General features: G+C 72.1%; 111 protein-coding genes and 2 riboswitches (2 of these 113 running past the window's edge). Of the genes, 58 read left to right on the forward strand and 53 right to left on the reverse strand.

All coding sequences use genetic code 11. The features are described 5' to 3' along the window. Positions 1-649, forward strand: the end of a protein-coding gene (locus FB453_RS12160) for a serine/threonine-protein kinase (protein WP_486480245.1). It extends 962 nt beyond the left edge of the window; 649 of the gene's 1611 nt are visible here — the last part of the coding sequence; the start codon falls outside the window, past its left edge; it ends in the stop codon at positions 647-649. Between the two features lie 70 nt (positions 650-719). Here FB453_RS12160 and FB453_RS12165 read toward each other — a convergent pair whose 3' ends face one another. The 4 genes from FB453_RS12165 to FB453_RS12180 all read right to left on the reverse strand — a co-directional run bounded on the left by FB453_RS12165 (position 720) and on the right by FB453_RS12180 (position 4768). Further along, positions 720-1163, reverse strand: coding sequence for an HNH endonuclease (locus tag FB453_RS12165; RefSeq protein ID WP_112582893.1), 444 nt, complete (start codon positions 1161-1163; stop codon positions 720-722). 262 nt (positions 1164-1425) lie between these two features. Then, positions 1426-2634: a hypothetical protein gene (locus tag FB453_RS12170; RefSeq protein ID WP_145789935.1), complete on the reverse strand. Its 1209-nt coding sequence runs from the start codon at positions 2632-2634 to the stop codon at positions 1426-1428. Positions 2635-2701: 67 nt separating this feature from the next. After that, entirely contained in the window at positions 2702-4255 is a 1554-nt protein-coding gene (locus FB453_RS12175) for an FAD-dependent oxidoreductase (protein WP_145789937.1), read from the reverse strand. 24 nt (positions 4256-4279) lie between these two features. Continuing rightward, positions 4280-4768 carry an MSMEG_6728 family protein gene (locus FB453_RS12180; RefSeq protein ID WP_091403045.1) on the reverse strand — a complete coding sequence of 163 codons (489 nt, stop codon included), beginning with the start codon at positions 4766-4768 and terminating at the stop codon, positions 4280-4282. A 95-nt stretch (positions 4769-4863) separates the two neighbouring features. Here FB453_RS12180 and FB453_RS12185 point away from each other — a divergent pair, with 95 nt between their 5' ends. The 4 genes from FB453_RS12185 to FB453_RS12200 are packed head-to-tail and all read left to right on the forward strand — an operon-like array spanning position 4864 to position 11551. After that, positions 4864-6846 (forward strand): potassium channel family protein, encoded by a 1983-nt coding sequence (locus FB453_RS12185; protein WP_486480246.1) that lies wholly within the window; start codon positions 4864-4866, stop codon positions 6844-6846. A gap of 50 nt (positions 6847-6896) precedes the next feature. Continuing rightward, on the forward strand, positions 6897-9749 hold the full coding sequence (locus tag FB453_RS12190; protein ID WP_145789939.1) for a BTAD domain-containing putative transcriptional regulator: 2853 nt from the start codon (positions 6897-6899) through the stop codon (positions 9747-9749). Between the two features lie 30 nt (positions 9750-9779). After that, positions 9780-10769 (forward strand): ATP-binding cassette domain-containing protein, encoded by a 990-nt coding sequence (locus FB453_RS12195; RefSeq protein ID WP_145789941.1) that lies wholly within the window; start codon positions 9780-9782, stop codon positions 10767-10769. Beyond that, positions 10766-11551 (forward strand): ABC transporter permease, encoded by a 786-nt coding sequence (locus tag FB453_RS12200; RefSeq protein ID WP_112582898.1) that lies wholly within the window; start codon positions 10766-10768, stop codon positions 11549-11551. Before FB453_RS12195 ends, FB453_RS12200 begins: the two co-directional genes overlap by 4 nt. Positions 11552-11570: 19 nt before the next feature. On the opposite strand, the gene FB453_RS12205 is transcribed toward FB453_RS12200, so the two are convergent. Next, positions 11571-12806 carry an APC family permease gene (locus tag FB453_RS12205; protein WP_145789943.1) on the reverse strand — a complete coding sequence of 412 codons (1236 nt, stop codon included), beginning with the start codon at positions 12804-12806 and terminating at the stop codon, positions 11571-11573. An 11-nt stretch (positions 12807-12817) separates the two neighbouring features. Next, entirely contained in the window at positions 12818-13555 is a 738-nt protein-coding gene (locus FB453_RS12210) for a phosphatase PAP2 family protein (protein ID WP_186718257.1), read from the reverse strand. A 132-nt stretch (positions 13556-13687) separates the two neighbouring features. Here FB453_RS12210 and FB453_RS12215 point away from each other — a divergent pair, with 132 nt between their 5' ends. Next, positions 13688-14899, forward strand: coding sequence for a DUF4032 domain-containing protein (locus FB453_RS12215; protein WP_486480247.1), 1212 nt, complete (start codon positions 13688-13690; stop codon positions 14897-14899). A 56-nt stretch (positions 14900-14955) separates the two neighbouring features. On the opposite strand, the gene nagA is transcribed toward FB453_RS12215, so the two are convergent. The 3 genes from nagA to FB453_RS12230 all read right to left on the reverse strand — a co-directional run bounded on the left by nagA (position 14956) and on the right by FB453_RS12230 (position 18116). Then, the gene (nagA, locus tag FB453_RS12220; RefSeq protein WP_112582901.1) at positions 14956-16065 is read right to left on the reverse strand and encodes an N-acetylglucosamine-6-phosphate deacetylase; all 1110 of its coding nucleotides are present in this window, start codon (positions 16063-16065) and stop codon (positions 14956-14958) included. Next, positions 16062-17012 carry an ROK family protein gene (locus FB453_RS12225; protein ID WP_145789950.1) on the reverse strand — a complete coding sequence of 317 codons (951 nt, stop codon included), beginning with the start codon at positions 17010-17012 and terminating at the stop codon, positions 16062-16064. Before FB453_RS12225 ends, nagA begins: the two co-directional genes overlap by 4 nt. Before the next feature lie 174 nt (positions 17013-17186). Beyond that, positions 17187-18116, reverse strand: coding sequence for an SIS domain-containing protein (locus tag FB453_RS12230; RefSeq protein ID WP_145789953.1), 930 nt, complete (start codon positions 18114-18116; stop codon positions 17187-17189). 200 nt (positions 18117-18316) lie between these two features. Between FB453_RS12230 and FB453_RS12235 the strand changes: the two genes are divergently transcribed. The 9 genes from FB453_RS12235 to FB453_RS12275 all read left to right on the forward strand — a co-directional run bounded on the left by FB453_RS12235 (position 18317) and on the right by FB453_RS12275 (position 25171). Continuing rightward, positions 18317-19102: a DeoR/GlpR family DNA-binding transcription regulator gene (locus tag FB453_RS12235; protein WP_091403015.1), complete on the forward strand. Its 786-nt coding sequence runs from the start codon at positions 18317-18319 to the stop codon at positions 19100-19102. 121 nt (positions 19103-19223) lie between these two features. Then, positions 19224-20234 carry an ATP-binding cassette domain-containing protein gene (locus FB453_RS12240; RefSeq protein WP_145789955.1) on the forward strand — a complete coding sequence of 337 codons (1011 nt, stop codon included), beginning with the start codon at positions 19224-19226 and terminating at the stop codon, positions 20232-20234. Further along, positions 20231-21247 (forward strand): ABC transporter permease subunit, encoded by a 1017-nt coding sequence (locus tag FB453_RS12245; RefSeq protein ID WP_145789958.1) that lies wholly within the window; start codon positions 20231-20233, stop codon positions 21245-21247. Before FB453_RS12240 ends, FB453_RS12245 begins: the two co-directional genes overlap by 4 nt. A 110-nt stretch (positions 21248-21357) precedes the next feature. Beyond that, positions 21358-21771, forward strand: a complete 414-nt coding sequence (locus tag FB453_RS12250) for a DUF3263 domain-containing protein (RefSeq protein ID WP_145789960.1) — start codon at positions 21358-21360, stop codon at positions 21769-21771. Between the two features lie 232 nt (positions 21772-22003). Then, positions 22004-22642 (forward strand): hypothetical protein, encoded by a 639-nt coding sequence (locus FB453_RS12255; RefSeq protein ID WP_145789962.1) that lies wholly within the window; start codon positions 22004-22006, stop codon positions 22640-22642. Beyond that, complete coding sequence (locus FB453_RS12260) at positions 22639-23034, forward strand: phage holin family protein (protein ID WP_091403004.1); 396 nt, start codon at positions 22639-22641, stop codon at positions 23032-23034. The genes FB453_RS12255 and FB453_RS12260 overlap by 4 nt, the downstream gene beginning before the upstream one ends. A 22-nt stretch (positions 23035-23056) precedes the next feature. Beyond that, positions 23057-23656 carry a DUF3618 domain-containing protein gene (locus FB453_RS12265; RefSeq protein ID WP_145789964.1) on the forward strand — a complete coding sequence of 200 codons (600 nt, stop codon included), beginning with the start codon at positions 23057-23059 and terminating at the stop codon, positions 23654-23656. Then, on the forward strand, positions 23625-24512 hold the full coding sequence (locus FB453_RS12270) for a hypothetical protein (RefSeq protein WP_145789966.1): 888 nt from the start codon (positions 23625-23627) through the stop codon (positions 24510-24512). The genes FB453_RS12265 and FB453_RS12270 overlap by 32 nt, the downstream gene beginning before the upstream one ends. A gap of 149 nt (positions 24513-24661) precedes the next feature. Then, positions 24662-25171 carry a GNAT family N-acetyltransferase gene (locus FB453_RS12275; protein ID WP_145789969.1) on the forward strand — a complete coding sequence of 170 codons (510 nt, stop codon included), beginning with the start codon at positions 24662-24664 and terminating at the stop codon, positions 25169-25171. Positions 25172-25223: 52 nt separating this feature from the next. On the opposite strand, the gene FB453_RS12280 is transcribed toward FB453_RS12275, so the two are convergent. The 8 genes from FB453_RS12280 to FB453_RS12315 all read right to left on the reverse strand — a co-directional run bounded on the left by FB453_RS12280 (position 25224) and on the right by FB453_RS12315 (position 34510). Beyond that, complete coding sequence (locus FB453_RS12280) at positions 25224-26156, reverse strand: SMP-30/gluconolactonase/LRE family protein (RefSeq protein WP_145789971.1); 933 nt, start codon at positions 26154-26156, stop codon at positions 25224-25226. A 93-nt stretch (positions 26157-26249) separates the two neighbouring features. Beyond that, positions 26250-28463 (reverse strand): AAA family ATPase, encoded by a 2214-nt coding sequence (locus FB453_RS12285; protein WP_145789973.1) that lies wholly within the window; start codon positions 28461-28463, stop codon positions 26250-26252. Between the two features lie 36 nt (positions 28464-28499). Further along, positions 28500-29000 carry a hypothetical protein gene (locus FB453_RS12290; protein WP_145789975.1) on the reverse strand — a complete coding sequence of 167 codons (501 nt, stop codon included), beginning with the start codon at positions 28998-29000 and terminating at the stop codon, positions 28500-28502. 38 nt (positions 29001-29038) lie between these two features. Then, positions 29039-29794: a GTP-binding protein gene (locus FB453_RS12295; RefSeq protein WP_186718233.1), complete on the reverse strand. Its 756-nt coding sequence runs from the start codon at positions 29792-29794 to the stop codon at positions 29039-29041. After that, entirely contained in the window at positions 29772-30260 is a 489-nt protein-coding gene (locus FB453_RS12300; RefSeq protein WP_145789977.1) for a DUF742 domain-containing protein, read from the reverse strand. Before FB453_RS12300 ends, FB453_RS12295 begins: the two co-directional genes overlap by 23 nt. Further along, the gene (locus FB453_RS12305) at positions 30257-30730 is read right to left on the reverse strand and encodes a roadblock/LC7 domain-containing protein (RefSeq protein ID WP_091402960.1); all 474 of its coding nucleotides are present in this window, start codon (positions 30728-30730) and stop codon (positions 30257-30259) included. Before FB453_RS12305 ends, FB453_RS12300 begins: the two co-directional genes overlap by 4 nt. Next, positions 30727-33345, reverse strand: coding sequence for a sensor histidine kinase (locus FB453_RS12310; RefSeq protein ID WP_145789980.1), 2619 nt, complete (start codon positions 33343-33345; stop codon positions 30727-30729). The genes FB453_RS12305 and FB453_RS12310 overlap by 4 nt, the downstream gene beginning before the upstream one ends. Further along, positions 33332-34510, reverse strand: a complete 1179-nt coding sequence (locus FB453_RS12315; RefSeq protein WP_145789982.1) for a hypothetical protein — start codon at positions 34508-34510, stop codon at positions 33332-33334. The genes FB453_RS12310 and FB453_RS12315 overlap by 14 nt, the downstream gene beginning before the upstream one ends. A gap of 372 nt (positions 34511-34882) precedes the next feature. Between FB453_RS12315 and FB453_RS12320 the strand changes: the two genes are divergently transcribed. Together FB453_RS12320 and FB453_RS12325 are read left to right on the forward strand one after the other, a co-directional pair. After that, on the forward strand, positions 34883-37747 hold the full coding sequence (locus FB453_RS12320) for an alpha/beta fold hydrolase (RefSeq protein WP_145789984.1): 2865 nt from the start codon (positions 34883-34885) through the stop codon (positions 37745-37747). Next, positions 37747-38613 carry an ABC transporter permease subunit gene (locus tag FB453_RS12325; RefSeq protein ID WP_145789986.1) on the forward strand — a complete coding sequence of 289 codons (867 nt, stop codon included), beginning with the start codon at positions 37747-37749 and terminating at the stop codon, positions 38611-38613. The genes FB453_RS12320 and FB453_RS12325 overlap by 1 nt, the downstream gene beginning before the upstream one ends. Positions 38614-38622: 9 nt before the next feature. Here the strand turns inward: FB453_RS12325 and FB453_RS12330 are convergent, their stop codons facing one another. Further along, on the reverse strand, positions 38623-39309 hold the full coding sequence (locus FB453_RS12330; RefSeq protein ID WP_486480248.1) for a DUF4232 domain-containing protein: 687 nt from the start codon (positions 39307-39309) through the stop codon (positions 38623-38625). A 268-nt stretch (positions 39310-39577) separates the two neighbouring features. Between FB453_RS12330 and FB453_RS12335 the strand changes: the two genes are divergently transcribed. Next, the gene (locus FB453_RS12335) at positions 39578-40045 is read left to right on the forward strand and encodes a DoxX family protein (protein WP_145789990.1); all 468 of its coding nucleotides are present in this window, start codon (positions 39578-39580) and stop codon (positions 40043-40045) included. A gap of 220 nt (positions 40046-40265) precedes the next feature. Here FB453_RS12335 and FB453_RS12340 read toward each other — a convergent pair whose 3' ends face one another. Then, entirely contained in the window at positions 40266-40571 is a 306-nt protein-coding gene (locus FB453_RS12340; RefSeq protein WP_112601087.1) for an ArsR/SmtB family transcription factor, read from the reverse strand. 91 nt (positions 40572-40662) lie between these two features. Between FB453_RS12340 and FB453_RS12345 the strand changes: the two genes are divergently transcribed. From FB453_RS12345 to paaN, 4 genes are all read left to right on the forward strand, one after another. Then, positions 40663-41625 carry a DMT family transporter gene (locus FB453_RS12345; RefSeq protein WP_145789992.1) on the forward strand — a complete coding sequence of 321 codons (963 nt, stop codon included), beginning with the start codon at positions 40663-40665 and terminating at the stop codon, positions 41623-41625. Positions 41626-41693: 68 nt separating this feature from the next. After that, positions 41694-41829, forward strand: a riboswitch (SAM riboswitch). A gap of 10 nt (positions 41830-41839) precedes the next feature. After that, positions 41840-43126: a threonine synthase gene (gene thrC / locus FB453_RS12350; RefSeq protein ID WP_112670216.1), complete on the forward strand. Its 1287-nt coding sequence runs from the start codon at positions 41840-41842 to the stop codon at positions 43124-43126. A gap of 264 nt (positions 43127-43390) precedes the next feature. Further along, entirely contained in the window at positions 43391-44410 is a 1020-nt protein-coding gene (locus FB453_RS12355; protein ID WP_145789994.1) for a GNAT family N-acetyltransferase, read from the forward strand. A 155-nt stretch (positions 44411-44565) separates the two neighbouring features. Continuing rightward, on the forward strand, positions 44566-46239 hold the full coding sequence (gene paaN / locus FB453_RS12360; protein WP_186718235.1) for a phenylacetic acid degradation protein PaaN: 1674 nt from the start codon (positions 44566-44568) through the stop codon (positions 46237-46239). A gap of 170 nt (positions 46240-46409) precedes the next feature. Here paaN and FB453_RS12365 read toward each other — a convergent pair whose 3' ends face one another. Further along, positions 46410-46940 carry a GNAT family N-acetyltransferase gene (locus FB453_RS12365; protein ID WP_145790000.1) on the reverse strand — a complete coding sequence of 177 codons (531 nt, stop codon included), beginning with the start codon at positions 46938-46940 and terminating at the stop codon, positions 46410-46412. A gap of 325 nt (positions 46941-47265) precedes the next feature. Between FB453_RS12365 and FB453_RS12370 the strand changes: the two genes are divergently transcribed. The 3 genes from FB453_RS12370 to groL all read left to right on the forward strand — a co-directional run bounded on the left by FB453_RS12370 (position 47266) and on the right by groL (position 50631). Next, positions 47266-47469, forward strand: a complete 204-nt coding sequence (locus FB453_RS12370; RefSeq protein WP_091402914.1) for a cold-shock protein — start codon at positions 47266-47268, stop codon at positions 47467-47469. Positions 47470-47563: 94 nt separating this feature from the next. Continuing rightward, positions 47564-48736 (forward strand): hypothetical protein, encoded by a 1173-nt coding sequence (locus tag FB453_RS12375; protein WP_145790002.1) that lies wholly within the window; start codon positions 47564-47566, stop codon positions 48734-48736. A 272-nt stretch (positions 48737-49008) separates the two neighbouring features. Continuing rightward, on the forward strand, positions 49009-50631 hold the full coding sequence (gene groL / locus FB453_RS12380) for a chaperonin GroEL (RefSeq protein ID WP_088950420.1): 1623 nt from the start codon (positions 49009-49011) through the stop codon (positions 50629-50631). A 56-nt stretch (positions 50632-50687) separates the two neighbouring features. Here the strand turns inward: groL and FB453_RS12385 are convergent, their stop codons facing one another. The 3 genes from FB453_RS12385 to FB453_RS12395 all read right to left on the reverse strand — a co-directional run bounded on the left by FB453_RS12385 (position 50688) and on the right by FB453_RS12395 (position 54581). Beyond that, on the reverse strand, positions 50688-50936 hold the full coding sequence (locus tag FB453_RS12385; RefSeq protein WP_486480249.1) for a hypothetical protein: 249 nt from the start codon (positions 50934-50936) through the stop codon (positions 50688-50690). A gap of 78 nt (positions 50937-51014) precedes the next feature. Then, entirely contained in the window at positions 51015-51950 is a 936-nt protein-coding gene (locus FB453_RS12390) for a GNAT family N-acetyltransferase (RefSeq protein WP_145790004.1), read from the reverse strand. 69 nt (positions 51951-52019) lie between these two features. Then, complete coding sequence (locus FB453_RS12395) at positions 52020-54581, reverse strand: S8 family serine peptidase (RefSeq protein WP_145790006.1); 2562 nt, start codon at positions 54579-54581, stop codon at positions 52020-52022. Positions 54582-54831: 250 nt separating this feature from the next. Here FB453_RS12395 and FB453_RS12400 point away from each other — a divergent pair, with 250 nt between their 5' ends. After that, on the forward strand, positions 54832-56646 hold the full coding sequence (locus FB453_RS12400) for a glycerol-3-phosphate dehydrogenase/oxidase (RefSeq protein WP_145790380.1): 1815 nt from the start codon (positions 54832-54834) through the stop codon (positions 56644-56646). An 88-nt stretch (positions 56647-56734) separates the two neighbouring features. Then, positions 56735-57271 (forward strand): hypothetical protein, encoded by a 537-nt coding sequence (locus tag FB453_RS12405; protein WP_145790008.1) that lies wholly within the window; start codon positions 56735-56737, stop codon positions 57269-57271. A gap of 10 nt (positions 57272-57281) precedes the next feature. Here the strand turns inward: FB453_RS12405 and FB453_RS12410 are convergent, their stop codons facing one another. Beyond that, positions 57282-58682, reverse strand: coding sequence for an FAD-linked oxidase C-terminal domain-containing protein (locus FB453_RS12410; RefSeq protein ID WP_145790010.1), 1401 nt, complete (start codon positions 58680-58682; stop codon positions 57282-57284). A 68-nt stretch (positions 58683-58750) separates the two neighbouring features. On the opposite strand from FB453_RS12410, the gene FB453_RS12415 reads away from it, so the two are divergent. Beyond that, positions 58751-59035: a DUF4031 domain-containing protein gene (locus FB453_RS12415; RefSeq protein WP_112589230.1), complete on the forward strand. Its 285-nt coding sequence runs from the start codon at positions 58751-58753 to the stop codon at positions 59033-59035. On the opposite strand, the gene FB453_RS12420 is transcribed toward FB453_RS12415, so the two are convergent. After that, a complete protein-coding gene (locus FB453_RS12420; RefSeq protein WP_486480250.1) occupies positions 59007-59663 on the reverse strand; it encodes an HD domain-containing protein in 657 nt (218 codons plus the stop codon). The two genes, FB453_RS12415 and FB453_RS12420, sit on opposite strands and share 29 nt — an antisense overlap. A gap of 106 nt (positions 59664-59769) precedes the next feature. On the opposite strand from FB453_RS12420, the gene FB453_RS12425 reads away from it, so the two are divergent. After that, positions 59770-61005: an FUSC family protein gene (locus FB453_RS12425; RefSeq protein WP_112589248.1), complete on the forward strand. Its 1236-nt coding sequence runs from the start codon at positions 59770-59772 to the stop codon at positions 61003-61005. Positions 61006-61028: 23 nt separating this feature from the next. Here the strand turns inward: FB453_RS12425 and FB453_RS12430 are convergent, their stop codons facing one another. Beyond that, positions 61029-62288: an aminotransferase class V-fold PLP-dependent enzyme gene (locus FB453_RS12430; RefSeq protein WP_145790014.1), complete on the reverse strand. Its 1260-nt coding sequence runs from the start codon at positions 62286-62288 to the stop codon at positions 61029-61031. A gap of 46 nt (positions 62289-62334) precedes the next feature. Continuing rightward, a riboswitch (SAM riboswitch) is annotated at positions 62335-62455 on the reverse strand. 23 nt (positions 62456-62478) lie between these two features. On the opposite strand from FB453_RS12430, the gene FB453_RS12435 reads away from it, so the two are divergent. Next, complete coding sequence (locus tag FB453_RS12435) at positions 62479-63969, forward strand: PrsW family intramembrane metalloprotease (protein ID WP_145790016.1); 1491 nt, start codon at positions 62479-62481, stop codon at positions 63967-63969. Between the two features lie 83 nt (positions 63970-64052). Here the strand turns inward: FB453_RS12435 and FB453_RS34190 are convergent, their stop codons facing one another. Together FB453_RS34190 and FB453_RS12440 are read right to left on the reverse strand one after the other, a co-directional pair. Continuing rightward, positions 64053-64220 carry a hypothetical protein gene (locus FB453_RS34190; RefSeq protein ID WP_167457715.1) on the reverse strand — a complete coding sequence of 56 codons (168 nt, stop codon included), beginning with the start codon at positions 64218-64220 and terminating at the stop codon, positions 64053-64055. Positions 64221-64313: 93 nt separating this feature from the next. Then, entirely contained in the window at positions 64314-64652 is a 339-nt protein-coding gene (locus tag FB453_RS12440) for a GroES family chaperonin (protein ID WP_091402887.1), read from the reverse strand. A 105-nt stretch (positions 64653-64757) separates the two neighbouring features. Between FB453_RS12440 and FB453_RS12445 the strand changes: the two genes are divergently transcribed. Further along, on the forward strand, positions 64758-66122 hold the full coding sequence (locus FB453_RS12445) for an AI-2E family transporter (protein ID WP_486480251.1): 1365 nt from the start codon (positions 64758-64760) through the stop codon (positions 66120-66122). Between the two features lie 109 nt (positions 66123-66231). Here the strand turns inward: FB453_RS12445 and FB453_RS12450 are convergent, their stop codons facing one another. After that, positions 66232-68436, reverse strand: a complete 2205-nt coding sequence (locus FB453_RS12450; protein ID WP_186718237.1) for an ATP-dependent DNA helicase — start codon at positions 68434-68436, stop codon at positions 66232-66234. A 102-nt stretch (positions 68437-68538) separates the two neighbouring features. Here FB453_RS12450 and FB453_RS12455 point away from each other — a divergent pair, with 102 nt between their 5' ends. After that, positions 68539-69045 carry a ribonuclease FAU-1 family protein gene (locus tag FB453_RS12455; RefSeq protein ID WP_145790023.1) on the forward strand — a complete coding sequence of 169 codons (507 nt, stop codon included), beginning with the start codon at positions 68539-68541 and terminating at the stop codon, positions 69043-69045. Between the two features lie 28 nt (positions 69046-69073). On the opposite strand, the gene sigJ is transcribed toward FB453_RS12455, so the two are convergent. Continuing rightward, a complete protein-coding gene (gene sigJ, locus FB453_RS12460; RefSeq protein ID WP_145790025.1) occupies positions 69074-70039 on the reverse strand; it encodes an RNA polymerase sigma factor SigJ in 966 nt (321 codons plus the stop codon). Positions 70040-70230: 191 nt separating this feature from the next. Between sigJ and FB453_RS12465 the strand changes: the two genes are divergently transcribed. The 3 genes from FB453_RS12465 to FB453_RS12475 all read left to right on the forward strand — a co-directional run bounded on the left by FB453_RS12465 (position 70231) and on the right by FB453_RS12475 (position 72945). Further along, positions 70231-71172 carry a PPK2 family polyphosphate kinase gene (locus FB453_RS12465; RefSeq protein WP_145790028.1) on the forward strand — a complete coding sequence of 314 codons (942 nt, stop codon included), beginning with the start codon at positions 70231-70233 and terminating at the stop codon, positions 71170-71172. Positions 71173-71300: 128 nt separating this feature from the next. After that, on the forward strand, positions 71301-71927 hold the full coding sequence (locus FB453_RS12470; protein WP_030327784.1) for a DUF47 domain-containing protein: 627 nt from the start codon (positions 71301-71303) through the stop codon (positions 71925-71927). A gap of 10 nt (positions 71928-71937) precedes the next feature. Continuing rightward, a complete protein-coding gene (locus tag FB453_RS12475; RefSeq protein WP_145790383.1) occupies positions 71938-72945 on the forward strand; it encodes an inorganic phosphate transporter in 1008 nt (335 codons plus the stop codon). 56 nt (positions 72946-73001) lie between these two features. Here FB453_RS12475 and FB453_RS12480 read toward each other — a convergent pair whose 3' ends face one another. After that, positions 73002-73970 (reverse strand): Gfo/Idh/MocA family protein, encoded by a 969-nt coding sequence (locus tag FB453_RS12480; RefSeq protein WP_145790030.1) that lies wholly within the window; start codon positions 73968-73970, stop codon positions 73002-73004. 181 nt (positions 73971-74151) lie between these two features. Here FB453_RS12480 and FB453_RS12485 point away from each other — a divergent pair, with 181 nt between their 5' ends. Further along, positions 74152-74985, forward strand: coding sequence for an NUDIX domain-containing protein (locus tag FB453_RS12485; protein WP_145790032.1), 834 nt, complete (start codon positions 74152-74154; stop codon positions 74983-74985). A gap of 183 nt (positions 74986-75168) precedes the next feature. On the opposite strand, the gene pstB is transcribed toward FB453_RS12485, so the two are convergent. The 7 genes from pstB to FB453_RS12520 form a co-directional block, all read right to left on the reverse strand. Then, positions 75169-75945, reverse strand: coding sequence for a phosphate ABC transporter ATP-binding protein PstB (pstB, locus tag FB453_RS12490; RefSeq protein WP_112584183.1), 777 nt, complete (start codon positions 75943-75945; stop codon positions 75169-75171). Between the two features lie 17 nt (positions 75946-75962). After that, positions 75963-77051: a phosphate ABC transporter permease PstA gene (gene pstA, locus FB453_RS12495; protein WP_112584184.1), complete on the reverse strand. Its 1089-nt coding sequence runs from the start codon at positions 77049-77051 to the stop codon at positions 75963-75965. Next, positions 77048-78139, reverse strand: coding sequence for a phosphate ABC transporter permease subunit PstC (pstC, locus tag FB453_RS12500; RefSeq protein WP_112606114.1), 1092 nt, complete (start codon positions 78137-78139; stop codon positions 77048-77050). Before pstC ends, pstA begins: the two co-directional genes overlap by 4 nt. A gap of 38 nt (positions 78140-78177) precedes the next feature. Continuing rightward, positions 78178-79284 carry a phosphate ABC transporter substrate-binding protein PstS gene (pstS, locus tag FB453_RS12505; RefSeq protein ID WP_112584186.1) on the reverse strand — a complete coding sequence of 369 codons (1107 nt, stop codon included), beginning with the start codon at positions 79282-79284 and terminating at the stop codon, positions 78178-78180. A 291-nt stretch (positions 79285-79575) separates the two neighbouring features. After that, positions 79576-80502 carry a mycothiol synthase gene (mshD, locus tag FB453_RS12510; protein WP_145790034.1) on the reverse strand — a complete coding sequence of 309 codons (927 nt, stop codon included), beginning with the start codon at positions 80500-80502 and terminating at the stop codon, positions 79576-79578. Positions 80503-80560: 58 nt separating this feature from the next. Next, positions 80561-81439, reverse strand: coding sequence for a polysaccharide deacetylase family protein (locus FB453_RS12515; RefSeq protein ID WP_145790036.1), 879 nt, complete (start codon positions 81437-81439; stop codon positions 80561-80563). A 154-nt stretch (positions 81440-81593) separates the two neighbouring features. Continuing rightward, positions 81594-82313, reverse strand: coding sequence for a winged helix-turn-helix transcriptional regulator (locus tag FB453_RS12520; protein ID WP_181518701.1), 720 nt, complete (start codon positions 82311-82313; stop codon positions 81594-81596). A 241-nt stretch (positions 82314-82554) separates the two neighbouring features. Here FB453_RS12520 and FB453_RS12525 point away from each other — a divergent pair, with 241 nt between their 5' ends. From FB453_RS12525 to FB453_RS12550, 7 genes are all read left to right on the forward strand, one after another. Beyond that, entirely contained in the window at positions 82555-83613 is a 1059-nt protein-coding gene (locus FB453_RS12525; protein ID WP_145790039.1) for a hypothetical protein, read from the forward strand. Between the two features lie 104 nt (positions 83614-83717). Further along, complete coding sequence (locus FB453_RS12530; RefSeq protein ID WP_091402854.1) at positions 83718-84506, forward strand: LmeA family phospholipid-binding protein; 789 nt, start codon at positions 83718-83720, stop codon at positions 84504-84506. Positions 84507-84611: 105 nt separating this feature from the next. Then, positions 84612-84689, forward strand: a complete 78-nt coding sequence (locus FB453_RS34830; protein ID WP_310503780.1) for an Ms5788A family Cys-rich leader peptide — start codon at positions 84612-84614, stop codon at positions 84687-84689. Positions 84690-84895: 206 nt separating this feature from the next. Then, positions 84896-85744, forward strand: a complete 849-nt coding sequence (locus tag FB453_RS12535) for a sulfurtransferase (RefSeq protein ID WP_145790042.1) — start codon at positions 84896-84898, stop codon at positions 85742-85744. Between the two features lie 2 nt (positions 85745-85746). Beyond that, positions 85747-86067 (forward strand): DUF1416 domain-containing protein, encoded by a 321-nt coding sequence (locus FB453_RS12540; protein ID WP_091402852.1) that lies wholly within the window; start codon positions 85747-85749, stop codon positions 86065-86067. Positions 86068-86261: 194 nt separating this feature from the next. Continuing rightward, positions 86262-86720, forward strand: a complete 459-nt coding sequence (locus FB453_RS12545) for a winged helix-turn-helix domain-containing protein (RefSeq protein ID WP_145790385.1) — start codon at positions 86262-86264, stop codon at positions 86718-86720. A gap of 71 nt (positions 86721-86791) precedes the next feature. Continuing rightward, positions 86792-87655: a hypothetical protein gene (locus tag FB453_RS12550; protein ID WP_145790044.1), complete on the forward strand. Its 864-nt coding sequence runs from the start codon at positions 86792-86794 to the stop codon at positions 87653-87655. A gap of 19 nt (positions 87656-87674) precedes the next feature. Here the strand turns inward: FB453_RS12550 and FB453_RS12555 are convergent, their stop codons facing one another. The 3 genes from FB453_RS12555 to FB453_RS12565 all read right to left on the reverse strand — a co-directional run bounded on the left by FB453_RS12555 (position 87675) and on the right by FB453_RS12565 (position 90560). Further along, positions 87675-89729: a glycogen debranching N-terminal domain-containing protein gene (locus FB453_RS12555; protein WP_145790046.1), complete on the reverse strand. Its 2055-nt coding sequence runs from the start codon at positions 89727-89729 to the stop codon at positions 87675-87677. Continuing rightward, a complete protein-coding gene (locus FB453_RS12560) occupies positions 89726-90106 on the reverse strand; it encodes an SCP2 sterol-binding domain-containing protein (RefSeq protein WP_091402849.1) in 381 nt (126 codons plus the stop codon). The genes FB453_RS12555 and FB453_RS12560 overlap by 4 nt, the downstream gene beginning before the upstream one ends. A 79-nt stretch (positions 90107-90185) precedes the next feature. Then, positions 90186-90560 carry a DsrE family protein gene (locus FB453_RS12565; protein ID WP_091402848.1) on the reverse strand — a complete coding sequence of 125 codons (375 nt, stop codon included), beginning with the start codon at positions 90558-90560 and terminating at the stop codon, positions 90186-90188. Between the two features lie 12 nt (positions 90561-90572). Here FB453_RS12565 and mtfM point away from each other — a divergent pair, with 12 nt between their 5' ends. Next, on the forward strand, positions 90573-90677 hold the full coding sequence (gene mtfM, locus FB453_RS34835) for a small membrane protein MtfM (protein WP_030327764.1): 105 nt from the start codon (positions 90573-90575) through the stop codon (positions 90675-90677). Further along, positions 90671-91261 (forward strand): heme-binding beta-barrel domain-containing protein, encoded by a 591-nt coding sequence (locus FB453_RS12570; RefSeq protein WP_112584198.1) that lies wholly within the window; start codon positions 90671-90673, stop codon positions 91259-91261. The genes mtfM and FB453_RS12570 overlap by 7 nt, the downstream gene beginning before the upstream one ends. Before the next feature lie 20 nt (positions 91262-91281). On the opposite strand, the gene FB453_RS12575 is transcribed toward FB453_RS12570, so the two are convergent. Next, a complete protein-coding gene (locus FB453_RS12575) occupies positions 91282-92160 on the reverse strand; it encodes an aminotransferase class IV (RefSeq protein WP_145790049.1) in 879 nt (292 codons plus the stop codon). A 69-nt stretch (positions 92161-92229) separates the two neighbouring features. Between FB453_RS12575 and FB453_RS12580 the strand changes: the two genes are divergently transcribed. The 4 genes from FB453_RS12580 to FB453_RS12595 all read left to right on the forward strand — a co-directional run bounded on the left by FB453_RS12580 (position 92230) and on the right by FB453_RS12595 (position 95672). After that, positions 92230-92658, forward strand: a complete 429-nt coding sequence (locus FB453_RS12580) for a Fur family transcriptional regulator (RefSeq protein WP_091402843.1) — start codon at positions 92230-92232, stop codon at positions 92656-92658. Further along, positions 92655-93767, forward strand: coding sequence for a CAF17-like 4Fe-4S cluster assembly/insertion protein YgfZ (gene ygfZ, locus FB453_RS12585; protein WP_145790051.1), 1113 nt, complete (start codon positions 92655-92657; stop codon positions 93765-93767). Before FB453_RS12580 ends, ygfZ begins: the two co-directional genes overlap by 4 nt. A gap of 23 nt (positions 93768-93790) precedes the next feature. Beyond that, the gene (locus tag FB453_RS12590; protein ID WP_145790053.1) at positions 93791-94618 is read left to right on the forward strand and encodes a beta-keto acid cleavage family enzyme; all 828 of its coding nucleotides are present in this window, start codon (positions 93791-93793) and stop codon (positions 94616-94618) included. A 94-nt stretch (positions 94619-94712) separates the two neighbouring features. After that, positions 94713-95672 carry an asparaginase gene (locus tag FB453_RS12595; protein ID WP_112584201.1) on the forward strand — a complete coding sequence of 320 codons (960 nt, stop codon included), beginning with the start codon at positions 94713-94715 and terminating at the stop codon, positions 95670-95672. A 140-nt stretch (positions 95673-95812) separates the two neighbouring features. On the opposite strand, the gene FB453_RS12600 is transcribed toward FB453_RS12595, so the two are convergent. Then, positions 95813-96610 (reverse strand): alpha/beta fold hydrolase, encoded by a 798-nt coding sequence (locus FB453_RS12600; RefSeq protein WP_112733609.1) that lies wholly within the window; start codon positions 96608-96610, stop codon positions 95813-95815. 112 nt (positions 96611-96722) lie between these two features. Between FB453_RS12600 and FB453_RS12605 the strand changes: the two genes are divergently transcribed. The 6 genes from FB453_RS12605 to FB453_RS12630 all read left to right on the forward strand — a co-directional run bounded on the left by FB453_RS12605 (position 96723) and on the right by FB453_RS12630 (position 100919). Next, on the forward strand, positions 96723-97298 hold the full coding sequence (locus FB453_RS12605) for a helix-turn-helix domain-containing protein (protein ID WP_112622381.1): 576 nt from the start codon (positions 96723-96725) through the stop codon (positions 97296-97298). Next, complete coding sequence (locus tag FB453_RS12610; protein ID WP_091402826.1) at positions 97295-97930, forward strand: hypothetical protein; 636 nt, start codon at positions 97295-97297, stop codon at positions 97928-97930. Before FB453_RS12605 ends, FB453_RS12610 begins: the two co-directional genes overlap by 4 nt. A 71-nt stretch (positions 97931-98001) precedes the next feature. Continuing rightward, a complete protein-coding gene (locus FB453_RS12615) occupies positions 98002-98316 on the forward strand; it encodes a DUF2516 family protein (RefSeq protein ID WP_030327754.1) in 315 nt (104 codons plus the stop codon). Beyond that, positions 98313-99200, forward strand: a complete 888-nt coding sequence (locus FB453_RS12620; protein WP_091402823.1) for an alpha/beta fold hydrolase — start codon at positions 98313-98315, stop codon at positions 99198-99200. Before FB453_RS12615 ends, FB453_RS12620 begins: the two co-directional genes overlap by 4 nt. An 11-nt stretch (positions 99201-99211) precedes the next feature. Beyond that, positions 99212-99949: an alanyl-tRNA editing protein gene (locus FB453_RS12625; protein ID WP_145790055.1), complete on the forward strand. Its 738-nt coding sequence runs from the start codon at positions 99212-99214 to the stop codon at positions 99947-99949. A 55-nt stretch (positions 99950-100004) separates the two neighbouring features. Further along, positions 100005-100919 carry an SDR family oxidoreductase gene (locus FB453_RS12630; RefSeq protein WP_145790057.1) on the forward strand — a complete coding sequence of 305 codons (915 nt, stop codon included), beginning with the start codon at positions 100005-100007 and terminating at the stop codon, positions 100917-100919. On the opposite strand, the gene FB453_RS12635 is transcribed toward FB453_RS12630, so the two are convergent. Genes FB453_RS12635 through FB453_RS12655 form a run of 5 tightly spaced genes read right to left on the reverse strand, consistent with a single transcriptional unit; the run spans position 100910 to position 105475 of the window. Next, positions 100910-101878 (reverse strand): helix-turn-helix transcriptional regulator, encoded by a 969-nt coding sequence (locus FB453_RS12635; RefSeq protein ID WP_145790059.1) that lies wholly within the window; start codon positions 101876-101878, stop codon positions 100910-100912. The genes FB453_RS12630 and FB453_RS12635 overlap by 10 nt on opposite strands. A 23-nt stretch (positions 101879-101901) precedes the next feature. Beyond that, entirely contained in the window at positions 101902-102543 is a 642-nt protein-coding gene (locus FB453_RS12640) for a response regulator transcription factor (RefSeq protein ID WP_145790062.1), read from the reverse strand. Continuing rightward, a complete protein-coding gene (locus tag FB453_RS12645; RefSeq protein ID WP_186718239.1) occupies positions 102540-103808 on the reverse strand; it encodes a sensor histidine kinase in 1269 nt (422 codons plus the stop codon). Before FB453_RS12645 ends, FB453_RS12640 begins: the two co-directional genes overlap by 4 nt. Positions 103809-103819: 11 nt before the next feature. Beyond that, positions 103820-104554, reverse strand: a complete 735-nt coding sequence (locus FB453_RS12650) for an ABC transporter permease (RefSeq protein WP_145790066.1) — start codon at positions 104552-104554, stop codon at positions 103820-103822. Between the two features lie 12 nt (positions 104555-104566). Then, the gene (locus FB453_RS12655; RefSeq protein WP_145790068.1) at positions 104567-105475 is read right to left on the reverse strand and encodes an ABC transporter ATP-binding protein; all 909 of its coding nucleotides are present in this window, start codon (positions 105473-105475) and stop codon (positions 104567-104569) included. Between the two features lie 200 nt (positions 105476-105675). Between FB453_RS12655 and FB453_RS12660 the strand changes: the two genes are divergently transcribed. Beyond that, positions 105676-106467: an EI24 domain-containing protein gene (locus tag FB453_RS12660; protein ID WP_145790070.1), complete on the forward strand. Its 792-nt coding sequence runs from the start codon at positions 105676-105678 to the stop codon at positions 106465-106467. A gap of 1 nt (position 106468) precedes the next feature. Then, on the forward strand, positions 106469-106990 hold the full coding sequence (locus FB453_RS12665) for an O-acetyl-ADP-ribose deacetylase (RefSeq protein ID WP_145790073.1): 522 nt from the start codon (positions 106469-106471) through the stop codon (positions 106988-106990). A 183-nt stretch (positions 106991-107173) separates the two neighbouring features. Here FB453_RS12665 and FB453_RS12670 read toward each other — a convergent pair whose 3' ends face one another. Further along, the gene (locus FB453_RS12670) at positions 107174-108070 is read right to left on the reverse strand and encodes a GNAT family N-acetyltransferase (protein WP_145790075.1); all 897 of its coding nucleotides are present in this window, start codon (positions 108068-108070) and stop codon (positions 107174-107176) included. Between the two features lies 1 nt (position 108071). Further along, the gene (locus FB453_RS12675; RefSeq protein ID WP_145790078.1) at positions 108072-108485 is read right to left on the reverse strand and encodes a RidA family protein; all 414 of its coding nucleotides are present in this window, start codon (positions 108483-108485) and stop codon (positions 108072-108074) included. 119 nt (positions 108486-108604) lie between these two features. Between FB453_RS12675 and FB453_RS12680 the strand changes: the two genes are divergently transcribed. Continuing rightward, positions 108605-109291, forward strand: a complete 687-nt coding sequence (locus tag FB453_RS12680; protein WP_145790080.1) for a hypothetical protein — start codon at positions 108605-108607, stop codon at positions 109289-109291. Positions 109292-109365: 74 nt separating this feature from the next. Here the strand turns inward: FB453_RS12680 and FB453_RS12685 are convergent, their stop codons facing one another. The 3 genes in view from FB453_RS12685 to FB453_RS12695 are tightly spaced (at most 19 nt apart) and all read right to left on the reverse strand, a layout consistent with a single transcriptional unit that may run on beyond the window. Next, complete coding sequence (locus tag FB453_RS12685; RefSeq protein ID WP_145790082.1) at positions 109366-110373, reverse strand: LacI family DNA-binding transcriptional regulator; 1008 nt, start codon at positions 110371-110373, stop codon at positions 109366-109368. A gap of 19 nt (positions 110374-110392) precedes the next feature. Beyond that, the gene (locus FB453_RS12690; protein ID WP_145790085.1) at positions 110393-111805 is read right to left on the reverse strand and encodes a GH1 family beta-glucosidase; all 1413 of its coding nucleotides are present in this window, start codon (positions 111803-111805) and stop codon (positions 110393-110395) included. Then, a protein-coding gene (locus tag FB453_RS12695) for a carbohydrate ABC transporter permease (protein ID WP_112699824.1) crosses the window boundary here: on the reverse strand, positions 111802-111961 show its end. Its footprint extends 674 nt past the window's final position; the window shows 160 of its 834 coding nt (coding positions 675-834); its start codon lies off the right edge, out of view; the stop codon is at positions 111802-111804. The genes FB453_RS12690 and FB453_RS12695 overlap by 4 nt, the downstream gene beginning before the upstream one ends.

Raw genomic sequence — 111961 nt, forward strand, 5'->3', positions numbered from 1 at the left:
GGCCAGGGCCGGACCGACCGGCACCGGGCAGACAGGGGCTGGGCCGACCCGGGATTCGGCGGTGCGGATGAGGCGCGGGCCGTGGCGTCGGCGGCGAGCCATTCTGACGGTCGGCGGAGCCGTGATCGCCGCAGTGGCGCTCGCCGGGTCGCTCGGGGACTTCAGCAATCGTCGACAGGGACAGATCGAAGCGCCGACCGGCAGCGGCCCGGGCACCACCACGGTGGGGATGCCCCGCACCGAGGAGTCGACCGACGCTGCCGACGCCGGACCGTCCGCGGTGCCGCCGAACAGGAACACCGCGCCCGCTACCCGGATCAGCCCTCCGGCCGCTCCGGGCGAGACAGTGGTCCCGGGCCCGACGAGCGCCACTTCTGACCCAACCCCGACCCCGACCGCGCCGACTCCCACCGCTGCCGCCGCTGTACCCGTCGACGCGCGTGGCGGGACGGTCACTGCTCGCTGCGTGGGAAGGTCGGTCGAGGTGCTCACTGTGGTGCTTGCGCCCGATTTCCGGGTCGAGGGGTACGACCCGGGGCCGGCGAAGCAGATCGTGGTCGAGTTGACCTCCGCGGAGCACCGCAGCGAGATCCGGGTGCAGTGCCCCAATGGGCAGATGCAGTCGAAGGTCAAGGAACGCGCCTTCTGATCGGGGGCCGGCGGGTGCCGCGCCCGGGACGTACCCGGGACGCGGCCCCCCGTTCCCGCCGGCCGGTCCGTCACCGCCCGGCCAGCGCCGCCCAGCCCGGGTTCACGGGCTCCCGACGCAGCGGCATGCCCGCCTCCGCTGGCGTCCGGTCCCCCTTGCGCTGGTTGCAGGCGTAGCAGGCGGCGGTGGTGTTCCGCCAGGTGTTCCGGCCGCCGCGCGAGCGGGGCAGGACGTGGTCAATGGTGGAGGCCGGGCCGCCGCAGTACGCGCAGCACCTGTCGTCGCGGCGCAGCACACCGGCGCGCGACCAGGCCGGCCCGGAGTTGAACCTCCACCGGGTGACCACGAAGCGGACCAGCCGCACCACCCGGGGCAGCGGGAAGACCCCGATCACCCGGTCCGGCTCGGCCTCGTGGATCTCGGCCACCCGGCGGCAGAGCATGCGGACAGCGTGTTGAACGGTGACCCGGTGCAGCGGGCCGAGGTCGGCGTTGATGACGAGGACGGCGTCCACCGGGATCTCCCTCCGTGCTGATGACGAACAAGGCGACGACTTACAAGGCGATGACGAACAGGGCGATGAGGGACGGACAGCAAGAAGCCGCCCGGTCCGGCTGTCGGACGGGGCGGCTCAGCGCGTACGGATACGCGTCAGTCGGGCCGGCCCGCCCAGGGACCTTCCGCTCGGTAACCGTCACCGGGCAGCGTCGACAGCACGGTGCTGACGTGCCATGTCGTCATGAGCTGCTCCCGCGGTGGTGGTTGACCTTGCGCGCTCACGGTAGGTCGACCCGGGAGACACGGGCAACGTATTTCGATCGGCCAGCCTCGTCGGGACGCCGCTGGCGACGGGTGCGGGGAGCTGCTTTGGCCGAGACCTGGGCGGTGGTCAGCGGCCGGTTCAGCCGCAGGGCCATCCGTGCGGTGAGTTCGCTGTCCAGCAGCGGCCGGTTGACCTCACCGGCGACGGCGAGGGCCGGCCCGGAGACCGACCGCCAGATCGCGGCCAGCCCGGCGCCGAGGCCCACCAGGGCGACGGTGGCCCGGGTGGTCGGTGAGCCGGCGGCCGCGGCGGCACTCACCCCGACGACCGCGAAGAGCACCAATAGCAGGGGTACGAGCACCGGCCAGAAAATGCCTCGGGCCGCCTGCGCCACCAGTCGCCGGTCTCGGATAATCAGGTTTCTGGCGATCACCGCGTAGTCCTCCTCGTCGAGCAGGTCGCGCGGGTGCAGGCCGCCGGTGAGCACGTCGCGCCAGAGGTCACCCTGGCCGCGCAGCGCCCGGCTCAGGGTGGCGGGCGTCGGCTCGGTCGGGTCCCCGTGGCCGGCGCGGTCGACAGCGCTCGCCCAGGCGGCCAGCGAGCGGCGCACCACCGCGGCCGAGTACGGCGGCAGCACGCTGGCCAGCTCGTCCAACCACCTGCTGATCTGGACCTGCCGGCCGCCGAACTGCCGCAGCAACTGCGTGACGTCGCCGGCTCGGACGGTGTCGGCCACTGAACGGCCCAGTCGGTAGGCCAGCCCGACCCGATGGTTGGCGGCCATCGCCCAACGCAGCACCTCCACGTTGAGGTCGTCGAGGGCGAGCAGCAGCGGCACCGGGTCGGCGGGGTCGGGCTGGCCCAGGTCGGGGAGCAGGGCCCGGGCGGCCGACGTGTCGGGCACCGGCCCGGTGTGCCGGGTGAGGTCGGCGATCTGGGCCAGGGCGACGTCCACCCCGTCGAGGTACATCCGCATCCGACGGTGGGCGGACATTTCGGTGAGGTTGGAGAGTTTGGCCGGCGGTACGGCCGGGCGGGCCTCGACGAAGGCGCGGGGCTCGGCGTGCTGCCCGTGGTGGTAGGCGTCCGCCATCCACCAACCCAGCCGGAGCGCGGTGACGATGCAGGCGCGCTCGTCGCGCATCAGCGGGTACGCGTCGTCGCGGCCGATCTCGTCGATCGACGAACCGTTCTCGGCGCCGGCGCGGTGCAGTGGTGACATCTCCAGCTGCCCTCCCGCCCGGCCGATCGACGGTTGATCATTCGAGCGTACGGCAGCGTACGGTGGCTTATGTTGTGTTTTGTCGATTTGGCCCGGTGCGACCGGCCAACAGCCCACGCGGTCGGATCGAGCGCACCGGCTCGGCCGCGCCACCCTCCGCGCGCAGGATGTGGTTCGCGGCGATGATCCCGGTCGCCGCCGAGCGTTCCATCAACGCGCTCGGGAAGCCCGTGGCGATGCCGTCGCCGGCCAGGTAGAGGCCGTTCGCGTCGGTGCGTACCCCCGGTCGCCAGGCGTGGCTGCCCGGCGTGAACGCCGGCGCCTGCGCCTCCACCCGGGCCCGCAGCTCGCGGACCCGCAGGTCGCCGGCCTCCGGCCAGAGCGCGACCAGCTCGCGGCGCATCCGCTCGGCCAGCTCCTCGGCCGGCACGCCGGGCTCGCAGGCGTACGCGTGCAGCTCGACGACCGACCCGCCGGTCCGCTGCGCCCAGCGCCGCGGCTCGTTCTCCAGCCGGTGGTAGAGCGTCACCGAGTCCAGAGTGGGTTGGCGGGACACGCCGCTGAACACCGCCCGCTCGGCGGCCACGTCCCCGTCACACCAGTAGCGCGCCACCGCGTACGGCGGGCCGGGGGTGCCGAAGGCCGGCATCCGTGCCGCCAGATCGGGTGCCTGCTCGGCCAGGTCCGGGGAGGCCGCCACCAGCGCGGCGAGCGCCGGCGGGTCGACGGCGAGCACGACGTGACCCGCCGGATGGCTGCCGCCGTCGGTGGTCGTCACCCGCCAGCCCTCGGCGTCGCGGTGCACCCCGGTGGCGGCGCAGCTGGTGAGGACCCGGCCGCCGTGCTTCTCCACGTGCCGGGTCAGCGGCTCCCAGATCGCGGTGGCGTAGTCCTCGTCGGGGCAGTCGAAGGCCAGCCCCTCCGGGTTGCCGAGCAGGTAGAAGTGGAACTGGGCGACCATCTCGGCGGCCGACATCTCCGCCTCGTGGTTGAAGAACGAGTGCGAGAAGACCTCGAACAGCATCGCCCGCGCCCGGTCCGGCAGTCGCAGCGACGCCAGCAGCTCGTCGGCTGTGGTGTCGTCCAGGTCGGCGTAGGTGCGCACCGGGTCGTAGCTGAGCAGCGGCAGCGCCGCGTCCCGGTCCATCAGTCGCAGGTCGGCCAGGCGCACGCTGGGGCTGCGCAGCAGCAGCGCCAGCAGGTTCGCCGGTGGCGCGGGTGGCAACCTGCCGAACTCCTCGGTCGGCCACTGCTCGCTGAGAATCGGGTAGCCCGGGATGGGCTTGAGGAAGCCGAGGTCACTGTCGATCCGGCGGAGGATGGACCGCCAGTTGTAGTACTGCCGGAAGAACGCGTGGAAGCCGTGCTCGTTCTGCTGGCTGCCGTCGGCGAGCGCCTCCGGCCAGGCGCCCAGTCGGCCACCGAGGGTGGGTGCCGCCTCCAGCACCGTGACCGCCACACCCCGCTCGGCCAGCACCACCGCCGCCGACATCCCGGCGATGCCGCCACCCACCACCAGCGCCGTGGTCGGTCGCGGCACCCGGTCGGCGCCACCGCCGCCCGGGTCCACCTGGTGCTGCCGTACGCCGATCAGCCGACCTACCACTTGCGACAGCGCCATGGGCCCAGTCTGCCCCACTTTGGATCAGTCGGCTGGTAAGCAACGGCGGGGACGGTCGGAGGCCGGCCAGACGTACTCCAGATCCTCCGGCACGTCGTCGCCGAACAGCGGGCGGTAGTGCGTCGGGTCCTTGCGCAGCAGCGACGAGCGGTGACTCAGGTGCAGGTCGTCGCGGCCCAACCACGGTGGCAGCTCACCGGCTCGGGCCAGCTCGTCCTGGGTTCGGATCACGCCGGCCCCGCAGGCGGCGGCGAGGTCGACGGTCATCGTGGTGGCGCAGGTGTCGGCCCGCCCCGGTTCGGTCCAGACCGCGCACATGTCCAGCCCGTAGCGGACGAGCGCCTCCTCGTACCCCGCCCACATCTTCACCGCCGGGTGGTTGCGCCAGCCGTACCCGGGTCGGGTGAGTCCACGCAGCACCTGGATGGCCTCCACCCGTTGCTTGCCGAGCCGCTTCTGGTCCAGCGTGCGGGCGCTGGCCAGAAAGCCCGGGTACGGGAGGAACGTCTGCATGGCGCTGCTCTACCCGTCGCCGGAGCGGACATACCTGGTCCCGGGATGATCCGGACGGGGTCGCCCACCGTGGCCGTGCTGATTACGATCCGGGCATGGCGGAGCCGTGGCGGGACCGGGCGCGACGGGCGGTCGAGTGGAACTGGCGGCTGCGGTCCGTCGGTGATCCGCGCCCGCACTACGTGATCTGTGGCAGGGACGCGCTCGCCTACTACGTGGCCCGGGCGATGCTCGAATCCGAGCTGCCGACGGGTGGGGCCCGGGTGACAGTCGTGGTGCCCGAGCGTTACCGCAGCAACGGGCCGGACGTGGCCGGGCTGCGCGGCGTCCGCGTGGTCCGCTCGGATCGGCTGGACGTGGCCACCTTCGAGGCCGCCGGTCTGGCCGGCGCGACGGGGCTCGCCCTGTTGCACCAGGACGACGTGGGCAACCTGCACGCCGCGCTCTGCGCCCAGGCTGTCGACCAGCGGGTCCGCCAGGTGCTGCGGATGTTCAACGGCACTCTCGCCGACGGCGTACGCAAGCTGCTCAAGGCCCCGGTCGAGGTGCTCTCCGACGCCGAGATGGCTGCGCCGGCCTTCGTGGCCGCCGCGCTCAACGAGGTCGACCCGAGTTCCTTCCAGCATCGGGACAAGACGCTGCGGGTGGCGCGGCGGGCCGACGTCCGACCGCAGGACGTGGTCTGTGCGTTGGCGCACCTCAGCGAGACGCGGGGGGTGGAGCTGCTGCCGGCCGAGCAGGCCGGCGCCGACCTGGTGCTCGCCGAGGCGACCGGTCAGCCACCGGCCACCGAGGTCGCCGCCCGCCGGTTGGTCCGGGCACGTCGGCGGCGTCGTCCGGTCGCGGTGGTCCTGGGGGCGGTACGTGGCTTCGCCACCCGCAAGATCGGCATAGCGGTGATGGCGGTGCTCGCGCTGATCGCGGTGCTGGGGGCGCTGATCTCCCGGGCCGAGGACGTCTCTCCGCTGGAGGCGCTGTACCTGACGTTGGTCACCACCCTCAGCGGAGCCGACCCGGACACCACCAAGGCGGCGGACGCCCAGATCATGCAGGTGGTGCTCAACCTGGCCGGGTTGGCGCTGATCCCACTGATCACCGCCGTCGTGGTGGACGGCATCGTCAACGCCCGGCTGGCCCTGCACACCGGCCGCCTGCAACCCGCGCGGGTCGGGCACGTGGTGGTGATCGGCCTGGGCAACGTCGGCACCCGGGTGATGGCGCAGCTGCGCGAGTACGACGTCGAGGTGGTGGCGATCGACAAGGATCCGGAGCCGCGCGGCGCCGCACTGGCCCGCCAACTGGAGGTGCCGCTGATCGTCGGCGACGCCGCGTTGCCGGAGACGCTGGTCGCCGCCTCGGTGGCCGACTGCCAGGCGCTGGTGGTGGCGTCCACCGACGACGTGGCCAACCTGGAGGCGGCGCTCGCTGCTCGCGACCTCCGCGCCGACCTGCGCGTGGTGCTTCGGCTCTTCGACGGTGACTTCGCCGAACGGGTGGAGGAGACCTTCGCGCTCGGCGTGTCCCGTTCGGTCTCCTACCTGGCCGCCCCGGCCTTCATCGGGGCGCTCACCGAACGCGCCGTGATCAGCACCATCCCGGTCGACCGGCACGCGTTGCCGGTCGCCGAGGTGCCGGTCGCCGCCGGCTCCGAGCTGGACGGCCGACCACTGGGTGTGGTCAACCGGGACGGGCAGGTCCGGCTGATCGCCCGCACCCCGGCGGGCGGCGCCAAGACCATCTGGTGGAAGGACCTCGACCCTCGGCAGGTGATCTTCGCCGGTGACCGGCTGACCGTGGTCGCCCGGCGGCGCGGGTTGGACTGGCTGACGCGGCAGTGCGCCCCGCCCGCCCACCCGGTCCCGGTCCCTCGGCCGGGCGGGGTCCACGGCGGGTTGAAAACCCCGGCGGCGGCGTCTCCTCCGGTGCCCGGCCCGACGGACCCCGGGGTCGCCGCGTCCGCACCCGGCGCAGCGCATCCCGTTCCTCCCGCCGAGGGCGCCTCTTCGACGACCAACGGCGGCCTACCTGACGAATTCGAGCTGACCCGCCGGCAGGACGGGACCGGCGAGGTGAGCTGACGCCACCCGGCGCGGCCAGAACCGGCCCGCGGTGGGCGACAATCCATGGCATGCGTTTCCGCATCCTGGGGCCGACCCAGGTGGTGCTGGCCGACGGGCGAGAGGTCCCCGTGGGCGGTCCGCGGCTGCGCGCCCTGCTGGCGCTTCTCCTGCTCGACGCGGGCCGGGTGGTCTCCGCGGAGCGCCTGATCGACGGTCTCTACGGGGAGCATCCGCCCCGGGGTGCCGCCAACGCCCTCCAGTCCCAGGTGTCGCGGCTGCGCCAGGCCCTGCCCGCCGGGCACGACCCGGTCGAGTTTCACCCGGCCGGATATCGCCTGGCAGTGGACCCCGACGACGTCGACGCGTACCGGTTTGAACGGCTCGCCGAGGCGGGGCGCCGCGCGCTCGGCGACGGCGACTGGCACCGGGCGGCGACGGTGTTGCGCGAGGCGCTGGAGCTGTGGCGTGGTCCCGCCCTGGCCGATGCCATCGGCGCAGCCGGCGCACCCGCCCAGGCGGCCCGGCTGGACGAGCTGCGGTTGGCCGCCATCGAGGATCGGGTCGAGGCGGACCTGGCGTTGGGCGCACATAGCGCGCTGATCGCGGAGTTGCGGGAGCTGGTCGTCGCGCACCCCCTCCGGGAGCGGGCGCGGGGCCAGCTCATGCGTGCCCTGACGGCACTGGGTCGGCCGGCGGAGGCGCTGGCCGAGTTCGAGGACGCCCGGCACACGCTTGCCGAGCAGCTCGGCGTCGACCCGTCGGCGGAGTTGGCCGCGGTCCACCTGGCGGTGCTGCGCGGTGAGGAACGCGGGTCGGCCGAACCGGTGCTGCCGAGTCAACTCACCACCTTCGTCGGGCGCGAGGAGGAGCTCAAGCGTGTTGGCGACCTGCTCGGCGATCGCCGGCTCGTCACCCTCACCGGCCCCGGGGGCGCGGGCAAGACGCGCCTGGCGATCGAGGCCGCGGGCCGGGTCGACGGGGAGGTCCGTTTCGTCGAGCTGGCCGGGCTGGCCGATGGGTCGGACGTTCCGCAGGCGGTGCTGAGCGCGCTCGGCCTGCGCGACGCGGGCCTGCGCGCCCCGGCCGAGTCGGGCTGGCAGACCACCGACCGGCTGGTCGAGGCGCTCGCCGAGCGGCGACTGCTGCTGGTGCTCGACAACTGCGAACACGTCCTCGTCGACGCGGCCCGGCTGGCCGCCCGGTTGCTGAGCGCGTGCCCGGCGTTGCGCGTCCTGGCCACCAGTCGGGAGCCGCTCGGGCTGGCCGGTGAGGCGCTGTGCCCGCTGTCCGGGCTCACAGTGCCGCCGCTCGGCGCGTCCGTGCTGGACGCCGACGAGTACGCGGCGGTCGGCCTCTTCGCCCAGCGGGCCGCCGACGTCGCGCCCGACTTCACCGTCACGCCGGCCAACGTCGAGATGGTGCTGCGGATCTGCCGCAGTCTGGACGGCCTGCCCCTGGCGATCGAGTTGGCCGCCGCGCGGCTGCGGGCGCTGTCCGTGGCCGAGGTGGCCGCACGTCTCGACGACCGGTTCCGGCTGTTGTCGACGGGCAACCGGGCCGTGTCGCCGCGACACCGCACTCTGCGGGCCGTTGTCGAGTGGAGTTGGGATCTGCTCGACAACGCCGAACGGGAAGTGGCCCGACGGCTGACAGTCTTCGCCGGTGGGGCCACGCTGGAGGCGGCCGAGCGAATCTGCGGCCTGCCCACCGCCGAGTTCGTCGACGCGCTCACCGGTCTCGTCGACAAGTCCTTCGTGGAGATGACCGGCGGTCGGTACCGAATGCTCGAAACGGTGCGGGCCTTCTGCGCCGAGCGTCTCGCCGAGGCCGGCGAGGCCGACCAGCTCCGTCGCGCGCACACCGCGTACTTCCTGGAATTCGCCTGGACCGCCAGCGATCACCTTCGCTGCGCGGAGCAGCTGCACTGGCTGCGACGGCTCGACGCGGAGCGGGACAACCTGCACGCGGCGTTGCGCCGGGCCACCGCGGCCGGTGACGCGTCCGAGGCGGCCGGAATGGTCGCGGCCCTGTCGTTCTACTGGTGGCTGCGCGGCATGCGCGGGGAAGGAGCGCGGCTCGCCGCGGACGTCCTCGAACTGCTCGGCACCCAGGCGCCGCCGGGGCTGGGTGAGGAGTTCGCCCTCTGCGTCTACAACGCCTCGCTCGCCGGCTCCGGCCCTCTGCCGTCCCTCGGGACGCAGCGGTCCGTGATCCGCAGCCTCGACGGGCCGCCCCGACAGCCCTTCCTGCTGTACCTGTCGGGGATCTCGACGGGACCGCCGTCCGGCGGTGCCGAGGACGTCGACGAGCTGATGGGGGAGCTGCGACGGCTGGTCGGCCCGGACGCGTGGATCAACGCGCTCGGCGCGATGGGCACCGGCTCGGCGCTGATGTGGAGCGACCAGCGGGACCGGGCCAGGGTCGCGCTGGCCACCGCGCTCGACGGCTTCCGCGGCACCGGGGACCGGTGGGGCACCATGATCACGCTCGGTGCGCTCGGCGAACTGGCCGCCTGGCAGGGCGACCCGGAGACCGCGGGCACCCACATGGATGAGGCCATGGGACTGGTCGAGGCGCTCGGGTCGGCCGTCGACCAGGCCGACATGCTGCGTACCCGGGGCGAGATAAGGCTGCGCGCCGGTGACCTCGCGGGGGCGCACGACGACTTCGCCGGTGCGTTGCTCCTCGCGCAGCGCAGCGGCGCGCCCGAGTTCGTGGCCAGCGCCCGGCTCGGCCTCGCCCAGGTGGCCCGCGTGCGCGGAGACCTGGCCGCCGCGAGGCGGTTCTGCGAGGAGGCGTTGACCGGCGGACTCACCGGCTGGTACGTCGGCGAGGCCGCCCGTGCGGAGATCATTCTCGTCCTGGAGGAGATCACCGAGGCGGAGAAGGCCGGTGCGCCGCCGTCAGCGGGCGGTGCGTGATCCGTCAGCGGCCGGCCGCACCGTGGGGGCATGACGACATTCGAGGTGGTCGCCGAGGGTCTGGGCAAGCGGTACGGCCCGACCCGCGCGCTCGACACGTTCGACCTGACCGTGCCGCCCGGCACGGTCCACGGACTGCTGGGACCGAACGGCGCGGGCAAGACGACTGCCGTACGGATCCTCACCACGCTGCTGCGCTTCGACACGGGAAGGGCCACAGTGGCCGGGTACGACGTGGCGCGCCGGCCGGACGAGGTGCGCGCCCGGATCGGGCTGACCGGGCAGTACGCCGCGGTTGACGAGATCCTCAGCGGCCGGCAGAACCTGGAGCTGTTCGGCCGGCTGTTCCGGCTCGGCCGACGGGAGGCCCGCCGACGTGCCGGTGAGCTGCTGGAACGGTTCGGGCTCGACGAGGCGGCGGCTCGGTCCGCCGGTGAGTACTCGGGTGGGATGCGTCGCCGACTGGACCTCGCCGCCAGCCTGATCCGCACGCCGCGCGTGCTCTTTTTGGACGAGCCGACGACCGGCCTGGACCCGCGCAGTCGCAACCAGGTGTGGGACCTGGTGCGGGGTCTCGTGGCGGACGGGACGACCGTGCTGCTCACCACGCAGTACCTGGAGGAGGCCGACCAGCTCGCCGACCGGATCTCGGTGATCGACGCCGGTCGGGTGGTGGCCGAGGGCTCACCGGACCAGCTGAAGGCGATGACCGGCGGCGACCGTATCGAGGTGGTGGTCCGCGACGCGGCCGAGCTGAGCCACGCGGCACGCCTCGTCGCGCCGATCTGCGGTGCGGAGCCCGAACTCGACCCGGAGGTCCGACGGCTCAGCGTGCCGGTGGTCGATCGCGTCGCCGGCCTGGTCGACGTGGTTCGCGCGCTGGACGACGCAGGGATCGCTGTCGAGGACATCGGCCTGCGGCGCGCGACGTTGGACGAGGCGTTTCTGCACCTGACCGGCCACCGGCCGGACGAGGCCCGCGAGCCCGTGGCGGCGGGACGAAAGGCGGACGTGGCATGACCACTGTGATCGCTGACGGCTGGACGATGACCAGGCGGAACATGACCCATGTGATCCGCGCTCCGGAGGAACTGATCCTCTACTTCTCGCTGCCGATCATGTTCGTGCTGGTCTTCGGGTACGTGTTCGGCAGCGGCATGCAGGTGGCGGGCGGTGGCAGCTACCGCGAGTTCCTGCTGCCGGGGGTCTTCGTGATGACGATGCTCTACGGGCTGGGGGCCACCGCGACCGGCGTGGCGCTGGACCTCAGCCGGGGTGTGGTCGACCGGTTCCGGTCGATGCCGATGGCACGGTCCGCCCTGATGACCGGTCGCAGCGCAGCCGACCTGCTGCGCGCCCTGCTGGAGATGTCCACCCTCCTGGTGTGTGGCCTGCTCGTCGGGTGGCAGTGGCGGCAGGGTGTCGGCAAGGCGTTGCTCGCCGTCGGTCTCCTCCTGCTGCTGCGAATCGCGATCACCTGGGTCGGGATCTACCTGGCGTTGCTGGTCCGCAACCCGGACACGGTCGGTGTGATCGTCTTTCCGGCGGCGTTCCCGTTGAGCGCGATCTCCAACGTCTTCGTGTCGCCCGAGCTGATGCCTCCGGTCATCGGGACGATCTCGGAGTGGAACCCGTTGTCGGCCACCGTGGCGGCGATCCGAGAACTGTTCGGCAACCCGGGCCTGGGTGGCGACTCCTGGCCGGCGGAGCACGCGATGCTGTTGGCGGTGCTGTGGCCGGTGCTGCTGATCGCGACGTTCGCCCCGCTGGCCGTGCGCCGCTACCAGCGGTTGAGCCGATGACTCCGGCCGCCCGCCGGGGTCAGCGGCGAGCCCGCAGCGCGTAGAAGGCGGCACCAACGGCGAGCACGCCGAAGCCGGCGAGAACGCTGCCCAGCGGCAGGTTGATCGCCAACAGTAGGCAACCGAAGAGCCCCAGACCGGCGAGCACCCGGACCGGCAACCGCCGGTCCGGGTCCCGGCCCAGGGTGAGCGCAGCCGCGTTGGTGATCGCGTAGTAGACGAGCACCGTGCAGCTGGAGAAGCCGATCGCCGCGCGTACGTCGCCGAGCAGCACCACCACGATCACCACGCCGGCGACCGCCAGTTCGGCGCGGCGCGGCACCTGGTGCACCGGGTGCACGGCGGCCAGCGCGCCGGGCAGGTCACGGCGGCGGGCCATGGCGAGGGTGGTCCGACCGACCCCGGCGACCAGGGACAGCAGCACCCCGACGACCGCGATGGTGGCACCGGCGCGGACCACCCACGCCAGGCCGGGCAGCCCGGCGGCGGTCACCACGTCGACCAGGGGCGCGGCAGAATCGGCCAGCCGGTCGGCGCCGAGCACGCCGAGGGCGACCACGGCCAGCACCAGGTAGATCACGAGCACCACCCCGAGCGCCAGCGGCACCGCGCGCGGGATGGTCCGCTGCGGGTCGCGGACCTCCTCGCCCAACGTGGCGATCCGGGCGTACCCGGCGAAGGCGAAGAACAACAACCCGGCGGCGGTGAGCACGCCCCGCGCCGAACCGCCGGGCTCGCCGAGCCGGTCCAGATGCACCGGTCCGCCGACCAGGCCGACGACCGTGACCACTGCCAGCACCGCCAGCACCAACGCGACCAACGCCCTGGTCACGGTGGCGGTCTTGCCGATGCCACGCAGGTTCACCGCGGTGACCGCGAGCACCGCGCCGACGGCGACCAGACGGGCCTGGCCCGGCCAGAGGTACGCCCCGACCGTCAGCGCCATCGCCGCACAGCTCGCCGTCTTGCCGACCACGAAGCCCCAACCGGCCAGAAACCCGGCGAACGGCCCGAGGCGCTCCCGGCCGTAGACGTAGGTGCCACCGGACTCCGGGTAACGGGCCGCGAGCCGCGCCGAGCTGGTCGCGTTGCAGAAGGCGACAAAGCCGGCCAGCGCCAGCGCGGGCAGCAGGCCGGCGCCGCCGGCCGCCGCCACCGCCGGGCCGAAGACCACGAAGACGCCCGCACCCAGCATCGAGCCCAACCCGATGACAACCGCATCGGGTACGCCCAGCCGCCGCGCCAGTTGATTCACGAACCAGAACCCTAGGGGTACGAGGTGAACGGCCGGTCCCATCCGCGTAACCGGCCGGGGAGCGGCACGCCGTCCCAGGGTGCGCGGTGCAGCAGCCGGTCCAGGAGCAGGCCCAGCAGCAGCCCGGCCACCGAGTCGGTCAGCCAGTGCCAGCCGAGATAGGTGGTGGTGGTGAGGACGACCAGCGGCGGCACGACGCGGATCACGGTGACGAGCCGGGCCGGCAGTTGGCGGCCGAAGCTGCGGGCCAGCGGGGCGAGCAGCATCGCGATGACCCCGTACCAGACGATCGCGTTGGCGACGTGCCCCGACGGGTAGGACTGGGCGAACCGCACCGGCAGGTCGTCGTGGAACAGCGGCAGGGTCTGCTCGGGCGTCAGGAACGGCTCCTTGACGCTGGCGCTCGGCGCCGCCCGCGCGGTCCAGATCTTGAGCGGGCCGATCGTCAGGTTGGTCAGCACGAACGCGACCACCGGAGGCAGGATCGGCCGCACCGACCGCAGCCGGACGGCCAACAGCACGCCCAGCCCGGCGGCGATCAACGTCAGCGGAGTGCCCTGGCCGAGGAAGTTCAGCACCCGGGCCACCCAGTACGCGGCGGTCGGCCGGTGCCCGTCGGCCCAGTCGGCGACCGCCCGGTCCAATCCGAAGAGCCGGTCGGCGGCGAGCGCCACAGTCAACCCGACCAGACCGACCAGCAGGAGCACGTCGAACCACCAGCCGGCCGGGCGGACGGGCCGTAGCCGCAGGTCACGTCGTACCGCTGTGGGTTTGAGCACGCGACCACGCTACCGGCCCGGCGCGAGACCGGGGTGTGCGGCGCTGTGGGCCCAACCACGATCAGGGGCGGATGAGGGGGGCGACCAGTCATGCTTGTGCCCGTGCGGATCACGTCTGCCCTCGTGGACCCGGCGCTGCTCGACCTGCCCTGGTCGACACCGCTGGAGGAGTGGCCTGCCCAACACCTGGTGGCGCTGCCACAGGGCATCTCCCGGCACATCGTCCGTTTCGTCCGGTTGGGCGACTACGTGTACGCGTTCAAGGAGACCCGCGAGCGGATCGCCGAGCGGGAGTACGACCTGCTCCGGGCCCTGGAACGGATCGACTTTCCCTCGGTCGAGGCGGTGGCGGTCGTCGCCGACCGGCAGACCGAGGACGGGGAGCCGCTCGAATCGGTGCTGATCACCCGGCATCTGCAGTTCTCCCTGCCGTACCGGGCGCTCTTCTCGCACACCCTCCGGCCGGAGACGATGAGCCGGCTGCTCGACGCGCTCGCCGCCCTGATCGTGCGGATGCACCTGACCGGCTTCTTCTGGGGCGACTGCTCGCTGTCGAACACGCTGTTCCGGCGGGACGCGGGCGCCTTTGCCGCCTACCTGGTGGACGCGGAGACGGGTGCCCTGCACAACTCGCTCTCCAACGGTCAGCGCGGTGAGGACCTGGAGATCGCCCGGGTGAACATCTTCGGTGAGGCGCTGGACCTGCAGGCCGCCGGCCTGCTGCACGAGTCCATCGACCCGGAGGTCGTCTGCGAGGAGGTCGTGCAGCGCTACGAGCGGCTCTGGCACGAGATCACCTATGAGCAGGCGATCGAGCGGGAGGCCCGGCACGACATCGAGGGCCGGATCCGCCGCCTCAACGAGCTGGGCTTCGACGTCGCCGAGGTGGCCATGTCGTCCATCGACGACGGGCGGTTCCTGGTTCGGCCGAAGGTCGTCGACGCCGGCTACCACACCCGCCGGCTGCTGCGGCTGACCGGGCTGGACGCCGAGGAGAACCAGGCCCGCAAGCTGCTCAACGACCTGGACGCCTACCGCGCGGAGAGCGACCTGATCGACGAGCAGCAGGCCGCGCACCGCTGGCTCACCGAGGTCTTCGAGCCGGTGGTCCGGGCCGTCCCCGCGAACCTGCGCCGCAAGCTGGAGCCGCAGGAGCTGTTCGCTCAGATCATCGAGCACAAGTGGCTGCTCTCCGAGAAGGCCGGCCGGGACGTCGGCATGCGCCATGCGGTCCAGTCGTACCTGTCGGACGTGCTGGTGCACCGCCCCGACGAGCAGGCCGTCCTCGGCGTCGAGGTCCCCGCCGTCGGCTGAGCTGGGCCTCCGCCTGCTCCGGCGGACGCGAGCGGTGACGGGGACGGACGCCCCCGTCACTCCACCCAGGAGCCTCCGCGCAGCACCCGCACCACGTTGAGGTCGTCGTCGAGCACCACCAGGTCGGCGCGGAGACCCACCTGGAGGGCCCCGAGCCGGTCGCCGAGGCCGATGGCCCGCGCCGGGGTGGTGGCCACCATCCGTGCGGCGTCGGCGATGGGGATTCCGGCGTTCACGGCGTGCCGCAGCGCGGCGTCCATGGTCAGCGTGCTGCCGGCGATCGCCCCGTCGCGGGCGAGTCGAGCCACACCGTCGGCGACGGTGACGGCCTGGCCGCCCAACTCGTACTCGCCGTCGGGCATGCCGGCGGCGGCCATCGCGTCGGTGATCAGTGCGGCGCGGTCCGGGCCGGCGGTCGCGGTGACGAAGGTCAGCATGCCGTCGTGCAGGTGCACCCCGTCGGCGACCAGCTCGCAGATCACGGTGGGCGCGTCGAGCAGGGCCACCACCGGCCCCGGCTCACGGTGATGTACCGGCCGCATCCCGTTGAACAGGTGGGTGCCGACACTCGCGCCGGCGGCGACCGCGGCGCGGGTCTGCTCGTACGTGGCGTCGGTGTGGCCCACCGCCGTCACCACCCGCTGCGCGGTGAGCAGCTTGATCGCCTCCAGCGCACCGTCGCGCTCCGGGGCCAGGGTGACCATCCGGATCGCGCCCCGGCCCAGTTCGATCAGCTCGGTCAGCTCGTCGGTCGACGGGTCGCGCAGGTACTCCGGGTTCTGTGCGCCGCAGCGGGCGGCCGACAGGTAAGGCCCTTCGAAGTGAATTCCCGCCAACACGCCCTCGTCGACCAACGGGGCGAACGCCTCGGTGGCCGTACGCATCAGCGGAAAGGGCGCGCTGACCAGGCTCGCCAGCAACGTGGTGGTGCCGTGCGCGAGGTGGAAGTCGGCCGCCGCGCGGGCCTCGTCGGCGTCCCCGGTGGTGAAGGTGTGCCCGCCACCGCCGTGCGTGTGCATGTCCACGAAGCCGGGGAGGATCCAGTGCCCGTCGCGCACCGACGGATACTCGGCCACCGCTGTGATCCGATCACCGTCCCACTCGACGCAGCCCTGTCGGACGACTCCGGTCGGGGTCACCACTCGGCCGTTCACCCGTACGGTCATCGCTTCTCCTGATGGTCACGGACACCCATGGCGTCCAGGGCGAGCAGGGCGGCACCGAGGCAACCGGCCTCGTCGCCGAGGGCTGCCGCGACCAGTTGCGGCTCCCGGTGGAAGGTCATTCGTTCGTGCAGCGCCGCCCGTAGCGGGGTCAGCAGCAGGTCTCCGGCCTGGGCCAGGCCGCCGCCGAGCACGATCGTCGCCACGTCGAACAGCGCCTGCCCGCTGGCGAGGCCGTCGGCGAGCGCCTCGACGGCCTCCTGCCAGACCTGTCCGGCGAGCTGCTCGCCGGCCGCGGCCCGCTCGGCCACCCCGGCCGCCGTCACCGGGGCGTCCGCGGTGTCGCCAGCGAGTTCGGCGTAGCGGCGGCCGATCGCGGCGGCCGACGCCATCGCCTCCAGGCAGCCGGGGCGGCCGCAGCCGCAGCGCGGACCGTCGGGCCGGACCAGGATGTGGCCGATCTCCCCGGCTGCGCCGTGGGCCCCCACCGCGGCCGTGCCGTCCACGACGTGCGCGGCGGCGATGCCGGTGCCGATCGCCACGAACAGCACGTGCCCCGCGCCGCGTCCGGCGCCGAGCCGGGCCTCGGCGAGACCACCGACACGCACGTCGTGGCCGAGCGCCGTCGGCAGGCCGAGCCGCTGCACCATCAGGTCCCGCAGGGGTACGTCCCGGAAGCCCACATTCGCCGACCAGACCGCGACGCCGCGTGCCTCGTCCACCACCCCGGGCACGGCGATGCCGACCGCGATCGGGGTGAGCCCGTCGGCGCGGGCCTTGTCGGCCAGCCCGCCGGCCACGTCCAGGATGGTGCCGACCACGGCGGCCGGGCCGCGTGCGGCGTCGGTGGGGTGCCGTTCGGTGCGCACCACGACGCCGTCCGGTCGGACCAGGGCGCACTTCATGCCGGTGCCGCCGACGTCCAGCGCAACGACCACGCGGTCGCTCACGGCGCCAGCTCGGTTCGCGACTGCGGGGCTCGCAACCCCGGCTCACTCCTCGCGCTCACGGCGCCAGCTCGGTTCGCGACTGCGGGGCTCGCAACCCCGGCTCACTCCTCGCGCTCACAGGGCCGCCTTCGGTTCGCGACTGCGGGGCTCGCAAACGCGGCTCACTCCTCGCGCTCACGCCAACACCACGGATCGGGTCAGGTGGCGGGGCGCGTCCGGGTCGAGGCCCCGGCTGGTGGCCAGCGCGACCGCGAAGCGTTGGGCCAGGATCAGGTCGGCCATCGGGTCGACCGGGGTACGGCCGGCGGACCAGCTGCCCAGCACGGTGCGCCAGCCATGCGTGCGGCTGTGCACGAAGGCCGCGCCGGTGGCCGCCACGTCCTCGGGCAGCCCGTCGGGCAGCTCACCGAACGCCCAGACCAGCCGGCCCGGCGCGGCGACCGAGATGGGCCCGTGCCGGTAGTCCATCGCCGGGTACGCCTCGGCCCAGAAGGTTGCCGCCTCGCGGCACTTCAGCGCCGCCTCCTGGGCCAGCCCGATCGTCCACCCCCGACCGAGGAAGGTGACCTGCTCGATGGTGGCCGGGTTGATCGGCAGCGGGGATCGCACCGCGACCTCGGCGTCGGCGGCGAGCGCGCTCACCGGGTCGCCGAGCTGGGCCCGGAGCAGGGCCAGCGCGGTGGTCGCGAAGCGGGTCTGCACCACCGACCGTTCGTCGGCGAAGGGCATGGCCACGGTGGCTGCGGCCAGCTCGACCGCCGGGGACGTGGGGTCACCGACGATGACTGTGGTGGGCGTCCGTCCGCGCAGCGCGGCGAGCAGTTCCAGCACCTCGGTGGTGGTGCCGGAGCGGGTGATCGCGATCAGCCGGTCGTAGCGGCGGCCGGCGGGGAACTCGGACGCCTGGAACGCGTCGGTCTCACCCTGGCCGGCCTGCTCGCGGCGGGCCGCGTACGCCATCGCCATGAACCACGACGTGCCGCAACCGACGACGGCGACCCGCTCCCCGGGGCGCGGCAGGTCACCGCGTACGACCTCGGCCAGCCTGACCGCCTCCCGCCAGCAGTCGGGTTGGCTCGCGATCTCCGCGTCCACGTACGCCATGGGAAACTCCTCGCAGGGCCGATCGGTGCGCAATACGGCTCGTTAGACCCGCATTTCGCGCGTTATTCTGCGCGAACGCGGGTGACCATGGCAACCGGCCGGCCGATCGCGCAGGTCAGCCTTTTGCGCCAGCCTAGTTTCGCGCACTAGTGTGCACGCAATCAATCACCGTCCGTGCAGTTGCTGGGAGGGCCCCCGCGGTGGACCGGTACGCCAGATGGAACGCCCTGCTCGAAATGCTGACCGACAACGGCCGGGTCAGCGTCGAGGCGGCAGCCGAGCGGCTGGACGTCTCCCAGGCCACCATCCGGCGTGACTTCGACCAGCTCGCGCAGCAGCAAATGATCACGAGGACCCGGGGCGGCGCGGTCGCCAACGGCGTGTCGTACGACCTGCCTCTGCGCTACAAGACGGCCAAGCACTCGGCCGAGAAGCAGCGGATCGGGGCGGCTGCCGCCGCGCTCGTCACGCCGGGCACCGTGGTCGGCCTGAACGGGGGCACCACCAGCACCGAGGTGGCGAGGGCGCTCGCCGTGCGACCGGATCTGAACACCAGTGCCGAAGGTGCCCAGCTCACCGTGGTGACAAACGCGCTGAACATCGCCAACGAGCTGCTGGTCCGATCCCGGATGAAGGTCGTGGTGGCCGGCGGCGTGGTGCGCCCGAAGTCGTTCGAGCTGGTCGGCCCGCTGGGCGGGGCGCTGCTGCGCGAGGTCACCCTGGACGTCGCCCTGCTCGGCGTGGACGCGATCGACCCGCAGCTCGGCGCCGCCGCCCACCACGAGGGGGAGGCGGCGATGAACAACCTGATGGTGGCCCGCGCCAAGCGCGTGGTGATCATCGCGGACTCGTCCAAGCTGGGGGGTCACGCCTTCGCCCGGATCTGCCCGGTCGAGCGGGTGGAGACGCTGGTGACCGACTCCGGTGCCGCGCCGGAGGTGGTGGACGCGTTCCGCGCCGCCGGCGTGCAGGTCATCTGCGCCTGAAGGGTCACGCTCCGTCGATGAACTAGCCTGATCGGCGCGTCGATGCATACCGCGTATTGCGCGCTTCTGCATACCGCGTATGGTGTCGGCTGTCACGCCCACCCATCGGGGGAGGTGCAGCTTGCCAGCTGTCCTGGAGATCGAAGGTCTACGTAAGACGTACAAGAGTCGTCGACGCGGCACCCGCAACGCGCTCGACGGCTTCGACATGCGGGTCGACGCGGGGCAGGTGCATGGCTTCCTGGGTCCCAACGGGTCCGGCAAGACCACCACGCTGCGTACCCTGCTCGGCCTGATCCGACCCGACGGCGGCCGGATGGCGCTGCTCGGACACGAGGTCCCCGACGCGCTGCCCAAGGTCGCCGGCCAGGTCGGCGCGATCGTGGAGAGCCCGCAGTTCTTTCCGCACTTCACGGCCCGGGACACGCTGTCCCTGCTCGCGGGGGCGGGCGAGGTGCCGGCCGTCCGGGTCGACGAGGTGCTGGAACTCGTCGGGCTACGCGACCGGTCCGGCGAGCGGGTCAAGACGTACTCGTTGGGCATGAAGCAGCGGCTCGCCGTGGCCTCGGCCCTGCTCAAGAACCCGAAGCTGCTCATCCTCGACGAGCCCGCCAACGGCCTCGACCCGGGCGGTATCCGGGAGATGCGCACGCTGATGCGGACGCTCGCCGAGTCCGGAATGACAGTGGTGCTGTCCAGCCACATCCTCGGTGAGATTCAGCTGATCTGCGACTCGGTAACCATCATCTCGCTGGGCCGGCGGGTCGCGTTCGGTCCGGTCGACGAGGTGCTCGCGCAGCACTCGTCCGGTGCGGTCCGGATCCGGCTGGAGGCGGTCAGCGACCTGCCGGTGGCCACCGAGGCGCTCACCCAGGCCGGGATCCGGGTCACCGGTCACCCGGACCATCTGATGCTGGCCGGCGTCGACAAGCCGGCCTCGGTGACCCGGCTGCTCGCCGAGAAGAACCTCTACGTCAGTGAGTTGGCGCCGATCGCCGTCGACCTGGAGAGCGTCTTCCTCGAACTGACCGCCACCGCGCCGGTACCCGGTCAGCACCGGCAGGTCGACGAGTCCATGAAGGTCGGTGGGACGGGTCAGCCCGGTCCCGCCGGAGGAGGGTGGGGCGCGTGAGCCTCTTTCGTACCGAGCTGCGCCGGCTCAGCAAGCGGCGTTTCACCCGCTACATGACACTGCTCGGCCTGCTGGTGCTGGCCGCGGTGGTGGTCGGGGTGTTCTTCACCAACCAGAAGATCGACGCCGGCCAGCTCGCCCAGGCCGAGCGTCAGGCCGACCAGCAGTACCAGGAGCAGGTGCGCTGGAGCGAGCAGGAGCGCGCCGCGTGTGAGCAGGCCAAGACGGCCGGCACGGCGACCGACGGCCGCTACCCGGACGACTGCTCGGTGATCACGGCACCGTCCCGGGACCAGATCGAGGCGAGTTGGTTCCTGCCGTCGACGTTCGACTTCAAGGAGACGTTCGCCGAGACCCTGATTCCGTTCGCGGCGATCCTCGCCCTGGTCGGATTCGTCATCGGCGCGTCCTTCGTCGGCGCCGAGTGGAGCACCGGCGGCATGATGAACCTGCTGCTCTGGCGGCCGAAGCGGCTCACCGTACTGCTCACCAAGCTGGCCGCGCTGCTCACCGGCATCCTGGCGGTGACGCTTCCTGCCGCGGTGCTGTGGTTCGCCGGGTTCTGGGCGGTCGCCAACTTCCGGGGCAGCACCGAGAAGATGACCTCGGGGGTCTGGCAGTCGTTCATGCTGACCGGTGTACGCGGCGTGGTGCTGGTGTTGGTGCTCACCACCATCGGCTTCGCCCTCGCCTCGCTCGGTCGGCACACCGCGATGGCCCTCGGTGGCGTGGTGGCGGTGATGGTGGTCGGCCAGTTCGGCCTCGGCATCCTGCTGTCCATGGCGAGCGTGCGGTTCGCCGAGGCCTGGCTGCTGCCCACGTACGTGCTGGCCTGGATGACGAAGACGGTCACGTTGCAGGACTGGAACTCCTGCAATGCGACCTACTACGGGGAGTGCAAGCCGGCCACGATGGACATCACCTGGCAGCAGTCCTCGATCCTGCTCTCGGTCGGGGTGGTGGTGATCCTCGGGGCGGCGCTCTGGGCGATGCGTCGCCGCGACATCTCCTGACCTGACCGAAGCGACGCGGCGCGGCCGGCCCGGCCGTCGGGGTTCCCGGCGGTACGGACCGGCCGCGCCGCCTGCTGCGTCCCTGGTCGCCGCTGACTAGGCTGAACGACATGTCCGCCGACACCACCCCGGCCGCCCCCGAGCCGTCCATCGACGCTCGCCCGGGTGAGGCCGTGGGTGCTGCCGGGCCGACCGTCCCGAATCCCCGACCGGCGCCTCCCATCGAGACCGCCGACGAGTCGGGGTCAGCCGCCAACGAGTCGGCGCAGCCCGCTGATCCCGCTGATCCCACGCCGGGGCTGACCGAGCGGGAGCGGGCCATCCTCGCCTTCGAGCAGCAGTGGTGGCGGCACGCCGGCGCCAAGGAGCAGGCCGTGCGGGACACCTTCGGGATCTCGTCGACCCGGTACTACCAGCTGCTCAACGGCCTGCTGGACAATCCGGCAGCCCTCGCCGCCGACCCCGTGCTGATCAGCCGACTCCGCCGGTTGCGCTCGTCGCGCGCCCGTAACCGCCGCCGCTGACCGAACACACCCCGCGCCCGTAGCCGCCGCTGGCCGAACGCCCCGCGATCTTGCATTTCCTGTGGTCGTTTCGCGCCTTGTGCACGTCTTTGTCGGGGCACAAAGTGCAAGATCGGCCCGACCGTCGTTGGACCGCCGACCGCCGGCCCAGCCGCATGCTGGCTGGCCAGGCGGGTAGGCGGGAGGCGTTCCGGGGTCGCACGCGACCTCGGGCTCAGGAAGGGAGCGGGGTATGACGGCAACGAACCAGAGCGGCAGAGGTCAGCAGGCCCGCCAGGAGGCCTCGCGCGTCGGCCAGCAGGCCGCGCAGGCCGGGGGTCAGGTCGCCCACACCGCAGCTGAGCAGGGCGGGCAGGTGGCCGCAGAGGCGCGGCGACAGGCCCAGCAGCTGACCGGCGAGGCGACTGGGCAGCTGCGGGATCAGGCGCAGACGCAGCAGCGGCGGGCCGCTGCGGGCCTGCGCGACCTGGGTCAGAACCTCAGTTCGATGGCCGAACGGGACGGCGATTCCGGCCTGGCCGGTCAAGCGGTACGCCGGGCGGCCGACGCCGCCCAGCAGGCCGCCGGCTGGCTCGACGAGCGCGAGCCCAGCGAGGTGCTCGACGAGGTACGCACGTACGCGCGGCGGCACCCGGCGACGTTCCTCGCCGGCGCGGCGGTGGCCGGGCTGCTGGTCGGGCGGCTCACCCGGGGTCTGACCGCGCCGTCCTCGGGCAACGGTCAGGGTGGCAGCGCGTCCGGTACTCCGTCACCGGCGCAGGGCGCACCGGCAGACACCGGTCAGCAGCCGTACGTGGGGACGGCGCGCCCGCAGAACGTCTCGCCCGCCGGTGAACAAGCGCGGGACCTGCCCGGCGGGGTGGCAACGTGAGCGCCCCGGAGAAGGAACGGACCCAGGCCTCCGTCGGCGAGCTGATCGGCGACGTGACCCGGGACATGTCCACTCTGGTGCGCAAGGAGGTCGAGCTGGCCAAGGCCGAGCTGCGCGAGGAGGTCAGTCAGGCGGGTAAGGCCGGCGGTATGTTCGGCGGCGCCGGGCTGGCCGGGTTCCTGGCGGTGCTCTTCGTGTCGTACGCCCTCTGGTGGGGGCTGTCCAACACGATGGACCAGGGATGGGCGGCGCTGATCGTCGCGGTCATCTGGGCCGCAGTGGCCGGTGGTCTCTTCATCAACGCCCGGACCCAGCTGAAGCGGGCTCGTGCGGTTCTGCCCCGGACGAAGCAGACTGCCCGGGAGCTGCCGGACGCCCTGCGGGGTCGGTGAACGAATCGGGAGGGAACAGGTCATGTCCAGTGATCCGGATCAAATCCGGCGGGAGATCGAGACCACCCGCAACGAGTTGAGCAGTGACGTCGACGCGCTGACCGACAAGGTCAACCCGCGTCGGATCGCCGGTGACCGCGTCGGGCAGGCCCGCGGGGCGTTCACCCGAGCGAAGGAGAAGATGATGGGCAGCTCGAGTCACATGGGGCAAGAGGCCACCCAGCGAATGTCGCACGCGGCCGGTTCGGTTCGTGACGAAACCCGTTCGCTCGGACAGCACTCCCGCGAGCAGGCTCAGGGCAACCCGGTGGCCGCCGGCCTGGTCGCCTTCGGAGTCGGTCTGCTGGCCGCCTCCCTGATCCCGCCGAGCGGACGTGAGCGGCAACTCGCCGGACGCGCGCGGGGCATGGTGAGCGAGCACTCCGGTGAGCTGCGCGAGCAGGCGAGCCAGGTTGGCCATCAGATGCAGGATAACCTGCGGGAGCCTGCGCAGCAGGCGGCGCAGTCGGTCCGCTCCAGCGCCCAGCAGGGCGTGTCCGCGGTTCGCGACCAGGGCCGTTCGGCAGCCGGTCAGGTGCAGGGAGAGACGCATGCGGCCGTCGACGACCTTCGACAGCGCTGACCCGATCGGTGTGCCGGGGCCGGCGCCGGTGATGCGGGTACGCTCCGCATCCGCGCCGGCCCCGGACCGGCCGGTCAACGAGGACCTGGTCTTCCGGTTCGGCCCGCTGGTCGGTGTCCTGGACGGCGCGACTGTGCCGGACGGCTTCGAGACCGGCTGCGTGCACGGGCCCGAGTGGTACGTCCGGCACCTGGCCGCCCGGATCGGCGTCGCCGAGGCGGTACGCCCTGCCGCCCGGCTGACCAGCAACCTGGCCGCGGCCATCCTCGCCGTACGCGCCGACCACGGCGGGCAGTGCGACCTCGACCATCCGGGCACCCCGTCCAGCACTGTCTGCCTCCTGCGGGACTGCGGCGATCAGGTGGACTACCTGGTGCTCTGCGACAGCCCGCTGGTCCTCGACGCCGGCGGGCAGGTCAGCGTGGTCACCGACAACCGGCTGGACACTGCGATGGCGGAGCTGCGGGAGACCGTGGCCGTCGTGCCGGGCGGCGCTGCGGACCCGGTCACCCGGTTCCGGCACGCGGTGAGCGTCCAGCGGGAGCGGATGAACCGCACCCACGGCTACTGGGTGGCGGCCTCCGACCCGGACGCGGCGTTCCACGCGGTCACCGGGACCGCGCCCCGGCGCGGTCCGGGGGCGCTACGGCGGGCGGCACTGCTCAGTGACGGCGCGTCCAGCGCGGTGGAGCAGTTCGCGCTGACCGACTGGGCCGGTCTGCTGGACCTGCTGAGCGTCGACGGTCCGGGCGCGTTGATCGATCGGGTGCGGGACGCCGAGCGCGACCATCCCGATCGGCTGCGCCGACACAAGTCCACCGACGACGCTTCGGTGGTGTTCTGCGAGTTCGGGTAGGCGTTTTGGTCAAGTGACACCCGGTCGGGTGACAACAGAGCGTGATGTGGAACACCCGGGCCGCCCGACCGGCCGGTACCGCTGCCCGGACCGCCAGTGGATGGCCAATGGGGTGGACTTCGGCCGATGAGGGCGGCAGACTGCGGCACGTGGCGGGTGCGGTCCGGCTGGAGCCGGTGGACGAACGGAACCTGGAGCCGTTGCTGTCCGTAGCGGCTGCGGAGGCAGAGCCGGGTGATGTGATGCCCCCGGTCGAGGCACCCGCCGGCTGGTCGCTCGCCCGTCGCGAGGCGTTCCGCGAATTCCACCGGGCAAGCTTCGGCGGCCTGGACGGCCCGACCGGTTCGCAGATGTACGCCATCCTCGTCGGCGGCGAGGTGATGGGCATGGTCCGGATGACGCGCTGTGACGAGCCGCGCACTGTGGAGACCGGGATGTGGCTCGGCCGCTCCGCATGCGGGCAGGGAATCGGCGCGGCTGCCCTACGGGAGCTGCTGAACGCCGCCGCTCTGGCGGGCATGCGGGCCGTGGTGGCCGAGACGACACCGGACAACATCGGCGCGGTCGCCGTGTTGCAGAAGTGTGGCGCGAAACTGCGCGAGGACGGCGGCAAGGTGCGCGCCGAAATCTGCCTCGATTCGACGCCGCCCGCTCTCTGAGCTGCCCGTCGGGGCCGGCGGCGACCGCAGGGGTCGCCGCCGACCGCCTGGGTCAGGCCGGCAGCCGAACGATGTCGTAGTCGGTGCTCGGCGTCGACTCCACGTCGAACCGGCCGTTGACCACGTACAACGCCGAGCCGAGCAGGTCGCCGGTGGCCGGCGAACGCAGCTGCGGGCCGGTGATCTCCCGCTGCACCACCCCGGCGGTGTAGCCGGCGTTCATCCGGACCACCGCGATGACGTTGGTCAGGTTCCGGATCACATAGAGAGTGCGACCGCGCAGCACCAGCCCGTCGGCCCGTTCCACCGAGTAGCCCCCGAGGTCGACGAGGCGACTGCCGCCGGTACGCGGGTCGACGCGTACGAGCTGACCGGTCAGCATCTGCGCGACCAGCAGATCGCCGTCCGGCAGCGCCACGATCCCGTTGTGGTAGACGTCCGGAGTGGCGGCCGGACCGCTGAGCTGCAGCACCCGGAAGGCGGTGGGAGCCGGAAGGCGACCACCCGGGCCCAGGGGCACCACGTACAGCACCTGCCGCGCGGAGTCGGTGAAGTAGACCGCTCGCTGGGTGATCACGAGGTCGTTGACGTAGCTGCCCGGGACATCGGTGAACTGGTAGTGGGCCAGCTTGGTGCCGGTCTCCGCGTCGTACACGCTCGCGCCCCCGCCGGAGAAGTCGGCGGTCCAGAGCCGGCCCTGCGGGTCGAGCTTGAGGCCCGCCTTGTCGGTGCCGGGTGTGCCGGGGATCAGCACCGAGCCGCGTCCGGTGCGTAAGTCACCCCGCCACACGGCACCGTCAAGAATGGACCCCACGAACACTGTGGTGCCACGACCGATCGTCAGTCCTTCCGGAGTGAACCCGTTCGGCAGCGCGATCCGGGCGGGGAACGGCTTCGTCGGATGAGCCGCCGCCGGTGCGCCGACCGAGACCACCGTCGCCGCCGCCACGAGGGGGACGATGAGAAGAGAGAGCAGCTTGCGCAAGGAACACCACCTGACGTCGCAGTGGATAACTCCACTGAGGAATGTGACGCCTTAGGAACGCCCTGGGCGCGACGAAAGGTTGTCCTGTTCTGATCACTCCCGGCCGGCGGCGTACGCGGCCAGGCCGGCGACCTGGGCCGGGTCCAGCGACGGTCGTACCCGGGCCCGTGCGGTCGCCACGTGCTCAGCGGTGACCGTGGCGGCGGCGAGCGACTCCCGCATCGCGGCCAGCGCCGCCTCGCGGATCAGCGCCGCGCAGTCCGCGGCGGAGAAGCCGGTCAGCTCGTCGCCGAGGGCCGGCAGGTCGACGTCCGCTGCCAGCGGCACCTGCCGGGACGCGGCCCGCAGGATCTCCGCGCGGGCGGGACCGTCCGGCGGCGGCACGTAGACCAGCCGTTCCAACCGGCCCGGCCGCAGCAGCGCCGGGTCGACCAGGTCCGGCCGGTTCGTCGCACCGACCACCACCACGTTGCGCAGCGTCTCCACCCCGTCCAGCTCGGTGAGCAGGGCGGCGACCACCCGGTCCGTGGTGCCCCCGTCGGTGGCCTGGCCGCGTACCGGCGCCAGCGCGTCCACCTCGTCCAGGAAGATCAGAGTGGGGGCCGCCTCCCGGGCCCGACGGAACAGCTCGCGGACCGCGCGTTCGCTCTCACCGACCCACTTGGAGAGCAGTTCGGCCCCCTTGACCGACAGCACGTTGGCCCGCCCCGACCCGGCCAGTGCGGTGACCAGGTAGGTCTTGCCGCAGCCCGGCGGCCCGTAGAGCAGCACGCCGCGCGGCGGCTGCACGCCGAGGCGGGCGAAGGTGTCCGGGTAGGTCAGCGGCCACAGCACCGACTCGGTCAGCGTCTGCTTGACCTCGTCCAGGCCGCCCACGTCGTCAAGGGTCACCGACGCCAGATCCAGGGTGGACGCCGCCATCGTGGTGGGCCGGACCACCTCCCGGGCGGCGGTGAAGTCGGCCATCGACACAGTCGGCGTCTCGGCGGACTTCTGCCGCAGCGCCGCGCGTACCCCGGCCTCCCGGACCAGCGCGGCCAGGTCCGCCGCGACGAACCCGGGGGTACGCGCGGCCACCTCGTCCAGCCGGACGTCGTCGGCCAGCGGCACCTGCCGGGTCAGCACTGTGAGCTGTTCGCGGCGCAGCGCCTGATCCGGGAGCGGGACGCTGATCCGCAGCGACAGCAGGTCGGGGGCGCGCAGTGCCGGGTCGACCGCCTCCGGCCGGCCGGTGGTGCAGACCACGGCGACGCCGGCGCGGATGCTCTCCGCGAGGACCTGACGGAACACCGTCGCCACCGGAGGGGGATCGTCCGCGGGGGCGAGCGCCTCGACGTCGGTGACCAGCAGTACCGCCGGCCCTTCGGCCCGAGCCGCCGATGCCGCGACGCGCAACCGCTCGGCGGCGGCCTGACTGGCCAAAGCGGCCACCTCCGGCGCCCAGAGCGGGTGGACGCGGGCACCGACCCGGGCGGCCACGGCCCGGACCAGCGCCGACTTCCCGGATCCCGCCGGACCGACGAGCAACACCCCCAACGAGATGGTGGTGCCGAGCCGGCCCAGCACCTCCCGGTGGTGGAAGCCGAGGTCCAGCAGCTCGGTCAGCTCCTCGGCCTGGGCCCGCAGCCCGGGCAGCTCGTCCACGTCGGGCGCGTCCTCAGCCGGAACGGCGTCGGCGCTCGTACCCGGTCGGGTCGACGCGGCACCGACCGGGGCGGGCCCGCCGTGGGTCGTCGCACCGTGTTCCCAGGCGACCGACGTGCCCATGGTGACCAGCGCGCCGGCCGCCGGCTCGACAGTGACCACGCTGAGCAGGGTGCTGGTCCAGGCGAAACCGACGGTGTTGGCGAGGCTGCGCCGCGCCGCCTCGACCAGGCTGCGGACCGAGGCGTCCGGCAGCACGTCCTGCGGCAGCAATGACACGTCGTCCCCGGCGGTGAGCACCTTGCCCAGCAGGGCGAGCCGGAGCATCTCCGGGCTGACCGCCGCGACGACCCCCACCGGCCCGGCCAGGACGACCCGGCTCGCCGAGACCAACGGCACCGGGCTCACCCGCACCTGACCGCCGTCGCGCAGACCCAGGTTGCCCAACGTCAGGTCGTCGGCGTACAGCAGGGCGCTGCTCGCGCCCGGCCCGGCCGCCGCCGCGATTCCGGCGGTCTCCCGGCGGCCGACAAGGCGGATCGGGTCGCCGGGGCGCAGCCCCAGCGCTGTCAGCGCCTCCGGGTGCAGGCGCACGATGCCCCGTCGGGCGTCCAGCGCCGCCGGCCGCAGGCTCGCCGTCAAGGTCAGGTCGGGTTGCGCCACTGCCCGACCGTAGCCGCCGGCAGCCAGCCCCGCCGGTCAGCGCCGCGGATCCAGCTCGTCCAACAGCGTCGGGTCGCGTCGGATCAGCTCGGCCAACCGGGCCGCCGGGTCCGGGGCCAACCCGTCCGGACCGGGTGCCCAGGCGGGCACCGTCCGGCCGGAGAGCGGCCAGGCTGGCGGGGGTTCCACCGGCGTCGGCGGGGGAACCGGTCCGACCGTGACGGCAGGCCCGTTCCAGGAGACCCGCATCGGGTACGTCCGCCCGGCGTGCTCCACCTGCACGGTCACCGCCAGCCCGGGGTACGCCCCGACGACCTGGCGGATCGCCTCGGCCACCTCCTCGACCGGCCCCCATCCGGCCACCTCGCTCGGGGCCTCGACCCCCGCGTGGCGGCCCGACCGGGCGTTGCGGGTGTCACTGCCGAGGCCGGGCGGGCTCGACGGTGCTGTGGTGTCGTCACGGTCGGCGGCCCGACGCCGCGACGCCTCCTCACGTCGGGCCAGCCGGGCCAGCGTCTCGTCCAGGTCGCCCCTCACCAGATCACCTCTTCCCGCCATGGCCGGAGCTGGTCGGCTCAGGCCCTCCTGTCCCGGGTGGCGCGGTCCAGCGCGCGGTCCAGGACGACCAGTAGCGCGTCCCGCACCGAGAGCCGGTCGCGGGCATCGAACTGCACCAGGGGTACATGATCACCGATGGCCAGTGCCCAGCGGATCTCGCCGAGTTCCAGGGCCAGTCGCCCGTCGAAGGCGTTGACCCCGACGACGAACGGCAGCCCGGCCCGCTCGAAGAAGTCGATGGCCGGGAAGCAGTCGTCCAGCCGCGCGCTGTCCACCACCACCAGCGCGCCGAGCGCTCCCCGGGCCAGGTCGTCCCACATGAAGCCGAACCGGGTCTGCCCCGGTGTGCCGAACAGGTAGAGCTTCAGGCTGCGGTCGATCGTCACGCAGCCGAAATCCATCGCCACAGTGGTGGTGGTCTTGGTGGACCGGGCACCCGGGTCGTCCACGCCGATCCCGGCGGTGGTCATCTCGGCCTCGGTGGTCAGGGGCGCGATCTCGGAGATCGCACCCACTGTGGTGGTCTTGCCCACCCCGAACCCACCGGCCACCAGGATCTTGACCGGGATCGGCGGTGCGGCCGGCTTACCGGTCGGAGGGATCGACCCCGCACCCGACGAGGGCCGGTACGGAGGCGGTGCGGTCGGCGGCGGGCCCGCCCGCCCGACTATCGGCCCGGTGCCCGGGGACATGCCGTAACGGGCGGCGGCGCTGTTCGCGGCGACCCCGCCGAGCGGGGCGACCGGCCATTCAGGAGATCGCACGGAGTCCATCAATCACTCGCAGGATGAGATCGGGGTCGACAGCGTCGTCGGTGTCGGTCACGTGCACGTCCAGGTGCCCGGCGGCGCGTAGGTCGCCGACCAGGACCCGCGTCACGCCGAAGTGCAGTCGGGCGCGGGCCGAGATCTCGGCCACCGAGATCGGCTCGGCGCAGAGCGCGATGATCGTCTGAAGTTCCGGTGCCAGCAGGGCGCCGGGTGGGCCGGCCCACCAGCCGCTGTCCACGCGGACGGTCACCTGGGTCTCCAGACCGATCGCCGGGTCGGCACCCGAAACCCGCCCGGAGGTGAGCACGAACGGACGGGGACCGGCCGGTTGGTCCCCGTCCGGATCCGGCTCGGGCAGCGCCGGTGTCGCCGCCGCGCCCACCCCGGTCGGGAGTGACGTGCGCAGGTACGGGCGGATCCGAACCCTCGGGTCCGGATCCGGATCCTCGCCGGCGACGTCGGGGGTCACTGCTGAACGGCGTTCTTCAACTCGACGATCAGTCGCGGGGTCAGGGCGCCACCGGCCCGCCCGGCGAAGAGCGTCATCTCGTACGCGACGGTGCCCAGGTTCGCCGAACGGTCGGCGACCACCCCGAGCACGGAACCGCTGCTGATCGCGCTGATCAGCAGGTAGCCGTCGGCCATGTCGACGATCACCCGGTTCAGGCCGCCGAGGGCGTACCAACTGGCGGCCCCACCGGCGAGGCTGGTCATTCCGGACACGACGGCGGCCAACCGCTCCGCGTTGGACCGATCCTTGATCGCCGACATGGCCATCAGCAGACCGTCCGAGGAGACCGCGATCGCCTCCAGGACCCCGGCGGTGCTGGAGGTGAAGGAGTCCAGCAGCCAGTTGAACGTACGGGCCTCCGGGCTGAGGTCCCCATTGGCGCTGGGCTGACTCTGGTCGACATTGTCGTGCAGGAAGGGGCTGGTCACCGTGATGATCCTTCTTCGTTCCGGTGGTCGGGGCTGACTTCGCGGAGAGCGCGGGCGACGCCCGCCTCGAACTCGCTGATGAGGTCGCGGACCTCGGCCGGGTCACCGAGGTGGGTGCTGGGCGGTTGGCAGACCGGGATGGCGGTGAGGTTCGCTCCCGGCACCCGTCGGCTCAACCGGGGCCGCTCCGGTGCGGCATCGGTCGAGCCACCACCACGCGGCACCGTGGGGCCGGCGCCTCCCGGGGTGCTGGGCAGGTCGACGGTCGTGCCCAAGTCCACCACGGCCGCCCCGGCGCTGGCCGTCGGGTCGCTGGCCGTCCGCGCCGACGCGCCGTCGAGGCCCGGCGCCACGTGCAGCTCGGCGCGGCGTACACCGGCTTGGAAGGCCTCCACCAGGGCGCGGGCAGCGGCGGGGTCTGCGCCGGTGGCGTCCACCGGCCGGGTCGTCGGGGCGGTGGCGTGCAGCGTGGCCCCGGGAACCCGCTGCCGTACCCGTGGCCCACCCGGATTGCCCACCGGTTCGGGGCTCTGGGGTTCGGGAACGGCCTGCTCCGGCTGGCCCCGACCGAACGCGTTCCAGGACGGGCCGGCGTCCAGGCTGAGGGTGGCCCGGCTCAGCAGGTCCGAGTCGAAGCGGGCCGGCACGGCGACGGCCACCGCGCTGGGCCGCGCTTCGTGCTCGGGGTTGGGTGTCGCCGTCGTACGCCGGTCCCGATCCGGCACCGCGGCGCGGGCCACTGTGGCCCCGGCGCGGTCGGCGCGGCGCAGCACCAGCGACGTCGACGGGATCTCCAGCTGTGCGGTCACCCCTCCGCCGCCGGTGGCGGCCAGGGCGACCTGCCAGCCGTGCCGACGGGCCAACCGGCCCACCACGAAGAGACCGAGCACCTCGGTCGGGGCGAGGTCGAGCCGTTCCCGGCGGGTGAGCCGGGCGTTCTCCTCAGCCAGGCGTTGCTCGCTCATGCCGATACCGTGGTCCACCACGGTGATCCGCGCGCCGAGGCCGGACGTCTCGGCGGCCACCAGCACCCGGGTGTGCGGCGGGGAGAAGACTGTGGCGTTCTCCATCAGCTCGGCCAGCGCCAGGACGAGGTCACCGACCACCGCCGGCGCGGCCGAGACGCCAGCCGGCACCTGCACCTCCACCCGGGTGTAGTCCTCGATCTCACCGAGTGCCAACCGGACCACGTCGGCCAGCGGCACCGGCGCGGTGTGCGCGTCGGCCCCGGCCGAGCCGGAGAGCACCACGAGGCTCCCGGCGTTGCGCCGCAACCGGCTGGAGATGTGGTCGAGTCGGTACAGGTGCTCCAGGCGGCCCGGGTCGGCCTCCTGCTGCTCCAGCCGGTCGATCAGCGCGATCTGCCGACCCACCAGGTTCTGGGTACGTCGTCCGACGTGGCCGAACATCTGCGCCACGTTGCGTCGGCCGGCGACCTGCCGCTCGACCAGTTGCGCCGCGGTGTTCTGCACCCGGTCGAAGGCCCGCGCCAGGTCGCCGATCTCGTCGTTGGCGCGGATGTCCACCGGCTCCAGCCGGACCGCTTGAGGTCTCTCCGCCTCGTCGTCGGTGACCCGGACCAGCTCCGCCTCGGCGACCCGGGCGACCCGGTCGGCCGAGCGGGTGAGTCGGGTCAGCGGTCGGGCCACCGTCCGCGCCACCGCCACGCTGAGCAGCACCACCAGCGTCAGGATCAACGCCGCCGCGGCGCCGACCAGGTACGCGGCGGTCAGCGCGCGCCGCTGCTCGGCCGTCACCTCGGCGAGCACGTCGGCGACAAGCTTCTTCTCGACGAACTGACCGAGCCGGATCATCGTGCGGACGGCCGGGAAGAGCGCCTCCAGCGGCACGTCGCGGACCGCGGCGGCCGGATCCCGGGCGCTCCTGACCAGGAAGTCCGGGCTGGTACGCGCGGCCACGGCGGCGTCGTTGAGCTGGGCCACAGTGAGCTGCTCGGGCGTGATCAGGCTGCGGAAGCGCGAGTTGTCGACCATGAGCGCGGCGATGCACGCCACGTACCCGGCGGTGGTGTCCGGGGTGCCGATCGCCTTGACCAGCAGGCTCAGGGTGGCGCAGGTGCCCAGGCCCTCGTCGGCGCGGAGCAGCCCGTCGAGGGCGAGCACCTGACGGCCCGGCAACGTGTCGGTGTCCACGCCGACCACCAGCCGCAGCGACTCGATGATCCCCTTGTTGACCGGGCCGAACGCGTCCATCACCTGACCCGGGTTGGCGGCCCGGGCCAGGACGGCAGTGCGCAGGTCGATGAGGCCGGACACGCCGTCGAGGGCGCTGTCGACCTGGTCGGTCAGCGCGTCGCTCCGCGCCGCCCGGAGGTCGGCCACCCGGTCGTCCACGTCGGCGGACTTACGGACCAGCTCACTGCGTTCGACCCGGCCGAGCAGGAAACCGACGGAGAGGATGCGTTCCTGCTGGAGGTCCTGGACCAGGCTGCCGACCCGGCTGGCGAGCCGGACCCGTTCGGCGGTGTCGCCGGCCCGCTGTGCCGCGGCGACCCGGTCGAGCATCACCGGCACGGCCAGGCCGACCATGCTGAGCAGCGGAATCACCACGAGCAGCGCGAGCTTGCCGCGGATCCGGAGCCTACCGAGCAGCATCGAACGCCCCCCACTGTGCGGTCTCCGGGTCACGGGCCGCGCCGACCGGTTGCAGCGCGCGCGGCTCGTCGGCCGGCGGTTGCCACAGGTCGCGCTGCGGCGGGGTGTCGGGACTTTCCGTGTGGGTCGCGGCCAGGGCGGCCCGCCGTTGTGCCCGGCGACCGGCGGCGACCAGCAACGCGGCGAGCCAGCCCAACAGCAGGACGGCGACGACACCCGCCCCGGCGGTCAGCCAGCGGTCCCGGTTGAGCCGGTCGATGCGCTCGGCCAGCACCGCGTCCAGTTCGGTGAGGATGACCGGCTGAAGTTGGCGGGCGGAGCGGTGCGAGTTGAGCGCTGCGGCACTCAACTGGCCCGGGTTGACCACGCCGGTGTCCTTGCCCGGCACGGAGTACGCGGCAAGCGCCTCCACCGAACGCTGGTAGGTGTCCAGCGGGGTCAGCACGTTGGCACCGAGGTCGGTGCTCTCCGAACCGTCCACGGCCGAGCGAAGGTTGTCGACGAGATCGGCGGCGGGGGCCAGGGCGGACACCCGCAGGCCGGTCAGCTCCAGCAGGCCGCGTGGCTGCTCGGCGGCCGGCCGGCGGGAGACCAGCGTGGCCAGGTCGGCCAGCCGGCCGGCGGCCACCACCGCCTCGGGCAGTTCCTCGCCGGCGCTGTCCTGGAGGAAGAAGGAGTCGGCCTCGGGGTCGCGGACCAGCCCGGAGCTCTCCCGCACTTTCCGGTGCAGGGCCAGCAGCAGGTCGGAGACCTCGCCGTAAGCGGTGTAGGCGGCCTCGGGGTCGGCGGCGCTCCGGCCGCGCAGCGCCTCCAGCTTGGCCCGTACGCCGGCCCAGCGTTCCTGGCTGAGCAGCTCCCCGCCGATGCGGGCGTCCACCTCGGCGGCCTTCTCGACCGCCCCGTTCAACGCCTCCCGGGCGACGGGGCGACCGTTGACCGCGTTGGACTGGGCCTCCACGAGGGCGTCGGTGACCGCCGCCAGCGCGGTGAGGTACTGCACGCCGAGCCGTTCCCGGGCGGCGAGGTCCCGATCGTCGGTGACCTGCCGCCAGTTCGACGTGACGAGCAGGCCCAACGGTGCCAGCAGTGCTCCGATGAGCAGCAGAGGCAGTAGCCGGCCCAGCGTGGACGGCCGTCGACGGGCCCGCGGCGCGGGGACTGTCATGTGTGTCTCCTCCGGCGTGGGGCGCTGATCGGCGCGGCGTCGGGCTGGCCGACAAGTCCCGTGCACCGGACCGGAAAACTAATCGAACCCCCGCCTGGGCAGACCCAACTCGGTTAGTCAGGTTCGCGTCACTTCGAGCCATGTCACCATTTGTCCGCGTTACCGGCACGCTCTGTGTCAGCTGTGGGTGTGACATGGAGGGATCGAGGTGGATATCCGCGGAAGATCGGAATTCACGGGATCCGAACTCAACTCACTGTGCCGCGTCGATCGGTGCGCGCTCGCACCCCACCGCGCACCGATCGGGGCAACCGGACGGACGTACGGCGGATCTCAGCCAACGCTCAGGCTGCGGGCCGTACCGTGTGCCGCATGACATCGCCGTCGCCGGCCGCGTGGTTCCGGCGTGCCCTCCCCACCCGCCGCCGGGCGATCGCCGCCGCGGTGGTCGTCGTGCTGTTGGCCGCCGCCGTGACCTGGGCGGTGTGGCCACAGGGACCGGGCGTACGCACCGAGAGCGCGATGCTCACCGTCCGCTCCGGACCGTCCGGTGACCAACCGGTGAACCTGGACACCACCCTCTACCTGCCGGACGACGCCTCGGCCGGTCGGAAGGTGCCGGCGGTGCTGCTGGCGCACGGGTTCGGCGGCACGAAGGAGTCGGTGCGCTCCGACGCGGAGGAGTTCGCCGGGCGCGGCTACGCGGTGCTCACCTGGACCGCGCGGGGTTTCGGCCGCAGCGGCGGTGAGATCCACCTGGACAACCCGGCCTACGAGGTACGCGACGCCGAGCGGCTGCTGGACTGGCTGGCAGCGCGGCCGGAGGTGCGCACCGACGCGGCCGGCGACCCGAAGGTCGGTGTGGTCGGCGGCTCGTACGGCGGTGGGTTGGCGTTGCTGTTGGCCGCCCAGGACCGTCGGGTCGACGCGATCGTGCCCATGATCACCTGGAACGACCTGTCCCGCGCGTTCCTGCCGGAGAGCACCGGCGCAGCGCCGACCGAGGGTGTGTTCAAGAAGGGCTGGGCCGGCCTCTTCTTCGGCGGGGGCGGCAACGTGGGCTCCGGCCCGGCCGGGCTCTCCGGCGCGACAGCCGCCCAGCCGCAGGGCGCACCGGCGTCGGCCGGCCCGCCCAGCCCCGGACCGGGCGCTGGCCCCGGCACCGGTCCCGGTGGTGCCCCGACCGGTGCCGCCGACCCGTCCTGCGGTCGGTTCGCCGCCGACGTCTGCGCCGCGTACCTCCGGATCGCCACCACCGGTCGCGCCGACCAGGCCGCCGTGGACCTGCTGCGCCGATCCAGCCCGGCCGGTGTGCTGGACCGGATCAAGGCCCCCACCCTGCTGGTGCAGGGCGAGGCGGACACTCTCTTCCCGCTCGGTGAGGCGGACGCCAACGCGCGTGGCATCGCCGCCACCGGCACCCCGGTACGGGTCGCCTGGTTCACCGGCGGGCACGACGGTGGCAGCGGGCCCCGCTCGGACGAGGACCGGGTGAAGTTCCTGACCATCCAGTGGCTCGACCACTACGTCAAGGGCGAGGGCGACGCGCCCGGCGACGACTTCACCTGGTCGCGGATCGCCGGCTTCGACGCGCTCGACCGGGGTCTCGTCGCCACCGGTTTCCGCCGCGCCGACTACCCCGGCCTCACCGGCAACGCCCGCCGGGAGGTGACCGTCGCCGGCCCGGCGCAGCCGATCGCGAACCCGCCGAACGGCAACCCGGCCGCCATCTCCTCGATCCCGTTCGCCGGCGGGCTCGCCTCGCTGCTGGACGGTGTGGCCGGTGACGTGCCCGGCCAGCACGCCCAGTTCGAGTCGACCCCGCTGACCGAGGCCGTGGACGTGGCCGGAGCGCCCACCGTCACAGTGCGGGCCGCGTCGCCGACCGGCGAGGCGGTGCTCTTCGTCAAGCTCTACGACGTCGACCCGGACGGGGCGGCCACCCTGCCGAACGGCCTGGTTGCCCCGATCCGGCTCACCGGCCTTCCGCCGCAGGTGCAGGACGCCCGCCCGGTCACCGTGACGCTGCCCGGGATCGTCCGCCGGGTGGAGGCCGGGCACCGGCTGCGGCTGGTGGTGGCCACCTCCGACCAGGCGTACACCACGCCGGCCGCGCCGACCGTCTACACGGTGGCAGCGGACGGCGCGGTCAGCCTGCCCACTGTCAGCGGTGAGCCGATCCCGACCGCGGCGACGATCTGGCGCTGGGTGCTCGCCGGCCTGCTCGCCGCCATCGTGATCGGGCTCGTCGTGGTCGTCGCCCTGGTCCGCGGCCGGCACCGCCGCCAGGACCGGTCGGTGCACCCGGAGTACGCGGACACCCCGCTGGCGGTGCGCGCGCTGCGCAAGGAGTACGCGGACGGCTTCGTCGCCGTGTCGAACGTGGACTTCGAGGTGCACCCCGGTCAGGTCGTGGGTCTGCTCGGGCCGAACGGTGCCGGCAAGACCACCACCCTGCGGGTGCTGATGGGGCTGACCCAGCCGACCGCCGGGGAGATCTACGTCTTCGGTCGCCGGCTGGTGCCCGGCTCGCCGGTGCTGTCCCGGATCGGGGCGCTGGTGGAGGGGCCGGGCTTCCTGCCGCACCTGTCGGGTCTGGACAACCTGAAGGCGTACTGGCGGGCCACCGGGCGGCCGTGGGAGGACGCACAGTTCGACGCGGCGCTGGAGATCGCCGGGTTGGGTGACTCGGTGCACCGGAGGATCAAGAACTACAGCCACGGGATGCGCCAGCGGCTCGCCATCGCCCAGGCCATGCTCGGTCTCCCCGAACTGCTGGTGTTGGACGAGCCGACCGACGGGCTGGACCCGCCGCAGATCGCCGAGATGCGCCGGGTGCTCCAGCGGTACGCCACGGACGGCCGGGCGGTGCTGGTCTCCAGTCACCTGCTGGCCGAGGTGGAGCAGACGTGCACGCACGCGGTGGTGGTGAACAAGGGCCGGATCGTGGCGTCCGGGCCGGTGGAGGAGATCGTGGGCGAGTCGCCGAGCGTGCTCTTCGACGTCACCGACCCGGCGGCTGCGCGGGCGGTGCTGGACCGGCTGCACGGGGTCCGCGTGTTGCCGGAGAGTGACGGCCAACTGGTGGTCGACACCAACGGCACGGCCCGCAGCGAGGTGGTGGCGGAGCTTGTGCGCGCCGGCATCGGGGTGGACCGGGTGGTGCCTCGGCGGCGCCTGGAGGACGCGTTCCTCGCCCTCGTGGGCGAGAACTCTCGGGGAAGCGGTGACCGGTGATGGTTGTTACTGACGCGGGTGAGGCCCGTGGCTACCGGCCGTCGGCCACCATGCCGTTCGTGGCGGAGTTCCGTCGGCAGGCGTCCCGGCGGCGGACCCAGTTGGCGCTCGGGTTCATGGTGTTGCTGCCGCTGATCATCCTGATCGCGTTCCAGTTCGACTCGGGCGGCGACGACGACAACGGTCGCAACGAGTTCGCCAGCCTGGTCGAGCTGGCCACCTCGGGCGGGCTCAACTTCACCCTCTTCTCGATCTTCGTGTCGGCGTCGTTCCTGCTGGTGGTGGTCGTCGCGCTGTTCTGCGGTGACACGGTGGCCAGTGAGGCGAGCTGGGGCAGCCTGCGGTATCTGCTGGCGATCCCGGTGCCCCGGGCGCGGTTGTTGACGGTGAAGCTGGTGGTCGCGCTCGCGTACTCGGCATTGGCCCTGATCCTGTTGGCCGGCACCGCATTGCTGGCCGGCACCCTGCGCTATGGCTGGTCGCCGCTGCGCAGCACTGTCGCCGCCGAGTTGGAACCCACCGAGGGGTTGCTCCGGTTGCTGGCCGTGCTGGGCTACCTGGCGGTCGTACTGCTGGTGGTGGCCGGCCTGGCGTTCCTGCTGTCGGTGATCACGGACGCCGCGCTGGGCGCTGTGGGTGGTGCGGTTCTGCTCTGGATCCTGTCCAGCATCCTGGACCAGATCACCGCCCTGGGAGCGCTGCGGGACTTCCTGCCCACCCACTTCAGCACCGCCTGGCTGGGTCTGCTGTCGACTCCGGTGCAGACCGACGATGTGGTGCGCGGCTGCATCTCGGCGATCAGCTACGCGACGCTGTTCTGGGGGTTGGCGTTCTGGCGCTTCACCCGCAAGGACATCACGTCGTAGCGGGTCGGCTCAAAGCCGGCTGTCGGGCGGGCTCACCGACGACGGCACCGCGCTCGGCGCCGGCGGCGGGGCCGGCCGGGTCGGCACTGGCGTGGACGGGTCAGCCTTCTTCCAGGCGCTGACGCCGATCCGGCCGGTGTTGCCGAGGTCGATCGGCCCGTCCGGGTCGACCTCGTCGGCCGGCTGCCCGGCGGCGGGTGCCACCGTCAGGAACTCGCCGTTGGTGGCCACCACTGTCGAGTCGGTGACCAGGTTGCGCCAGAGCACCACTGCGGTGGCTCGCTCCCCGGCGGCGAGGATGACCTGCTGTGGTGGCTGGTCGAAGCCTGAGGTGATCTCCTTGGCCCCGTTGACCACCCGAAGCATGATCGGCTCGCGCGCTTCGTCGAACACGTGCAGCACCGGGTACCCGTTGAGCTGGTAGGGGTGCTCGCCGCAGTTGACCAGCTCCAGGCCGAGGGCGCGCAGACCCATAGCGGCGTCCCCGCCGGTCGACCGGATCCGAACGCCGCTCGTCGGGCACTCGGCCGGCGTCTCGGTGCTGGCGGTCGGGCCTGCTTGCGCCCTCGACCCGGGGGGTGGCTGGCTCGGATCTCCGGACTGGCCGCGATGGTCGAGAGTGCAGCCGCCGAGCACGAGAGTCATCGCGACCGTCGCGGTGACGCGTCGCAGTGCTGCGGTGTCGCGGGAGATCATCCGTTGATCCTCGCCCACTTGCGCAGCACGCCGACGCCCGGCCCCGGCCTCGCCGGCTCTTCCTGCGCTGCCACGCGAGCTGGTGGGGGACGTCTCCTGGTGCGCCTTTGGAGCTGAATCGTTTGCGACATCACCGGGGGAGGGCGCGGGCGTCCTCGTTCACACCGTTTTCACGAGGGATTATCCCACCAGCAAGGAACTTATGACTTTCGATGCCTGCATGCCTCAGGATCAACGAGGCCCATTCATACTCCTCGATGGAGGTGCCATGAACGTCTCTCGGCTCGGCGGGCCGACCCTGTCCCTGTTCCGCATCGTGATCGGCCTGCTGTTCACGTTGCACGGCCTGTCCTCGGTATTCGGGTTGTTCGGCGGCAACCCGACGACTGGCAAGGCGGTACCCCTCGGCACCTGGCCGGGCTGGTGGGCCGCCCTGATCCAACTGGTCTGCGGCGTACTGGTGCTGGTCGGGCTCTTCGCCCGACCCGCCGCGCTGCTCGCCTCCGGCTCGATGGCGTACGCCTACTTCGTGGTGCACCAGCCGAATGCTCTGCTGCCGCTGCACAACGGAGGCGAGCGGGCGGCGCTCTTCTGCTGGGCGTTCCTGCTGGTCGCGGCTCTCGGCCCGGGTGCCTGGGCACTCGACACGCTGCGCGCCCGGCGTCGCACCGACACTCCCTCGGCATCGGCATCGGCATCGGCTTCGGCGGCCGAGCCCGACGCGGTGTCCGTCTGACCACACCCGAACCACGCGCCGCCGAAGCCTCGACGAGGCGGCTTCGGCGGCGCGCCCGGTCAGGGCCGGCCGATGCGCCCGGTCGCGGCGTTACCTCTTCGCTGATGTCGTAGACGATTCAGCTCCAAAGCGAGCGTCGGTGGCAGGTCCCAGCCGAGGATGACGTGCCGCCGGCAGACCGGCTGGTACGGCCACGCGGGCTGCGGCCGTGGAGCGGGGGTCAGGCCGGCGGGCGCTGGGTGAGGACCGCGTCCAGCAGGCCGGGGTAGAGCTTGTCCAGCTCGTCCCGGCGGAGCCGGACCAGTCGGCTGGTGCCGGCGGCCCGGGTCCGGGTCAGCCCTGCCTCGCGCAGCACCTTGAGGTGGTGGCTACGGGTTGCCTTGGAGACGCCGAAGTCGAAACTGCCGCAGGCGGACTCGCCGCCCTCGGCGAGCGCCCGGACGATCTGTAGCCGCACGTCGTCGGCGAGTGCGGCCAGCACGCTGGTGACCGGTACGGCGGTCAGGTCGGGCTCGTGCGGCTCCATGTGACCAGTGTAACCCTTGTTCGACAACTATCGAACGACGCCCTATGGTCGGTGTCGTTGGTTCGACGATACTCGAACATTGGAGTTGCCGATGCGATCCCGCGCCACCGCGTACCCACTGGTCGCCGTGCTCGGCTGGGGCGTGATGTTCCCGATCCTGGCCAGCGCGCTCGACCGGGTCGACCCGCTCAACCTGACCACCGCGCGCTACCTGCTGGCCGCCGTCGTCCTGGTCGCCATCCTGCTGCTCCGCGAGGGTGCCGGAGCGCTCCGGCACGGTGGCCGGGCGCTGGAGGTGGTGGTGCTCGGAGTGGTCGGCTTCGCCGGCTTCAACCTGCTCACCAACCTGGCGCTCGAACACGCCGCCCCGCAGCAGATCTCCCTCTTCGTGGCCACCACTCCGGTGATCACCCAGCTGGTCCGCTGGGCCCGCGACGGCGTACGCCCGAAGCCGCTGCTGCTGGCACTCTCCCTGGTGGCGCTCCTCGGCGTCGGTCTGGTGATCACGCGGGGCAGTCTGGCCGGGCTCGGCCAGTTCGGCCTCGGCGGGCTCATGATGATCGGCGCGGTGCTGGGCTGGGGCATCTACACCCACGGCGCCAGCCGGTTCGGCGAGTGGTCGCCGCTGCGCTTCACCACACTGACCGCGCTCGCCGGCACGGCCGCGATGCTCGTCCTGAGCATCGGCGCCGACGCCGTCGGCTGGCAGCACGCGCCGGCCGCCGCCGACCTCGTGGCGGTCGCCCCGCAACTGGCGTACGCAGTGCTGGTGGGTGCCGTGATCGCGGTCCTGGCCTGGAACACCGGCGTGCAGCGACTCGGTGCCGCCAATGCCGCGCTGTTCATGAACCTGGTCCCGGTGACCACCTTCGCGGTGCAGATCGCCCGCGGCTACCGCCCGGAGCCCGTCGAACTGGTCGGGGCCGCCATCACGATCGCCGCCCTGATCGCCGCGAACCTCGCCGCCCGGCCCCGGCCCGCCGCACTGCCCCGGCCGATCGCGGTGACGGATCCGATCGCGGTGACCGACCCGGTGGCGGTGAGCGCCCGCTGACCCAGTAGCTGGGATCTGCGGTAGCAACGACCGACAGCGTTGTCCTAGACTCGACGGCACAACTGAATACCTCATCCAGAGGGGCTGAGGGATACGGCCCGACGACGCCCCGGCAACCACCCTGCGCGCTCACCGCTGAGCGATCCGCGGGGCAGGTGCCAATTCCGTCCCCGCCGCACCGTGCGATGCGGGGAAAGATGAGAGGACTCTCGACATGACGTCGACGCTCGTCGCCTCCGGCATCGACACCTCTGCCAGCCCCGCCCGCGCCCTGGTCTGCCGTGCCTGTTCGGCCCGCTACCCGCTCGCCGCCCAGCACGCCTGTTACGAGTGTTTCGGCCCGCTGGAAGTCGACTACGACACCGCAGCACTGGCCACCGTCACCCGCGAGCAGATCGAGGCCGGCCCGAACAACATCTGGCGGTACGCCGCCCTGCTCCCCGCCGGCCAGGACCCGGCCAGCCGGGTCACCCTCGACCCGGGGCTGACCCCACTGGTGGCGGCCCCGCACCTCGCCGCCGAGCTGGGCATCACCGCACCGCTCTGGGTCAAGGACGACAGTGCCAACCCCACCCACTCGTTCAAGGACCGGGTCGTCTCGGTGGCGCTCACCGCCGCCAAGGCGCTCGGGTTCAGCCGGTTCGCCTGCGCGTCGACCGGCAACCTGGCCAACTCGGTGGCCGCCCACGCCGCCCGCGCCGGGGTGCCCTCGGTGGTCTTCATCCCCAGCGACCTGGAGCAGGGCAAGGTCATCACCACCGCCGTCTACGGCGGCGAACTGGTCGCCATCGACGGCTCGTACGACGATGTCAACCGGCTCTGCGGCGAGCTGGTGGAGACCGACGAATTCGAGGACACCGCGTTCGTCAACGTGAACGTCCGGCCGTACTACGCGGAGGGCTCCAAGACCCTCGGCTACGAGGTGGCCGAGCAGCTCGGCTGGCGGATTCCGGCGCAGGTGGTCATCCCGATGGCCAGCGGCGAGCTGCTCACCAAGATTGACAAGGCGTTCTCCGAGCTGGTGGAGATCGGCCTGGTCGAGGCGCCCGCCGACGGCTGGAAGGTCTTCGGCGCGCAGTCCGCCGGCTGCAACCCGATCGCCGTCGCCCTGCACGGCGAGACCGACACGATCATCCCGGTCAAGCCCACCGGCATCGCCAAGTCGCTCAACATCGGCGACCCGGCGGCCGGCCTCTACGCCCTTGAGGCAGTCCGCCGCACCGGCGGCTGGATGGAGTACGCCGACGACGACGAGATCCGCGCGGGCATTCGCGATCTGGCCCGTACCACCGGGGTCTTCGCCGAAACCGCGGGTGGGGTCACCGTGGCCGTGCTGCGCAAGCTGGTCGAGTCCGGTCGGCTCGACCCGACGGCCGAGACCGTCGTGTTCAACACCGGCGAGGGCCTGAAGACCATCGACGCGGTGGCCGGCCAGGTCGGGCCGACCCACCACATCAAGCCCTCGCTGCGCGCCGCCCGTGACGCCGGCCTCCTCGGCTGACAGGCTCGTTCGGACCGGGGCCGAGTCGATCAGTCGGTAACTGGGTTTTCGCTGTGAGTGTGGAAAACCCGCCGCTACGGACTTGACGACAGGAACCGGACGGCGCAAGATGCTCCGTGCGGGAGGGCATTTCGCCGAAGACTTTTGAAGTTCTTGCGACCCAACGCCGGAGGCGTTGTGCGAGTGTCCCTCCCGACCACGTTCGATCGGGCCAGCGAATAATTCGCTGGCCCGATCGCTTTTGTACGGTGCACGCTCACCGGCATGAGCATCACCATCGCGTCGTTCGACGGCGCCGACCGGACTTCCGTCGACGAGGCGTACCGGATCGGGGTGGCGGTCAACGAGGCCGATCTGCCGGACCTACCGCCCTTCTGCCGGCGCCGCTTCGACGCGCTGTTCCACACGCCGTTGCCCGGCACCCGGACGCTCTGGGCGCTGGCCCGACTGGACGGTGTCCCGGCCGGCTTCCTGCAACTGGACCTGCCGCAGCTCGACAACACCGACAACGCCACCGTCGAGCTGAAGGTGCGTCCGGAGCTGCGGCGCCGGGGCGTCGGTCGGGCACTGCACGAGTACGGCGTACGGCTGCTGCGCGAGCACGGCCGCAAGCGGGTCGTCGGGCTGACCGTCTCCGCGTTGCCCGACGGGCCGGCCCGGAGCGTGGCGGGCGCTGCGTTCGCCGCGTCGACCGGAGCCCAGGCAGCGTTGGTCGAGGTGCGTCGCCGGCTGGAGATCGCCGAGATCGACCGGGTCGCGCTCCGCGCGGCACTCGTCGAGGCCCAGCCCCGGGCCGAGGGGTACCGATCGGTGTGCTGGCAGGGCGCCACCCCGGAGGAGTATCTGACGGACATCGCCTACCTGGACGGCCGGCTGATGATGGACGCGCCCCTCGGTGACATGCAGTGGGAGCCGGAGCAGGTGGACGCCGAGCGCATCCGCGGCACCGATCGGGCCCTGGAGGCCAAGGGCCGCCGGCGGTACCACCTCGGGATGCGACACGAGGCGTCCGGCCGGCTGGTCGCCTGGACGCTGCTGGAGGTTGGCGCCTCCGCCGACTGGCACGCGTTCCAGCAGATCACCATCGTCGACCCCGCACACCGTGGGCACCGGCTCGGCCTCATCGCCAAGGCGGAGAACCTGCACCACCTGCTCACCCACGAGCCGGCGGTGCGGAGCATCGACACCATCAACGCCGCCAGCAACAGCTACATGGTGGCGATCAACGAACAGCTCGGCTTCCGCCCGGTGGACTCCTGGACCGACTGGCAGCTCACCCTCTGAGCCCTGGCCGGAGGCCTGCGGTTACCCGCTGCCGCCGCGAGCAACCCCGTGCCGTCGGCCATTGGCGCTTCTGCTCGGGAACTCGACTGCGGCATGAGCCGCTGTCGGGCATTCGCGCTACTGCTCGCGGACCGGACTCAGGCATGATGGCGGGCATGACGGAGACCCCGCATCCCCTGTACGACAGGCACGCCGAAACCCTCAACCGTGCGCTGACCGCGATCACGGAGCGGGGCTACTGGTCCGCCTATCCCGAATCCCCCAGCCCCCGGGTGTACGGCGAGACCGCCGCCGCCGACGGTAAGGCCGCCTTCGAGGCGTACCTCGGCGGTGACTTCCCGCTCGACCAGCCCGGCTCCGGCGTTCGGGTCGCCACCGAGACGAGCCCGTTCGGCGTGGAGTTGGCGGTGCGTTACCCGCACGCCGGCCCCGGTGAGCTGGTGAGCGCCGCCTCCGCCGCGCTGCCGGCATGGCGCGACGCCGGCCCGCAGGCCCGGGTGGGCGTCTGCCTGGAGATCCTCGACCGGCTGCACAAGCACATCTTCGAGCTGGCCAACGCGGTGCAGTTCACCAGCGGGCAGGCGTTCGTGATGGCCTTCCAGGCCGGTGGCGCGCACGCGCTGGACCGGGCGCTGGAAGCGCTGGCGTACGCGTACGCCGAGATGACCCGGCACCCGGGCACGGCGGGCTGGGAGAAGGCCGCCGGCAAGGGTGACCCGCTGCGGATGACCAAGACGTTCCACGTGGTGCCGCGTGGGGTGGCGCTGGTGATCGGCTGCAACACCTTCCCGACCTGGAACTCGTACCCCGGGCTGTTCGCCTCGCTGGTCACCGGCAACCCGGTGATCGTCAAGCCGCACCCGCGCGCGGTGCTGCCGCTGGCCATCACAGTGAAGTACGCCCGGGAGGTGCTCGCCGAGGCCGGGTTCGACCCGAACCTGATCATGCTGGCGGCCGAGGCGCCCGGTGAGAAGCTCGCCAGCGACCTGGCCCTGCACCAGGCCGTCCGGATCGTCGACTTCACCGGCTCCACCGAGTACGGCGACTGGCTGGAGACACACGCCCGGCAGGCGTCGGTCTACACCGAGAAGGCCGGCCTCAACACCGTCGTCATCGACTCCACCGACGACTTCGCCGGCATGTGCCGCAACCTCGGGTTCACGCTGACCCTCTACAGCGGGCAGATGTGCACCACCTCACAGAACATCCTCATCCCGGCCGGGGGCATCGAGACCGACCAGGGGCACAAGAGCTTCGACGAGGTGGCCGGCGGGATCGCCGCCGCAGTCGGCAAGCTCACCGCCGACCCGGCCCGAGGTGTGGAGCTGACCGGCGCCATCGTCAACGACGGGGTGCTGGAGCGGCTCGCCGAGGTGACCAAGGTCGGCGAGCCGGTGCTGGAGTCGCGGGCCGTGGCCCACCCGTCGTACGCCGACGCGGTGGTGCGTACCCCGACGATCGTGAAGCTGACCGCTGACGACACGGAGACGTACGGCCGGGAATGGTTCGGGCCGATCTCGTTCGCCATCGCTACCGACTCCACCACGCACAGCCTGGAGCTGCTGCGCCGGACGGTCGGTGAGAAGGGCGCGCTCACCGCCGGGGTCTACTCGACTGACGAGGCCGTGCTGGACGCCACCGAGGTGGTGGCGGTCGAGGTCGGGGTGCACCTGTCCTGCAACCTCACCGGTGGTGTCTTCGTCAACCAGTCGGCGGCGTTCTCCGACTTCCACGGCAGTGGGGCCAACGCGGCGGCCAACTCGGCGCTGACCGACGGGGCGTACGTGGCGAACCGGTTCCGGATCGTGCAGTCTCGGCGTCATGTTTGATCGTTAGTTGCGGTTGGGGGTTTCCGGGGCAGCCCGACCCGCTCCGGGCGGTCAGGCTTGATCCCTGCGCGGGTCGGGCTGCCCCGGAAACCCTTTGTGGGCACGGTGGTGGCGTCGCTGCCGGCTTTTGAGGGCAGCTCAGTGGTTCTGCCTTGGGATGGTTCTTGCTTTTAGGCGGGGCGGCGCATCTGTAGCTCGTTCAGGGCCGGGATGTTCGGGTGGGGGACCCGTACCCCGGTGTCCTTGAAGCCCAGGCGCTGGTAGGCGCGGTAGGCGCGGTCGTTGCCGACCACCACCTCCAGCAGCAGCTCCGGTCGGCCGCAGGCTCGCGACCAGGCGGCCACCCCGTCGATCAGCTCGCCGAGCAGGCCACTGCCGCGCCAGGCCGGCGTGACGTACACGGCGTAGATCACGGTCAGCCCCGGTTCGTTCGGATGGGTCGTACCACCGGCGTGCCCGACCAGCCGGCCGCCCGGGTCGGCGACGAACTGCGCGTTACCGGCACCGGCCGAGGTGTACGCGACCCGGGCGGCGAACTCGTTGTGCGGTCGGGCCGCCGCGTCCGCCAGGGTCTCCAGGAAGGCCAACGGCGCGTCGGCCAGCATCTCCAGGCGCAGCGCCCGCATCCGGGCGGCGTCCTCCGGCCGGACCCGGCGGATCTCCGCGAGCCGCAGGGCCGGCGAGCCCATGTCGGTGGTCATGTCAGCATGCCTACCACAGGGCAGGGACGGCGTTTCGAGAGCTGGGCCCGATCCCGGTCACCTCCGGAGCGCCCTGCGGCCCTTCCTCCATTTCGCAATGACGCGGGCGAATCCGGTGGCGGAGGAACCCGGCCGATCAGCCCGGTCGGGACGCCCCGAAGTGTGTCTGATTTGTGGCAGTGCGCGGCCGTCACGCCTCGTGTAGCGTGCGATTTCGGTCACCTGCTTCAATGGCGGTCATCGATCGCTGAGTCGGTGATCCGGGGCGCCCGGCCGTGCCGTGCGCCGAGTCAGGCAACGCCGCGCAGAGTGAGGGAAGTGCACCGTGGCACAGGGCTCCGTGAAGTGGTTCAACGCCGAAAAGGGCTACGGCTTCATCGCCGTCGACGGCGGTCAGGACGTGTTCGTCCATTTCTCGGCGATCGAGATGGACGGTTACAAGGCGTTGGACGACGGTCAGCGGGTCGAGTTCGAGATCACCCAGGGCCAGAAGGGCCCACAGGCAGAGCACGTACGCGTCATCGGCTGAGCTTCCTGGCCGATCGGCCCCGTGAGTCGGGGCTGCGGCAGTGGCGCGCAGCCGGGAAGATCGTGAACCGTTCCAGCCGATGTGAGGAGCGTTCATGACCGACCAGCCGCCCCCGCCCACTTCGTCCCCCGGGTCGGGGGAGCCGGACCCGTCCGATCCGTCCTCGCCCGCCGGCAGCCCCGGCCACGCCGGTCCGCCCCCTGGCTGGGGGCCGGGCATGCCCCCGGCCGGCCCGCCCTCCGGCCCCGCCGGTCCGCCGCCCGGCTGGGATCCCGCGCAGGGTGCCTGGGGTGCGGCCCCGCCGCCGCAGGGCTGGGCGTTCCCGCCCACCGGGGGTTACCCGCCCGGTTCGGGTCCCTACGGCGGGCAGCCGTGGTACCCGGGGCCGCCGGTCGGCTGGTACCCGCCGGGATACGGGTTCGACCCGAACGACGCCCTGGTCACGCCGCCCGGTGCCGGCATCGGCGGCTGGTTCAACCGGTGCGGGGGAGCACTGCGTCGGGGCTGGCGGCAGTTGGTGCCGATCATGCTGCTCACCCAGGTACTGCCGGCGGCGGTGCTCTCGGTGGTCTCCCTCGGGCTGGACCCGTCGGCGAAGTGGGCCGCCCAGGCCGAATCGACGTCGACCCCCGCGTTGCCGGACAATTTCGCCGCCGAGTTGCTGAGCCTCCTGGTCCTGCTGGTCGGCGGCAGCCTGGTGGTCGGGTTGGTGCAGGCCGTCGGGTGGGCCGCCGGCACCTGGGTGATCACCCAACAGGCGGCCGGTCAGCCGGCCAGCCTGGAGTCCGCGCTGCGCTACGGCCTGCGTCGGGCCCTCGGGCTGTGGGGCTGGACCCTGTTGGTCAGTCTGCTCATCGGCGTCGGTGTCTGTTTCTGCGTGCTGCCGGGCATCTACCTGGCCTTCGCGCTGAGCATGGCCGGCCCGGTCTATCTCTTCGAACGGCACAACCCGATCGGTCGATCGTTCCGGATGTTCCACGACCGGCTCGGCCTGCTGCTCGGACGGGTGGCCCTGGTGGCCGTGGCGGTGATCGTCGGCACCCTGATCCCCGGTGGCCTGGAAGGGATCGGCACCTCCGCGCTCGGAACGGACCCGTTCTCCTCGGCGGGTACCGCCGCCGGGACGGTGGTGGTGATCGGGATCACCGCCGTGCTGGCCCTGCCGGCCCACCTCGCTCAGATGATCGGTCTGCTGGTGACGTACGCCGAGCAGCGCGCCCATGAGGCGCCGGTGAACACCGCTGGACTGGCCGCGGAACTCGGCTGAGCGACCCCATCGTGCTTGCACTCGGCAGGGGAGAGTGCTAAACAAGTCATTGGCACTCGCATACCGTGAGTGCCAGCGGTCGGGACGGTGGGGCCAGGTTGCACCGGCGTGGAGACGCCGGGGCGGCACATGGCCGGTCGTCGCGGGCTATCCGGCCCGACCGAAGGACGTCGTCGTCGCCAGGTGGCGACGTCCCAAGGTGCGCACACCAAACGGTCTATCCGGGGCACACATCTCGGGTGGCCCGTGAGTGTCCAGGAGGACAACACCGTATGGCCAAGATGATCGCGTTCGACGAAGAGGCGCGCCGCGGCCTCGAGCGGGGCATGAACCAGCTCGCCGACGCCGTAAAGGTGACCCTCGGCCCCAAGGGCCGCAACGTCGTGCTCGAGAAGAAGTGGGGTGCCCCCACCATCACCAACGATGGTGTGAGCATCGCCAAGGAGATCGAGCTCGAGGACCCGTACGAGAAGATCGGCGCTGAGCTGGTCAAGGAGGTCGCCAAGAAGACCGACGACGTCGCCGGTGACGGCACGACGACGGCGACCGTCCTGGCCCAGGCCCTGGTTCGCGAGGGCCTGCGCAACGTGGCCGCTGGCGCCAACCCGATGGCCCTGAAGCGGGGCATCGAGGCCGCGGTCGCGAGCGTCTCGGAGGAGCTGTCCAAGCTCGCCAAGGACGTCGAGACCAAGGAGCAGATCGCCTCCACCGCCTCCATCTCCGCTGGCGACAGCACCGTCGGCGAGATCATCGCCGAGGCGATGGACAAGGTCGGCAAGGAAGGCGTCATCACCGTCGAGGAGAGCAACACCTTCGGGCTGGAGCTGGAGCTCACCGAGGGTATGCGCTTCGACAAGGGCTACATCTCGGCCTACTTCATGACCGACCCGGAGCGTATGGAGGCCGTCTTCGACGACCCGTACATCCTGATCGCCAACAGCAAGATCTCGTCGGTGAAGGACCTGCTCCCGATCCTGGAGAAGGTCATGCAGTCGGGCAAGCCGCTGCTGATCATCGCCGAGGACCTGGAGGGCGAGGCCCTCGCCACCCTGGTGGTCAACAAGGTCCGTGGCACCTTCAAGTCGGTCGCCGTCAAGGCGCCGGGCTTCGGTGACCGCCGCAAGGCCATGCTGACCGACATCGCCATCCTCGCCGGTGGCCAGGTCATCAGCGAGGAGGTCGGCCTCAAGCTCGACGCCGCCAGCCTCGACATGCTGGGCCGCGCCCGCAAGGTCGTGGTGACCAAGGACGAGACCACCATCGTCGACGGTGCCGGTGACGCCGAGCAGATCCAGGGCCGGGTCAACCAGATCCGGGCCGAGATCGACAAGAGCGACTCCGACTACGACCGGGAGAAGCTGCAGGAGCGGCTGGCCAAGCTGGCCGGCGGCGTTGCGGTGATCAAGGTCGGCGCGGCCACCGAGGTCGAGCTCAAGGAGCGCAAGCACCGCATCGAGGACGCCGTTCGCAACGCGAAGGCCGCCGTCGAGGAGGGCATCGTCCCGGGTGGTGGCGTCGCGCTGGTGCAGGCCGGCAAGACCGCCTTCGACAAGCTCGACCTGGTCGGCGACGAGGCGACCGGTGCGAACATCGTCAAGGTCGCGCTGGACGCCCCGCTGCGGCAGATCGCCGTCAACGCCGGCCTTGAGGGCGGCGTCGTGGTGGAGAAGGTCCGTAACCTCGAAGCGGGTCACGGTCTGAACGCCGCCAACGGCGAGTACGTCGACCTGCTGGCCGCGGGCATCATCGACCCGGCCAAGGTGACGCGCTCGGCGCTGCAGAACGCCGCTTCCATCGCGGCGCTCTTCCTCACCACCGAGGCCGTTGTCGCGGACAAGCCGGAGAAGAACCCGGCTGCCCCGGCTGGCCCGGGTGGCGGGGACATGGACTTCTGAGTCCAGTTCCGACACCGAACGGGGCGGGCCGCTGACGCGGTCCGCCCCGTTCGTCGTCAGGTCGGTAGTGGGCGCTGGTTGCGCCGTTTCTGTGTCCGGTTGTACGGCGGAGGCAGTTTGATCGGCGCGTCCACCATCTCCTGCGGTTCCTCGGTCACCGAAGGCTCGCCGTCGGTGGTCATCTCGGCCAGTTGCTCGGCGTCGCCGTAGTCGAGCCGGTCGAACGGCAGTTGGCCGGGGAGTTCACCTACCGGTTTCCAGGTGATCGGCCGGCCGTCCTCGGTCTGGTTGTCATCCGTGGTCATGGCTGCCTCCTCTACCGAAACGGTAGGGGGCGTCGATGGCCGATGCGGGCGAATGGATCAAAGTCCTGTTTGCCCCGGTTATCCCCTGGGCAGGGTACGTCGGTACAGGAAGAACACCCGCTCGATCCGTGCTCCCGCGCTGCCTGAGTAGAACGGCACCGGTCCCACCCAGCCGATCTGTGCCCGATCCAGCCCTACTGCCCGCTGGTCGCGCAGGCAGCGCCGCAGCAGCACCCCACCGATGCCCGACCCCTCCGCGGCCGGGGCGGTGCCCATCGGCCCGAACCAACTCGGCCGGGACGACCCGTACGCGGCGAAGCCGAGCACCTCGCCGTCCCGCTCCGCCAGGTGGCAACCGGCGTCGGCGCGCCCCACCGACCCGGCCAGCTCGCCGTCCCACGTTCCGCCGAAGGTGGACCGGGCGAAGGCGGTCAGCGCCGGAAGGTCAGCCGGCTCCGCCCGGCGTACGGTGACGCCCTGGTCCGCCAGCCGCCGTTCCGTCGCCTCGGTGGACCGCAGTGCCGGCGACCCGTCGTACGACAGGTCCGCTGTCATGTTCCAGGCGGTCCGGTCCTGCTGGTAGCCGAGCGCGAGGGCGGCGCAGACCGCCGGCGTGTAGCGGACGTCGATTCCCGGCCACGCGTAGTACGGCGGATTTCCGGCCAGCAGCACCTCGGTCGCCCCACGCTCGGCGAGCACCTGTTCGGCCCGCTGGAGCAGTGCCCGGCCGACGCCCCGACGCCGTTGATCCGGAAGGACCGCTACCAGGTCCACGTGCCCGATCCCCGGCTCGGCCGACGACACCGAGCAGATCAGCACCCCCACCAGGTCCGCGCCTCGGTACGCGCCCAGCCCGACGACCGGCCGGTCGGTGGTGGCCCGGGTCCAGAGCACGTCCACGATGGAGGCCGCCTCGGCGGAGTCCTCGGGCAGGTCGAGAGCCTGCTGGCAGAGCTGTACGACGTTGGTGACCAGGTCGGCGGTCAGCTCGGTGACGGTGATCTCGGCGTCCATGGTCGCCGACCCTAAATCACCGGCTGCCGAGCCGCACCCTCGGCTCAGTGCTCCAGGAAGGAAACCTGCCTATTGCTGGGCGGCGCGAACGGCGGCGTAGGCGTCGACCTGGCCGGCGCCGGTGACGTTCGACGGGGCACCGCAGGCGTCGGAGGGGCTGTCGGAGCGATAGGTGGGCGTCGCCGCCGTGGCGGTGTCCCGAAGGATCTGCCGGGTCCGGGTCACGTCACCGACCAGCGCCGGGTTCGCCGACCACATCAGCGCGACCACCCCCGCCACCTGCGGGGTCGCCATCGACGTGCCGTCCAGCGCGGCGTACGTGCCGCCCGGCATGGCCGACACCACACCCACCCCCGGTGCCAGCACGTCCGGTTTACCCGAGCCGCCCGGCACCGGCCCCCGGGAGGAGAACTCGGCGACCCGCCGCTGAGAGTCCACCGCACCCACAGTCAGCACGTCCGGGTACGGGGCGGGCGGATCGTCGATCGACGCGCACCACGGGCCGGTGTTGCCGGCCGCGGCGACCACGAAGATCCCGGCGGCGTCGAGGGCGGCGGTGGCCGGCCGCAGAACGCGTTGGTCGCAACCCTCGATGGGCGGGCAGCCCCACGAGTTGGTCAGCACCTGGGGGGCGCGCTCCGGACGGCCGTCGGTGAACGGGTCGCCGCCGGCAGGGAAGGGCGCCAACATGAACTGGAGACAGTCCAGGTAGTGCGCGGGGCTGCCCAGGTTGCGGTCCAGGTTGACGCAGCCCACCCACTGCGCGTCCGGTGCCACCCCGATGCCGTCCCGCCCGACCGCGCTGCCCACCGTGTGGGTGCCGTGCCCGCCCTGGTCGGTCGGGCTCCGGGTGTCGTCCCACGGGTCGTACCAGGAGTCGTCCCCACCACGGAACCCGGCTCGTAGCGCCGGATGGGTGCCGTCCACCCCCGAATCGGAACTGCCGACCACGATGCCCGTGCCGGTTACCCGGAGTTGGGACCACACCCGGTCGGCTCCGATCTGGCTGATGTTCCACTCCGGGCCGGTGGGCCTGGGTGCGGTGCCCCGGTTCTGCCCGGCCGGGGCCGGCAGCGGTCGCAGGCGCTGGCTGACCAGCACCCTCGCCACCTCCGGTCGGCGGGCGAGCCAGGCCCGCACCGCCGGGCCGCCGTCCACCTCGACCGCGTTGACCAGGTAGTACGACACCGGGTCGAGACGCAGCCGGTTCAACCCCCGGAGCAGGTCGCTCTGGCTCTGCTCGGCGGTCGTCACCAGCCGCCGGTAGACCTCCGCCGCGCGGGCGTCCCGTCCGGCCCGACCCGGCGCGGCGGCCGGAAGATCGCTCAGGTTGGCCTGCGTACGCAGCACCACGAACAGCCGTTCGCCGTACAGGCCCGGCTGGCCGGGGCCGAGGTCGACCACCCCGAAGGCCACCAGCAGCACCACGGCCGCCACCGCGGCGACCCGCCTGTTCGGGGTGCGTGCCGTCGGCCGGGCGAGCAGCACCGCGTACCCGATGGCGACCACTACCGCGACGGCGAGCCCGACGCCGGCGGCGGCCGCCACCCAGAACGGGATGTCCCGGGCGCCGACCAGCAGCAGGCTGATCTCCTCCGGGTCGGTGAAGGCCAGCGGACCGAGCGCGGCCAGGCCCACGAGCCAGCCGGTCGCCGTTCGGCCGGCGCGGATGGCCTCGGCCGGGTCGGCGGCGGCCGGGTCGGCGGTGGCCGGGTCGGCGGTGGGCCGCCAGGTCGCGGCCCAGAGCGCGGCCAGCGCGAAACCCACCGGCGGCAGTGTCAGCAGGGCGGGCAACTGCGCGCCGGACTGCCCGGTTCCGGCCGCGAGCAGCAGCAGCGCCACCCCGGCGACCAGGCCGCCGACCAGCACCAGCCGAGCCGGCCGGGGCGGTCGCCCAACCGCGAACGGGGACCAGAAGGGGGCGTCCAGCAGAGTCGCGGCCAGCACCCCGAGCGCGGCGGCCGCCAGCAGCGCGAGCGCGGTCTCCAGGAGACCGCCGAGCGCGCCCAGCCAGGCCCACGGCAGTAGCAGCGCCAACCCGGCGGCGACCGCGAGCAACGGCACCGGGCCGGATCGGCGCACGCGCCGTCCGACCGGCTCCGCGTTGACCTCGGGCCGCATGGCGTCGCCGTTCCCGGTGGCCTCGGGCCGTGTCGCGTCGCCGTCTCCGGTGGGTGCCGGACCGCCGACCGGGCCAACCAGCCCGGGGTACGCCCACCGGCGCGCCGACCAGCGCACGGCGAGCGCGCAGAGCATCGCCGCGCTGGCCAGCGCGGCGAGGTACGCCTCATGGTGCACCGGCGGCACGACCCGCAGCAGTGTGAGCACGCCGAGCGCGAGTGCCCCGATCAACCAGGCCCGCCCGGTGGCCCGGACCGCGCCCGATCGGGGCAGGAGGGCCAGCAGCAGGGCGGGCGTGCCGGCAAGCACGACGGTGGCCAGGCCGAGCACCGGCCAGAGCCAGCCGAGCCGGTCCCGTCCGAAGCCCAGCAGCACCTGATCGGTGAGCCAGCCACCGGTCTGGGTGCCCACTGCGACCGCAACCGTCCAGGCGCCGACCAGCACGGCCGCGACCACCGGCCACGGGGAACTGCGGTCGCTCAAGCCGGGGTGCGCAGGTTGACCTTGCATCCGAGAACCTTACGACTACGACGAAGGGTTTCAACCCGACCGTCGGGTTCCGGGGCTCGAAGAACCGTGCAGATCCTGGACAGTTTCCGTCAGGCGATGACGGAAACTGTCCAAGATCTCCGATCGGTGGGCCTCGATCGGGTGGCGGGACGTGTCGTGCGCTTCGGAGCAGGTGCGCGCGGTGCGGGCCGGGCGGCGAATGTCGACACGGTTGCTCGACGGTTACGGTGGACAGGTGCGCGACCCCAATATCTCCCGATCCGTCGCCGGTCAGCTCTCACCGGTCCGCCGTGCGTCCGACCTGCGTCGACTGCGTGCCGAGCGCTTCGACGTGCTGGTCATCGGGGGCGGGGTGACCGGAGCCGGTGCCGCACTGGACGCGGCGTCCCGTGGCCTGAAGGTGGCGCTGGTCGAGGCGCGTGACCTTGCCGCCGGGACCTCCAGCCGGTCCAGCAAACTCATCCACGGTGGCCTGCGTTATCTGGAGCAGTTGGAGTTCCACCTGGTCCACGAGGCGCTCACCGAGCGCGGCCTGCTGGCCACCCGGCTCGCGCCGCACCTGGTGCGCCCGGTGCCGATCATGGTGCCGCTGCCGGCCGGGCGGGGCCTGCGGGACCTGCCGGCCCGGGTCTTCCGCCGCTCGTACTACGGAGCCGGCGTGGCCGCGTACGACGCCTTCGCCGGGATCTTCGGCGGTGGCCGGGGCATGCCCCTGCACCGTCACCTGACCCGGGAGGGTGCCCGGCGGATCTTCCCTAGTCTGCGGGCCGACGCGCTGGCCGGAGCGATCCGGTACTACGACGGACAGGTCGACGACGCCCGGCTGGTGGTCACCCTGGCCCGCACCGCGGCCAGCCTCGGCGCGACGGTGGTGAGCAGTGCCCGCGCCGTCGGGTTGATCCGGCAGGCGCGCGAGGTGACCGGCGTCCGCGTCCGGGACCTGGAGGCGCCGCCGGGCTCGCCGGATGCGGAGTTCGAGGTGCAGGCCCGCACCGTCATCGCCGCCACCGGCGTGTGGAGCGACGACATGTCCCGGATGCTCAACGACGTTGGCCTGCGGCCCGGCGTCCGGGTGCGCGCCTCCAAGGGGGTGCACCTGGTGGTGCCCCGCTCGGCGATCACCGGCGAGACGGGGCTCATCCTGCGTACGGCGAGTTCGGTGCTCTTCGTCATCCCCTGGGGCGGGCACTGGATCATCGGCACCACTGACACCGACTGGCGGCTGGACCGTTCCCACCCGGCCGCCTCGGCCCGCGACATCGACTACCTCCTCCAGCAGGTGAACACCGTGCTGGAGCGGCCGCTCACCACCGCCGACATCGAGGGGGTGTACGCCGGGCTGCGGCCGCTGCTGGCCGGCGAGGCCGACTCGACCTCGAAGCTCTCCCGGGAGCACGCGGTCTTCGAGCCGATGCTCGGGCTGCTGCTGGTCGCCGGCGGCAAGTACACGACGTACCGGGTGATGGCGTCCGACGTGGTCGACCGGGCCGCTCGCCGGCTCGGCGGCGCCCGCTCGTCGCGTACGGCCGACCTGCCGCTGCTCGGCGCCGACGGGTACCCGGCCATGTGGCGGGACCGGGCTGACCTGGCGCGCCGGCACGCCGTGCCGGTGGGCGTGGTGGAGCACCTTCTGGAGCGCTACGGCACCCTCACCCTGGACCTGCTGGCGCTTGTCGACGCTGATCCTCTGCTGGCGTCTCCGCTGGCTGGTGCTCCGGAGTATCTGGCGGCGGAGGTCGCCTACGCGGCACGGGCCGAGGGCGCGTTGCACCTGGAGGACGTGCTGACCCGGCGGACCCGGATCTCGTTCGAGACCAGCCACCGGGGGCTGGAGTCGGCGGAGCACACCGCCGAGTTGATGGGGGCGGTGCTCGGTTGGGACGCGGCCACCCGGGCACGCGAGGTCGAGCACTACCGGGCCCGGGTCGAGGCGGAGCGGCAGTCCCAGTTGATGCCGGACGACGCGGCGGCTGACGCGGCCCGCCTCGGTGCTCCGGACGTCCGGGGTTACGCGGCCGACCGGGGTGACGACGATCAGGCGGAGCTGCGCTCGTCCGCTCGATGACGAATTGCGACGTTACCGATGGGTAACCATCGATACCGGCCCGGATGGTGGTTTCGAACGCTACCTACGGTGGGGTAGGTTTCCGCGCGTGCTACCCCGCGCGCGCCCTCGTCTGCTCTTACCCCTGCTCGCCGTCGCGCTCGTCGGCGCCCTGACCGGGTGCTCCCTCTTCGACGGAGACAAGCCGCGCACCCCGGTGGCGCAACCGACCGCTGGAACGGCGGGCGGCAGCTCGCAGCTGGAGATCCCCACCACTGTCGCCGCTGGTCAGGTCAGCCTGCTCCAGCGGCTCGGCGAAGACGGGCCGATGCGCACCCTGAGCGTTGAGCGGAACGGCGCGTGGCAGTGCGTCGACTGCGCCGGCGACGGCGTGACCTCCCGGGGCACCCTCGCACCGGAGCTGACCGAACGGCTCCAGGTGCTGCTCGCCAACCCGGCGCTGGCCGACGAGACCGATCAGGCCCGGCGGTACCGGACAACCTGCATCGACGCGCTGACGTCCAGCCTCATCACCTCGACCGGGCTGATCACCTCGCAGGACTGCCCGGGTGAGGAGCTCACGCCGGTCGCCGGGGAGATCCTGCTGCTGCTCACCCAGGCGACCCCGGCCGAGGTCAAGGGCTGACCGCAGCCGGTCACAGCACCTTGCCCGGGTTGAGCAGGCCAGCCGGGTCGAGCGCCGACTTGATCGCCTGATGCACCCGGACACCGACCGGCCCGATCTCCCGGGCCAGCCAGTCCCGCTTGAGCAGCCCCACCCCGTGCTCCCCGGTGCACGTGCCGCCCAGATCCAGGCCGAGCCGCATGATCTCGTCGAAGGCCCGCCGACCCCGCTCCACGCTCGCCGGGTCGGCCCGGTCGACCACGATGTTCGGGTGCATGTTGCCGTCCCCGGCGTGCCCCACCACGCCGATCGGCACCTCGCACTCGGCCGCGATCCGGGCGACCCCGTCCAGGAGCGCGGCGAGCGCGCCGCGCGGCACTGCCACGTCGTCAATCACCAGACCGCCGTTGCCGCCCGGGTAGGCGTCCGCCGCGAACTTCTCCATGGCCGGGTGGGCCAGCCGGCGAGCCTGGAGCAGCGCCGCCGCCTCCACCGCGTCGGTGGCCGCGTAGACCTCGTCGGCGCCGACGGCCTCGCACACCTCGGCCAGCACGGCCAGGTCGTCCGCCGCCCGGGAGCCGGTGTCGGCGGCGGCCAGCAACAGGGCCTGCGCGTCGGTCCGTAACCCCATCGGCTGGTACGCCTCGATCGCCCGCAGATGGGTCTGGTCCAGCAACTCCAGCAGGCTGGGGGTGAGCCCGCGAGCCGCGATCTCCGCCACCGCCGCGCCGGCCGTGGCGGTGGATCCGAAGACCGCCACCAGGGTCAGCGAGTCGGCCGGGGCGGGCCGCAGCGCCAATGTCACCTCAGTGATCACGCCGAGGGTGCCCTCCGAACCGACGAACAGCCGGGTCAGGTCGTAGCCGGCCACCCCCTTGGCCGTACGCCGGCCGGTGCGCAGCACCTCACCGGAGGCGAGCACCACCTCCAGGCCGAGCACGTACTCGGTGGTCACTCCGTACTTCACACAGCACATGCCGCCGGCGTTGGTGGCCACGTTGCCGCCGATGGTGGACGACTCCCAGGAGCCGGGGTCCGGCGGGTACCAGAGGCCCTGTCTGGCCACCGCCCCGGCCAGCGCCGCGTTGACCACCCCCGGCTGGACCACCGCGATCCGGCTCACCGGGTCGATCTCCCGGATCTCGTTCATCGCGACGGTGCTGAGCACCACCGCGCCGTCCACCGCGTTCGCCGCGCCGGCCAGCCCGGTCCGCGCCCCCTGCGGCACCACCGGTACGCCGTGCCGCGCGGCCGCCTGGATCACGGCCACCACCTGCTCGGTGTCGCGCGGGCGGGTCACCACCAGCGGGACGCCGGCGGCGCACAGGTCGGCCTCGTCCCGCTGGTGCATGCGCAGCAGGTCCGGGTCGGTGAGCACGGCGTCGTCACCGAGCGCGGCGCGCAGGTCGTCGAGGAGCGCGGTGGGGGCCATGCAGCCGAGGCTAGGTCGCCGACCGGCGATCATCAACATGATCGACTGGGCGGGATAACTTGGGCACCATGCTCTACCTGGACCGGCCGGCCTGGCCGTGGCGCGGTCGGCTCTGGTCGCACCTGATCAGCGACGTCTCGTACGCCGAGCTGCACGCCTTCGCCGAGACGCTCGGCGCGCCCCGGCGCGGCTTCGACCGGGACCACTACGACATTCCGGCCGACCGGTTCGCGGCGGCGGTGTGGCTCGGTGCCCAGGTGGTGCCGAGCCGGGAGCTGGTCCGGTTGCTCCGCGCCGCCGACCTGCGTCGGCCGAAGCACCTGGTCAACCCGCGTTCTCCGGCTCCCCGGTGAGGGCGGCCAGCTCGCGGCGCACATTGTCCCGGGCGGGCTCTTCCCACCGGCTCGCCAGCGGTGGCGACCGGAACAGCGCGGGCAGCGCCAGCAGGCCGGTCAACACGGCAGCCCGTCCAGCCCGGAAGGCCGGCTCCGGCACATGGGCGTACTCCCGGCGGATCGCCGCCGCGTAACGCTCGTAGTTGGCCGGCGGCGCGGCCAGTACGGCCAGGTCCGCGTCGCAGAGCAGCGCGCCGTCCCGGTCGCCCGGTGCCACAGTGTGCCCGGCGGTGAGCAGCACCAGCCGACGCACCTCGGTCACGGTGGGCACCGGCACCCCGAGCCCGGTGAGCACGCTCTCGGCCAGCGCGGCGCTGTCCCGTTCGTTGGCGTCGCCGGCGGCCCGGGGGTCGTAGACCGCGTCGTGGAACCAGGCCGCCAGCCGGACCGCGTCGGCCCGAGTGGCCAGGTCGGCGTGCTGGTCCACCACATCGAGTACAGCCGTCAGGTGGGCCAGCGTGTGGTAGTGCCGGTGCGGCTCCCGCCACCGGGCGATCACCTGCTCTCCGGCCCTGGTCGTATCCGGATCGGGGCTCGCGCCGGCACCCCGGGCCGCCGCCCGCCACCGGTCCAACAGATCAGCCACCGCCCGAGTCTGCCGCATCCGCCCGCGACGCGCGGGAAGGGAGGATTCAGCGGGGCCACCACGGGTAGTCGCGCCCATGGCCGTGGCCCGGGACAAGCGACCTCCGATGGTGCGACGTACCGCGCTGCGCGACGGGTTGGTGGACATCGACGGCGCGCGGATCGCCGAGGCCACCGAACAGCTGCGCCACCGCAGCCGCGCCACTCTGCACGACCGGCTGCACCGGGTACGGATGGCCGGCGGACTCGCTGTGCAGGCCGGGCTGGCTGCCGGGCTCGCGTACCTGATCTCGCACAAGCTGCTCGGCAACCCGCAACCGGTCTTCGCGCCGATCTCCGCGGTCGGCACCCTGGCCGCGTCGGTCGGCCAGCGGTTCCGCCGGACGGTGGAGTTGATCGTCGGGGTGGGGGTCGGAGTGGCCGTCGGCGACCTCCTGATCTACCTGCTCGGCACCGGGGCGTGGCAGCTCGGCCTGGTGGTCACCGTGGCGATCCTGCTCACCATCTTCGCCGGAGCGAGTGTGGCCATCGTCATCCAGGCGGCGGCCACGGCGGTGCTGATCGTGACGCTGAGCCCGTCGACCCAGAACCTGGAGATCCCGCGCTTCGTCGACGCCTTCCTCGGCGGTGGGATCGCACTGCTGGTCACGGCGGTGCTGCTGCCACTGAACCCGCTCCGAGTGATCAACCGGGCGGCCCGCCCCGCCCTGGACCTGCTCGCCGCCCAACTCGACGCCACCGCCGACGGGCTGCGCAATCGGGACCGCGCCGCCATCCAGGGCGCGCTGGAGAGGCTGCGCAACAACAAGGAGGAGTTGGCCACGCTGGGCGAGGCCATCGAGGGGGCGAAGGAGACCGCCACCCTCTCCCCGGCCCGGTGGCACCGCCGCGACGAACTGACCCACTACGCCGAGGCGGCCGACCCCATCGACCGGGCGATGCGCAACAGCGGCACGCTGATCCGCCGGTCCGTCACGCTGGTCGAGGACGAGGAACCGGTGCCCGATCCGATGCCGGACGCGATCGGCCACCTCGCCGAGTCGGTCCGGCTGCTCAAGCACGAGTTCGCCGCCGGTGAGGAGCCGGAGAAGGCCCGGGAGCGGTCGCTGCGGGCGGTCAGCGAGGCCGGCCGGGCGTACGGCGCCGGGGTGGGCTTCTCCGGCAGCGTGGTGATCGCCCAGATCCGCACCACCGCGAGCGACCTGCTGGTCGCCTCCGGGATCGAGCAGGAGGAGGCGAACCGGTGGATCCGCACCGCCTTCGGGGAGCAGGAGCGCCCGGTCGGTGAGCCCGCGGAGCCCGGCGAGACACCGAAGCCACCCACCGCCCCGCCGGTCGGCTGAGCGGGGCGACCGCCGGGCGGGCCTCAGCCCAGCTCGGCCAGCGCCGCGAGCAGCCGGTCCACCTGAGCGGCCGTGCTGCCCAGCCCGATGCTGGCACGCAGCGCGGTGGGCGGCAGGTCCCGCCGGCCGGTACGCGCCGCCGCCTCGCCGAGCAGCCGCCGGGCCAGCGGGTGGGCGCAGAACAACCCGTCCCGTACGCCGATGTGGTGCTCGGCGGCCAGCCGCGTGGCCACCTCGGTGGAGTCCCATCCGGCCACCACGAACGAGACGATGCCGACCCGGGGCGCGTCCGGGCCGAAGGTGCGCAGCTCGACGACGTGCGGCAGGGCGGCGAGGCCGGTCCGTAGCCGGTCCAGCAGGGCCTGCTCGTGGGCGGCCAGCGCGCCCCGGTCCGCCTCGTCGAGGGCCTTGCACACCGCCGCCAGCGCGACCGCTCCGAGCAGGTTCGGGGTGCCGCCCTCGTGTCGGGCCGGGCCGGTCGCCCAGGTCACGTCGTGGGTGGCTGGCCCGACGTGGCTGGTGGCGCCACCGCCGGCAAGGTAGGGCGGGGCGGCGTCCAGCCAGTCGGCCCGACCGATCAGCACTCCCGTGCCGAACGGCGCGTACAGCTTGTGGCCGGACACGGCCAGGTAGTCGACGTCGAGCGCGAGCAGGTCGACCGGGGCGTGCGGGGCGAGCTGCGCGGCGTCGAGCACGATCCGGGCACCGTGCCGGTGGGCCACCCGCGCCAGTTCGGCGACCGGCCACCGCTCACCGGTCACGTTGCTCGCACCGGTCACCGCGACCAGCACCGGCAGCGCCGGGCTGCTGCCCCGGCGCAGCTCGGTGAGGGCGGCGGCGAGATCGCGTACCGCCCCGTCGGGGTCGCTGGGCACCGGAAGGCGCACCGACCCGCGCGGCCAGGGCAGCAGGTTGGCATGGTGTTCGGAGGCGTTGGTGACCACCGTCGTGCCGGCTGGCACGGCCCGCGCCAGCAGGTTGAGCGCGTCAGTGGTGTTGCGGGTGAAGATCACATGATCGTCGGCGCGGACGCCGAAGAAGTCGCCGATCGTCTGCCGGGCCTGCTCGTACGCGAGGGTGCAGCGCCGCGACAGCGCTCCCGCTCCGCGATGCACGCTGGCGTACCAGGGCAGCAGCTCGGCCACCGCGTCGGCGGCGGCCCGGGCGCACGGCGCACTGGCCGCGTAGTCCAGGTTGATCTCGCCGGGCACGCCGAGAACGTCGAGCGGCGCGGACGGCACGGTGGGCAGGCTGGGCAGCGAGGGGACGAGAGTGACGGACACGCCGGAACCTCCGGGGTCAGGGACCCCGGGTGCGACATCGGGACGGGGTCCGCGCTTGCCCAGCACACCGATCGGGCTGGGCCCGGTCATCACCCGGGGCACCCCACCGCGAACTCGACGAGGGTTGCCGGCCAGCAAGCCGGGGCTGAACGCTGGCACTCGTGACCTGCCGGCAGCATAGCGGCTGCCGATGCGCCCGAACCAGCCGGCGGCGGATGGCTACGCTGACCGCATGGCCGACACCCCGCCCGGTTCACCATTGCCGCCGTCGCCCGCCGCCCCGCCTGCGCCCGCCGTCCCGCCCACGGGTGAGACGCCCCGGATGCCGCTGCGCCGACTGGGCTGGCGGCGGTTCCTGGTGCTGGCCGGGGTGGTGCTGTTGATCGCGGCGTGCGCGGTCTTCATGGTCTTCACGCTCGGCCAGTCGCTCGGTGTGCAGGCCCTGCTGATCGGGGTGGTCGCCGCCATCCTGCCGGTGCCGGTGCTGGTCGCCTGCTTCCTCTGGCTGGACCGGTACGAACCAGAGCCGTTGAAGTATCTGATCTTCTGCTTCGCCTGGGGGGCGTTCGTCTCCACCGCCGCCTCGCTCACGGTCAACGACTTCGCGGCCAACCGCTTCGCCGACTGGGGCCTGCCGTCCGCGCTCACCGGGGTGCTGGTGGCGCCGTTCATCGAGGAGCTGACCAAGGCACTGGGCCCGATCCTGCTGCTGGTGTTCCGCCGCCGCGAGTGGTCCGGGATCACCGACGGCCTGGTCTACTGCGGGCTCTCCGCGGTCGGCTTCGCGATGGTGGAGAACATCCTCTACCTGGGCGGGTTGGGGTACGCGTCCGGCGCCGACCGGTACGGCCCGGCCACCGGCATCCAGCAGGTCATCGCGATCTTCATTCTGCGGATTCTGCTGTTCGGGTTCGCCCATCCCCTTTTCACCTCGATGACCGGTGTGGGCCTGGGTATCGCCTCCCGGACGGCCGACCGGCGCATCCGGGTGCTCGCCCCGATCGCCGGCCTGCTGCTGGCGATGATGCTGCACGGCACGTGGAACCTGCTGCCCACGCTGACCCAGGCCACCGGCGAGGCCATGATCATGCTGTACGGCTTCCTGGGCCTCATGGTGCCGGTCTTCTTCGGCACCGTGGGGCTGGCCCTGTGGCTGCGCGCCTGGGAGGGGCGGCTCACCGAGCGGGTCCTGCCCGACTACGTTCGCGCCGGCTGGCTCAGCCCGCCCGAGGTGGCCGCCCTGAGCGGTCTCGGCCGGCGGCACGCCGCCCGCAGTTGGGCGCGGCGGGTGGCCGGCGACGCCGGGGTGCGGGCGATGCGGGGTTACCAGTCCGCCGCGACCCGGCTGGCCCTGCTGCGCGACGGGGCGCTGCGCGGCCTGGACCGCAAACCCGCCGACCAGGAGCGGACCGCCCGCGAGGAGCGGGAGTTGCTGGACGCTATCACCGCGTACCGGTCGTTCTTCGTGGGTCGGGACCCGCAGGCTCCGGCGGGGGTCTGGGACGGCAGCCGCTACCACCTGCGCTTCCCGGACGGCACCCAGCGCGCGGTGGAGGCGCCGGACGAGCCGGTGGTGCCGATCCCGGTGGTGCTGGCTCCCGCCCCGGTTCCGGTGGGGTACGCCCCGCCCGGTTGGCCCGGCCTGCGCCCGGCGTCTCCCTGGCCGCCGACACACCCCTGACAGCTACGGCCTGGCGGCTGACGGCAGGCCAGCAGTGCGGCTCAGGCCACCAGCAGTGCGGCTCAGGCCACCAGCAGTGCGGCTCAGGCCAGCAGCGAGGTGAGGAAGTCACCGAGGCCCTGGAACATCGCGATCAGCGCGGCCCCGATCGCCCGGAACATCTGCGCGGCGCCGTCCGGCCGAAAGGCCATGAAGTAGATCAGGAACGCGACACTGCCCCAGGTCAACAGCTTCTTCACGAATACCGGCATCGTCCCTCCCCAGGGCCACGGTCGCCGGATGGCTTCCCGTCGTGCGGCTGGGCAAACGGTGCGCGACGGGGCCTGGTGGCCGGGGGAGGTGCGTCAGAGGTAGAGGCCGGTCGAGTCGTTCTCGATCCGCTCGGCGGCCACGGCGTGCACGTCCCGCTCCCGCAGCAGCACGTAACCGCGGCCGTGCAGCTCGACCTCGGAGCGCTCGTCCGGGTCGAAGAGCACCCGATCGCCGGAGACGATGGCGCGCACGTTCGGCCCCACCCCGACTGCTGTGGCCCAGGCGAGGCGCTTGCCGACCGCGGCGGTCGCCGGAATGACGATGCCAGCGGTGGAGCGGCGTTCGCCCTCACTGCCCTCCATCCGCACCAGCACACGGTCGTGCAGCAGGCGGATCGGCAGGCCGGCGTCGAGATCGTTGTCGGCGGTCACGTCGCAGACGCTACCGTGTGGCCGACGGTGGCCGACCGGTGGTTACGCCGGAGGTGGTCGGGGCATTGTGTGGCGCAACCGCCCTACGGTGTCGGGAACGGACGTATGCTGTCCGACCTGTCGCCGTCGGCGGGCCGGGTTTTCTGCCAGGAGGTGCGCTTGAGCCGCTTCGAGCGGGTACGCGGGCGGCTTCGCCGCGCCTACCAGTCACGACAGGAGTCGGCGCGCGCCGACGAGGGCGTCTCCGGTGACGCGCTGAACGACGCGTCGGAGGCGGCCCGGGTGGCGTCGCCGGCCGTGCCGGGGCCGACCGCGCCGTCGAGCGCGACGGTCTACGGCGCGGAACCCCCGGTGGACCTGCACAGCTCCACCGCCAGTCGGGACGACGCCGACGTTCCGCACGGGCTGCGGATCGCCGCAGCGTGGTGTTGGCGACTGATCGTGATCGGCGTGGTGGCCTGGGCCCTGCTGATGATCGTCAGCAGGATCAAGATCGTGATCATCCCGCTGGCCATCGCGCTGCTGCTCTCCGCGCTGCTCGCGCCGGCGGTGGGCTGGCTGCTGCGGGCCCGGTTCCCCCGGTCGCTGGCGACGGCGGTGGTGCTGGTCGGCGGCCTGGTCGCGGTGATCGGCACGCTGACGCTGGTGGTCAACGAGTTCATTCGTGGCGTACCGGAACTGAGCGAGAAGTCGTCCGAGGGTGTCCGGCAGATCCAGAACTGGCTGAAGACCGGCCCGCTGCACCTCTCGGACACCCAACTCGACCGCTACATCGACGAGGCGCAGGCCTGGATCAACGACAACACCTCGAAGTTCACCAGCGGCGCGCTGAGCACCGCGGCGACGCTGGCCGAGGTGCTGACCGGCACGCTGCTGGTGCTCTTCGCGACGTTCTTCTTCCTGCGCGACGGCAACCGGATCTGGCGCTTCCTGGTCCGGCTGCTGCCGGTCGCCGCCCGCTGGAAGGTCGACGACGCCGGCCGTGCCTCCTGGCACACGCTCGGCGCGTACGTCCGAGCGACAGTGCTGGTCGCGTTCATCGACGCGGTCGGCATCGGCATCTTCCTGGTCATCTTCGACGTCCCGTTCGCCTTCCCGCTGGCCGCGCTGGTCTTCCTCGGCGCGTTCATCCCGATCGTCGGTGCGGCGCTCTCCGGTGGCGTGGCGGTCCTGGTGGCCCTCGTCGACAGCGGCCCAGTCACCGCGTTGATCATCCTTGGCGCGGTGATCGGCGTACAGCAGATCGAGGGGCACGTGCTCCAGCCGCTGATCATGGGCCGGGCGGTGGCCCTGCACCCGCTCGCGGTGATCATCGGTATCGCCGCCGGTGTCGTACTCGCCGGGATCACCGGCGCGCTGGTCTCCGTGCCGCTCATCGCGGTGCTGAACACAGCGGTCCGGCGGCTTGCCGCCCGCAGGGTGCCGGACACCCCGCCCGACGCCGTGGTCGTCGCCTCCCAGGCCCCCTAGACCCGCGCGTCCCGCTGGATTCACGCAGGATCATGGAAAGAGTGGTCTCCCGCCAGCGTGAGACCACTCTTTCCCTGTTGTAGCGCGATCCTGGTCCTGCCCAAGCGGGTCAGGACTTGGCCAGGCGTTCCAGGGCGCCCCGGGCCACCTCGGGGCGGGTCGTGTACCAGAACGGGGGCAGCGAGCGACGCAGGAACGGCCCGTAGCCTCGGGCCGTCTCCAGCCGGGAGTCGAGCACCGCCACCACGCCCCGGTCACCGGTCGCGCGGATCAGCCGGCCCACGCCCTGAGCGAGCCTCACCGCCGCGATCGGCACGCTGACCGCCGAGAAGCCGGAGCCACCGCCCGCGTCCACCGCCGCCGCGCGGGCCGCCGCCAGCGGTTCATCCGGGCGGGGGAAGGGCAGCCGGTCGATGACGACGAGCTGGCAGGCGTCACCCGGCACATCCACCCCCTGCCAGAGCGACATCACCCCGAACAGGCAGCTGGCGCGCTCCTCGCGGAAGCGACGCACCAGCAGCGGCAGCGCCTCCTCGCCCTGGAGCAACACCGGCAGGTCGGTCCGCGCGCGCAGCAGCTCCGCCGCCTGCTGCGCGGCCCGCCGGGAGGAGAAGAGCCCGAGAGTACGACCACCGAGCGCCTCGACCAGCCCGAGGAGCTCCTCTCCGGCAGCCTCGGGCAGCCCGGAGACGCTGGGGCGGGGAAGGTGCGCGGCGACGTACAGGATGCCCTGCCGGGCGTAGTCGAAGGGCGAACCGACGTCGAGTGACCGCCACCCGGGGCCCTCGGTGGCCGGGACGAGGGCGTTCGGTGTGACGTCGCCGGCGAGGCGACGGCCCGGCGCCTCGGCAGCCGGCCGGCCGGGGCCGGTGCGGGCGGCCAGCGCGGCCGCGGCGGGGGTCGGCGGGGCGGGCGGTGGCGCGTCCAGCCCGAGGGCGCGGGCGACAGTGTCGAACCGGCCGCCCAGCGCCAGGGTCGCCGACGTGGCCACGACGGTGCGTTCGTCGTACAGGTGGGTGGCGAGGGTGCCGGCCACCGACAGCGGCGCGACCACCAGTGCCCGGCGGTTGCCGCTGTCGTTCTTCTCCACCCAGGCCACGTCGTGGTCGCCCTCCTCCAGTAGCCGCTGCGCGGTGGTGGAGAGCTCGTCCAGGGCGGCCTTGGCCTGCTGCTTGCGGACCGGGTCGGGGTCGTCGGCCTTGATGTCGCCGATCGCGTCCAGGGCGGAGCGGGTCGCCGCGTCGAGCAGCGTGCACGCCTCCCGCAGTGGCGTCGGCAGCCCCGCGGTGATCCGCCCGGCCGGCGCCTCGGCCAGCCCGACCGCCAGGGCGTCACCGGCGGCGGTGAGCGCCTCGGCGGTCTCCGGGCGCAGCAGCGTACGGGCCCGCCGGGTGGTCCGGTCGATCAGCTCCGGCACCAGCTCCGCCTGCGCGGCGGAGGAGACCCGGTCGGCCAGCTCGTGCGCCTCGTCGACGATGAGCAGCTTGTGCGGCGGCACGATGTGCCGGTCGGCGAGCATGTCGACAGCGAGCAGGCTGTGGTTGGTCACCACGATGTCAGCCTCCCGGGCGCGGGCCCGCGACGCCTCGGCGAAGCACTCCTGCCCGAACGGGCAACGGGCCGCGCCGACGCACTCGCGGGCCGGCATCGACACCAGCCGCCAGGCCTGGTCTTCGACGCCCGGGTCCAGCTCGTCCCGGTCGCCGGTGGCGGTCTTCTCGGCCCAGTCGCGCAGCCGCTCGACCTGCTTGCCCAGCCGGCCCGCCTCACCGAGCCACTTCGTCCCGCCGCCGGGGCGCGACGCGGGGGCGTCGAAGAGGGTGTCCTCCGGCTCCTCCTCGGTGGAGTTGTCCAGTCGGGCGAGGCAGAGGTAGTGGTGGCGGCCCTTGAGCACGGCGAAGGTGGGCCGACGGCCGAGCACCGGCTCAACCGCGTCGGCGAGCCGGGGCAGGTCGTGGTCGACCAACTGGGACTGCAACGCCAGGGTGGCAGTGGAGACCACCACCGGGCCGTCCACAGTGAGCGCCGGCGCGAGGTACGCCAGCGACTTGCCGGTGCCGGTGCCCGCCTGCACGAGCAGATGCTCGCCGCCGGCCACGCACTCCTCGATCGCCGTGGTCATCTGCAGTTGGCCGGGGCGCTCCGCGCCGCCGGGCACCGCGCCGACCGCCGCCGCCAGCAGCTCGGTGCCACTGGGTCGGGCACCCCGCCGCCGGCCCTTGGCACGGGCCGACGGGGTGGCGGAACCAGTGGCGGTGCGGGGCGGAGTCACCGTGCGACGGTACCCGGCGCCGCCGACACCGACAGCGCCCATCCGCCGCGTGGCGCGATGCCGACCGCGGCGGGCGTCGCGGCCGACCTCGTCCGGTTACGGCCGCGCTACGACGCGTGGGTGGTATCGGTTAGGGTGCGAATCATGCCGAGCGACATGGTCCGCGTGATCTACCGCAAGTACGACGGCAGCGCCCACCGCGACTACCCGGCCCGCCGGCTCACCGAGGACGACCTCGGCATCTGGCTCGGCGTGCCCGAGGGCACCGAGTCGGTCTACCACGGCCGGCCCTCGGTGGAGAAGATCCCGTTCGTGCTGTTGGTGCCACACCGCGCCTGGTGGACGGCCATGTTCAACCCCCCGCCCCGCACCAGCGAGGTCTACTGCGACATCACGACCCCGGCCCGCTGGGAGTCCGACGACACCGTCCACCTGATCGACCTTGATCTGGACGTCGTCCGGCGCCGGGCCACCGGCCTGGTGGAGCTGCTCGACGAGGACGAGTTCGCCGAGCACCGGGCCCGGTTCGGCTACCCGGACGACGTGGTGGCCGAGGCCGAGGCCGCGGCACAGCGGCTGTTGGGGGCGCTGGACGACGGCACCGAGCCGTTCGCCACCGCGTACCGCAAGTGGTTGGCTCTGGTGGTCTGAGGCCACCCGCCCGCCCGGTCGGGCCGGCTCACCAGCGTGGCGGCCAGCCGTCGTCGGCGTCCAGCGGCGGCAGGTCGGTCAGCTTCTCGGGGTTGAGCTGGTTGTAGATGGCGGTGATCCGGCCCTGGTCAACAGCGAACGCGGTGACCAGGCGGATCGGTCGCCCGTCGCTGTGCGTCGTCTCCAGCTGTAGGCCGAGAATGCCGTCGACGAGCACGGGCCGAGCCAGCACCCGGCCGGTGTACCGGCCGGTCCGGCCGAACAGGCCGAGCGTGAGGCGAGCCACGGAGTCCGCGCCTAGCACCGGCCAGCGGGCGGCCGGGAAGTGCCCACCCGAGTCACCGACGAAGACTACGTCCGGCGCGAGCACCTGAAGCAGCTGGTCCAACTCGCCGGACTCGGTGGCGGCGACGAACGCCTTGAGCACCCGACGTTGCTCGGCCGGGTCGGCGGTGTGTCGGGGTACGTCCGGCGAGGTGACCGCCCGTCGGGCCCGGGAGGCGAGCTGCCGGGCGGCGACCTCGGTGGTGCCGAGCACCCCCGCGACCCGGGCGAACGGCAGCGCGAACACGTCGTGCAGCACGAGGGCGACCCGTTGCTCCGGCGCGAGCCGCTCCAACACCACCAGCAGCGCCGTGCCGACCTGGTCGGTGCGGACCGCCCGCTCCGCCGGGTCGGGCGCGTAGCCGTCGGCCGGCGATCGGCCACCCAACGGGCTCACCACCGGCTCCGGCAGCCACTGCCCCGGGTACGCCTCCCGGCGGACCCGGGCCGAGCGGAGCACGTCCAGGCAGATCCGGGCGCAGGTGGTGGTCAGCCACGCGGACAGTTCCCGGATCTCGGCGCGGGCCGCCGGGTCGGCCAGCGCTCCGGCGTAGCGCAGCCAGGTCTCCTGCACCGCGTCCTCCGCCTCGGTGCGGCTGCCCAGCATTCGGTGGGCCACCGCGAGCAGCCGGCCCCGCTCGGCCTCGAACTCCGTCGCCAGCTCCCGCACGACCCACCACCCCTTCCGGTCGGCGTCCTGGCCCACATCCTCCCGCCGAATGGGCCCGCCGGCAGCCCCGAAACGGCCCGGTGGACCGGTGCCTGCCGTGGGCGGAGGTCGGTCGGTGCCGATCAGCGGGCCCAAGGTTCGGAGGTGGGCCTCGGCGGGCGGAACGGCTGTGGGTGGGCGATGATCCGTGCATGAGCGCACCCCAGCAAGGGCAGATCGTGGCCCCGGACGGCGGTTCCGTGCGGGAGCTGCTGCGGGTCACCGCGCCGGTGGATCTCGGCGCGATCGACCCGCGGTCCATGCCCGGCCTGCCGGAGCCCGCAGGCCGCGGCGAGCACCGTAAGACCTGGGCGCGGGAGCAGGTGGAGCTGGTCGGCGAGGAGTTGGGCCGGCAGCAGGAGATGCTCTTCGCGATGGCCAAGACCGGGTCGGAGCGGCCGGCGCACCGGGTGCTGCTGGTGCTCCAGGCCATGGACTGCGGCGGCAAGGACGGCACGATCAAGCGGGTGGCCGGCGCGATGAACCCGCTGGGCCTGCACATCCGCTCGTTCGGGCCGCCGACCCGCCAGGAGCTGCGGCACGATTTCCTCTGGCGGATTCGCCGGGAGCTGCCACCGCCGGGGTACGTGGGGATGTTCAACCGTTCGCACTACGAGGACGTGTTGATCGCCCGGGTCGGCTCGCTGGTGCCGGAGACGACCTGGCGCGCCCGCTATGACGAGATCAACTCGTTCGAGCGGGAGCTGACCGAGGGCGGCGTCACACTGATCAAGGTGATGCTGCACATCTCGTACGCCGAGCAGGGCGAGCGCCTGATGGACCGGCTCACCGACCCGCGCAAGCACTGGAAGTACAACCCCTCCGACATCGACTCGCGGGGGCACTGGGACGACTACCAGGCCGCGTACGCCGAGGCCCTGAGCCGGTGCGGCACGGACGCCGCGCCCTGGTTCGTGGTGCCGGCGGACCGCAAGTGGTACCGGGACTGGGCGGTGGCCCACCTGCTGCGTGAGACGTTCGACACGCTCGAGCTGGGGTATCCGGTTGCCGATTTCGACGTGGCGCGGGAGCGGAAGCGTCTGTTGGCTGGGGGAGCGGGTGCGGGTGGGGCAGCCGAGATGAACGGCAGGTGAACGACCGGTGAATGGTGCCTGGCCAGGGGTGGGCCGACGAATTCCCGGTTCTGCCGTTTTCTAGCATTCACCGAGCGGGCGCTCTCGGGCACCCGCCACCCTTCCACCGACGCGACGAGGTCTGTGCTGTGAAGTTTTCCTTCCGCCCCACCGAGGGCGCCTTCTACGAGCTCTTCACCAGGGCCGCGCAGAACCTGGTCCGGGGCACCGCGCTGCTCAACGAGCTGGCCCTGCCGGGCGTGGACGTGCAGTCGGTCAGCGAGCGGCTGACCGAGGTCGAGCACGACAGCGACCAGATCACCCACGAGCTGTATAAGAAGATCAACTCGACCTTCATCACCCCGTTCGACCGGGAGGACATCTACCGGCTCGGCTCGCTGCTGGACGACGTGATGGACCACCTGGAAGCGGTCGGCGACCTGCTCTACCTGTACGGGCTGACCGAGCTTCCGGCGCTGCCCCGCGAGCTGCACGAGATGGTCAACGTGCTCGACCAGCAGGCCAAGCTGACCGCCGACGCGATGCCCCGGCTGAAGTCGATGAAGGACCTCGAGGACTACTGGATCGAGTGCAACCGGCTGGAGAACGAGGGCGACCGGATCAACCGGCAGTTGCTCGTCCGCCTCTTCTCCGGTGAGTACGACGCGTTGACGGTGCTGAAGATGAAGGAGGTCGCCGACGAGCTGGAGGCCGCCTGCGACGCCTTCGAGCACGTGGCCAACACCGTCGAGACCATCGCGGTCAAGGAGTCCTGAACCTGTGACTGTGACACCCGAACTCATCGCCGTGCTGGCGGTGATCGGGGTAGCCCTGGCGTTCGACTACACCAACGGCTTCCACGACGCCGCCAACGCGATCGCGACAAGCGTCTCCACCCGGGCACTGACACCCCGGATCGCCCTCGGGCTCGCCGCCGTCGGCAACTTCGTCGGCGCCCACTTCGGCGCCGGGGTGGCCAAGACCGTCGGCGACGGCCTGGTAACCCTCCCGACCGGGGTGAGCAGCCTCGGTGTGGTCTTCGCCGGGGTTCTCGGGGCGATCGCCTGGAACCTCATCACCTGGTACTTCGGTCTGCCGTCGTCGTCCTCGCACGCGCTCTTCGGCGGCCTGGTCGGCGCGACCCTGCTGTCCGCCGGCGGCATCGTGCAGTGGGGCAACATCGGCGTGAAGGTCATCCTGCCGATGATCCTGTCGCCGATCGTCGGCCTCACCCTTGGCTACCTGCTGATGCTGGCCATCCTCTGGCTGTTCCGGAAGGGGCAGCCGGGCAAGCTCAACCGGGGCTTCCGCTGGGCGCAGACCCTCTCGGCGGCCGCCATGTCGGTCGGCCACGGCATGCAGGACGCCGCCAAGACCATGGGCATCGTGGTCCTGGCGCTCTACACCGGTGGTTTCCAGGAGAGCAAGACGCACATCCCGGGGTGGGTGTTCTGGACCTCGGCGACGATGCTGGCCCTCGGCACGTACGCCGGTGGTTGGCGGATCATCCGGACCCTCGGCCGTAAGATCATCGACCTGGGGCCGCCGGAGGGCTTCGCCGCCGAGACGGTGGCGAGCGCGGTGCTCTACTTCAACGCCCTGGTGCTGAAGGCGCCGATCTCCACCACCCACACCATCACGTCGGCGATCATGGGTGTGGGCGCGACAAAGCGGCTGTCCGCGGTCCGCTGGAACGTCGCCGGCAACATCGTGATCGCCTGGATCGTCACGTTCCCGGCCGCAGCACTGATCGCGTGCGTCACGTACCTGCTGGTCCGGCCGCTCTTCGGCTGAGTTTTCGAAAGGGCCCCCGGTCACGGTCTCGCCGTGGCCGGGGGCCCTTCCGCTGTTCAGACGTAGCGCACGCCGATCTGCTCGCGGACCGTGTCCAGCAGGGTCATCACCTCAAGGGTCGTGGCGTGCGGCACCACCGGGCTCTCGGTCAGGCCGGCGGCCAGGCAGCGCTGCACCTCGATCGCCTCGTACTGGTAGCCGTTGCCGGCCCCGTCGGCGACGATCGTCTCCGGCTCCGCGCCGGCCCGGTGCAGCGTCACCGAACCCGGCCGGAAGAACGGCTCCGGCAGGTCGATCCGCCCCGTGGTGCCGGTGATCGAGGCGGTCTGCCCGCTCAACCCGACCATGCCGCAGCTCAGGGTTGCCAGGGCTCCGGTGTCATAACCGAACAGCATTCCGGTGTTCTCGTCCGTCCCCTCCGGGCCGAGCTGTGCCCAGGACCGGATGTGCTGCGGCACCCCGAGCAGCAGGTGGGCCAGGCTGATCGGGTAGATCCCCAGGTCCAGCAGGGCACCCCCGCCCAGCGCCGCGTTGCGCATCCGGTGCTCCGGCGGAAACGGCCCGGCCACCCCGAAGTCGGCCCGCACGCCGGTCACCGTGCCGATCGCCCCGTCCGCGATCAACTCGACCACCCGCAGGATCATCGGATTCAGCCGCATCCACATGGCCTCCATCAGGAAGACCCCGGCGGCGCGGGCGGTGTCCACCAATTCGGTGCTGGTGGCCAGGTCGACGGTGAACGGCTTCTCCAACAGCACCGCCCGCCCGGCGGTGAGGCAGGTCATCGCCGCCTCGTAGTGCGCGGAGTGCGGGGTCGCCACGTAGATCGCGTCCACCTCGGGGTCGGCGGCCAACTCCACCCAGGAGCCGTAGGCGCGCTTCGCGCCGTACGTGTCGGCGAAGCGCTGTGCGCTCTCCGCGGCGCGGGAACCGACCGCGACCAACTCGGCGTCCGGCACCAGCCGGAGATCTTCGGCGAAACGGCTGGCGATGTGGCCGGTGGCCAGGATGCCCCAACGAGTCATGCCGGAACGCTAGCCGAGCCAGGCGAACCGCCCATTGCCCGGCCCGCGCTGTCCCAGCGACCACCCTCGTCGATCATGAAGTTGTTGTCCGGCGGCACGGCGTGTCGTGGCAACAAGTTCATGATCCCTCATCGCCTGGCGCCCGCCGGCAGTCGCGCTGTCGGGAACTAGGCTCGCGGGCATGACGATCGACAGTGACGGCTTCGCCGCCCCGGCCGCCCTGGTCGAGCATGCCCGCCGGTTCCAGGCCGAGGGTGGCACCCCGGCGACGCCGCGGGTCGCGGCCACCGTACTGCTGCTGCGTCCGACCGACGCCGACTTCGAGGTGTACGTCATCCGCCGGGTCGCCGCGATGACCTTCGGCGGGATGTACGCCTTCCCCGGAGGCGGGGTGGACCGCTCCGACTCGGAGGCGCACCTGGACTGGGCCGGCCCGACGCCGGGCGAATGGGCGGACCGGCTCGGAGTGGCCCCGCAGGCCGCGCAGGCGGTGGTCTGCGCCGCCGCGCGGGAGGTCTTCGAGGAGGCCGGCGTACTGCTCGCCGGTCCGAACCGGGAGACAGTGGTGGGCGACGTCAGCGGCGACGACTGGGAGGCAGCCCGGCAGGACCTGGAGGGACGCCGGCTGGGCTTCGCGGCGCTGCTCGCCGACCGTCAGCTCACCCTCCGGTCGGACCTGCTGCTGCCGTGGAGCCGGTGGATCACTCCCGAGTTCGAGCCGCGCCGCTTCGACACGTACTTCTTCATCGCCCTGTTGCCGGCGGGCCAGCGGACCCGCGACGTCTCGGGCGAGGCCGACCACACCCTGTGGATCCGCCCGGCGGACGCGCTGGCCCGCGCGCAGGCCGGCGAGCTGACCATGCTGCCACCGACAGCGGTCACGCTGGCCCAGGTGGCAGCGGCCGGCGACCTGGCCGGGGTTGCGCGGGCGGCGGCCGATCGAGACGCCGCGAGCCCGGTCACCCCGCGCCTGGACCTGCCCCCGGACGGCGAACCCCGCTTCGTCCTGGGCTGAGCCCACGCCCGCCCTCGCTCCACGATCTTGCGCTTTCTGTCGCGACACAAGGGGCATCCCACCCAGCTCGACAACCGAAACTGCAAGATCGGCGCGATCTTGCTCGACGCGCGGTGCTGGTGCTGGATATGGCACCGGCGCCCACGCCGGGAGGCGGGGCGCCGGTGACCGGACGTGGTCGGCTCAGCCGAAGCGGCCGGTGATGTAGTCCTCGGTCTTCTTCACGCTCGGGTTGCTGAAGATCTTCTGGGTGTTGTCGTACTCGATCAGCCGGCCCGGGTCGCCGGTCTTCTCGATCGAGAAGAAGGCGGTCCGGTCCGAGACACGCGCTGCCTGCTGCATGTTGTGCGTCACGATGATGATCGTGAACTTGTCCTTGAGCTGGAACATCAGGTCCTCGATCGCCAGCGTGGAGATCGGGTCCAGGGCGGAGCACGGCTCGTCCATCAGGACGACCTGCGGCTCGACCGCGATGGTCCGGGCGATGCAGAGCCGCTGCTGCTGACCGCCGGAGAGGCCCGCGCCGGGCTTGCCCAGCCGGTCCTTGACCTCGCCCCACAGGTTCGCGGCGCGCAGGGCCTTCTCGGCCGCGTCCTCCAGGATCGACTTCTTGCGGACCCCGTTGAGCTTCAGCCCGGCCACCACGTTCTCGAAGATGCTCATGGTGGGGAACGGGTTCGGCCGCTGGAAGACCATGCCGATGGTGCGTCGGACTGCTGTGACGTCCACGTCCCGGTCGTAGATGTCCTGGTCGTCGATGGTCAGGCTGCCCTCGACCCGGGCCCCCGGCAGCACCTCGTGCATCCGGTTGATCGACCGCAGGAACGTCGACTTGCCGCAACCGGACGGCCCGATGAGAGCGGTGACCGTCTTCGGCTCGACCGTCAGGTTGATGTTCTCGATTGCCTTGAAGCCGCCGTAGTACGCGGTGACGTTCGAGGCGGAGACGCGCTTGGCCATGGTGGTACCTCCGGGGTTCATCGGCTGAGCCTGTTGCGACGGGCCAGCAGCTTCGCCGCGATCGTCAGGATGAGCACGAGGGCGACCAGGGTGAGTGCCGCGGTCCACGCCCGTGCCGGGGCGTACTTCGACGCGTCGCCGGCCTGCTGGTAGACGAAGAGGGACAGCGACGACTGGTTGTTCTCGAAGGGGTTGGTGTTGATCGCGGCGCCACCGCCGGCGACGAGCAGCACCGGCGCGGTCTCACCGGCCGCGCGGGCGATGGCGAGCATGACGCCGGTGACGATGCCGGGCAGCGCCGTCGGCAGTACCACCCGCAGGATGGTCTTCCACTTGGGTACGCCGAGCGCGTACGCGCCCTCCCGCAGTGGCGCCGGTACGAGGCGGAGCATCTCCTCGGTGGACCGGACGATGGTGGGCAGCATGAGCACGCTCAGCGCGAGCGCCGCGGCGAAGCCGGAGAAGCTGGGCCGACCGTCGTTGAACCACGGCGACACGATCAGCACCCAGAACGCCAGCACGAAGAGGCCGGAGACGATCGACGGAATGCCGGTCATCACGTCCACGAAGAACCGGATCGCGAAGGCGAACTTGCCGCGCCCGTACTCGACGATGTAGATCGCGCAGAGAACGCCGAGCGGGACGGTGATCAGGGTGGCGATGCCGACCTGCTCCAGCGTGCCGACGATCGCGTGGTACGCGCCGCCGTTGGCGTCCCGGGCCCCGATGTTGTTCATCGAGGTCTGGAAGAAGTTGACGTCCAGCCGGTCGGCGCCCTTGCTGACCAGCGTCCAGACCACCGATACGAGCGGCAGCACCGCCAGCACGAAGGCGGAGTGGATCAGCGCGCTCCAAGTGCGGTTGCGGGCCGACCGGCGCCCCTCGACCGCGTTGGCGGCGGCGAAGAGCCCGACCAGGTAGAGGATCGCACCGAGGACGACCACGAGGACCGGGCCGCCGATGCTGGTGCCGTAGACGAGCACGGCGGAGAGCGCCAGGGCCGCCACGGCGATGGCCGGGGCGGCGTACCAGGGCAGCCGCTTGGCCCGCAGCGAGTCGGGTTGGGCCGGTGGCCGGGTGCGGTGGGAGGTGGCGGTTGTGGTCATGCGGCCGACTCCGTGAACTCCCGGCGGCGGTAGATGATCGCCCGCGCCGTGATGTTGACGATCAGCGTGATGGTGAACAGCACCAGGCCGGAGGCGATGAGCGCGCCCCGGCCGGTCTCGTTCGCCTCGCCGAACGCGTTGGCGATGTTGGCGGCGATGGTGTTGCCGCCGTTCTGGATCAGGTTGAACGAGATGCCGAAGGTGATGCCGAGGGTCAGCGCCAGGGCGATGGTCTCGCCGAGCGCCCGGCCGAGGCCGAGCATCATCGCGGCGATGATGCCGGGACGGCCGTAGGGCAGCACCGCGGTGCGGAGCATCTCCCAGCGGGTGGCGCCCAGGGCGAGGGCGGCCTCCTCGTTCGCGGTGGGGGTCTGGAGGAACACCTCGCGGGAGAGCGAGGTGATGATCGGCAGCACCATGATCGCGAGCACCAGGGCACCGAGCATGACGGACGCCCCGAAGGGGCCGTCGCCGCCGAAGAGCGGGATCCAGCCGAAGTGCTGGTTCAGCCAGACCGAGAAGTCCCGGACGGGGCTGCTGAAGACGTCCCGCCCCCAGAGGCCGAAGACCACGCTCGGTACGGCGGCCAGCAGGTCGACCAGGAAGCCGAGCGCGGTGCCCAACCGGCGCGGCGCGTAGTGCGAGAGGTAGAGCGCGATGCCGAGCGCCACCGGCACCGCGATGAGCAGTGCGAGCGCCGAGCTGAGCACGGTGCCGAAGGCGAGCGCACCGATGCCGAACTTCGGCTCTGTCTCGTTGGGGGACCAGCCCTCGTAGGACCAGAAGTTTTCGGTGTTGGCGCGTAGGGCCGGCACCGCCTTGGCGACCAGGAAGATCGCGATGGCGGCGATGATGACCAGAACGGCGGTGCCGGCGGCCAGTGTGAGACCGCGGAAGGCCCGCTCGGCACCGAACTTACGGCTGCGCGGCAGCGCGCCGCCGCCGCCCAGCCCGGTGCCGCCCGGGGAACGGGTGCTGACTGGTGCCTCGGCCACACGCGCCGAGGCACCGGCGGGCCACTCGTGACTCTGGGTCACGCGCGTCCCGCCGGTGCCGGCGTCGGCCGAGCGGTGAGGGGTTTCACCCATCTGCTCGCTCGATTCGATTGCGGAGGTGTGGAATCGGGTCAGGAGAGGTTCTTGACCGCGGTCTCGACCTTGGTGCGGACCGTCTCCGGCAGCGGGGCGTAGCCCAGCTCGGTGAGAGAGGCCTGGCCCTCGGCACTGGCGGCGTGGCCCAGCAGGCCCTTGACCAGCTTCAGCTTGTCGGCCGCGAGGCCCTTGCTGCAGACGATCTCGTACGTCGCCAGGACGATCGGGTAGGCTCCGGCCTCCTTGGTGTTGTAGTCGATCTTCAGCTTGAGGTCGTCGCCCTGACCCTCGATGGCAGCGCCAGCGATGGTCTTGCCGGCCGCCTCGGCGGTCAGCGCGGCGAACTCGCCGTTGCCGTTGCCGATCTTCGACATCTTCAGACCGGCGTTCTCGGCGAACGACCACTCCATGTAGCCGATGGAGCCGTCCGCGCCCTTGACCCGGCTGGCCACGCCGTCCGAGCCCTTGGCGCCGGTGCCGCCCGGTGCCTTCCACGCCTTGGCGTTGCCCAGGGTCCAGTCGCTCTCAGCGGTCTTCGAGAGGTACTTGGTGAAGTTGTCGGTGGTGCCCGACTCGTCCGAACGGTGAACGGTCTGGATCGTGGTCGCCGGGAGCTTGGCGTCCGGGTTGTCGGCCTTGATCGTGGCGTCGTCCCACTTGGTGACCTTGCCGGCGAAGATCTTCGCCAGGGTGGCCGGCTTGAGCTGGAGGTTGTCCACGCCGCTGACGTTGTAGGCGACGGCCACCGGGCCGATCACCATCGGCAGGTGGATGGCCTTGCCACCGACGCACTTGGCGTCCGCCTGCGGCTGCTCCTCCGGCTTGAGCGCGGAGTCGGAACCGGCGAAGTCAGCGGTCCCGGCGATGAACGCCTGGATGCCGGCGCCCGAGCCGGAAGCCTCGTAGTTGATCGTGGTGCCCTGGCACTTCTGCTGGTACGCCTTGATCCACTCGGCCATGGCGTTCTTCTGCGCCGACGAGCCCTGGGCGTTCAGCGTGCCGGTAGCGCAGTCGACCGCGGCGGCCGAGCCCGAAGCACTCGCGCCGGAGGCGGGCTCGTTGTTGTCCGAGCCGCATGCACTGAGGCCGAGCGTCGCGGCAAGAGCGAGGCAGGCAATAGTGCCGTACCGCTGGAGCTTCACCTGAGGGGTTTCCCTTCGCGTCTGACTTGGCGCCCCGATCCCGGGGCCCGAGGACCGGCACTGACCGGCTGACACGAAAGTTAGAAGTGCCAGGTAGCCGGTTCGCCGGTCGCAAGTGAACGCAAGGTGAACACGTACGGCCCCTGAGGTGACCGCTTGCCGAGGGTGAGTTGTCCGTTAAGTGAACCCGGGTACACCTGTCGGAAGTATCGGCATATTCCCGGTTCGGCGTTATCCCGCCGACGCTCGGCCGTTACCCGTCGGTGACGCGCTCGGAGCGACGGCCGACGGTCAGCCCAGGTGGTAGTTGATGTGCGCGGACCAGCGGGCGAAGCCCAGCCGCTCGTAGAGCGCGACGGCCCCGGTGTTCGAGTCGTCCACGAAGAGCATCACCCGGTCGAGGCCACGCTTGTCCCGCAGGTGTGCCAGCCCGGCGGTGGTCAGGGCCCGGCCGAGCCCGCCACCGTGCGCGGTCGGCTCCACCCCCAGGACGTACACCTCGCCGATCCGGGCCGACCCCGGCCGCTCGTGCACCTTGGTCCAGTGGAAGCCGAGCAGTCGGCCGGTCGCGCTCTCCTCGGCGAGCAGGAAGCCCGCCGGGTCGAACCACGGCTCGGCGAGGCGGACCCGCAGGTCGTCCGACGTCCACCGGCCCTGCTCGGGGTGCTCGGCGAAGGCCCGTGCGTTGAGGGCCAACCAGGCCGCGTCGTCCACTCCGGGCCGGAACGCACGCAGCGTCACCCCGTCGGGCAGGCGCGGCTCACCCAGCGGGGCGGCCAACGGCCGGCGCAACTGCCAGAGCACCCGGGCGCGGGCGAAGCCGAGGTCGACGGCGAGCGCGGCGGCTGAGGGGTGGTCGCCGTGCGCCCACGCCCGCAGCGGCCCGGTGGCCGAGGCGAGGACGCCCCGGGCGATCGCCCGCCCGGTGCCCCGCCGCCGGTACGCGGGGTGCACCACCAGTTCGACCCCGATCCCGCCGACCGGGTCGGTGGTGTCCAGGTGCGCGTACCCGGTGAGGGTGCCGTCGTCGGCGCGGGCGATCAGATGAACGGCGGGGGCGTCGGGGTCGCGCAGCCGCAGCAGGACGTGTTCGTCGAGCGGGTCCGCTCCGTCCGTGTCACCTGCGGCGCTGGCGAGGGCGAGTACGTCGGCGATCTCCGTCGGCGCCAGTTGGTCGCTCCGGGTCACCTGGTCGCTGGTCGGCTCCGCGCTGCTCATCCCGCCACCGTATCCGTTGCGTGTCGTGACGCCCCGAGCGTCGCCGTAAAGCCGCGACTCACGTCGGGTCGGTGGGGAGTGCCTCCAGATCGAACCGGGCGGTCAGGTCGGGCAGGATCCGGCGCAGTGCCTCCACCGTGCCCTGCCGGTCCCCACCGGCGTCGTGCAGCAGCACCACCGAGCCCGGTTCGGCCTGGCTCAGCACCGTCGCGGTGATCTTGCTGGCGCCGGGTAGCTCCCAGTCCGACGGATCCACCGACCAGTGCAGCGGGGTCATGCCGAGCTGCTGCGCCACCGACACCACCGGGTACGTCCAGGCTCCGCCCGGCTGGCGGTACCAGACGATCGGGGCGTTCGGCACCGCCGCGCGGATCGCCGCGTTGGTGCGCAGGAGGTCGGAGCGGATCGCGTCGGCCGACCGGGCGCCCAGGCCGACGTCGTGGTGCCAGGAGTGGTTGCACAGGGTGTGCCCGGCGTCCACGATCGACCGGACCAGTTCGGGGTGGTTCTGCGCGTTCTCGCCGACCACGCAGAACGTGGCTCGGACGTCGTATTCGCGCAGGAGGTCGAGGACCTGTGGCGTGTAGCGCGGGTCCGGCCCGTCGTCGAATGTCAGCGCGAGCCTCGGGGTGCCGGTGGTGGCGTGCGCGCCGAACAGCTTGTCGTCTCCGGCGTCCCGTCCGGACCCGTCCTGGCCGGCCTCGGCTGGGCCGGTCTCAGCCGCGTTTGCGCTGGCGCTCGGTGCTCCGCCCGGCTCGCCAAGGCCGGGTTGGTCGGCGTAGTGCGGTCCGTCGGCGCTCGTGGTGACACCGGTGGACTGCCGAGGCGTCTGGTCGGGGACGAGGCTGCGGCCCAGCACGTACGCGGAGCCGAGCAGCCCCGCCACCACCAGCGTCACGATCCCCGCCGCCCGCGCGGTGGAGCTGCCCCGCGTCACGACTTCCGCCTGGCTTGCCGGTTACGCCGGCCCGTCGCCCCCGTGTGCAATGCGCGCACCATCGCCCCTTTCTACGACAAACCCGGCAGTCAGAATAGAGCTGCCAAGCTGCGCAAAAAGGGCATATGGGAAATCGCCCGTAGTGGTCTTTGGATCAGACCGGCAGGGGCGCGTGCTCCGCCTCGGGAAGCGACCGCGACGGCGGAACGACGAACTTGTAGCCGACCTGGCGGACGGTGCCGATCATCGACTCGTACTCCGAGCCGAGCTTGGCGCGCAGTCGCCGGACGTGCACGTCCACCGTGCGGGTGCCGCCGAAGTAGTCGTAGCCCCAGACCTCGCGCAGGAGCTGGTCCCGGGTGAACACCCGGCCCGGGTGCTGGGCCAGGAACTTCAGCAGCTCGAACTCCTTGTAGGTGAGGTCGAGCGGACGGCCCTTGAGCTTGGCCGCGTAGGTGTCCGGGTCGATGGTCAGCTCGCCGGCCCGGATCGAGCCACCCGCGCCAGCGGTCGCGTTGCTGAGCCGGCCCACCGCCAGCCGCAGCCGTGCCTCGACCTCGGCGGGGCCGGCCGAGGCGAGGATGACGTCGTCGACGCCCCAGTCGGCGTTGAGTGCGATCAGGCCGGCCTCGGTCACCACCGCGACCAGCGGCACGCCGAGCCCGGTGGCGTGCAACATCCGACAGGTCGCACGGGCCTCGCTCAACTCCGATCGGGCGTCCACCATCACCGCGTCCGGGCTGGGGCCCGCGACCAGGGTGCGAACATCACGCGGCGCGGTGCGGACCGAGTGTGGCAGCAGGTCGAGCGCCGGCAGTACAGCCGACGGTTCTCCTGCGCGTGCGGTCACCAGCAGCAGGATCTCCACGATCACCTCCGTCCCGGCGGCGCGAGGCCGCACGCGACCAGTCGCACTCATCAAGGAGTGCGCTGAGAAATTGCGTGGTCCCGGCGTCGCTGACGGGCGGGTAACGCGTTGAGCCTAACCGATCGCCTCGGCCGCGCCGTCAGGCCATTTCCCGTTTGTCTACCTTGCCCCTGATCGTGGCCCGGATTTTAACGTCGCTGAAACCCGTGACCACCGCGTCGGGCCGTCGGTCTGGCACGATCGGGTCGTGTTTCCCTCCACCTCGCCCGAGGCCGGCCGCGAATCGTGGCCCGCAGGGCCCCAACCGGGTCCGGCCGCCGCAGCGACGCGCGGCCAACCGCCCGCGCCGCGTACCGGTCCGGCCACCACCGATGGCGACCGCCGCGAACGGGGTGGGCCTCGCCGTGCCCGTCGCGCCGGCGAGCCGGCCCGCCGATCCGAAGAAGAGATCGACGAGCCGGAAGAGGAGGTCATCCCCCCGGTCGCGGTGCACCGTCAACTGGCGCTTACCATCGCCGGCTTCGCCGCGCTGCTCGGTGTCGGCCTGGTGCTCGGCGCGCAGACGTCGGGCCCCGGTCACCGGCTGCCGTTCGCCTTCATCATCTTCGGCGTCCAACTGCTGTTCGTGCTCGCCTGGACGATGGCCATGCGTCCGCCCGCGCTGTTGGTGGTCGCCGGGATCAGCGCCGCGGTCGCGGCGCTGGTCGACATCGCCGCGGTGCAGACCGACGTCGCCGGCCTCGCGCCACTGGGCTACCTGGCCGCCGGCGGGTTCCTCGCCGCCGTGCTCGGCCAGCTGGTTCGTCGGGTCGACCGGGTCCGGGTCACCGACTCCCTCGGCGCCACGCTGCTCATCGTGGTCGGGGTGGTGGCCTTCGGCACCCTGATCGTGCTCAGCCGGATCCCGGCCGGCACCCAGGCGATCACCGTCTGCCTGACCGCGAGCGGTGTCGCGCTCACCGTCGCCCGGCTCACCGACGCCGTACTGCCCTGGCCCCGGCTCGCCCCGCAGGTGCCCCGGGGCGCCGCAGGCGTGGTGGCCGGCGCGATGGTCGGCACGCTGACCAGCGCCCTCCTCGGCAGCTACCTGGTGGCTCCCTTCACGCCGACCCGGGCCGCCGTGATCGGCCTGGTCGCGGCGGTCACCGCCGTCCTCTCCGACCTCGCCGTGGGGTACGCGGAGGCGGGTCGGTTGATGGCCGGCGAACCGCCCACGATGTGGGTGGCCCGGCACATGCAGGGCCCGCTCGGCGGCTTCGCCCTGGCGGCGCCCGCCGCGTACGCCATGTGCATGCTCTTCCTCTGAGTCACGGTTGAGCGCTGAGCCGGTCGGGTACCTACGGGTGCGCCGCCCTGCGGCGTCGGTACGAACGACCCGTCGCGGTGCGGCGGGCGGAGACAGGAGGCGGCGTGGCGCAGGACTATCCGGTGGACCAGGCGCGACCCCGACGGCGTGGCCGCAAGCTGCTCATCGGGCTGTTCGTGCTGCTCCTGCTACTGGCGGGGTTGTTGGTGGTCGCCGACCGGGTGGCGGTCGGGGTCGCCGAGCGGATGATCGGCGACCGCGTACGCCAGGAGATCGCCAAGCAGGGCGCGCAGTCCGCCCCACCTGAGGTGGAGGTGGGCGGAACCCCGTTCCTCACCCAGGTGCTGGATGGCCGTTACCAGCGGATCACCATCAACCTGCGGGACGTGCAGGCCTCGGTCGAGGGCGACGCCGTCCGGCTGCCGGTGCTCGACGTGACCGCCCGCAACGTTCGGGCCTCGCTGGACACCCTGCGCACCGGCCAGGGTGACGTCGTGGCGGACACCGTCAACGGTGCCGGCACGATCAGCTACGAGAGTCTGGCCGCGCTGCTGAACCGCCCGGGTCTCACCCTCGGCGAGCAGAACGGCAAGCTCACCGTCAAGGCCCCGGCCGACATCCTCGGTCAGAAGCTCACCATCAGCGGCACCGCCGACGTCACCGTCGCCGACAACGGCGCTGTCGCCCTGCGGTTCAACGACCTGGACGCCGCGGGTCTGCCGAACCTGCCGCTGGCTCGTGCCTTCCTGAGCAACTACGCCAAGAGCATCTCCATCGACGTTCCCCTGCCGGAGTTGCCGTTCCAGCTCGCGGTCCGGGAGGTCCGTCCACTGCCGGAAGGGCTGGCGGTCACCGCCGACGCGAAGAACGTGCCGATCAACTCCGCTGGCTGACGCCGGAGGCGCGGTGGGACGCCGAAATCCTCGGCGATCCCGGCGATTCCCGGATGGTGGTCGGCCCAGTGGCAGCACGGTCACTGGCTGGTAGGCTCCCTGGCCATGGGGACCCACCTCACCAAACGGCGCGCGGTCGACCTGTGCCGCGTGGCCACCTGCCTGTGTCGCCCCGTCATCTGACGGCGGGGCTGTCTCCGGCCGCCTGACGGCGGCCACCGGCACAGGGTTCTCGCACCCTCCGGTTATCCCACCGAACGCCCGGCAGCGGCGCCGTCGCACGAACCCGTGATCCCGTCCTTCCGCTGGGTCCCGCGCGTGGTGCGACAGTTACACCCATCGATTCGCGCGCGTTGGCTCACCATCCATCCTCACCAGGGAGTGATTCGATGAGTCGCGACACCGCACTCGTTTCGGCCGAGTGGGCCGAGAAGAACCTCGACGCCCCGGGCGTCGTCTTCGTCGAGGTCGACGAGGACACCTCGGCCTACGAGACCGGCCACATCGCCGGTGCCATCAAGATTGACTGGAGGACCGACCTCCAGGACCAGGTTCGCCGGGACTTCGTCAACAAGACGCAGTTCGAGGCGCTGCTCTCCGAGCGGGGCATCAGCAACGACGACATCGTCATCCTGTATGGCGGCAACAACAACTGGTTCGCCGCGTACGCCTACTGGTACTTCAAGCTCTACGGCCACCGTGACGTGAAGCTGCTCGACGGCGGCCGCAAGAAGTGGGAGCTGGACGCCCGCCCGCTCGTCACCGACGCGGTGTCCCGCCCGGCGACGCAGTACGTCGCGCAGGAGCCGGACACCTCCATCCGGGCCTTCCGCGACGAGGTCGTCGCCGCGATCGGCACCAAGAACCTGGTCGACGTGCGCAGCCCCGACGAGTTCGCCGGTCGCCTGCTCGCCCCCGCCCACCTGCCGCAGGAGCAGGCGCAGCGGGCCGGCCACATCCCCACCGCGATCAGCGTGCCGTGGTCCAAGGCGGCCAACGAGGACGGCACCTTCCGGTCCGACGACGAGCTGCGCAAGATCTACGGCGACGCGGGGCTCGACGACGGCAAGGAGACCATCGCGTACTGCCGGATCGGTGAGCGCTCGTCGCACACCTGGTTCGTGCTCCAGGAGCTGCTGGGTCACCGCAACGTCAAGAACTACGACGGCTCCTGGACCGAGTACGGCTCGCTGGTCGGTGTGCCGGTCGCGCTCGGCGACGAACCCGGGGAGGCCTGATCATGACTCTTCCCACCGCCGCGGGTTGCGCCGCACCGGACCAGGCCGCGCCGCTGCCGGCCAGCCTGGACCTGGAAAAGGAAACCGTCATCACCGGCATCGTCCGTTCCGCCGAGGCCGAGCCGGTGCCGGGCGCGTACGTCCGGCTGCTCGACTCGACCGGTGAGTTCACCGCCGAGGTGGTCACCTCGGCTGCCGGGCAGTTCCGGTTCTTCGCCGCGCCGGGTTCCTGGACGCTGCGGGCGTTGTCCCGGCACGGCAACGGCGACACCGCTGTCACTGCCGGCCGAGGCGTCAACGAGGTTGCCGTCACCGTCGCCTGACCCACTGCTCTGATCGACCGGGGCCGGTCACCCTCCCGGGGGTGGCTGGCCCCGGTCGTTTCTTCGTAGCGTGCCGGCACGCCGGGCGGGTGCCGAAATCCATCGGCATGCGTCACTATCTACTGGTGGATTTCAGGGATGAAAGCGGCGGGTCCGACGAAGCGGTCCCCATCGTCCTCTGCGTGGGCACGGACATGTCGCTGCGGGAGCGGGTGCTGAGCCAACTCGACGGGCGCGCCCCGGTGCACAGCTGTTCCGATCTGACCGAGCTACGCGAGCTGTTGTCGTCGCCGACGGGCTCGGCGCCGGTCAGTCCCACAGTCCTTCCGCTCACCGAGGCGCGGGGCCTGGTGAAGTGGGGTGAGCTGGTCGTCGACCGGGCCGGACACCGGGTCACCTGGCGCGGCGAGGTGCTCCCGCTGACCCCCACCGAACGGGACTTGCTCACACTGCTCATCGGCCCACCGCTGGTGGTGTGGAGCTACGAGCGGCTCTGCGTCTCCGCGCTGGGTGGTGCGGACACCGCAGCGCTGCAATCCACCATCAGACGGCTTCGTCGCAGGCTGCGGGGCCTCCCGGGCGGACCGCAGGTGCACACCGTGCGAGGCGTCGGCTACCGGCTCGACCCGCCGCCCCGGCTGAACGACCACTGACCCGCAGTCGCTGCATCGGGCCGACCGCCTCCGCTGCCGGCCCGGCGGCGGGCGCGTGACACCATGGCCGGGTGAGTGGTGCTGTCCAGACGGGTTGGGCCTCTTCGGCCGGCCCTGCCGCGCCGACACCGGCCCGGTCTCGGCGGCGTTGGCTGCTGGCCGTGACAGTGGCCTGGGCGGTGCTGCTGGGCGGGCTCACCTGGACATCGGTGCGGAACGACCCGCCGACCGTGCGCGAACAGCGTTCCCTCGACCAGGCCGGCCCGGTGGTCGACCGGGCGGTCGGCGAGTTGGCCCGTGCGGCAGGTGCGGCGGGTCTGCTGGAACTGGGCCCCGCGCGGGTCGCGTCCGGCTGCCGGGTAACCCCGTTCGCCGACGGGGCGAGGCTGCGGCGCGAGGTGGGGGTGCTCGCGGCCGCCGGTGACGAGCGGGCCGTGCTGGCCGGCATCGCCGAGCGGCTGCCGGCGAGCTGGCGCGCCGGAGTCGGGCCCGGCGTGGACGGCCCCGAGCTGCGCGCCGACGCCGGAGAATTCGTGGCCGTCGAGGGCCGGCCGACCGTCGACGGCCGGGTGCGACTGGTCGTCGACACGGGTTGCCGGCCGGTCGGCGCCGGCTACACGCCGCCCCCGGCCACCGTTGGCGGCCCGGAGACCGCTGCGCTGACAGCCGCGCTGCGGGCCCTCGACCGGCCGGGCGACGCCGCGTCGGAGCTGGTCATCGCGCCCTGCCCGGGCGGCGGGCTCGCCCGTACCGCATGGTCCGCGAACGGTCCCGGCCCGGCGGCCTCGACGGCCGCACTCGCCCCGCTGGCCGGCAACGCCCCACTGCTGGACCAACCCCCGGTGTACGCGTACCGCAGCGGTGCCGTCACGGTGCTGGCCGAGATCAGCCCGGACGCCACCCGACTGGCCGCCACCGTCGGCTGCCCGGGCTGAGCCGGGCGGCCCGCTCGGGTCAGCCGTCGGCCGGCTGGTCCTCCGGGTCACGGCTGCGGCCCAACGCGTCGACCATGCCCCACCGGCCGGGGATGTCCAGCAGCTCGACCCGGCCCATCCCCGGTGGCACGGCCGGGTCGATGATCAGGTGCTCGCCCTGCGGCTCCAACCCCAGCATCACCCGCAGCAGCAGCAGCGGGGTGCCGGTCGACCAGGCCTGCGGGCTGCACGCGGTCGGGTACTCCACCGGGAAGTCGGTGAGGTCGCGGGCGTAGCCGGCGAACGCCTCCGGCAACCGACCCTCGAAGTACCGGGACGCGGCCAGCATCGTGTCGCAGAGCAACCCTGCCTCCTCCCGGAAGCCGTACCGCCACAACCCCCAGGCGATGATCGAGTTGTCGAACGGCCAGACGGTGCCCACGTGGTAGCCGATCGGGTTGTACCGCCCCTCGTCCGTGGCGAGCGTCCGCACCCCCCAGCCGGAGAACAGTCGCGGCCCGAGCAGATGCTCGACCACCTTGCCGGCGCGGGACTCGTCCACGATGCCGCTCCACAGCAGGTGCCCGATGTTCGAGGTCAGCGCGTCCACCTGCCGACCGTCGGCGTCCAGCGCGAGCGCGTAGTACTCGCGGTCGGCGATCCAGAAGTCCCTGTCGAACCGCCGTTTGAGATCGGCGGCCTGCCGCTCCAGCTCGTCGGCGAACTCCGGATCGTTCCAGAAAGTCCGGGCCAGCCGGGCGGCCCGGACTTTCGCGTCGTACGCGTAGCCCTGCAACTCGCAGGTGGCCCGGGGGAAGCCGGGCAGCTGACCGTCGGCGTACGAGATGGCGTCCCAGGAGTCCTTCCAGCACTGGTTCTGCAGGCCGGTCTCCGGGTTGCGGGTCTGGTACCAGAGGTAGCCGGTGCCGAGCAGGTCACCGTAGGTGTCGATCCACTGCAACGCCGCGCGGACCTGCGGCTCCAGCTTGCGGACGAGTGCGGTGTCACCGGTCCACCGCTCGTACTCGTCGAGCAGGATGATGAACAGGGGAGTCGAGTCGGCCGACCCGTAGTACGGCGAGTGAGGTTGCTCCTCGAAGCCGGCGGTCTCCCCGTACCGCAGCTCGTGCAGGATCTTGCCGGGTTCCTCGTCCCGGAAGTCGTCCACCCGATGCCCCTGTAGTCCGGCCAGCATCAGGATGGTCGGCGGGACCAGCTCCGGCAGGAACGGCAGCACCTGCAACGAGGTGATGATGCTGTCCCGGCCGAACAGGGTCATGAACCAGGGGAGTCCCGCGGCGATCAGCCGTACGCCCAGGGCGATCGACTCGTAGCGCAGCGCGGCCAGGTCGTTGAGGCTGCGCCGGTACGCCCCGGCCAGCGGCTCGCAGTCGCAGCCGAGCTTCGGCGCCCGGTCGATCAGCTCCTGCTGTTCGGCCCGGATGGCGTCCGCGCTGCGGCTGCCGCCGTACGGGAGGGTGGCCCGGATGTCCTCGCCCCGGGCCCCGAAGACGACGCTGGACACGTGCAGCCGGGTGCTCCAGCTGTCGTTGCGGGCGATCCGGATCCGGAAGGTCATCCCGGTGTCGTCGACCTGCGCCGGCGCGGTGCTGCTGACCACCATCTCCCGGTGGAACGCCTCCCGCCGGTAGGTCAACCGCAGCTCGTTCTCGGCGACCGTGACAGTGGTCCGGCCCCGCTTCTGCCGAGAGTTCTTGATCTCGAACAGGTCGGCGAAATCGGCCCCGATCTCGATCCGGAGGGTGCACTCGACCTCCGCGCCGAGGTGGTTCAGCACTGTCAGCTCCTCCTCGAAGCTGCCCACGATCGCCCGGCTGCGGATCACCGACGCCTTGGCGTCCAGATAGTGCGTGGGTTCGCCGGGGGCTAGGAAGAACTTGGTGCGGTACGACTCGGCATCGTCGACGGAGAGGGCGTGCAGCCGTTCGCCGTCCAGGGTGAGCACCCACTTGGACAGGAAGCGGGTGTCGAAGGAGAACAGCCCGGTGGGGAAGTCGTAGGACGGTTCGATGTCCCCACGCCGGTCGCTCACCAGGAAGGTGTTGCCGTCCAGAATGCTGACGAGGTCCTTCACCTGAGTCGCCCGGCTGCTCGACGGGCCGTTTCGCGGGGGTCGCGGGTGCCGGGCGGGTTCGGAAAGAACCGGCGGAAGGCGAGGAAGAGCACCACGTTCCCGCTGAACGTGCTCTCGTTGCGCAGCACCGCCGCGACCCCCTGGGCCTCACCGGTGATCAGCCGGTCGAAGAGGGCGGCGCTGCTGTACCAGATCGCGTCGGCCGGGCCGCGTCCCCGGCTGACCTGCACCGACCCGGGCCGCATCCGGACCAGCCAGTGTTCGGTGCGGTGGTCCTCGCCGAGGTCGATCTGGAGGGTGCCGTCGGCCAGGCCGCCCAGGACCTCGGCGGCGCGCGACGGCAGTGCCTCGAAGAACCTCTCCGCCGCCTCGGTCACATCCGAATCGTAGGCAGCCGTCCGAGATGTCGGGTCGGTATCGGCACTCCGCTCGGATCGACCCACCGCCGCCGTGCGGTCAGTAGACGAGTGCCTGCGCGCCCTCGGCCAACGCCTCCTCGACGAAGACAGCGGCACCGGCGATCCGGACCCCGGGGAGTACGTCGTCCGGGCCGATGTCCCGTCGGGCCGCGCACTGCGTGCAGGCGGTCACCCGGCCGCTGGTCAGGATGACGTGCAACAGCTCGGCCAGGGGTGCGGAGTGCGGCAGGTCGAACTGCTGGGCGCGACCGGGCAGCGCGAACCAGGTGGACTCACCGGTCAGCCAGAGCGAGACGTCCACCCCGGCCGCCACCGCCGTCGCGGCGACGGTGAATGCCTGCGCGCACCGCTCCGGGGCGTCCGCCCCTGCGGTGGCCTTGACGACGAGAGTGCGGGCCATGTGGCCCAGCATAGGATGGCCGGGATGGTTACCGAGATCGGGTTTGTCAGCCTGCTGGTCGCTGGCCTGGGCGGGCTCGCCGGTGGCCTGGTCTACCTTGCCGTACGCATTTCGAGAGGACGCTGGTGAGCGAGAACCCGCTGCAGCCGCCGTGGCTGAACGCGCCGCCGGTCGAGGAGTACCCGTTCGAGGAAAGCCACGATCTGCGGGTCGGGCCGAAGCTGCACCCCGCGCTGGATGCCCTGCTGCCGTACATCGGTCTGTGGCGCGGTCGGGGCAAGGGCGGTTTCCCCACCATCGAGGATTTCGACTACGCGCAGGAGATCCGGATCAGCCACGACGGCCGACCGTTCCTGCACTACGAGTCGCGTGCCTGGATCCTCGACGAGCAGAGCAAGCCGGTCCGTCCGGCCGGCCGCGAGGTGGGCTGGTGGCGGCCGGTGCTGGTGGATGGGCGGGCGACCGACGAGCTGGAGGCGCTGCTGACCACCCCGACCGGGGTGATGGAGCTGCACCTGGGCAAGCGCACCGGCACGCAGCTCGAGTTCGCCACCGACGCGGTGATCCGGACTCCGACCGCCAAGGAGGTCACCGGCGGGCACCGGCTCTTCGGCATCGTCGAGGGGGCGCTGCTCTACGCCCAGGAGATGGCCGCCATGGGGCACGGGCTCAGTCCGCACCTCTCCGCCCGACTCGTCCGGGTCGGCGGCTGACCTCGACGGTCGGTGGCCGGCTAGACGGGGAAACCCAGCAGGGCCTGTAGGGCGGGGGTACGCGGGCAGCGAGCCCGCCGTGCCCCGTCCAGCGTGTGGACCTCGGCAGCTCCGCGCAGCGACGAGGTGAACCACACGCCGTCCGCCGCGTGCAGTTCGGCGGTGCCGACCATCCGTTCGGCGGCGCCCAGGCCCAGCTCGCTCGCGTGGGCGAGCAGCCAGGCCGCGGTGGTGCCGGCGAGGATGCCGGTGCTGGCGGCCGGCACCGTGCAGAGCGTGTCGTCGGTGAGCCACACCACATTGGCGGTGGGGCCCTCCAGCGCGTACCCGTCGGAGGAGATCCAGAGCACGTCGTCCACGCCGGCCCGGCGGGCCCAGCGGCGGGCGGCGCTGCTGACCGCGTACGACGTGGACTTGATGCCGACCGGCAGCCAGGTCAGCCCACTGCGAGCGGCGGCGGGCAGCCCCAGCGGCAGGGTGGCCACAGTGATTCCGTCTCGCCGGGCGGCCCTGGAGGCCGCCGGCACCGGGGCCAGCGTGGCGTAGATGGTGGGCGGACCGCCGGCCTCCGGGCCTCGGGTGCAGACCAACCGAAGTGCCCCCTCCACAGCTGCTGGCCAGCCTGTCCGCACCTGATCCAGCAGGTCGATCAGCGCGCTGGTGGGGGGCAGTGGCAGCTCGACGGCGGCGGCCGCCGTGGCCAGGCGGGCCAGGTGTTCGTCGCGTAGCCACGGTTGGCAGCCCCGCAGGTGCATGGTCTCGAAGAGGCCGTCACCGTGCAGCACCCCGAGGTCGTCACCCCGAAGCACCGGGTCGCCGGGCGGCACCGGGCCATGCCCCAGGACGGCGATCCGCGCGGGCGGGTCGGCCGCGTTCTTCCCGACGGATGACCTCACCATGACCGTCGAGCGTAGCGGTGATCGATCGCGGTGCGGGGAACAGCCGGGTGGCCGAACTATGATCGGACGGTGTCCGAATCCTCCCTCGCGGAAATGCTGCGGGCCCGTGGGCTGCGGCTGACGGCCCAGCGGCAGCTCGTCCTCCAGGCGGTGCTCGATCTGGGCCACGCCACCCCGGAGCAGGTGCACACCGCGGTCCGGGAGGTCGCCGCCGGCGTCAACATCACCACCATCTACCGCACGCTCGAGCTGCTGGAACGGCTCGGTCTGGTCACCCACACGCACCTGTCGCACGGCTCACCGACCTATCACGCCGCCGGTGAACACCAACACGTCCACCTGGTCTGCCGGGAGTGTGGCGCGATCGACGAGATCGATCCGGAGCTGCTCCGCCCCCTCGCCGACCAGTTGGCCGCGCAGCGCGGGTTCCGGGTGGACATCGGGCACGTGTCACTCTTCGGCGTCTGCGTACGCTGCGAGAACGGGGACGAAAAATGATCGACATCGCGGGTGCGGTGGCCGTCGAGGGCATCGACGAGGCCAGCCGTGACCAGCCGGATCCGGCGCACGTCGCGGCCGGGGTGCGAGGGGTGGCCGCGCACTACGGCGACCCGCTGCGCGAGCAGCGCACCCTCGACACCGAGGTCGGTCTGGTCGACCGGTCGCATCGAGGGATCATCGCGGTGCCCGGGGAAGAACGGGCCAGTTGGCTGCACACTGTCACCTCGCAGCACCTGAACGCGCTGGCCGCCGGTGAGGGCACCGAGTTGCTGGTGCTGTCCCCGCACGGCCACATCGAGCAGCACGCCATGGTCGCCGAGGACGGCGAGACCACCTGGCTGGACACCGAGCCCGGTGCGACCCAGGGCCTGCTGACGTACCTGGAGAAGATGCGGTTCTTCAGCAAGGTCGAACCCCGCGACGCGACGGCCGAGCGCGCGCTGTTGTCGCTGGTCGGGCCGGCGGCCATTGAGGCGCTCGGCACGCTCGGCGTGACCGGGCTCGCCGCACCGGACGTGGTCGCGGTGCCGGGTCCGAAGTTCCCGCACGGTGCCGTGCCAGCCCGGGCGAGCGCTCGGTACGACGTACGACCGCTGTCGATCGGCGGCTGGGCCCGACGTGGTCCGCTCGGGGTGGACCTGCTGGTGCCCCGGTCGGCGATGGACCAGGTGGTGGCGGAGCTGCGCGGCGCCGGTGTGCCGGTCGCGGGGCTGTGGGCGTACGAGGCGATCCGGGTGGCCGCCCGGCAGCCCCGGGTCGGGGTGGACACCGACCACCGGACCATTCCGGCCGAGGTCGACCTGATCGCCCCGGCGGTGCATCTGGACAAGGGTTGCTACCGGGGGCAGGAGACTGTGGCGCGGGTGCACAACATGGGCCGGCCGCCGCGTCGCCTCGTACTGCTGCATCTGGACGGGGTGACCACCGATCAGCCGCCGGTGGCCGGTACGCCGGTGACCCTCGACGGCCGGGCGGTCGGCTTCGTCGGCACCGCCGTGCTGCACCACGAGCTGGGCCAGGTCGCTCTCGCGGTGCTGAAGCGGAACGTCCCGGACGACGCCGCGTTGCTGATCGGCGAGACCGCGGCGGCGATCGACCCGTCCTGAGCGGGCCGTCTAGGATCGCCGGCATGACGACAGGGACGTTGATCACGGTGGCCCCGACCGGCGCTGAGTCGGCCAAGGCGGAGGTGCCGGCGCTGCCGGTGACCCTCGACGAGTTGCTGCTCACCGCCAAGGAGTGCGAGGCGCTCGGCGCCGCCGTGATCCACGTCCACATCCGCGACGACGAGGCCAGGCCGACGCTCGACCCGGTGCGGCTGGCCGACACGGTGGCGGCTCTGCGGGAGAGCACCGACCTGATCGTGCAGCTCTCCTCCGGCGGCGCGGTGACCGACCCGGAGGCCGCCCGGCTCGCCGTGCTCGACGCCCGTCCGGACATGGCCTCCTGCACCATGGGCACTGTCAACTTCGGCGAGGACGTCTTCCTCAACCGCTGGGAGTTCATCGTCGACCTGCACACCCGGATGCAGGAACGCGGGATCGTGCCGGAGTACGAGATCTTCGACCTCGGCCACCTGTCCGCGTTGCAGCGGTTGCTCGGCAAGTACGGGCTGCCGGCCGGCGGGCACGTGCACGTCGACTTCGTGATGGGAGTGCCGGGCGGGATGCCGGGCAACACCCAGACCCTGGTCGCGGCCCACCGGATGCTGCGGGACCTGCCCGAGGGCACCACCTTCTCGGCCACCGGCGTCGGCCGGAGCACCATCGCGGTGCTGCTGGCCTCGCTGTCGACCGGCGGGCACCTGCGGGTCGGCATGGAGGACACGGTGACGTACGCGAAGGGCCGCCCGGTGGAGTCCAACATGCAGTTGGTCGCCCGCGCTGTGGGTTTCGCCCAGCTCGCTCAGCGCCCGCCGCTGACCACCACCGAGGCCCGCGAGCTGCTCGGGCTGTAAGGCCGGGTCTGTCCCGCGCCCCTGTCACCCGGGCGGTGGACCTCCTGGTCACCCCGCCGCCGGGCACCCCCGGACCGTCGGTACCGTCCAGCGCGTGACGAAGACGTACGAGGGCGGCGCGCCGCTCGCCGAGGTGGTCCGGTCCGGGTTCGTGGAGGGTGCGCACCGCGGCTCGGTGGTGGTGCTGGACGCCGCCGGTGTCGCGGTGGCGTCCGCCGGGGACGTGACCTCGCCGATCTTCCCTCGCTCGGCCAGCAAGCCGATGCAGGCGATCGGGATGCTCCGGGCCGGCCTGGCCCTGACCGACCCGGCCGACGTGGCGCTGGTCTCGGCGAGCCACGCCGGCGAGGAATTCCACCTGGCCCGGGTCGGTGCGCTGCTGGAGCGCGCCGGGTTGGACGCGTCGGCGTTGCACTGCCCGCCCGACCTGCCGGTGGGGGCCGCGGCCCGGGAGGCGGTGCTCCGGGCCGGTGGCGGCCCGAGCCGGGTGCAGATGAACTGCTCCGGCAAGCACAGCGGGATGCTGCTGACCTGCGAGGCCGCCGGTTGGTCCCGGGAGGGCTACTGGCGGCCGGAGCACCCGCTTCAGCAGCGGCTGCGGGCCGCCATCGAGGAGTTCACCGGCGAGCAGGCGGCGGCGGTGGGGGTCGACGGTTGCGGAGCCCCGGTCCTCGCGGTCTCGCTGGCCGGTCTGGCCGGGGCGTACCTCCGGCTGGTCGACGCCGAGCCCGGCTCGGTGCCGCGCACGGTGGCGGACGCGATGCGGGCGTACCCGGAGATCGTGGGTGGCACCCAGGCCGACGACACCCGGCTGATGCGGGGTGTCCCGGGGCTGCTGGCCAAGGTCGGTGCCGAGGGCGTGATCGCCGTGGCGCTGCCGGGCGTCGGCGCCGTCGCACTGAAGATCGACGACGGCGCCGACCGGGCCCGGATGCCGGTCCTGGTCTCCGCGCTGCGCCGGCTCGGCGTGGACGCTCCGGTGCTGACCGAGTACGCCGAGGTGCCGCTCTTCGGCGGCGGGGTCCCGGTCGGGGCGGTCCGCCCGCTCTGGTGAGACCACCGGTCCGCCGGTCGGTGGTCCGGCTGCCCGGCCCGGCGGCCAACTCCGGAACGAGCGCTATACCTCACAGGCATAAATATGACTCTGAGGTATAGCGCTCGTCGCGACGTCAGGCCCGTCGGCGGCGGTGGCGGCTAGCTCAGGAAGTCGAGCAGTGCGGCGTTGACCGGCTCCGGACGCTCCAGCGGCAGCAGGTGCGCGGCGTCCGGCACGTCGGGCAGTCGTACCGCGCCGGGGACCTCGGCGGCGATCCGGTCGGCGAGCCGACTGATGTCCGGCACGTCCGCGGCGCCCGCGGTGACCAGGACGGGGATCTTCAACTCACCGAGACGACCGATCGCCGGTGGCGACAGCTCTCCCACCTCGACCGCGCCGAGCGCGAGCTCGGCGGCGAGGGCACGCTGGTCCATCTCCTGCGCGAACGCGACCAGCTCCGTGTCGACGTCCTCCGGCTGGCGGCGCGGGCCGACCACCCAGAACCGCACCTCACCGGCCGCGCCGGCGACGAAGTCGTCCGGGTCGACCTCGCCGACCAGGCCGTCCCAGAGGTCGTTCGCCTCGTCGGACCACTCATTGCCGGAGACCGCCGTGTCGAACAGTGCGAGCGCGCTCACCCGGTCGGGGTGGGCCAGCGCGGTGTCGATGGCGACCGCCCCGCCGAAGGAGCAGCCGACCAGGGCAGCCCGGGGCAGGTCGAGCGCGTCCAGCAGCCCGGCCACGTCGTCGTGGTGCGTGAACGGGGTCGGCGGGAGCTCCGAGTCTCCGTAGCCGCGCAGGTCCGGGACGATCACCCGGTGCCGGGCGGCGAGCGCGGACACCTGTCCTCGCCACATCCGCCGGTCGGCGATTCCGGCGTGCAGCAGGACGACGGGCGAACCGGTGCCGGCCTCGTCGTACGCGATGCTTGCTCCATTGACTGTGATCTTGTGCACGGACGGACCGTACGGATCGGCCGAGCGGCGCGCAAACGGGGTCCTGAGACCTTGCTAACTATGGTTAGCGTTTTGCTTGCAACAGCTAGCGCGGGCGGTTAGCGTCGCTGCCATGGCCACACCCAAGGACCTTCCCGACGTCGGCGGGTTCATCCGCGATCTGCGGCGCAACGCCAAGATCTCGCTTCGGCAGCTCGCCGAGCAGGCGGGGGTCAGCAACCCGTACCTCAGCCAGATCGAGCGCGGCCTGCGCAAACCCAGCGCCGAGGTGCTCCAGCAACTGGCGAGCGCGCTGCGGGTCTCCACGCCGGCGATGTACCTGCGCGCCGGCCTGCTCGACGACAAGGAAGGCCACGGGGTGCTCGCCGCCATCGCCGTGGACGCCGACCTGACGATGGCGCAGAAGCAGTCGCTCAGTCAGATCTACGAGACGTTCCGCCGGGAGAACACCCGGCTGACCGAGGCCCAGGCCGAAGCCGAGGCGGCGCAGGCCGACCAGCCCGCCAGCCAGGCTGCGGACCTGGCCAATGTGGCCGCCACCGGCCCCACCACCGTGGGCGGCACCCCGACCGAGGCCGTGCTCGAGTCGGTTGCCGTCACCGAGGCGGGCACCGCCCCCGCCCCGGGCAGCACCACCATCCCCCAGAAGAAGAAGGCCGCCGAGGCGGCCGAAGAGGAGACGTCATGAGCGAGCCGAAGACCAACCGCATCCCCGCCCCGATCTACGCCGCAGCCGGCGCCGGTGAACTGGCCATCGAGCAGCTGCGCAAGCTGCCGGCCGTGGTCGGCGTCCTCAGCACCCGGGTCGTCGCCGACCTGGGTGGCCGGGCAGTGCTGACCGGCTTCGAGCTGAAGCAGAAGGCCACCGAGACGCTGCGCACCGCCAACGAGACCGCCGACCTGGCGAAGCTGCGCGAGGTGGCCGACATCGACAAGCTGCGCGCCGCCGCGACCCGTAACGCCGCCCTGGTGGTCGCGGGCGCCCAGGTCGCCCAGGAGCGCGCGTTCGCCGCGTACGGCGCGCTCGTCGCCCGGGGCGAGCGGGTCGTCGGTGCCGGCGTGCTGGAGGCCGCCGAGACGGTCAACGCCGACATCGAGGCCACCGAGGCCGTGACGCCGGCCACCACCGCGGCTGCCACCACCCCCACCGTTGCGGCCCCCGCCGACGCGCCGACCCCGGCCGACGTGGCCGAGATCGCCGAGGCCAAGCCGGCTGCGGTCAAGAAGGTCGCCCGCGCGCCGAAGGCTGCCAAGCCGGCCGAGACCCCGTCGGCGAAGCTCCCCCGGGCCACCAAGCGGACCCGCCCGGCCGCCGAGTAGCTCGTCGGGTCGACGACCCCGGCGGCGTCCTTGTCGGACGTAGCCGGGGTCGTGGACATAAACTGGCCGACATGGCCAACGCCGCGCCGATCTTCGCGTTCGAAGTCCGCTACGTGATCGAGCTGATCCTGCTCGTCTTCGCGCTGATCATCCAGGGTGTCGCGCTGGTGCACGCCGTCACGCAGCGCTCCGACGCCTTCCCCGCCATCGGGACGCTGCCCAAGGGCGGCTGGATCGCCATCCTGGCGGTCTGCCTGGTGCTCACCCTGCTCGGTTTCGGTCCGATCAGCCTCTTCGGACTGATCGGCATCGCCGCCGCGCTCATCTACCTGCTCGACGTACGGGTCGGTCTGCGCGACCTGAGTGACGGCAAAGGGTTCTGGTGAGAGGTTTTCGCTGGCCGCCCCCACCCGACAGCGGGCCCCGCACCTGGGGGCCCGGTCCGGGTGGGCCGCGTACCGGCAGGCCGGCACTGCCGGAGCCGGAGACCGAGCTGGTCACCACCCCGCACGGCGTACGGCTGGAGCGGCTGGTCACCGGCACCGGTGATCCGGTCACCGTGTTCGCGCACGGGCTGGGCAACGGCATCGCCACCACCCGCCCGTTCGGCAGTGGGGTGAACGGCCGCAAGGTGTTCTTCCAGTTCCGCGGGCACGGCCGCTCCGAAGCCCCGGACGGGCCGTGGGATTACCTGGACCTGGCCCGGGATCTACGGGCGATCGCCGACCTCGGCGGCGCCAGCCGGGCTTTCGGCGCCAGCCTCGGCGCGGGTGCCCTCTGCCGACTCCTCGTGGAGAGCCCGGAGCGTTTCGACAAGCTGGTCTTCTTCCTGCCGGCGGTCCTAGACGAGCCACGCGGGCCGCTCGCCCGGGAGCGCGTCACCGACCTGCTGGAGGCGGTGGAGAGCGGGGACGCCTCGGCGGTCGCCGACATCGTCACGCTGGAGTTGCCCCCGGCGGTGCGCAACACCCCGGCCGGCTGGGCCTACCTGCGACAACGGCTCGACCAACTGCTCCGCGACGGTCTGGCCGACGGTCTGGCCACGCTCACCGACCAGACCCCGCTGCGCCAGATCGGTGACCTGACGGCGGTCACCGCGCCGGCGTTGGTGATCGGTTGCGCGGGCGACGACCTGCACCCGGTCGAGGTCGCCGAGCGGCTCGCCGTCGCGCTGCCCCAGGCCACCCTGCACGTGTACGACCGGCCCGGCGTGCTCTGGTCGGAACGCGCCGATCTGCGCGACCGCATCTCCGGCTTCCTGAACGAGTAACCTGCCCTGTCATGGGCGTCACACAGCACGGCCGAACGCACCGGCTGGACCTTGCCGACCCGACACTGCGCGAATGGACGTGCACGGTCCTGCACTCCGATGCGGAGCAGGGCATCGTGCTGGACCGTTCGGCGTTCTACCCGGGCGGCGGTGGTCAACCCCCCGACCATGGCGTGCTGCTCTGGCAGGGCGTGCAGACCCGGATCGTCGGCACCCGCAAGGGCGACGACCCCTACCTGATTCCCGCCGAGGGTGACCCGCTGCCGCCGGTCGGCACCGAGGTCGTCGGCGCTGTGGAGGACGAACGCCGCACCCGGCTGATGCGTACCCACTCCGGGCTGCACGTGCTCTGCGGTGTGGTGTTCCGCGACTTCGGCGCGCTGGTCACCGGCGGCAACATGGAGCCGGGCGAGGCCAGGATGGACTTCAACCTCCCCGAGGTGCCCCCGGACTTCAAGAGCCGCATCGAGGAGCTGGTCAACGCCGAGGTGGCCGCCGACCGCTCGGTCGCCACCCGGGTGCTGCCGCGCACCGAGGCGCTGGCCCTGCCGGACATCATCCGTACCCAGTCCAACCTCATCCCGGCGGATGAGCAGGAGGTCCGGATCGTCGACATCGTCGGGCTGGACGTGCAGGCCGACGGCGGCACCCACGTCGCCTCCACCGCCCAGATCGGCAAGGTCCAGGTGGTCAAGGTGGAGAGCAAGGGCCGGGCCAACCGCCGGGTCCGGGTCCGACTGGTCGATTAGATCAAGTACTGAATTCGGACGTCGGTTGTCAGGTATTCCTGACAACGTCGCAGGCATGACACAACCGCTCACAGGAAAGATCGCGCTCGTCGCCGGCGCCACCCGTGGTGCCGGGCGGCAGATCGCTGTTCAGCTCGGCGCGGCCGGTGCCACGGTCTACGCCACCGGTCGCAGCACCCGGGCCGGCCGCTCCGAGATGGACCGACCGGAGACCATCGAGGAGACCGCCGAGCTGGTCAGCGCGGCCGGCGGCACCGGCATCGCCGTTCAGGTCGACCACCTGGTGCCCGAGCAGGTCCGTGACCTGGTCGCCCGGATCGACGCCGAGCAGGGCCAACTCGACGTGCTGGTGAACGACATCTGGGGCGGCGACCCACTGGTCACCTGGGAGAAGCCGGTCTGGGAGCAGCCGCTCGACGCCGGCTTCCGTACCCTGCGACTGGCCGTCGACACGCACATCATCACCAGCCACTTCGCCCTGCCGCTGCTGATCCGCAAGCCCGGCGGCCTGGTGGTGGAGATGGGCGACGGCACCAAGGCGTACAACGACGAGAACTACCGGCTGTCGGTCTTCTACGACCTGGCCAAGGTCTCGGTCAACCGGCTCGCCTTCAGCCAGGCGCACGAGCTGAAGCCGCACGGCTGCACGGCCGTGGCGCTCACCCCCGGCTGGATCCGTTCCGAGGCGATGCTGGAGCACTTCGGCGTGACCGAGGAGAACTGGCGCGACGGTGCCGCCACCGACCCGAACTTCCTCATCTCGGAGACCCCGGCCTTCGTCGGCCGGGCGGTGGCCGCGCTCGCCGCCGACGAGGAAAAGGCCCGCTGGAACGGCGAATCCGTCGACGCCGGCACCCTGTCCAAGGTGTACGGCTTCACCGACCTCGACGGCAGCCAACCCGAGGGTTTCCGCTACATCACCGAGGTGGTCGACGCGGGCAAGCCGGCGGACGTGGCCGGCTACCGGTAGAGCGCGGCGAGCCGGTCGGCGCTCTCCGCGAACAACCGCCGCAGCTCGGGTGGGTCGATGACCTCGACCTCGGGGCCGAGCCCCAGCAGTTGGTGGTACGCCACCTGGACCGACTCGACGGGCAGCCGCGTCACCACCCAGCCCTGCCCGTCGGGCGGGCTGGCGGCGGCGACCAGTTCGTCGTACACGAAAGGGGCATCGACCAGGTGGCGGAGCTGGCGCAGGCCGGCGGGGCTCAGCCGGACGGCGATCTCGGCCCGCAGCATGGTCCGCAGGAACGACCCGGCCTGCTCGCGCCAGTGCCCGGCCAGGTCGAAGCCCTCGTCGCGGTCGAAGTGCTCGTCGCCCACCTCGACCCCGGTGACCCGGTCCACCCGGTAGGTGCGCACGTCGTCGCCGACCCGGCCGACCAGATACCAGACCCCGCTCTTGAGCACCAGGCCGTACGGCTGGACCTGGCGGGTCGCCTCCCGGTCGCCGCGTCGGTAGCGCAGCTCCACCACCCGGTCGCCCCAGACCGCCCGGGCCAGCTCCGGCAGCCAGACCGGTGGCGCGGTCTCCCGGAACCAGCCCGGTACGTCCAGGTGGAACCGCTGTCCGGCACGGGCCGGCGCGTCGCGCAGGGCGGGTGGCAGCGCGGCGAGCACCTTCAGCTCGGCGGACGCGACCGCGTCGGCGAGCCCCATCTCCCCGGCCGGCCCGGGCAGCCCGGCGAGGAAGAGCGCCTCCGCCTCGTCCCGGGTCAGCCCGGTCAGTCGGGTGCGGTACCCGCCGAGCAGGCGGTAACCGCCGGCCCGCCCCCGGTCTGCGTAGACCGGCACGCCCGCCGCCGAGAGCGCCAGAACGTCCCGGTAGACGGTCCGCTCGGAGACCTCCAGCTCCTGAGCCAGCTCGCTCGCGGTCATCGACCCGCGCGACTGCAACAGCAACAGCAACGAGATCAGTCGGGACGCGCGCACCCGCCCATCCTGCCCGGTGCCGCTCACCGCCCGCCGGGCGTCAGCAACCCCCGGTCGTACGCGGTGGCCACCGCGGCAGCCCGGTCGTTGACCCCCAGCTTGGCGTACAGGTGCAGCAGGTGCGTCTTGACGGTGGCCTCGCTGATGAACAGGCGGGTCGCCGCCTCCCGGTTGGAGGCACCCCGGGCCACCAGGGTGAGCACCTCCAGTTCCCGTTGACTGAGCGGCTCCTCGGCGGGAGCGCGCAGCCGGCCCATCAGCCGGCCGGCGACGCTCGGCGCGAGCACCGACTCACCCCGGGCCGCGGCCCGGACCGCCCGGACCAGATCCTCCCGAGGTGTGTCTTTGAGCAGGTAACCGGTCGCGCCGGCCTCGATCGCCGGCAGCACGTCCGCGTCCGTGTCGTAGGTGGTGAGCACCAGCACCCGGGCGGTGCTGCCGGCGCGAGCCAGCCTGCCGATGGCGGTCACCCCGTCCATGCCGGGCATCCGCAGATCCATCAGCACCACGTCCGGCCGCAGCGTCGCGACCAGGACCAATGCCTCCGAGCCGTCCGCCGCCTCGCCCACCACCTCGAAATCGGGGTCGCCGGTGAACATCCCCCGCAGGCCGTCCCGCACCACCGGATGGTCGTCGACGATCAGCAGTCGAACCGGGGCGGTCAACCGGCACCTCCGGGTAGCGCGGGGACGGACGCCGAGATGGCGGTGCCGCTGCCCGGCTCAGATTCGACGGCCAACTCGCCACCGACCCGGGTCACCCGTTGCCGCATGGCGGTCAGACCGTACCCGCCGCCCGGCTCACGGGGCAGCGGCTGGTCGGTGAGGTCGAAGCCCGCCCCGTCGTCACGGACGTCAAGCGTCACCACGTCCGCCATGTACGACAGGGTCAGCCCGACCCGTGACGCGGCGGCGTGCCGGGCCACGTTGGACAGCGCCTCCTGGGCGGCCCGTAGCAGGGTCACCTCGACCTCCGGGTGCAGTGGGCGGGGCGTGCCGGTGGTGGCCACGTCGGCCCGTACCCCGTTCAGGGCCGACCAGCGTCCGCCCAGCTCGACGAGGGCGTCCGGTAGCCGGGCCGTCTCCAACGGTTCCGGACGGACCGCCTGTACCGAACGGCGGGCCTCGGTGAGGCTCTCCCGGGCCAGGGCGAGCGCGTTGTCGACGTGGCGGCGCCAGTCGGCGGACCGGTCGCGGGTCTGCTCGGCCGCCTCCAACTGGGTGATGATGCCGGTCAACCCCTGCGCCAGGGTGTCGTGGATCTCGCGCGCCATCCGTTGCCGTTCGTCCAGCACGCCGGCCTCCCGGGCCTGGGTGAGTAGTTGGGCGTGCAGCCCGGCGTTCTCACTGGCCGTCTCGGTGAGTTGGCGGTTGGCGTCGCCGAGTTCCGCCACCAATCGCTTGCGTTTGGCGTCCTCCTGTTCGGCGATCATTGCGAACCAGGTCACCGAGCCGGCGACCACCAGATTGAACAGCACCAGCACCAGCCAGAGCGGCCAGTGCGACACCGCCACCGACAGACCACCGCCCTGAGATGTGGCGACGAGGGTGGCCGTGGTGACCACGCCGACGACCCGCCAGCGCCCGGGCAGCACCGGAAAGGCGTGGATGTAGCCGATCCAGGCGAAAAAGCCGTACCACGGGCTGGCGGCCACCAGCGCGGCGGCGAACGTGAGCAGGCCGGCGTAGTAGACAGCCATCAGCGTGCGCCGGCTCTGCCAGCCGGGGTGCACTGTGACGAACCAGGCGACCCAGCATCCGGCCGCCACGGCGACGGCGAGGGTGGGCAGCGCCCCGAGGTGCTGGGGTGCCGGTGCGACGAGGGCCAGCAGGGTGCCCAGGGTCAGACCCCCGAAGGGGAGCACGCGATAGAGGGCCGCCTCGCGCTCTCGCCAACTGGTCAGACGGTCGTGCCCACCGTTGCAGGTCATCGCATCTCCGCTCACTCCCAGCGGAACAGTTTCGCCGCGCCGGCGCCGGCCGACACGGCGATCACCGCCATTATCGCCAGGTGCAGCGGTTGCGGCGACGTGCCGGTCCAGGCGTCGAGGAGCGCCTGCACCCCGGGCGGCGTGTAGTCGCCGATCCGCGCCACGACGTCCGGGAGCAGGAACCGGGGCAGGTAGACCCCGCCGAAGAACATGGTGACCAGGAACAGCGGCACGGCCAGGGCCTGTGCCGCCTTCGGCGTCCGGGCCACGGCGGCGACCAGCAGGCCGAGCGACAGCAGGGCGGCCGTGCCGAGGATGAACGCCAGCGTGAAGCCGAGCGGGTGCCGGGGGAACGGCACCCCGAACGCCAGCCGGGCGACCACGATGAGCAGCAGCGCGCTGGCCAGAATCCCGGCCAGGGCCAGCACCAGTTGGGCGGCGAGCAGGGCCGCCGGGTGCGCCGGGGTGGTCGCCAGCCGACGCAGTACGCCGCGTTCCCGGTAGGTGGCGAGCACCGAAGGCAGGGTGTTCACCCCGACCATGGCGAGGGTGACCACCAGCAGCGACGGGGCGAAATAGCTGACGAAGGTCTGCCCGTCGAAGGTCGGATCCGGCTTGCGAAGCGAGGGGATCAGCCCCAGCACCACCAGGATCAGTGTGGGCAGCCCGATCGTGGTGAGAAGCGTCGGCAGGTCTCGCAGGTAGAGGCGCGCCTCGGTTCTCAGGATGTTGCGGAAGGCGTGCATGCTGGCTCCCTCTCAGTTGGCGGGCCGGTGCCCGGTCAGCTCGACGAAGGCGTCGTCGAGGGTGGACTGCTCCAGCCGCAGGTCCGCGGCGACGATCTGGTGGCGGGCGAACACCGAGGTGACCGCGTGCAGCAACTCACCGGTGCCGGTCACCACCACCTGGCTGCCGGTTCGCTGCACGGCGGACACCTCGGGCAGATCGGTGAGGAGCCGGTCGTCGACCGGAGCCGAGGGCCGGAACCGGATCCGCTGCTCCGGAGCCACCGTCGACACCAGGCCCGCCGGGCTGTCCAGGGCGACCACCCGACCCCGGTCGATCACCGCGACCCGGTCGCAGAGCCGCTCGGCCTCCTCCATGAAGTGGGTGACCAGCACGATCGTCACCCCGCTGTCGCGGACCTGTTCGATGAGGCCCCAGGTGTCCCGGCGGGCCTGCGGGTCCAGCCCGGTGGTCAGCTCGTCGAGGATGGCGATCTCCGGGTTACCCACCAGGGCCAGCGCGATGGAGAGCCGCTGCTTCTGACCGCCGGAGAGCTTCTTGTACGCGGTGTTCCGCTTGTCGCCGAGGCCCAGCTTGTCGATCAGCTCGTCGGGGTCGGCCGGGTTGCGGTAGAACGAGGCGTACAGCTCCAGTGCCTCGGCCACCCGCAACCGGTCCGGCAGTTGACTCTCCTGGAGTTGCACCCCGACCCGCTGGCGTAGCTGGGCCGCGTCCCGGCGGGGGTCGAGCCCGAGGACCGACACCCCACCCCCGTCTGGGACACGCAGCCCGGCGACACACTCCACGGTGGTGGTCTTGCCAGCGCCGTTCGGACCGAGGACGCCGAAGATCTCTCCGGCCTCCACGGCGAGCGACACGTCGTCCACCGCCACCAGGTCGCCGTACCGCTTCTTCAGGTGGGTCACCTCGATGACCGACATCGTGCCGCCTTCCGCCGCCGCTGACTTCGTACCCTTCAAGGGTTGTCGGGGTGGCTCGCCGGCGAATCGACCGGTCGGCGACGAACCTCGGCGTCCCCGGTGGATCACTGCCGTCCGTCAACCGGTTGATGTGTACGTGGTAAGTCGCTGCTAGCGCTCCGCCCGGCGGATGCGAGCACGGCTGGTTAGGCTGCTCGATCGTGGATGCCAGCAGAATCGCCAGCCCGGTGACCGGGGTCGTCGGACGCTTCCTCGCCGGGGCGGGGCTGCTCCTGCGTGGGTTGGGCCTCTACGTCCGCAGCCCGGGGCTGATGCTGCTCGGCATCGTGCCGGCGCTGATCTCCGGCGTGCTCTTCCTGGCCGCGCTCGCCACGCTCGTGTACTTCGTGGACGACCTCGCCGCGCTCGTCACCCCGTTCGCCGACGACTGGTCGAGCACCGGCCGCAGCCTGGTCCGGGTGATCGCTGGGCTGGCCTTCCTGGGGCTCGGCGGCCTGCTTGGCGTGCTCGCCTTCACCGCTGTCACCCTGGTCATCGGCGACCCGTTCTACGAGAAGATCTCCGAGCAGGTCGAGCAGCGGTACGGCGGCACGCCGGGCGCGGTGGACGTGCCCTTCTGGTCGTCGCTGCGCCGCAGCCTCGCCGACTCGGTACGCCTGGTGGCGCTCACGGCGCTGGTCGGCATCCCGCTCTTCGTCGCCGGCTTCATCCCGGTGGTCGGCCAGACGGTCGTCCCGGTCATCGGGGCGGCCGTGGGTGGGTGGTTCCTCGCCGTGGAGTTGGTCGGTGCACCCTTCTACCGACGGGGGATGCGGCTGCCGCAGCGCCGGACGATCCTGAAGGCCGACCGACCCACAGCGCTCGGCTTCGGAGTGGCCGTCTTCCTCTGCTTCCTGATTCCGCTCGGCGCCGTGCTGATCATGCCGGCCGCGGTCGCCGGTGCCACGCTGCTGGCCCGTCGCTCGATGGGCCAGCCGATCGAGGAGAGCTGACATGGAGATCACCCTGGTCGAGGGGGACATCACCGCCCAGCGGGTGGACGCCGTCGTGAACGCCGCGAACTCGTCCCTGCTCGGCGGCGGTGGGGTCGACGGTGCCATCCACCGGCGCGGCGGGCCGGCGATCCTGGCCGAGTGCCGGGCGCTGCGTGCGTCCCGCTACGGCAGGGGTCTGCCCACCGGTCAGGCGGTGGCGACCACGGCCGGGGAGCTACCGGCCCGCTGGGTGATCCACACCGTCGGGCCGGTCTGGTCGGCCAGCGAGGACCGGTCGGCGCTGTTGCGCGACTGCTACGCCAACAGCCTCGCGGTGGCCGACGAGGTGGGCGCGGCCACGGTGGCCTTTCCGCTGATCTCCGCCGGTATCTACGGGTGGCCGGTCGACGACGCGGTCGGTCAGGCGCTGGCGGTGCTGCGCGCGGCCACCCCGGCCACCGTCACCGAGGCCCGGCTGGTGCTCTTCGGCGCCGACACCCACGCCGTCGCCCGCCAGGTCTTCGACAACCCCGTCACCTAGGGGCTGGGTCGGCGAGCCTCCAGCTTGATCATCGGCGGCGGTAGTAGCTGCCTCGATACCCGCTCAGGTGGGAGTGTCGCTGGTGAGCCGTATGCCTGAGAGTCATATCTATGCCTCAGAGGTATATCGCTCACCGGAGCGACACCGCCCCGCCGGACGCGGAGGCCCAGGGGTGGTTGGCGGTCAGGTCAGGTCGGCCAGGCAGCTCCACTCGGCTGCCACCGGGCGGTAGCCCAACCGGGTGTTGATCGCGAGCATCGGCCCGTTCGCCTCGTCGTTCGAGGTGTACGCGACGCGCACACCGTTCGCGGCGGCCCGGTGCAGCGCGGCCGTCTTGGTGAGCCGGGCGAGGCCCCGCCCCCGGTACGCCGGGAGACTGCCGGTGAAGTCCGACCACATCCGGTCCCCGTCCCGCTTCACCAGGCTGAAGGCGGCGACCTCACCATCGACTTCGGCGGCGATGCTCGCCGTCTTGTCCAGACCGAGGTTGTCCCAGACGTCGTACTGCCAGCTCTCGTAGCTGATCGAGTCGACCGGCACGTCGCCCGGCTCGTCGGCGGCTGCGGCCACGTCGGCCGCGTACAGCCGGTGCGGGTCGAGGTCGGAGATCGGGAGCAGCCGTACGCCCGGGGGCGGGTCGGGCAGCGCGGGTGCCGGATTCAATTCGAGCGCAGAGAAGCGCAGCTCGCGACTGGGCTCGTAGCCGTGCCGACGGGCGAACGGCAGCGCGTCCGGCTGGGCGAAGGCGCGGAGCCGGCGGACCCCCAGCGGGGCGAGGTGACCGGTCGCGGTCGTCAGCAGCGCGGTGCCGATGCCGCGCCGCCGGTGCTCGGGGTGGACGTGCAGGAGGGTGATGTCACCGAAGTTCGCCGTCGAGGTCGAGGCGTTGCGTTGGGCCGTCACCCAACCGACGACCTGGGCATCGACCTCGGCCACGAAGGCGACCCAGTCCCTGCCCGGTACCGGTTCGGCGATCATTTTCCGGGTCGACTCGACCCCCCGCACCTGGTACGGGTAGACGATCGCCCGCAGGGCCACCACGCCCGCAGCGTCGTCCGGCTGCGCCACCCGAATACGCATGTCAGGCCCCCATCCGTACGGCGGCGACGGCCTCGACCTCGACGAGCTGGTCGGTGTAGCCGAGCACGGCCACCCCGAGCAACGTGCTGGGCGGATCATGGTCGCCGAAGAAGTCCCGCACCACCTCCCAGACGGTCACCAGGTCCTTCTGCTGCGACGACGCCACGTAGACAGTGGTCTTGACGACGTCGGTCAGCCGCGCGCCGGCCGCGTCGAGAGCGGTCTCCAGGTTCGTCATCACCTGCCGGGCCTGCCCGGCGTGATCGCCCGGCGCGACGGTGCGCCCCTCGGCGTCCAGCGGGCACGCCCCGGCGGTGAACACCAACCCGGCAGGCGACTCGACGGTGGCCGCGTACGCGTACTCGGCGACATCGGACAGGGCGGGGACGTGCAGAAGCGCGACATGATCCGGCATGTCGGCGAGGCTAATGACGATCGGGCTCCCGGTCGACGAATTAACGCTGCACACCTGCGCTGGCGGCGGAAAAAGCAATGAACAGGTCTGCGAGTGACGCGAAGCAGACCAGGGGAAATGTGAGAGGACTACTCGTCAAACTCGTCGCTACCGGTGCCACAGCTGGCGCGATCCTGGTCGGGACGGCAGGCGCGGCGCTCGCCCAGCCGACCGATCCGACCCAGCCACCGCCTCAGGTCAGCAACATCGACATCAACCCGGGCAACGTGCCCACCACCGCGGCCGCGTTCACTCAGAACTGCGACCCGAACCTCGGCGGTGGGCCGTTCCCGGACCAGGACGTGTGGGTGTTCAACCTGCCGGGCAACCCGGCGACCTCCGGTCAGTTCGTCACGGTCACCGGCACCTGGAGCATCCCGAACGACGGCACCGTGACCCGGACGATCCCCACCGACGGTGGGGCGATCGTCAACGACATGGGCACCAGCAAGGCGTGGATCCGGCTGCCCGCCGGCTGGACACTGACCGACGCCACCGCGGTGATCACCGGTACGGCGGAGTTCTTCGTGCTGACCCATACCTGTGCCGCCAGCGGTCAACCCACCACGCCGCCGCCCACCACGCCGCCGCCCACCACGCCGCCGCCCACCACGCCGCCCACGGCGACCCCGACGAAGAGCCACCTGCCGATCACCGGTACGTCGGCGGGCAGTGGGTTGATTCCGATGGCCATCCTCGGCATCGGTGCGGTGGCGCTCGGCGCCACGTTGATCGCGGTGCGCCGCCGCCGGGACGCGGAAGGCTGATCGGCCAGCACGGGCATCGGACCCGGAACTGCTAGCGGGTCCCGGGGGCTCTCCTCGTAGAGGAGGGCCCCCGGCTACGCCGAGGCGCGGCGGATCAGCTCGGTGGGGAGCATGACCGCCTGCTCGATGCTCTCCCCGGCGGCCAGCCGGAGCAGTTGGCGGGTCATCCGGCGGCCGAGTTCCACGATCGGCTGCCGGACGGTGGTCAGCGGCGGCTCGGTGTAGGCGGCGGTCTCGATGTCGTCGAAGCCGACCACCGCCACGTCGTCGGGCACCCGCCGACCTGCCTCGCGCAGCGTCCGCAGGGCGGCGTGCGCCATCAGGTCGGAGGCGGCGAAGACGCCGTCGAGGTCGGGATGCTCGGCGAGCAGGCGGCGCATCGCCGCCGACCCGGATTCCCGGGTGAAGTCACCGATGGCGATCAGCTCGGGCAGCCCCGCGTCGGCGACAGTGCTGCGGTAACCGCTGAGCCGTTCGATCCCGGCGACCATGTCCTGTGGCCCGGCGATGGTCGCGATCCGTCGACGACCGCTGTCGATCATGTGCCGGACGGCCGCGGTCACCCCGGCCACGTGGTCGACGTCGACGTACGGGACGGGCACGTCGCCGAGCGGGCGGCCGCTGACCACCACCGGGATGCCGAGTCGGGCAAGCGTGCCGGGCAGCGGGTCGGCACCGTGCAGCGACGCGAAGAGCACGCCGTCGACGTGCCGGCCGGTGGTGTACCGCTCGACCCGGTGGTGCCCGGCCGGCGAGCCGGCGAGCATCAGCACCAGTTGCTTGTCGGCCGCCTCCAGCTCCTGGCTGACGCCCCGGATGATGCCGGGGAAGACCTGGTCGTCGGAGAAGACCCGGGTGGCCGCCTCCGGCATGACCAGGGCGATCGAGTCGGTGCGCTGGGTGACCAGGCTGCGGGCCGCCAGGTTGGGGACGTACCCCAGCTCGGCGACCGCCCGGGCGACCGCCTCGCGGATCGGTTCGGCAACGGTGGTGGAGCCGTTGACCACCCGGGAAACAGTGGCGCGGGACACTCCGGCCCGCGCTGCCACCGCTTCGAGCGTCGGCCGCTGCGCCGTCGTCATCGCGCTTTCCCCCCGCTCGTCACAGCCCGTTCCGGGAGATCACCTCCTGGTACCACCGGGCGCTGGCCTTCGGTGTGCGCCGCTGGGTCAGGTAGTCGACGTGCACGATCCCGAACCGCTTGCGGTAACCCTCCGCCCACTCGAAGTTGTCCAGGAATGACCATACGAGATAACCGCGCAGGTCCACGCCCCGGGAGATCGCCTCGTGCGCCGCACGGAGATGCCCGTCGAGGTAGGCGATGCGATCGGCGTCGATCACCTGCGTCGGCCCGTCGGGCGAGTCGGCGCCGGGCTTGTCGGGGAACGCCGCACCGTTCTCGGTGATCAGCAGCGGCACTCCGGGGTAGTCGGCGGCGATCCGCTCCAGCAGCCGGGTGAGCCCGGCCGGTTCGATCATCCAACCCATGTCGGTGAGCGGTCCGGCCGGCGGCAGGAAGTGCACAGCGCCCTCGGTGCCCGGATACGCGCCGTTGCCGGCGCCGTCGGGCCGACCGGCCACGTAACTCGGGGCGTAGTAGTTGATGCCGAGCAGGTCGATCGGGGCGGCGATCACCTTCTCGTCGCCGTCGCGGATGAACGTCGGTTCGACGATCCGGGCCACGTGCTCCCGGACGTCGTCCGGGTAGCCGCCGGCCAGCAGCGGGTCGAGGAAGATCCGGTTGTGTAGGCCGTCGACCAGGCGGACCGCGGCGGCGTCGGCCGCGCTCTGCGGGTCGGCCGGGCGTACGTCGGCCGGGTTGACTGTGATGCCCACGCTGCGCGCGCCGGCCGCCCGCAACGCCCGCGCCGCCAGGCCGTGCCCCAACAGCAGATGGTGTACGGCGGTGAAGGCCGCCGCCGGATCCTGCTCGCCCGGAGCGTGCAGGCCGTTGGCGTAACCGAGGTAGGCCGAGCACCACGGCTCGTTGAGCGTGGTCCACACGTCGATCCGGTCGCCGAGGCGGGCGTACACCGCGGTGGCGTAGGTGGCGAAGTGTTCGGCGGTGTCCCGGTTGGTCCAGCCACCCCGGTCACCCAGGGCCTGCGGCAGATCCCAGTGGTAGAGGGTGACGATCGGGTCGATTCCCCGGTCGAGCAGCGTGTCGGTGAGCCGATCGTAGAAGTCCAGCCCACGGGGGTTGGCCGGGCCGGTGCCGTCGGGTTGGATTCGCGGCCAGGCGACCGAGAACCGGTACGCCCGCAGGCCCAGCTCGGCCATCAGCGCCACGTCGTCGGCGTACCGGTGGTAGTGGTCGCAGGCGACGTCGCCGGTGTGGCCCTGGTAAACCTTGCCCGGCGTACGGCTGAAGGTGTCCCAGATGGACGGACCGCGACCGTCGTCGCGGGCCGCACCCTCAATCTGGTACGCGGCGGTGGCCGCCCCCCAGAGGAAGTGTTCGGGAAACCGGATCTCGTTGCTGGACCGGTTGGTTGGCTCGCTCCGCTCGTTCACGCCTTGACCGCACCTTCCATGATTCCGCCGATGATCTGCCGGCCGAACAACACGAAGACCAGTAGCAGGGGCAGCGTCGCGATGGCCGTTCCGGTGAACACCTGCGACATGTCCTGGTAATACCCGTCCGACAGTGCTCGTAGGGACAGCTGCACT

Source organism: Micromonospora sp. CNZ322 (assembly GCF_007827755.1).

What these genes read in the sequence shown, in the direction of transcription:
- FB453_RS12170 (WP_145789935.1), bottom strand. Translation starts at nt 2,634, where the DNA reads ATGTCACCACTGCACCGCGCCGGCGCCGAGAACGGTTCGTCGATCGAC.
- FB453_RS12175 (WP_145789937.1), bottom strand. Translation starts at nt 4,255, where the DNA reads ATGGCGCTGTCGCAAGTGGTAGGTCGGCTGATCGGCGTACGGCAGCAC.
- FB453_RS12180 (WP_091403045.1), bottom strand. Translation starts at nt 4,768, where the DNA reads ATGCAGACGTTCCTCCCGTACCCGGGCTTTCTGGCCAGCGCCCGCACG.
- FB453_RS12185 (WP_486480246.1), top strand. Translation starts at nt 4,864, where the DNA reads ATGGCGGAGCCGTGGCGGGACCGGGCGCGACGGGCGGTCGAGTGGAAC.
- FB453_RS12190 (WP_145789939.1), top strand. Translation starts at nt 6,897, where the DNA reads ATGCGTTTCCGCATCCTGGGGCCGACCCAGGTGGTGCTGGCCGACGGG.
- FB453_RS12195 (WP_145789941.1), top strand. Translation starts at nt 9,780, where the DNA reads ATGACGACATTCGAGGTGGTCGCCGAGGGTCTGGGCAAGCGGTACGGC.
- FB453_RS12200 (WP_112582898.1), top strand. Translation starts at nt 10,766, where the DNA reads ATGACCACTGTGATCGCTGACGGCTGGACGATGACCAGGCGGAACATG.
- nagA (WP_112582901.1), bottom strand. Translation starts at nt 16,065, where the DNA reads ATGACCGTACGGGTGAACGGCCGAGTGGTGACCCCGACCGGAGTCGTC.
- FB453_RS12230 (WP_145789953.1), bottom strand. Translation starts at nt 18,116, where the DNA reads ATGGCGTACGTGGACGCGGAGATCGCGAGCCAACCCGACTGCTGGCGG.
- FB453_RS12250 (WP_145789960.1), top strand. Translation starts at nt 21,358, where the DNA reads ATGTCCGCCGACACCACCCCGGCCGCCCCCGAGCCGTCCATCGACGCT.
- FB453_RS12255 (WP_145789962.1), top strand. Translation starts at nt 22,004, where the DNA reads ATGACGGCAACGAACCAGAGCGGCAGAGGTCAGCAGGCCCGCCAGGAG.
- FB453_RS12265 (WP_145789964.1), top strand. Translation starts at nt 23,057, where the DNA reads ATGTCCAGTGATCCGGATCAAATCCGGCGGGAGATCGAGACCACCCGC.
- FB453_RS12270 (WP_145789966.1), top strand. Translation starts at nt 23,625, where the DNA reads ATGCGGCCGTCGACGACCTTCGACAGCGCTGACCCGATCGGTGTGCCG.
- FB453_RS12295 (WP_186718233.1), bottom strand. Translation starts at nt 29,794, where the DNA reads ATGGACTCCGTGCGATCTCCTGAATGGCCGGTCGCCCCGCTCGGCGGG.
- FB453_RS12310 (WP_145789980.1), bottom strand. Translation starts at nt 33,345, where the DNA reads ATGCTGCTCGGTAGGCTCCGGATCCGCGGCAAGCTCGCGCTGCTCGTG.
- FB453_RS12315 (WP_145789982.1), bottom strand. Translation starts at nt 34,510, where the DNA reads ATGACAGTCCCCGCGCCGCGGGCCCGTCGACGGCCGTCCACGCTGGGC.
- FB453_RS12320 (WP_145789984.1), top strand. Translation starts at nt 34,883, where the DNA reads ATGACATCGCCGTCGCCGGCCGCGTGGTTCCGGCGTGCCCTCCCCACC.
- FB453_RS12325 (WP_145789986.1), top strand. Translation starts at nt 37,747, where the DNA reads ATGGTTGTTACTGACGCGGGTGAGGCCCGTGGCTACCGGCCGTCGGCC.
- FB453_RS12330 (WP_486480248.1), bottom strand. Translation starts at nt 39,309, where the DNA reads ATGATCTCCCGCGACACCGCAGCACTGCGACGCGTCACCGCGACGGTC.
- FB453_RS12335 (WP_145789990.1), top strand. Translation starts at nt 39,578, where the DNA reads ATGAACGTCTCTCGGCTCGGCGGGCCGACCCTGTCCCTGTTCCGCATC.
- FB453_RS12340 (WP_112601087.1), bottom strand. Translation starts at nt 40,571, where the DNA reads ATGGAGCCGCACGAGCCCGACCTGACCGCCGTACCGGTCACCAGCGTG.
- FB453_RS12345 (WP_145789992.1), top strand. Translation starts at nt 40,663, where the DNA reads ATGCGATCCCGCGCCACCGCGTACCCACTGGTCGCCGTGCTCGGCTGG.
- thrC (WP_112670216.1), top strand. Translation starts at nt 41,840, where the DNA reads ATGACGTCGACGCTCGTCGCCTCCGGCATCGACACCTCTGCCAGCCCC.
- FB453_RS12355 (WP_145789994.1), top strand. Translation starts at nt 43,391, where the DNA reads ATGAGCATCACCATCGCGTCGTTCGACGGCGCCGACCGGACTTCCGTC.
- paaN (WP_186718235.1), top strand. Translation starts at nt 44,566, where the DNA reads ATGACGGAGACCCCGCATCCCCTGTACGACAGGCACGCCGAAACCCTC.
- FB453_RS12365 (WP_145790000.1), bottom strand. Translation starts at nt 46,940, where the DNA reads ATGACCACCGACATGGGCTCGCCGGCCCTGCGGCTCGCGGAGATCCGC.
- FB453_RS12375 (WP_145790002.1), top strand. Translation starts at nt 47,564, where the DNA reads ATGACCGACCAGCCGCCCCCGCCCACTTCGTCCCCCGGGTCGGGGGAG.
- groL (WP_088950420.1), top strand. Translation starts at nt 49,009, where the DNA reads ATGGCCAAGATGATCGCGTTCGACGAAGAGGCGCGCCGCGGCCTCGAG.
- FB453_RS12385 (WP_486480249.1), bottom strand. Translation starts at nt 50,936, where the DNA reads ATGACCACGGATGACAACCAGACCGAGGACGGCCGGCCGATCACCTGG.
- FB453_RS12390 (WP_145790004.1), bottom strand. Translation starts at nt 51,950, where the DNA reads ATGGACGCCGAGATCACCGTCACCGAGCTGACCGCCGACCTGGTCACC.
- FB453_RS12395 (WP_145790006.1), bottom strand. Translation starts at nt 54,581, where the DNA reads ATGCAAGGTCAACCTGCGCACCCCGGCTTGAGCGACCGCAGTTCCCCG.
- FB453_RS12410 (WP_145790010.1), bottom strand. Translation starts at nt 58,682, where the DNA reads ATGGCCCCCACCGCGCTCCTCGACGACCTGCGCGCCGCGCTCGGTGAC.
- FB453_RS12415 (WP_112589230.1), top strand. Translation starts at nt 58,751, where the DNA reads ATGCTCTACCTGGACCGGCCGGCCTGGCCGTGGCGCGGTCGGCTCTGG.
- FB453_RS12425 (WP_112589248.1), top strand. Translation starts at nt 59,770, where the DNA reads ATGGTGCGACGTACCGCGCTGCGCGACGGGTTGGTGGACATCGACGGC.
- FB453_RS12435 (WP_145790016.1), top strand. Translation starts at nt 62,479, where the DNA reads ATGCGCCCGAACCAGCCGGCGGCGGATGGCTACGCTGACCGCATGGCC.
- FB453_RS34190 (WP_167457715.1), bottom strand. Translation starts at nt 64,220, where the DNA reads ATGCCGGTATTCGTGAAGAAGCTGTTGACCTGGGGCAGTGTCGCGTTC.
- FB453_RS12445 (WP_486480251.1), top strand. Translation starts at nt 64,758, where the DNA reads ATGCTGTCCGACCTGTCGCCGTCGGCGGGCCGGGTTTTCTGCCAGGAG.
- FB453_RS12450 (WP_186718237.1), bottom strand. Translation starts at nt 68,436, where the DNA reads ATGGGCGCTGTCGGTGTCGGCGGCGCCGGGTACCGTCGCACGGTGACT.
- FB453_RS12455 (WP_145790023.1), top strand. Translation starts at nt 68,539, where the DNA reads ATGCCGAGCGACATGGTCCGCGTGATCTACCGCAAGTACGACGGCAGC.
- FB453_RS12465 (WP_145790028.1), top strand. Translation starts at nt 70,231, where the DNA reads ATGAGCGCACCCCAGCAAGGGCAGATCGTGGCCCCGGACGGCGGTTCC.
- FB453_RS12480 (WP_145790030.1), bottom strand. Translation starts at nt 73,970, where the DNA reads ATGACTCGTTGGGGCATCCTGGCCACCGGCCACATCGCCAGCCGTTTC.
- FB453_RS12485 (WP_145790032.1), top strand. Translation starts at nt 74,152, where the DNA reads ATGACGATCGACAGTGACGGCTTCGCCGCCCCGGCCGCCCTGGTCGAG.
- pstB (WP_112584183.1), bottom strand. Translation starts at nt 75,945, where the DNA reads ATGGCCAAGCGCGTCTCCGCCTCGAACGTCACCGCGTACTACGGCGGC.
- pstA (WP_112584184.1), bottom strand. Translation starts at nt 77,051, where the DNA reads ATGACCACAACCGCCACCTCCCACCGCACCCGGCCACCGGCCCAACCC.
- pstC (WP_112606114.1), bottom strand. Translation starts at nt 78,139, where the DNA reads ATGGGTGAAACCCCTCACCGCTCGGCCGACGCCGGCACCGGCGGGACG.
- mshD (WP_145790034.1), bottom strand. Translation starts at nt 80,502, where the DNA reads ATGAGCAGCGCGGAGCCGACCAGCGACCAGGTGACCCGGAGCGACCAA.
- FB453_RS34830 (WP_310503780.1), top strand. Translation starts at nt 84,612, where the DNA reads ATGGGGACCCACCTCACCAAACGGCGCGCGGTCGACCTGTGCCGCGTG.
- FB453_RS12535 (WP_145790042.1), top strand. Translation starts at nt 84,896, where the DNA reads ATGAGTCGCGACACCGCACTCGTTTCGGCCGAGTGGGCCGAGAAGAAC.
- FB453_RS12540 (WP_091402852.1), top strand. Translation starts at nt 85,747, where the DNA reads ATGACTCTTCCCACCGCCGCGGGTTGCGCCGCACCGGACCAGGCCGCG.
- FB453_RS12545 (WP_145790385.1), top strand. Translation starts at nt 86,262, where the DNA reads ATGTCGCTGCGGGAGCGGGTGCTGAGCCAACTCGACGGGCGCGCCCCG.
- FB453_RS12565 (WP_091402848.1), bottom strand. Translation starts at nt 90,560, where the DNA reads ATGCTGGGCCACATGGCCCGCACTCTCGTCGTCAAGGCCACCGCAGGG.
- mtfM (WP_030327764.1), top strand. Translation starts at nt 90,573, where the DNA reads ATGGTTACCGAGATCGGGTTTGTCAGCCTGCTGGTCGCTGGCCTGGGC.
- FB453_RS12575 (WP_145790049.1), bottom strand. Translation starts at nt 92,160, where the DNA reads ATGGTGAGGTCATCCGTCGGGAAGAACGCGGCCGACCCGCCCGCGCGG.
- ygfZ (WP_145790051.1), top strand. Translation starts at nt 92,655, where the DNA reads ATGATCGACATCGCGGGTGCGGTGGCCGTCGAGGGCATCGACGAGGCC.
- FB453_RS12590 (WP_145790053.1), top strand. Translation starts at nt 93,791, where the DNA reads ATGACGACAGGGACGTTGATCACGGTGGCCCCGACCGGCGCTGAGTCG.
- FB453_RS12605 (WP_112622381.1), top strand. Translation starts at nt 96,723, where the DNA reads ATGGCCACACCCAAGGACCTTCCCGACGTCGGCGGGTTCATCCGCGAT.
- FB453_RS12610 (WP_091402826.1), top strand. Translation starts at nt 97,295, where the DNA reads ATGAGCGAGCCGAAGACCAACCGCATCCCCGCCCCGATCTACGCCGCA.
- FB453_RS12615 (WP_030327754.1), top strand. Translation starts at nt 98,002, where the DNA reads ATGGCCAACGCCGCGCCGATCTTCGCGTTCGAAGTCCGCTACGTGATC.
- FB453_RS12625 (WP_145790055.1), top strand. Translation starts at nt 99,212, where the DNA reads ATGGGCGTCACACAGCACGGCCGAACGCACCGGCTGGACCTTGCCGAC.
- FB453_RS12630 (WP_145790057.1), top strand. Translation starts at nt 100,005, where the DNA reads ATGACACAACCGCTCACAGGAAAGATCGCGCTCGTCGCCGGCGCCACC.
- FB453_RS12645 (WP_186718239.1), bottom strand. Translation starts at nt 103,808, where the DNA reads ATGACCTGCAACGGTGGGCACGACCGTCTGACCAGTTGGCGAGAGCGC.
- FB453_RS12650 (WP_145790066.1), bottom strand. Translation starts at nt 104,554, where the DNA reads ATGCACGCCTTCCGCAACATCCTGAGAACCGAGGCGCGCCTCTACCTG.
- FB453_RS12655 (WP_145790068.1), bottom strand. Translation starts at nt 105,475, where the DNA reads ATGTCGGTCATCGAGGTGACCCACCTGAAGAAGCGGTACGGCGACCTG.
- FB453_RS12665 (WP_145790073.1), top strand. Translation starts at nt 106,469, where the DNA reads ATGGAGATCACCCTGGTCGAGGGGGACATCACCGCCCAGCGGGTGGAC.
- FB453_RS12670 (WP_145790075.1), bottom strand. Translation starts at nt 108,070, where the DNA reads ATGCGTATTCGGGTGGCGCAGCCGGACGACGCTGCGGGCGTGGTGGCC.
- FB453_RS12675 (WP_145790078.1), bottom strand. Translation starts at nt 108,485, where the DNA reads ATGCCGGATCATGTCGCGCTTCTGCACGTCCCCGCCCTGTCCGATGTC.
- FB453_RS12685 (WP_145790082.1), bottom strand. Translation starts at nt 110,373, where the DNA reads ATGACGACGGCGCAGCGGCCGACGCTCGAAGCGGTGGCAGCGCGGGCC.